We start from the raw sequence: 107,492 nt of genomic DNA on the forward strand, positions 1-107,492 counted from the left end.
TGATGGTTATGTAAGACTTCAGGTGTTGTCACCTATGTGAACGAACTTTTGTGTAACCCATGAGGGTGACCCGTACAGGAAGGGGCTAGTAGCGCCGCTACATCCTTCGGATCAGCCACCCAATCACAGAGCCCCAATCCCAAATCCCCAACCCCACCCCGCCAACCCCACCAACCCGTGAAGAACCCAAAAACGGGACTGCCAGCCTTGCCTAAGGCCCGATGATCGGGCACCGTGCCGCTACGCCGAATCATAAGGATACAAATTCATGTCACATTCCCTAGCCGGCACATTGGCCCACGGTTTCCTGGGTCAGTCGCCCCGCTGGTACAAGGCGCTGATTGCCCTGTTCCTGGTGCTCAACCCCTTGCTGCTCACCACTGCAGGCCCCGTAGCCGCAGGCTGGACACTGGTGATCGAGTTCATCTTCTGCCTGGCCATGGCGCTCAAGTGCTACCCGCTGATGCCCGGCGGCCTGCTCTTGATCGAAGCGCTGCTCCTGGGCATGACCTCGCCGGAGGCTCTGTACGAGGAACTGCTGCACAACTTCCCCGTGATCCTGCTGCTGATGTTCATGGTCGCCGGCATTCACTTCATGAAGGAACTGCTGCTGTTCGTGTTCTCGCGCATCCTGCTCGGGGTCCGCAGCAAGGCCGCGCTGTCGCTGCTGTTCTGCGTATTGTCGGCGTTCTTGTCGGCGTTTCTCGATGCCCTGACCGTGACTGCCGTGATCATCAGCGCCGCTGTCGGTTTCTACGCCGTTTACCACCGTGTCGCATCGGGTACCAACCCACGCGAGGACAGTGCCGTGGACAGCGACCAGCGTATTCATGGACTGCATCGCGACGACCTCGACCAGTTCCGCGCCTTCCTGCGCAGCCTGCTGATGCACGGTGCCGTCGGTACCGCACTGGGGGGTGTCTGCACCTTGGTCGGCGAACCACAGAACCTGCTGATCGGCCATGAGATGAGCTGGCATTTCGTCGAGTTCTTCCTCAAGGTGGCACCGGTGTCGCTGCCGGTACTGGCTGCCGGCCTGGTCACCTGCGTGCTGCTCGAGCGCTTTGCCCTGTTCGGCTACGGTACCCGACTGCCGGAGAATGTCCGCCAGGTACTGGCAAACTGCGCCAAGGAAGACGACGCGGCACGAACCCAGGCCCAGCGACTGGCGCTGTGGGTGCAGGGTCTGGCGGCGCTGGTCCTGATCGTGTGCCTGGCCCTGCATGTGGCCGAGGTGGGCCTGATCGGCCTGATGGTGATCGTGCTCATCACCGCCTTCACCGGCATCAACGACGAGCACCGCCTGGGCCGAGCGTTCCAGGACGCCATGCCGTTCACCGCACTGTTGGTGGTGTTCTTCGCGGTGGTAGCTGTGATCCACCAGCAGCAGTTGTTCACCCCTCTCATCGAATGGGTGCTGGCCCTGCCGGCCGAGCAACAGCCGGGCATGCTGTACCTGGCCAACGGGGTGCTGTCGGCCATCAGCGACAACGTGTTCGTCGCTACCATCTACATCACCGAGGTCAAGCAGGCCTTCCTCCAGGGCAGCATGAGCAAGGAACACCTCGAAACCCTGGCCGTGGCGATCAACACCGGCACCAACCTGCCCAGTGTCGCCACGCCCAACGGGCAGGCCGCGTTCCTGTTCTTGCTGACCTCGTCGATTGCACCGCTAGTGCGGCTGTCGTACGGGCGCATGGTCTGGATGGCGCTGCCGTATACCTTGGTGATGGGCGGTCTGGGCTGGTGGGCGGTGACCTACTGGCTGTGATCGTCAGCCGCACTTTTGCCCGTGCCGCGCGGTCGAAATTCACGTCCCCCTTGCAAGGAGTTTGATCATGGCTCTGCGTACCGCCCTGCTTCTATCCTGTATCAGCCTGGCACTGGTCGGTTGCGCCGGCTCCGCCGATGAAGCGCGCAACCCACCCACCACTCAGCAGGTCGACCTGCAGCGCTATCAAGGCACCTGGTACGAGCTGGCTCGGTTGCCGATGTTCTTCCAGCGCAACTGCGTGAAGTCCCAGGCGCACTATGCCCTGCGCGAAGACGGCCGCATCGATGTGACCAATGTCTGCCAGGAAAAGGACGGGCAGACCAATGCAGCCCACGGCACCGCCGAGCCCCAGCAAGCCGGCAAGACCGACAAGCTGTGGGTGCGCTTCGACAACTGGTTCAGCCGCCTGGCGCCGAACCTGACCAAGGGCCAGTACTGGGTGCTGTACCACGACGCGGACTATCGCGTGGCGCTGGTCGGCCACCCCAATCGCGAGTACCTCTGGCTGCTGTCACGGACCGAAACGGTCAGCGACCAGACCCGTGAACGCTTGCTGAGCATCGCCCGTGAACAAGGCTATGACACCAGCAAGCTGATCTGGCGCCAGCAGTGAGCCGCTTGAGGGCGCCATTGGCCTACAATGGCGCCCCCAAGCGTTAAGGAATTCGCCATGGACCTGCAGTTTCTGGGCACCTCGGCCGGCGTGCCCACCAAGGCCCGCAATGTCAGCGCCACTGCCGTCATCGAGGCCAGCGGTCGGCGCTGGTATCTGGTCGATTGCGGCGAAGGCACCCAGCATCGCCTCTTGCATTCGCCCCTTTCGTTGCGCGACCTGAGCGGCATCTTCATCACCCATGTGCACGGCGACCATTGCTTCGGCTTACCGGGGTTGCTGGCCAGTGCCGGAGTGAGCGGGCGCAGCGAGCCGCTCGACCTCGTGCTGCCCGCTGCGCTGCATGAGTGGCTGCGCCTGAGCCTGACAGCCAGCGACAGCTACCTGCCTTTCGAGTTGCGCCTGCATGCGCTGGAGGGCTTCTGCGGCTGGCGCAATGCGGTGCTGCAAGTGGAGACCGTGCAGCTGTCGCACCGGGTGCCCAGCGTCGGTTATGTGTTCAGCGAGCTGAACCCGGAACCCCGCCTGGATATCCCGCGCTTGGAAGCCGATGGCGTGGCGCGGGGGCCGTTGTGGGGGGAACTGGCCAGGGGCCAGAACGTGGTGCATGAAGGCCGGACCTTGCAGGCTGCCGACTACCTGCGCGCTTCACGTCCGCCACGGCGGGTGATCGTCTGCGGCGATAACGACCGTCCTGAATTGCTCGCCGAGGTCGCCCGCGACGTGGATGTGCTGGTACACGAGGCCACGTTCACCGAGCCGGTCGTCGCCCGCTCCGGCCTGACCTGGGGCCACAGCACGGCAGCCCAGGTGGCGCGCTTCGCCGAACTGGCCGGGGTGCGCAACCTGGTGCTGACCCACTTCAGCGCCCGTTACCCAAGCCTGGAGAGCATTGCTCAGGAAGCCCAGGCGCATTACCGGGGCAACTTGACGCTGGCGCGGGACCTGCAGCGCTATCACCTGGATCGCGACGGATGCCTGGTCGCGGCTCAAACGTAGTCGCCCGCCCCTGAAGCAGCCCGGTCGCGCACAGGACACTGGGCCCGATGCAGGTTGAGTGCGGTGTTGATGATGCCGATATGGCTGAACGCCTGGGGGTAGTTGCCCAGCATGCGCTTGCCCGCCGGGTCGTACTGCTCGGCCAGCAGCCCCACGTCGTTGCACAAGCCCAGCAGGCGCTCGTATAGCGCCTGGGCCTGTTGCTGGCGGCCAAGCAGCACGTAGACATCCGCCAACCAGAACGAACAGACCAGAAAGGTACCTTCGCCTGGGGTCAGGCCATCGCTGCAGCTGTCGGTGTCGTAGCGCAACAGCAGGCCGTTCTTCAGCAGGCGCTGCTCGATCTGCGCCAGAGTCTCGACGAAACGAGGGTCGTGGGCAGGAAGAAAGCCGGTCAGGGCGATCTGCAACAGGCTGGCATCAATCTCGTCGGAACCGTAGGCCTGCACGAAATACCGCCCCGTGGCGTCCAGGCCGTGACTGCAGACCTCGTGGTGAATCTGGTCGGCGATCTGCCGATAGTGTCGTCCCTGCTCGCGGCCCTCTTCGGTGGTCTCGGCCAGGCCTGCGGCCCGGTCGAACGCGACCCAGGCCATGACTTTCGAGTGCACGAACTGCTGAGGGCCACCCCGCACTTCCCAGATGCCTTCGTCCGGCTCGCGCCAGATGCGCTCCAGGTACGGCAGGATCAAACGGGCGATGGAGGCGCTGCGTGGATGACGCGGCAGGCCTCCCTTGATCGCCTGGCTCATGGCATCGGCCAGCTCGCCGAAGATATCCAGTTGCAGTTGCTGGGCCGCGGCGTTGCCTACGCGTACCGGTTGCGAGTGCTCGTAGCCGGCAAGCCAGGGCAACTCGAACTCATGCAGGTCGCGCTCACCCGCCAGGCCGTACATGATCTGCATCTGCTCGGCGTTGCCGGCCACCGAGCGCAGCAACCACTCGCGCCAGGCCTGGGCTTCATCGAAATAGCCCAGGTTCATGAACGCCAGCAAGGTCATGGTGGCATCGCGCAGCCAGCAGAAGCGGTAGTCCCAGTTGCGCTCGCCACCCACCCGCTCGGGCAGCGAGGTGGTCACGGCGGCCACGATGCCGCCGGTCGGTGCGTAGGTCATGGCCTTGAGGGTCAGCAACGAGCGTCGCACCCCGGCACTGTAGGGGCCGACGTCCGGGCATCGGGCGGCGAAAGCCTGCCACTGGGCGATGGTCTGCTCCAATGCACGCTCGATGTTGCAGTCCGGTTGCACCGGCAGATGCGAAGGTTGATGGCGCAGGCTGAACACCTGACGCTCGCCGGCACTGACGCGAAACCGCGCCACGGTGTGGTGATCCATACCGTGGGCCTCGACCGTGCTGCACAACAGCAAACGGTCGGGACCGGCGACGGCGCTGAGGGTCAGCGGGTCGAGCTTTTCCACCCAGGGCACGCTGCGCCCGTAGTCGAAGCGCATCACCAGATCCATTTCGAAGTTGATCTCGCCCGACAGGCCCTCGACGATGCGCACCACCGAATTGACCTCGCCCAGCGGCATCAGGTCGAGCACCCGGGCACGGCCACCGGCGGTGACCCAGGTAGTTTCCAGCACCAGTGTGTCGTCCAGGTAGCGGCGCGTGCTGCGCTCGACGTCATCGCTGGGCGCCAGACGCCAACGGCCGTTTTCCTCATTGCCGAGCAACGCTGCGAATACCGCCGGAGCGTCGAAGCGCGGCAGGCACAGCCAGTCGAGGGAGCCGTCACGGCTGACCAGGGCGGCACTGCGGCAATTGCCGAGCAAGGCGTAGTCTTCGATTGGAGCAGGCATCGAGTCTCCTTGGTTGAATGCCGGGGATGGCGGGCATCAGCTGCGGTTACGGCCCAATGGCTGCCACTCGCGCTTGTCCTTGGCCAGAAGGTCGTCGGCCGCCTTCGGCCCATCTTGCCCGGCGGGGTATTCATGCACCTCACCGCCCTTGGCCCAGGCCTGCAGGAACGGCTGCACCGCGCGCCAGCCGTTCTCGATGTTGTCGGCCCGCTGGAACAAGGTCTGGTCGCCGGTCAAGCAGTCGTAGATCAGGGTTTCGTAGCCGGTGGCCGGGGTCATGTTGAAGTAGTCCTTGTAGGCGAACCCCAGCTCGACGTTTTCCACCACCACTTCAGGCCCCGGCCGCTTGGCCTGAATGGCGAAAGCCATGCCCTCGTCGGGCTGGATCTGAATCCTCAGGAAGTTGGGCTTGGGTCGCTCCAGGGCCGACTGGCGGAACTGGGCATAGGGTGCCGGCTTGAAGCAGATGACGATCTCGGTGTCGCGCACGCTCATGCGCTTGCCGGTACGCAAGTAGAACGGCACCCCGGCCCAGCGCCAGTTGTCGATCATCACCTTGAGCGCCACGTAGGTTTCGGTCTGGCTGTCGGCTGCCACGTTGGGCTCCTGGCGATAACCGGGCAGACGCTTGCGCCCCTGCTTGCCGGCGCTGTATTGACCGCGCACGGAGTTTTTCAGCGCCATGGTCGGCGACCAGGGGCGCACCGCGCCGATGACCTTGGCCTTTTCACTGCGCACGGCATCGGCGGCGAACGCCGCCGGTGGCTCCATGGCCACCATCGCCAGCAACTGGAACAGGTGATTGGGCACCATGTCGCGCAGCGCGCCGGTGCTGTCGTAGAACGCGCCGCGGGTCTCCACACCGACGGTTTCGGCGGCGGTGATCTGCACGTGGTCGATGTAGTGGTTGTTCCAGAACGACTCGAACAGGCCGTTGGAAAAACGGCTTACCAGGATGTTCTGCACCGTTTCCTTGCCCAGGTAGTGGTCGATGCGGTAGATCTGCCGCTCGCCCATGACCTTCAACAGGCAGGCATTGAGCGCCTCGGCACTGGCCAGGTCGGTGCCGAAGGGTTTTTCCACCACCACCCGGCGAAAACCCCCTGCGGACTCATCGAGCAGGCCAGCCTGGCCCAGGCGCTGGGCCACTTCAGGAAAGAACCGCGGCGCGGTGGCCAGGTAGAAAATCGCGTTGCCATGGCGGGTGGCATCGATGCGCTTGGCCAGAGCGGCATAGGTCTCGGGGTCGAGGAAGTCGCCGGTCTGGTAGTCCAGGCACTTGGCCAACCGCGCCCAGCGTTTCTCGTCCAGGCACTTGCCGGCGCAGTCACCAGCCTGATCGCGCTCGCGCATGAAGCCATACAGGTGCTCGACGAACCCCTCGCGGTCCGAGGCGTTGTGGTCGACGCCGACGATACGCAGGTTGCGATCCAGCAGGCCGTCGCGGCTGAGGTTGTACAGCGCCGGCATCAGCAGGCGCTTGACCAGGTCGCCGCTGGCGCCGAACAGGAACAGCGTGCACGGCGGCGCAGTGGGCGGCTTGCGTGGATTCATTCGGCTTTCTTCTCGACGTGGCCGCCAAAGCCCAGGCGCATGGCCGAAAGGATCTTGTCGCCGTAGGTGCCCTGCTGCTGGCGCGAGCGGAAGCGGGCGAACAAGGCACTGGACAGCACCGGCACCGGCACGGCCTGCTCGACGGCAGCATCGATGGTCCAGCGTCCTTCGCCGCTGTCGGACACCGAACCACTGAACTGTGTCAGTTGTGGATCGGCCACCAGGGCATCGGCGGTGAGGTCGAGCAGCCAGGAGGTCACCACACTGCCTCGGCGCCAGACTTCAGCGATTTCAGCCACATTGAGGTCGAAGCGCTGGTCCTCCGGCAGTTCGTTGCCGCCTTTGCTGCGCAGCAGGTCGAAGCCTTCGGCATAGGCCTGCATCAGGCCGTACTCGATGCCGTTGTGCACCATCTTCACGTAGTGCCCGGCACCGGGCGGTCCGGCATGGATGTAGCCGTGCTCGGCGCGCTGGTGCTCGCCCTCGCGCCCCTGGGTGCGAGGAATGTCGCCAACACCTGGGGCCAAGGCCTTGAACAAGGGCTCCAGGCGCTCGAACACGTCCTTCTCGCCCCCGATCATCATGCAGTAGCCCCGTTCCAGACCCCACACTCCCCCGGAGGTACCGACGTCGAGGTAATGCAAGCCGCGTGTGGCCAGCTCGCCCGCCCGGCGGACGTCGTCCTTGTAGAAGGTGTTACCGCCGTCGATGATCGCATCGCCCGGCTCCAGCAGCTCGGCCAGCTGGGCGATGGTCTGCTCGGTCGGCTCGCCCGCCGGCAGCATCACCCACACCGCGCGCGGTGCCTTGAGCTTCTGCACCAGCGCGCCCAGGTCGTGCGCGCCCTGGGCGCCTTCGCCCTCCAGCGCGGTCACCGCGTCACGGCTGCGATCATGGACCACGGTGCGGTGGCCGGCGCGCATCAAGCGCCTTGCGATATTGCCGCCCATGCGGCCCAGCCCGACGATTCCCAGTTGCATGAGCCGATGCTCCCCTTTCACGAAAAATTAGATGACAACACAGTTCAGGTTTTCAGATTAGTCCAGCGTACCGCACGAGGGTTCAGCGACGAACGGCGAGACAACCATAAACAAAAAAGTTCCCATCGCCTTGGAAAGAATTCACAATGCGCGCCGCATGAAGCGTCTAAGCTTCAACTGTCACCAGCCAAAACCGCGAGGTGTATTCATGGGTACCTACATGCCTGCCACTCCAACCCAGACCCTCTATGTCTCCGTGCGCCGCGACGAACTGCGTCAGTTGAAGGATGAGCGTGACCAGTTGCGCCTTCAAGTCGCCCAGCTGAGCATGCTGCTGGAGCAAAAGCGCGCTGACGACAAATCCGTCAGCCTGTAAGTAACCTCCCCTCCTGCGTGGGAGCTGCCCTGGCTCCCACCCGACCGCAGCGCCTCCCTGCAGTAAACCGCCGTAACTGAAGACGATTCACGAATTCGGAAGTCCCCACTACCCGGCGCTACTGAGCGTGGGATCGCGGGTCAGACGGGCGAACGCCGCCTGCGACCGGTGAATGTATCTATTTGTGTACGAACTGCAACCGGACACACAACTCGGCAACAGCTGCCCACGGCAGACACAGACGGGATACAGCGTTCCTCTTTACTGGCTGGCATCAACCGCACCGATGCCCACGCAAGGAGACGCACGATGTTCGCCAGCCACCCCACCACCGCCCCGTCCGCGCCACGCCGCCTGACCCGCGCAGCCCTATTCGCCTGTGCCCTGTTGCCGCTCGGCCTGGCCGCCACCGGCAGCACGTTGGCAGCATCCGCAGCTCCCACGGTCTCGTCCAGCAGCCAGGACACCTTCGGCCCGCTCAAGCACATCAAGGCCGGCGTGCTGGATGTGGCCTACGTCGAGCAGGGGCCGGCCGATGGCCCGGTGGTGATTCTGCTGCATGGTTGGCCATACGATATCCATAGCTTCCAGGAGGTCGCCCCAACCCTGGCCGCCAAGGGCTACCGGGTGCTGGTGCCGTATGTGCGCGGTTATGGCCAGACCCGTTTTCTCTCCGCGCAGACCCCGCGCAATGCTCAGCCTGCGGCACTGGCCAGCGACCTGATCGCGTTCATGGACGCCCTGCATGTGCAGCGCGCCGTGCTCGCCGGTTTCGACTGGGGTGCACGCACCGCCGACATCGTCGCGGCGCTTTGGCCGGAACGGGTCAAGGCCCTGGTGTCGGTCAGCGGTTACCTGATCAGCAGCCAGGAAGCCGCCAAGGCACCGCTGCCACCGAGTGCCGAATTGCAGTGGTGGTACCAGTACTATTTCGCCACCGCCCGAGGCCAGGCCGGCTATGCCGCCAACCGTCACGCCTTCGCCAAGCTCATCTGGCAGATCGCCTCGCCCAAGTGGGCATTCGACGATGCCACTTTCGAACGCAGCGCCAAGGCCCTGGACAATCCCGACCAGGTCGCCATCACCGTGCACAACTACCGTTGGCGCCTGGGCCTGGCCCAGGGCGAAGCGCAGTACGACCCGCTGGAAGCCAAATTGGCCAAGCTGCCGAGCATCAGCGTGCCGTCCATCACCCTCGAAGGCGATGCCAACGGCGCCCCACATCCGCCAGCCGAGGCCTATGCCCAGCGTTTCAGCGGCAAGTACGAATACCGCCTGATCGCCGGCGGCATCGGCCATAACCTGCCGCAAGAGGCGCCGCAGGCCTTCGCCAAGGCAGTGGTGGACGCAGATCATCTTTGAACGGCAAGGCGCAGCAACCGGGTCAATTGCTACAGCAAGTTTCACCTGCCAGGCGAAACTCTTCGCGCACGATCCGTGCGGGCCTGGCGGGTGAAGCACCCATTCCATTTCAGCGCGGCCCAGGACTACCGGGGCCTGCGTTTCTTCGCTCAGATTCACGAACGGAAACAGATCTCACACCTGAATGTAGGAATGGTTAACCTACCGCTGTAGGCCGGATGACCAACTTGCGAAATGCCTGTATGAAACCCCAGTTCCGAGCCCGACTTTCGAGCTGTTAGGGTCCGCGCTTCCTACAACGGCACGGATGCCCACGGCAAAGAGAAACAACATGGAACATTTTCACGAAGCAGCACGCGGGCTGCAGAAAACCCTGCTGGACCTGCGCCGCTCCCGCGACCGCCTGCTGGCGGATGGCGAACTGGAAAAAGCCGCGGCGCTTGGCCTGCAGATCAGGCAGATGGAGCAGATGCTGAGCAACCTGCCGCCAGCGCTGCGGCCAGCGACCTTGCAGTAAACCTCCGACGCGCTCGTCCGCTCAGCGCCAGCCCTCCAGGCGCATGGTCGCCCGTACCAGGCGCTGCTCTTCCTGTTCGATCTCGCGCAAGTTGTCGCGAATGCTGTGGATGTGCTCCTTGGCTGCCCGCTGCGCCTGTTCCGGCAGTTGCTCCATCACCGCGTGGTACAGGCGAGCGTGCTGGCGGTCGATCTGGCGTTTTTGCGCCGGCCGGCAGTAAAGGTTGTTGACCGAGGCGAACACGGTGCTCAAGGTCAGGTCGCTGAGGGTCTGCAGGGTGTGAACCAGCACCGGGTTGTGCGAGGCCTCGCTGATCGCCCGGTGGAACGCATGGTCGAGCCGCGCCTGCTCGCGGGGATCGTGCGGCTGCGCATCCTCATGGGCGGCCAGCATGTCGTCGTAGCGGCGTTTGATCAGCAGCCGGTCGACCTCGGTGGCACGTAGCGCGGCCAGACGAGCCGACTCGCCTTCGAGCAAAGCCCGCACCTCGAGCAGGTCGAACAAGGTGCGCGGCTGGGAACTGAACAGGTGCATCAGCGGCGTGGCATTGTCGGCGCGAGTCAGGTCGGCGACATAGGAACCGCGACCATGCTCGGTTTCGACGATGCCCCGGCCCCTGAGCACGCGCAACCCTTCGCGAAGCGCCGAACGCGAGCAGCCCAGCTTCTCCACCAGGCGTCGTTCCGATGGCAAGGCCTGACCCACCTTGATCACGCCGTCGACGATCAACTTCTCGATTCGCTCTGCGACCTGGTCGGCGACCTGGACCCTTTCTTGTTTCGTGTGCGGCGAACTGGACATCGCAACCTCTTGTTCACTGGTAGGACCAGTTGTCAGTGGGCAAGGCGCTTTCATCAAGATCCTAGCCCCGAAAGCCCCCAAGCATCCACCTCTTCACCTGACAGCAGGAAAAAAGTGGTAGGACCAGTGAACCCGCCCCTCGACGTCAGCTGTCCCAGGCCGCAGTCTCGAAGACGTTCAGCGTGGAGCCGCAGACCTTGGTCTGGGCTCGTCATAACAAAACACAAAAGCGAGCACCATGAACATTCTCTACGACGAGCGCGTCGACGGCGCGCTCCCCCGGGTGGACAAGGCAATGCTGCTCGATCGCCTGCGCTCGGCCCTGCCCGACCTGGAGATCCTGCACACCCTCGAAGACCTGCGTCCCTACGAGTGCGACGGCCTGTCGGCCTATCGCGTGGTGCCGCTGCTGGTGGTGCTGCCCGAACGCCTCGAACAGGTGCAGGCGCTGCTCAAGCTGTGCCACGCGCTGAACGTGCCGGTGGTGGCACGCGGTGCCGGTACCGGGCTGTCCGGCGGCGCGCTGCCGCTCGAACAAGGCATCCTGTTGGTCATGGCACGCTTCAATCGCATTCTCGAAATCAATCCCGAAGGCCGCTTCGCCCGCGTTCAACCTGGGGTACGCAACCTGGCCATCTCCCAGGCGGCAGCGCCCCATGGCCTGTACTACGCGCCCGATCCTTCCTCGCAGATCGCCTGCTCGATCGGCGGCAACGTGGCCGAAAACGCCGGTGGCGTGCACTGCCTGAAATACGGCCTGACCGTACACAACCTGCTGAAGGTGGACATTCTCACCATCGAGGGTGAATGCATGACCCTGGGCAGCGATGCCTTCGACGCGCCGGGCTTCGACCTGCTGGCGCTGTTCACCGGCTCCGAAGGCATGCTCGGCGTGGTCACCGAGGTCACCGTCAAACTGCTACCCAAGCCACAGGTGGCGCGGGTACTGCTGGCCAGCTTCGACTCGGTGGAAAAAGCCGGGCGAGCGGTGGCCGACATCATCAGCGCCGGGATTATCCCCGGTGGTCTGGAGATGATGGACAACCTGTCGATCCGCGCCGCCGAAGACTTCATCCACGCCGGCTACCCGGTGGACGCTGCGGCCATCCTGCTCTGCGAGCTCGATGGCGTGGAGGCCGATGTGGAGGACGATTGCCAGCGGGTCGAGGCAGTGCTCAAGGCTGCCGGGGCCACCGACGTGCGCCTGGCCTGCGACGAGGCCGAACGGGCGCGGTTCTGGGCCGGGCGCAAGAACGCCTTCCCCGCCGTCGGACGCATCTCGCCGGACTACTACTGCATGGACGGCACCATTCCGCGCCGGGCCCTGCCCGAGGTGCTCACCGGTATCAGCACGCTGTCGGAAACGTTCGGTCTGCGGGTGGCCAACGTATTCCATGCCGGCGACGGCAACATGCACCCGCTGATTCTGTTCGATGCCAACCAGCCCGGCGAACTGGAGCGCGCCGAGGCCCTGGGCGCTCGCATCCTCGAACTGTGCGTAGCGGTGGGCGGCAGCATCACCGGCGAGCACGGCGTGGGCCGCGAGAAGATCAACGCGATGTGCGCGCAGTTCAGCAGCGACGAACTGACCCTGTTCCATGCCGTCAAGCACGCCTTCGACCCCCAGGGCCTGCTCAACCCTGGCAAGAACATTCCGACCCTGCACCGTTGCGCTGAGTTCGGCTCGATGCACGTGCACCACGGCCAACTGCCGTTCCCTGAACTGGAGCGCTTCTGATGCGACACGATCACGACGCCAGCGTGGCGCTGCTGGAGCAGGTCAACCAGGCGCTCAACGAACGCACCCCGCTGCGCATCCAGGGCGGCAACAGCAAGGCCATGCTCGGCCGCCCGGTCCAGGGCGAGGTGCTCGACACCCGCGTGCACCGCGGCATCGTCAGCTACGACCCGACCGAACTGGTGCTCACTGCCCGAGCCGGTACGCCGTTGGCGGAAATCGAAGCGGCGTTGCAGGCCCAGGGGCAGATGCTGCCTTTCGAGCCACCGCACCTGGGCCCTGAGGCGACCCTGGGCGGCATGGTCGCCGTGGGCCTGTCCGGCCCTCGTCGGCCATGGGCCGGTTCGACCCGCGACTATGTGCTGGGCACCCGGGTGATCACTGGCCACGGCAAGTTGTTGCGCTTTGGCGGCGAGGTGATGAAGAACGTCGCCGGCTATGACCTGTCACGCTTGATGGCCGGCAGTTTCGGCTGTCTGGGGCTGCTGGTCGAGGTGTCGCTGAAGGTGCTGCCCAAGCCACGCGCGTGCCACAGTCTGCGCTTGCCGATGGATGCCCATCAGGCCCTGGGCGAGCTGGCCGAATGGGGTCAGCAGCCGATCCCGATCAGCGCCGCCTGCCACGACGGCGAGGCCCTGCACCTGCGCCTGGAGGGCGGCGAAGGTTCGGTGGCTTCAGCCGTCGACCGGCTCGGCGGCCAGGCACTGGACAGCCGGTACTGGGCCGAACTGCGCGAGCAACGCCTGGGCTTCTTCGCCGGCGACGAACCGCTGTGGCGGCTGTCGCTGCCGAACAACACGCCGCTGCTGAACCTGCCGGGCAGACAGTTGCTCGACTGGGCCGGCGCCCAGCGCTGGCTGAAGTCCGATGCCCCGGCGCAGACCATTCGCGCGGCTGCGGCCCAGGTCGGAGGTCACGCGACCTTGTTCCGCCAGGACCCGGAGCCTTTCCAACCACTGGCCGAACCGCTGTTGCGCTATCACCGCAACCTCAAGCAGCAACTCGACCCCCAGGGCATCTTCAACCCTGGCCGTCTGTACGCCGACGTCTGAGAGCGCGCCATGCAAACCGATCTGAGCGATTACGCCAAAAGCCTTCCTCGCGCCGAGGAAGCCGAACGCATTCTGCGTTCGTGTGTGCACTGCGGTTTCTGCACCGCCACCTGCCCGACCTACCAGTTGCTCGGCGACGAACTGGACGGGCCGCGCGGGCGCATCTACCTGATCAAGCAGGTGCTCGAAGGCCAGGAGGTGACCGCCAAGACGCAAAGCCACCTAGACCGCTGCCTGACCTGTCGCAACTGCGAAACCACCTGCCCTTCGGGCGTGGAGTACCACAGCCTGCTGGACATCGGCCGTGCGGTGGTCGAGGAAAAGGTCCCGCGCCCGTTCGGCCAGCGCCTGCTGCGCGAAGGTCTGCGCAGCGTGGTGCCCCGGCCTGCGCTGTTCAAGGCCTTCACGCAGACCGCCAAGGCGTTGCGCCCGCTGTTACCACACACCCTGCAAGCCAAGCTGCCGCGCCATGCACCGCCAGCCAAGCCGCGCCCGCAGCGTCAGCATGCGCGTCAGGTGCTGATGCTCGAAGGCTGCGTGCAACCGAGCCTGTCGCCCAATACCAATGCCGCCGCCGCCCGTGTGCTCGACCGCCTGGGCATCTCGGTGACCGCGGCGCGGGAGGCCGGTTGCTGCGGCGCGGTGGACTATCACCTCAACGCTCAGGACAAAGGCCTCGATCGGGCCCGGCGCAACATCGACGCCTGGTGGCCGGCGATCGAAGCCGGTGCCGAAGCCATCGTGCAGACCGCCAGCGGCTGCGGCGCCTTCGTCCGTGACTACGGCCACCTGCTCGCCGGCGATCCGGCCTATGCCGCCAAGGCGGCCAAGGTCAGCGCCCTGGCCCGCGACCTGGTCGAGGTCCTGCGCGAAGAGCCCCTGGAAAACCTCGGCGTGCACGCCGATCAGCGCCTGGCGTTTCATTGCCCGTGCACCCTGCAACATGCGCAAAAGCTCGGCGGCGCCGTCGAGGGTGTACTGGGCCGGCTAGGCTTCAGTCTCACGGCAGTGCCTGACGGCCACCTGTGCTGCGGCTCGGCCGGCACCTATTCGCTGACTCAGCCGGCGCTCTCGCGACAACTGCGGGACAACAAGCTCAACGCGCTGGAAAGCGGTAATCCGCAGGTGATCGTCACCGCCAACATCGGTTGCCAGACCCACCTCGACAGCGCTGGGCGCACGCCGGTGCGCCATTGGATCGAACTGGTGGAAGAAGCCCTTATCTAGGAGATGACCATGCAACGCAAAGCCGTACTGGAACACACCGACGTCACTCGCATCCTTGCCGCTGCCCGCGACGAGGCGCAACGCAACCAGTGGAAAGTGTCGATTGCCGTGGTCGACGACGGCGGCCACCCTCTGGCCCTGGAACGCCTGGATGGCTGCGCGCCGATCGCCGCCTACATCGCCACCGAGAAGGCCCGCAGCGCCGCCCTGGGTCGGCGCGACACCAAAGGCTACGAAGAGATGGTCAACGGTGGCCGCACCGCCTTCGTCAGCGCCCCACTGCTCACCTCGCTCGAAGGTGGCCTGCCGGTCGTGGTCGATGGCCAGGTGATCGCCGCAGTCGGGGTCTCCGGGGTCAAGGCCGAGCAGGATGCACAAGTGGCCGCCGCCGGCATCGCTGGGCTTTGAGCGCGGCAGGTTTGATGCCTGACGTAAGGCGTGCGGCGGCTGTGCGATCGAGCGCCCCTCAGCGAACCGCTTCGTACGTCAGATCCAGGCACTTGCGCGCCTTGTCCACCAACTCATCGACCTCCTCAATGCTGATCACCAACGGCGGCGCGATGATCATGGTGTCGCCCACGGCGCGCATGACCAGCCCATTGTCGAAGCAATGCTGTCGGCAGATCATGCCCACCCCTTTACCTTGATAACGGGCACGCGAGGCCTTGTCCTTGACCAGCTCGATCGCCCCGAGCATGCCCAGACCACGCACCTCGCCCACCAGCGGATGATCGGCCAACGTGCGCAGGCGCTGCTGCAGATAAGGAGCGATTTTCTCGTGTACCTGCTCGATGATTTTCTCATCCCGCAGGATGCGCAGGTTCTCCAACCCTACCGCCGCTGCTACCGGATGCCCGGAATAGGTGAAGCCGTGGTTGAAGTCGCCCCCCTCGGCGATGACCCTGGCCACCTCGTCGCGCACGATCACACCGCCCATGGGGATGTAACCGGAGGTCAGGCCCTTGGCGATGGTCATCAGGTCGGGCTTGAGGTCGTAGTAGTCCGAGCCGAACCACTCGCCGGTGCGACCGAACCCGCAGATCACCTCGTCGGCGACGAACAGGATGTCGTACTTGGCGAGGATTTCCTTGATCTTCGGCCAGTAGGTCTGGGGTGGGATGATCACGCCGCCGGCGCCCTGGATCGGCTCGGCGATGAAGGCGGCGACGTTCTCCACCCCGACTTCGAGGATCTTGGCTTCCAACTGCTCGGCCGCCCACACGCCGAAGTCGGCTTCGCTCATGTCGCCGCCCTCGCCGTACCAGTATGGCTGCGGGATATGCACGATGTCCGGAAGCGAGCCACCCTGCTGGTGCATGCCGCTCATGCCACCCAGGCCGGCGCCGGCGACGGTGGAGCCGTGGTAGCCGTTGATGCGACCGATGATGACCTTCTTGTGCTTCTGACCCTTGATCGCCCAATAGTGGCGAACCATGCGCAGTACGGTGTCGTTGCCTTCGGAGCCTGAGCCGGTGAAGAACACGTGGTTCATGCCGGCCGGGGCCACATCGGCAATCGCCTTGGCCAGCTCCAATGCTGGCGGGTGGGCGGTCTGGAAGAACAGGTTGTAGTACGGCAGTTGGCGCATCTGCTGGCTGGCGACCTCGGCCAGCTCGTCACGGCCATAGCCGACCGCCACGCACCACAAGCCAGCCATGCCATCGAGGATCTTGTTGCCTTCGCTGTCCCACAGGTACACGCCCTTGGCCGAGGTGATGATGCGCGGCCCCTTTTCGGCCAACTGTTTGACGTCGCTGAACGGCGCCAGGTGGTGGTCACGGCTCAGGGCCTGCCAGGCCAGGGTCTGCGAATGTTGTTCACTCATTGACTTCACTCCATCACGTAGTCTTGTCGTTGTAAAAGTGGATTGTTCAGGCGGACTTCAAGAGCATCTGGCGCAGTACCGAGCGCTGCCGGCAGGCCTTGCCGAAGGACTGGAACAGGGTCAGGTAATGCGGGTTATCCATGACCTGATACTCAGGGTGCCATTGCACGGCGAGGGCAAAACCTTTGCTGTTGTGCACCGAGACCGCCTCCACCAAGCCATCAGGCGCCCGTGCCTCCACCCTCAACCCGGGGGCCAGTACGTCGATGCCCTGGCCGTGGATGGAGTTGACGTCGATGACCGCCGGCAAGCCCATGCGGTCGAGCAGCCCGCCCGGTTCGATATGCATCGGGTGGCGCGGACCGTACTGACGCTCGATGGGTTCGCCCTTGACCTCGCGGTGATCCATGAACACGCCGGTTTCGTGGACTTTCTGGTGCAAGGTGCCGCCCAATGCCACGTTCATTTCCTGCAAGCCGCGACAGATACCGAGCACCGGCACACCGGCGGCGATGGCCGCACGCATCAGCGCCAGCGTGGTGGCGTCGCGGAGCGGGTCGTGCTGGGTACCGGCTGCGCTGGCCTGGCCGTTGTAGTGCAGCGGCTCGATGTTGGAAGGCGAACCGGTGAAAATCAGCCCGTCCACCACCTCGAGGATGTCGTCGCAGTCGATCAGCTCGGCGAGGCTGGGAATCACGATGGGCAGGCCGCACGCCGCCGTGGCCGCCGCGCGCGCGTACTTCTCGCTGATGGTCTGGGTCGCATGCTGCTCGATCACGCGGGTGCATGCAGTGATGCCGATAACGGGCACACGGGGCATATCTTCCTCCGGCAAATCCATGTTGCAAGTGGTGTTGAAATAGATGAGAAGCGCTCGTTGCCAGGCCAGTGCCTACAAGAACCAGCGGTACTCGCGCGCATCGATGTGATGCATGAAGTCCAGTTGTTCCTGGTACTTGTTTTCGCAATAGACCATCACGAACTCACTGCCCAAGCCCTGGTTGATCACCGGGTGGTGCCGCATGGCGGCCAGGGCGCTAAGGGCATCCTTGGGAAAGTCGATGCCGCTCTGGCGGTCGTCGTTGAGCGGCGCGATGGGTTCGACGGCGCGCTCCAGGCCGTGCTCCATGCCGGTGAGAATGGCCGCCAGCACCAGGTACGGGTTGGCATCGGCGCCGGCCAGGCGGTGCTCGATGCGCAGGTTGCGCGGGTCGGATTCAGGGATGCGGATGCACGCATCGCGGTCCTCGAAGCCCCAACTGGCCTTGCTCGCGGCATTGACCATGGCGCCGTAGCGGCGGTAGGCATTGTGGTTGGGGGCGAAGATCGGCATGCAGTGCGGCAGCAGTTCCAGGCACCCCGCCACCGCATGGCGCAGCTTGCGCTGCTCGGCGTCGGCCAGCAGGTTGTTGCCGGCCTCATCGTACAGGCTCACATGCACATGCATACCGCTGCCCGGTGCTTCCAGGTAAGGCTTGCTCATGAAGCTGGCGCGGTAGCCGTGCTTCATGGCGATCCCCCGGGTGCTGCGGCAGAACAACGCCGAGCTGTCTGCTGCGGCGAGGGCATCGTCGCTGTGGGCGAAGTTGATCTCGAACTGGCCCGGGCCCAGCTCGGCAGTGATGACGTTGGCCGGCACGCCTTGCTCGTTGGCGCCCTCGACCATCTCGTGGAGCACCTCGGAAAAGCGCGACAGCCGCTCGATGTGCATGTTCGGTTGGTCGTCCGGGTCGTCGGTCGCGGTGTCACGCGGGAACTGCGGCAGGCCGTTGTCGAGCTTGCGGTCGAACAGGTAGAACTCGAGCTCGAACGCCACCACCGGGCGAATGCCGCGACTGGCCAGGCGCTCGAGCACGCGCACCAGCACTTCGCGGGGTTCGAACTCGATAGGGTTGGCGGTGCCATCGGAGGTGATCAGCATCTGCGCCAGGGGTGCCTTTTCCCAGCGCACCGGCTTCAGGGTGCCCGGCACCAGGCGCCGCACGGCATCCGGATCGCCGTCGGCGAAGCAATAGTCAGCGATCGGGTACAGGCCCCCTTGGGTGCCCAACAGGACGCAGTTCTGCGGCAACTTCAGCGGCGTGCCGGAGGCGACTTTTTCCAGCATGTCCATGGGATAGCGCTTGCCGTAGAAATGCCCTGGGATATCCAGCGCAATCAGGTCGACATAGCGTACGTCTGGGTACTGGGCGCGGAATGCGCGCACTTCAGCCAACAGATCCGGAAAGATGACACCCATCTTGGGCCCTCGTGAAATTTTTAGAGTTATTTTTCATGAAAAAATACAGTAAAAATTTCACGAGTCAAGCGCCGCGCATGAGCGGCCTTCGTCGTTACCCCGCGACGCTGCCGATGAAGTTCGCCAGTTCCGCGGATCTCGGGGCGGCGAACACCTCACGCGGGTGGCCGGTCTCGTGCACCTTGCCGTGATGCATGAACACCAGTTTGTCCCCCACCTCCCGGGCGAAGCGCATTTCGTGGGTGACCATGATCAGCGTCATGCCTTCCTTGGCCAGTTGGCGGACCACGCCGAGCACTTCGTTGACCAGTTCCGGATCGAGCGCCGAGGTGATTTCATCGCACAGTAAAACCTTGGGCGACATGGCCAGCGCGCGGGCGATGGCGACGCGTTGTTGCTGCCCGCCGGAGAGGCGATCGGGATAAGCGTCGAACTTGTCGCCAAGCCCGACCCTGGCCAGCATTTGTTGCGCCAACTCGCGGGCCTGGGCCTTGTCGACCTTTTTCACCACCTGAGGTGCGAGCATGACGTTCTCGCCCACGGTCAGGTGGGGGAACAGGTTGAATTGCTGAAACACCATGCCGACCTTCTGGCGCAGCGCGCGCAAATCGGCGCGGCTGGCATCGAGGTATTCGCCATCGACCTCGATCACCCCGTCGCTGATCGATTCCAGACCATTGAGGGTCCGCAGCAAGGTGCTCTTGCCCGAACCGCTGCGGCCGATGATGGCGACCACCTCGCCCTCTTCGATGGTCAGGTCAACGCCTTTGAGCACATGGTGGTCACCGTAGTACTTGTGCAATGCAGACACTCTAAGCAGGGGCATGCAGCCTCCTTTCCAGGTAGCGGGCGCTCAGCGAGAGCGGATAGCAAAGAATGAAATAGCCCACGGCCACCAGGCCGTAGATGAGGAAGGGTTCGAAAGTGGCATTGGCGAGCATGCCGCCGGTCTTGGTCAGCTCGGTGAAACCAATGATCGAGGTCACCGCCGTACCTTTGACCACTTGCACCGAGAAGCCCACGGTGGGTGCGATGGCGATGCGCAGGGCCTGGGGCAGGATCACGTAGCGCAGCTGCTCCAGGCGACTCATGGCCAGGCTGCCGGAGGCCTCCCACTGGCCGCGGGCGATGGACTCGACGCAGCCTCGCCAGATCTCGGCGAGAAACGCGCTGGTGAACAGCGTCAGGGCGATGGCCGCTGCCATCCACGCCGACACATCGATGCCGAACAGGGCAATGCCGAAAAACACCATGAACAGCTGCATGAGCAGCGGCGTGCCCTGGAACAGCTCGATGTAGGCCTTGGCCGCGCCGCGCAGCACGCGATGCTCGGAGATCCGCGCCAGCAGCAGCAACAGGCCGGCGATGCCGCCGCAGACGAACGCCACCAGCGACAGCAACAAGGTCCATTGCAAGCCCACGAGCAGGTTGCGCACGATGTCCCACAAGGTGAAGTCCATTCAACGTCTCCCCATCAGCAGCCGCTGCCCCAGCCAGAGCAGCAACTGACGCACGACGATCGCCATGACCAGGTACAGCGCGGTGGTCAGCAGGTAGGTTTCAAAAGCCCGGAAATTGCGCGACTGGATGAAGTTGGCGGCGAACGACAACTCCTCGGTGGCGATCTGCGAGCACACCGCCGACCCCAGCATGACGATCACGATCTGGCTCGACAGCGCCGGCCAGACCTTGGCCAGCGCCGGCTGCAGGACCACGTGGCGAAACGCCTCGAAGCGGCTCATGGCCAGCGCCGCCGCGGCTTCCAACTGGCCTTTGGGAATGGCCTGGATGCCGGCGCGGATGATCTCGGTGGAATAGGCGCCCAGGTTGATCACCATGGCCAATACCGCGGCCTGCCATTCCGTCAAGAGCACCCCCAGCGACGGCAGGCCGAAGAAGATGAAGAACAACTGGACGATGAACGGCGTGTTGCGGATCAGCTCGACGTACAGGCCGAACAGCGCATCGAACGGCCTCAACCGCCAGGCACGCACGCCGGCACCGACGATGCCGATGGCGACCCCGACCAGGGTGCCGACCAGCGTCAGCTGGAGGGTGAACAAGGCGCCTTTGAGCAACAGGTCGCCCTGGGCCAACACCGGGGCGAAATCGAATTGATAAGCCATGGGTCAACGACTCCCGAGGCCGCTCAGAGATCGGCCGGCAGTGGCTGCTTCAGCCATTTCTCGGCGTTGCGGTTGAGGCTGCCGTCAGCTTTGGCCGCATCGAGGGTGGCATTGACCTTTTCCAGCAAGGCCGGCTCCTGCTTGGCCAGGCCGACATAGACCGGCGAGTCCTTGAGCTTGACCTTCATCACCGGGACCTTGGACGGATTCTTCTCGGCGATGACCGCCATCACCACACTGCCGCTGGCGATCAGGTCGACCTGGCCCGAGAGGTAGGCGGCGATGGTCGAGTTGTTGTCCTCGAAGCGTTTGATGGTCGCGCCTTTGGGCGCCACGGCGCTGAGTTCCATGTCCTCGATCGAGCCGCGGGTCACGCTGATGGTCTTGCCGGCGATGGCGTCGATGTCGGCGATCGCGGTTTGCTCAGGGCCGAACACCGCCAGGTAGAACGGTGCATAGGGGCGGGAGAAGTCGATCACCGCCTGGCGTTCGGCATTCTTGCCCAGGCTGGAGATCACCAGGTCGACCTTGCCGGTGGTCAGGAACGGAATGCGATTGGTGCTGTTGACGGGAGTGAGGGCCAGCTTCACGCCCAGCTTGTCGGCCAACAGTTGTGCGGTGTCGATGTCCAGGCCGCGCGGCTTGAGATCCGGCCCGACCGAACCGAAGGGTGGGAAGTCCTGGGGCACGGCCACCTTGAGCACGCCACGGGCGGTGATATCGGCCAGCGCGTCGGCTTGGGCATGGGAAACGGCCAAGGCGCCGCCGCACAGCAGGGTCGAAAGGAACAGGGAGCGAAGGGTTTTCATGGGAAATGCCTCTGGGGATGCAGTGAAGTGCCTGCCAGCGGAAATTGCACAGGCCATGCCAGCATTGCCCCGATCCCCCTGCACACCGTAGTTTCGGCGCCCGACGAGGTCTTACTGGTCTGAACAGTTGCGCGGCGCACGCCTCGCTTTCGTGCACCGGCGCACCCGGCTGCGCCACGGCGGCGCAACGCTTGCCAGGGGACCGCGAAAGCCATTACAAAGCGCAGATCGTTGTCCAACTGGTCTGAACAGATGCTCGACACGCTCCCTCGCGCCGTTCCGGAAATTGCCCTGCAAGCCATTCGCCAGCTGATTCGCGACGGTGGCTACCAGCCCGGCGACGCCTTGCCGTCCCAGCGCGACCTGGCCGAGCAGCTAGGGGTCAGTCGCGCCTCCCTGCGCGAGGCGCTGTCATCGTTGAGCGCCCTGGGCCTGGTCAGCGTTCAGCCGGGCAAGGGGGTGTTCGTGCAGGAGCCCCCTGCTCCGGCCCCCAGCTTCGCCTGGCCTTATGCCGAGCAGGTCTCCGCCGTCGACACCTTCCAACTGCGCTATGCCCTCGAAGGCTTCGCAGCCGGCCTGGCTGCGCTGTACCTGACCGCTGCGGACATCGACGAGCTCGAAGCCAATGTCGAGGCCATGCGCCAGGAGCTGCGCGCAGGGCGTTTCGACAGCGCCGCCCGCCTCGACTTCGCCTTCCACCAGCGCTTGCTCGAAGCCAGCGGCAACCGCGCCATGCTGCAGGTGATCACCGCCAGTCAGGACATCTTCCTGGAGAGCCAGAAACTGCCGTTCATTCGCCCCGAGCGCGCCATGGAGACCTGGCAGGAACACCGCAAGATCCTGCGTCAGCTCGCCCGCGGCAATCAGGCCGGCGCGCAACGGGCCATGCAGGAGCATATTCGCAATGCGGCCCTGCGCACCGGCGTCGGCTTCACCGCGTAGCGCTGTGCACGATCGCGCACCGTTGTGAGGCATCAGCGGCGCGATCGCAGCGCCCGACCGCCCCACCACAGCTCCATCACGGCCTCTGCCATGCCCCTGCGGCCCTGTGCGCGCCGTTCCGGCATCCTCATTGCAAGGACTCCCTCGCTGGTGCACAACGGTGCGCCATCCAAGTCGGCAGGTGTGGCAAGGAGTGGCTATGACCCGGGCTTTTTTCAACGAGATGTACGATACCAACGGTGGTTGCCGCCCTCACTATCAAGAGTTCTCACGCTGGCTGGCGAACACCCCCCTGGAACTGCTGGAACAACGTCGACGCGAGGCCGACCTGTTGTTTCATCGTGCTGGCATCACCTTCACCTTGTACGGTGACAAACAGGACACCGAGCGCCTGATTCCCTTCGACATCATCCCGCGCAGCATCCGCGCCAGCGAATGGCGCACGGTCGAGCGCGGCTGCATCCAGCGGGTCCAGGCCCTGAACCTGTTCCTCCAGGACATCTACCACGACCAGCGTATCCTCAAGGCCGGCATCATCCCGCCGGAACAGGTGCTGGCCAACGAAGGCTACCAGGTCGCCATGCAGGGCCTGGACCTGCACCGCGGGCTGTACGCCCATGTCGCCGGCGTCGACCTGGTGCGTGACAGCGACGGCAGCTACTACGTGCTGGAGGACAACCTGCGCACCCCCAGCGGTGTCAGCTACATGCTCGAAGACCGCAAGATGATGATGCGCCTGTTCCCCGAACTGTTCGCCGCCCAGCGCATCGCGCCCATCGACCACTACCCCAACCTGTTGCTGGACACGCTCAAGAGCGCCAGCCCGCTGGACAACCCCACCGCCGTGGTGCTCACCCCCGGCCGCTTCAACAGCGCTTACTTCGAACATGCGTTCCTGGCCCGCGAAATGGGCATCGAGCTGGTCGAAGGCGCGGACCTGTTCGTGCGCGACGACCATGTCTACATGCGCACTACCGCAGGCCCCCAGCAGGTGGACGTGATCTATCGCCGCCTGGACGACGATTTCCTCGACCCGCTGTCGTTCAACCCCGACTCCATGCTCGGCGTGCCCGGGCTGGTCGCGGTCTACCGCGCCGGCAACGTCGTGCTGGCCAATGCGGTCGGCACCGGCGTGGCCGATGACAAGTCGATCTACCCCTACGTCGACGAGATGATCCGCTTCTACCTGGCCGAGGAACCCATCCTCAAGAACGTGCCCACCTGGCAATGCCGCAAGCCCCAGGACCTGGCCCATGTGCTGGCCCACCTGCCCGAGCTGGTGGTCAAGGAAACCCAGGGCTCCGGCGGCTATGGCATGTTGGTCGGCCCGGCGGCGAGCGCGGCGCAGATCGAAGACTTCCGGGCGCGGATCAAGGCCCGCCCGCATGCCTACATCGCCCAGCCGACCCTGTGTCTGTCGACCTGCCCGACCTTCGTCGAAAGCGGCATCGCCCCTCGGCATATCGACCTGCGGCCCTTCGTGCTGTCGGGCAGCGAAACCCGCCTGGTGCCCGGTGGCCTCACCCGCGTGGCGCTGCAGGAAGGCTCGCTGGTGGTCAACTCGTCGCAAGGCGGCGGAACCAAGGACACCTGGGTGGTGGAGGACTGATCCCATGCTCTCGAGAACCGCTTCCGACCTGTACTGGATGTCCCGTTACCTGGAGCGCGCCGAGAACCTCGCGCGCATGCTCGAAGTCAGCTATCTGCTGTCGCTGATGCCCCAGGCCGGGCGCAGTGACGGCCACGCCGAACTGGCGATGTCGCTGCTGGCGTCGGGCACGCTGGACGATTACATCCGCCGCCATACCGAACTCGATAGCGAGCGCATGCTGCACTTCTTCGCCCTCGACGCCACCAACCCCAGCAGCATCTATTGCTGCCTGCAGGCGGCCAGGACCAACGCCCATGCGGTGCGTGGGCGGATCACCGCCGACATGTGGGAGAACATCAACGCAACCTGGATCGAAATGCGCAACATCGCCAACAGCGGCTTGGGGCGCTATGGCATCAGTCAGTTCTGCGAATGGGTCAAGGAACGCTCGCACCTGTTCCGCGGCGCCACCTCCGGCACCATCATGCGCAACGACGCGTACAGTTTCATTCGCCTGGGCACCTTTCTGGAGCGGGCCGACAACACCCTGCGCCTGCTCGATGCCCGCTATGAAATGTTCGGCGAGGCCTCCGAGGAAGTCAGCGACGATTCGGCCCGCGGCTACTACCAATGGAGCGCCCTGCTGCGCGCACTGACCTCCTATGAGGCGTTCAACGAGATCTACCGCAACGCGCCCACGGCCCAATCGGTGTCCGAGCTGTTGCTGCTGCGGGTGGACGTGCCCCGCTCGCTGCATGCCTGCATCGAGGAACTCGACCAGATCCTGGCCAGCCTGCCCGGCAACACCGGGCGCCCGGCCCAGCGCCTGGCCGCCGAGCTCAACGCGCGGCTGCGCTACACCGCCATCGACGAGATCATGGACGCCGGCCTGCACCTGTGGCTGACCGACTTCGTCGGGCGTATCAATCAACTGGGTCAGACCGTGCACAATGCCTACCTGGAGGTCATATGAAACTCTCCATCCGCCACGACACCACCTACAGCTACGCCAGCGATGTGAGCAACAGCATCCAGTTCCTGCGCCTGACACCCCGCAGCAGTGAGCGCCAGCGCATCCTCGAGTGGCAACTGGACCTGCCGTGCAAGGTGAACGGCCAGATCGACCCTTACGGCAACATCCTGCACGTGCTGACCCTGGACAAGCCCCACGGCAACCTCGCGCTCACCGCTCAAGGCCTGGTGGAGATCGATCCGGCCTGCGAACAGGAAGCCGGCAGCCAGTCGCCGCTGCCCTTCTTGCGCAGCAGCAAACTGACCCAAGCCGACGATGCCCTCAGGGATTTCGCTGCCAGCCACTGCGGCGCCCGCCGCGACCGGGCGGCGGTGGAAGACCTGATGCAGGCCCTGGCCGATCACATGCCCTACAGCCCTGGCGCCACCTCGGTCGGCACCACCGCCGTCGAGGCCTTCTCCGGGGCGGCTGGGGTCTGCCAGGACCACACCCATGCGTTTCTCGCCTGCGCCCGCAGCCTGGGCATTCCGGCGCGCTATGTGTCGGGCTACCTGTGCACCGAGGACGAGCACCACCTGGCCAGCCACGCCTGGGCCGAGGCCTGGCTGGACGATGCCTGGTACAGCTTCGACATCACCAACCGCCTGACCCGGCCTGAGCGGCACCTCAAGCTGGCCGTCGGCCTGGATTACCTCGACGCCTGCCCGGTGCGCGGCGTGCGCCGTGGCGGCGGCACCGAATCGATGCAGGCCAACGTCCAGGTCCAGCACCAATGACGCAACCGGCGCCCCTTCGGCGCTGAGCCGGGGCGCCGATCACTTTTCAGACACAGGATAAGCGCACACATGACGTATTGCGTCGCCATGCAACTGGCGGACGGGTTGGTGTTCATCTCCGATTCACGTACCAACGCGGGCATTGACCAGATTTCCACCTTCCGCAAGCTGTTCGTGTTCAGTACACCGGGGGGTCGGCTGATCGTCCTGCAGACCTCCGGCAACCTGGCCACCTCGCAGTCTGTGGTCAACCTGCTGAAGCAAAGGACCCGCACGTCCGCTTCGCACCTGTTGAACGTCGGCACGCTCTACGATGCGGCAGTGATGGTCGCCGACACCCTGCGCGAGGTGATCCTGCGCGATTGCAGCAAGCTCGCCTCGAAAGCCGACCTGAGCTGCGCGCTCATCGTCGGTGGGCAGATCGCCGGGGGGCCGATGGGCATCTACAACATCTACGCCCAGGGCAATTTCTTCCAGGCCACCGAGGACACGCCGTTCCTGCAACTGGGCGAGAGCAAGTACGGCAAGCCGATTCTCGATCGCAACCTGACCTACCACACTCCGCTCGACGAAGCGCTGCGCTGTGGCCTGATCTCGTTCGATTCGACCATGCGCAGCAACCTGTCGGTCGGCATGCCGCTGGATCTGCTGGTGTACCGCAAGGACAGCTTCGCGGCCGGGGAGCAGGTGCGTATCGACCGCGAAGATGCCTATTTCAGCCAGATCCGTGCGCAATGGAGCGATGGTCTTAAAGCCCTGCTGGCCGAACTGCCGGCGCCGCCTGCCGACTACCTGAACGAATGACTGGCTAAACGGGTCACGTTGACCCTCCTCGAAACTTCCAACACCCTGGGTGCGCCACCGATGCCCCGGGCGCACCAGTGAACCTTCGGGGGCTGTCGGGGCTCAGTTGTCCAAACCGCGCTTGCGACATCGACAAAGGATTGCCATGGCCCCCGCCTCCTCCACCGCCCTTCCCGCCCTGCGCGTCGAACGTGAGCTGAGCCTGCGGGCGGTGCTCACGGGGACCTTGCTGGGCATCTTGCTCACGCCGTCGAATGTGTATGCGGGGCTGAGGATCGGCTGGTCGTTCAACATGTCGATCATCGCCTTGCTGGTCGGCTTCGCCCTCTGGCAAGGCCTGGCCGGGCGCCGCAAAGGCCAACCCGATTGGTCGCTGCATGAAAGCAACATCAACCAAACCGTGGCTTCGGCCGCCGCTTCGATCATCTCCGGCGGGCTGGTCGCGCCGATTCCGGCGTATACCCTGCTCACCGGTCAGCAACTGGACCCGGTGCCACTGATGGCCTGGGTTTTTTCCGTGAGCTTTCTGGGCATCTGGATCGCCTGGTACTTGCGCCCCTCCCTGCTCAACGACCCGGAGCTGAAGTTTCCTGAAGGCATGGCGACCTTGGAAACCCTGCAGCAGATCTACCAGCACGGTCGCGAAGCGATGACCCGCATCAAGGTGCTGTGCAGCGCCGCGGTGCTGTCCGGGCTGGTGAAATGGGTGGATGGGTTCGTCTGGACGATCCCGCGCTGGGCCCCCTCGCCGGTGCTCGAGCGCCTGACCTTCACCTTCGACCCTTCGCTGATGCTGATCGGCTTCGGCAGCATCATCGGCATCCGCGTGGGCCTGACCTTGCTGCTCGGCGCCGCACTGGCCTGGGGCGGCCTGGCGCCGTGGCTGATCGAGCATGCCCTGGTGGTGTTGCCCGCCAACGCCAGCGGCCCACAGTTCGCCACCTTGGTGGAATGGCTGTTGTGGCCAGGGGTGAGCCTGATGGTCTGCGCGACCCTGACATCATTGGCGATTCGCCTGGTGCAGGCCTCCCGGCGCTCGCCGAGCAAGCGCCGGGAGTGCCACGCCCCGCGCGCCAGGCTGCGCTTGACCCCGTGGCCGGCGTCATGCCTGCTGCTGGCCATCGCCCTGGTGGTGACCCTCCAGGTGCTGTTGTTCGGGATCGACGGGTGGATGGCGCTGCTGAGCATTCCGTTGGCACTGTGCCTGGCCGTGGTGGCCGCCCGGGTGGTCGGCGCCACCGGCATCGCGCCGATCGGGGCGATTGGCAAGCTGTCGCAGCTCGGCTTCGGCCTGGTCGCTCCCGGCCAGGTGGCGATCAACCTGATGAGCGCCAATACCGCCGGCGGCGCAGCCGGGCAGTCGACCGACCTGATGAACGACTTCAAGGTCGGCCAGGCCATCGGTGCGACCCCGCACAAGCAGCTGATCGCGCAATGCATCGGGATTTTCATCGGCAGCGTGGTGGGTGTGCTGGTCTACCGCCTGCTGATTCCCGACCCACAGACGATGCTGCTCACCGAGCAGTGGCCCGCCCCGGCCGTGGCGACCTGGAAAGCCGTGGCGCAGACCCTGACCCAAGGCTTGGGAGCGCTGTCGTTGCCGGTGCGCTGGGCGATCGTGGCCGGTAGCGTCGCGGGGGTGGTGCTTGGGGCGCTGGACAGCCTGCTGCCGCCACGCGCTGCGCGCTGGCTGCCGAGTACCGCGGCGCTGGGCCTGGCGTTCATCCTGCCGGCGTCGATCGCCATGATGATGGGCTTGGGGGCGGTGCTGACCTGGTTGGTCAGTTGCCGCTGGCCACGTATGGCTGAACGCTTTGCGATTACGGCGGCGGCGGGGTTGATTGCGGGGGAAAGTATCACCGGGGTGGGGGCTTCGTTCTGGGAGATGTTGCGGGGGTTGTAGGGGACGGATATCGAGCGCCGCCCGCGCGGCGCTCGGAAAGCTTCTGCAGTGATCGTTATGGCCCCTCTGCGTGGGCGCGCTTTAGGTGCATAATCAAGCATGCTTGCACATTGAAGACTGTACGCTCGCCGAGCAACCTTGCAGATGGCCCAGATGAATACCATTGACCGCATCACCCAACTCGTCTTAGCCCGCCGACCGGAATTGGGCGTGCGTAGCGTCAAGCGCGATATAGCCACTACGTGTGGGATCAGTTACGAAGCGGTCCGCCAGTGGTTCGCCGGTGACACCGAGCACATCAAAAACGACAACCTGCTCGCCATCGCCGATGGATATGACACGACAGTGGATTGGCTTCTCGTAGGAAAGGGCGAGCCGCCGCGCAGGTCTGAGCCTAAGTCCGAGCTGAACGCCAAGCTTTGCGCAGCCGAGGACGATCCCCAAGGCGATAGCGCAAGCGGGTTTGTCATCACGGCCGCCGAGATAGCAGAAGGCGATATCTCCATCGCGCAATACGACATCCGCGCCGCGATGGGACACGGCCAAGTGCCTTCAGAATACAGCGAGCTCATCCGAAATGTCGTGATCCGCGAGGAAGTCTTGCGCGAGAAAGGCGTGACCTACACCTCGGCACGAGCCCTGGCGATGATCACCGGCTGGGGCCAGAGCATGGAAGGGACCATCAACGACAAGGACCCGGTGATTGTCGACCGCGGTATCACCGATTACCAGGGAGAGGGCGTTTATGTCCTTACCTGGCATGGTGATCTGCTCATCAAACGCCTGCAACGGCGGGACGAGGACCATTTCTGGCTGATTTCGGACAACCGCAATTACGAGAAGCAATCCGCCCGGATCGATGACGTGACGATCCATGCCAAGGTTCTACTGGTCTGGAATGCCAGAAAAGTGTAGCTGCCGAGTCGGGCTGTGTTCTTCAGAACGGCGCTTGGACCTGGGAATCGATCACAGCCACATCCTCTACCCGGTCGATTACCCGATCATCATCCGTCGCGGTGTCCCATTTCAGAAGCACTGATCCATCGTCGTAGAACACCATCTCCAGCCCTCCCGTTTCGGCGAGTAGCGCCATGATCGCATCCCAATCCTGATCGCGATCCGTGTCCATTCGATGGACCATCACCTTCCGGTCCAGCTGGGCCACGGGTGAATTGATCATCGCTGAAACCCTCAATCCCAGCAGCTCCAGGCTCGTCAGCTCATCTACCCGACCTGCACGTTTCTGCGCCGACATCTGCCCCTCCCGAATACTGTCCATTCATACAGTACAAAAAACAAATACAAGTTTGCTTGCTTTTTCTGTGTCCGACTGCTTTTATAAATGCAAGTCAGCTTGCTTTTGCGTGCTGGCCAGGCCCACCCCCATGGGCTGCTCGAATGGCGAAATGGAGCATGCGCGCGGAAGGACGCATCCAGGCTGGAAGCAAGCGTGCCAAGCCAATGAACGTATCGCGAGGAGAAACCTATGACCGTCAACATCAATGACCTAACGATCACTACCCCCGTGCCGGTATCTTCGACAAACCCCGTCGCTTTGGAAGTCAGTGGAGCGGTGGCGATTGCCGAATTCCCAAGCGTCGTCGAGGTGCTTAGCGATGGCTCCGTGCAATTTTCAGCGCCGACCAAAGGCGCCTCGAGCAAAAGCACTCACCGCACGCGCTGCGAGTGGTCTGAGGCGACCAACTGGACGCTGGGCAGCGCACCGGAGCACTGGAATCGACAGGAGATGAAGCTCACCAAAGTCAACGCTGCGCAGAAAGTGGTCATTTCCCAGATGCATGTGCGGGGCGATGACAGCCCACCTATCAAGGTGTTCTGGAACAAAGGGAACATCACCCTGGGCTTCCGAACCACTTACAACCAGACCACCCCGGTCAACTCCACAGTGCTCAAAGGCGTTCCACTCGGGGCGAAGTTCAACGTGAACATCCATGTCATGGCAGATGGCAAAGTTACAGTTACGGCCGAATGCAACGGCGCTTCGGGGTCGTCGGGCACGCTGCAGCTGGACGACACTTGGGACTCGCATCTTTTCGAGTTTCACGGCGGCGTCTACAACCAGATCGACTACACCGACGCCACCCCTGCCGACGATGGCTCGATTTGCATCATCAGTAGCCTGTCGCTGATCCACAGTTGAACGATGAGCGAAAAAGTCGGCCTTCGGGAAATCCGGTCATCGCAAGGTGACTGGATCTAGAAATCCACCTTCCCCCGTCCCGCTTTGACACTGCTGCGCCGCGCCTTCCCCTCGAGCCGCCGGGTCTTCGATCCTAGGGTCGGCTTGGTGGGGCGGCGTTTCTTCTCGGTCTTTCCCGCAGCGATGATCAACTCGGCCAGACGCGCCAGTGCGTCAGTGCGGTTCTGCTCCTGAGTGCGGTACTGCTGGGCCTTGATGATCAACACGCCGTCGCCGGTGATGCGACTGTCACGCAGCGCCAGCAGCCGCTCCTTGTAGAACTCGGGCAGCGACGAGGCCCGGATGTCGAAGCGCAGGTGCACGGCGCTGGACACTTTGTTGACGTTCTGCCCACCCGCGCCTTGGGCGCGGATGTAGGTCAGTTCGATGTCGGAATCGGGCAGTTGAACAGCGTTCGAAATAATCAGCATGACAGTGCCTATGGAAGCACGATGTAGTCGTTGCGTTGCACGACCCCGGCATGGGGCCCCTCAACCAGATGCACATAGCGCCCACCCACCACATCGATGGGTAGACAGTCATCCACGTCCAGCAGCGCATCGGTATGGGCTTTCTGCCAATGGGACAGCACCTGCCGCCTGCCCTTCTCCTTGGCTTCGCGCATGTCCCTGGCCACCACCAGCAGGTACTGATGCGCTTCACCGAACGCTCCCGCCTCGTAGCCACCCAGGTTGATGAAGTACAACCGCGGCGCATCCGGCAGCGGCGCCAGTGGGCTGAACGCCACGCGCCAGCCCTCGACGCCATCGACCGCCATCCACGAATCGATGTGCATGCCTTTGGAGCTGCCGAACCAACTCTCACGAAGCTGCGGGTAGGCTTGCTCCAGCGTATCGGCGACGACGAACGCGACATCGTGCACCTCGATCTTCGCCCGCGGATGCTTGCCGCCGAGCAGTACCACAAAAAGCATTCGATACCCCTGTTACCCGAATCGCCACCTACTGAACAGCGCCGCGAACTCGCTGCCGGCTGGGTCTGGTCAATAGGCGACCTAGATACCCGAGTATAAAGGGCGCGTGCGTCGAGCGCCGAACCGTCTTTCGCTTTGAACCGTATGGCTTTGCGCAGACTCAACCAAAGGCAAGTTCTTACATCCAACCCGTGATGAGGAAACGCCATGAACGCTATCGATCTACTGATTCAAGACCACAAGCTGGTGAAGAAGCTGCTCGAAGAACTCTCGACCACCACCGAGCGAGCAGTGAAAAAGCGGGCCGAGCTACTTCACAGGATCCAGCAGGAGCTGCAGATTCACACCACCCTCGAAGAAGAGATTCTCTATCCGGCCATCAAGGAAGCGGGTGGCAAGGAAGAGGCAAAAATGTACTACGAGGCCAAGGAAGAGCATCGGACGGTCGACTCTCTCGTGATACCCGATCTGCTGCATACCGAAACCGGCACCGTCGAGTTCGCCGGGCGCGTCAAGGTCATGAAAGAGTTGCTGGAACACCATATCGAGGAGGAAGAAGACGAACTCTTCCCCACGGCGAAGAAGCTGCTCAGCAAGGCCACCCTCGAGGAGCTTGGGCAAACCATGGAAATGCAGAAGAAGATGCTCAAGGGCGAGCAACGAGCGGCGTAGTGAAGCGGCCACCTGCCGGCGCTCATGACGCGGGTAGGTGGCCAACCCCAGATATCCCATCATCAGTTGGAAAGTTTCATGGATTACTGGATCGGAATACTTGAATGGCCGGCCATGGTGATGACTGTGTTGGCAGCATGGTGCATCGGTTCGCGCCGGCCAGGTCGAAGGAAAATTGGATTCTGCTGTTTCATTGCAAGCAACGTACTGTGGGCCGTGTGGGGCTGGCAAGCACAGGCCTGGGCACTGATCATCCTGCAGTTCTGCCTCTGCGTTATGAATCTGCGAGGGTGGCGGAAGAACACGCAAATGGAAACTGCCGGGGGAGAACATCGTGACAAGCCTGTGACGGGAAGAGCACACTTGTACTCCTCCCGACTGTGAGCCTCTGCTCTCTTATTTCGCGGCACCGAGTAGTTGTGCGCCGGTAGCGCCCTGCGCCGCAACCCAACGTGCACGTCCCACGCCCCAGGCAAGCGCCCTAGTCATCGACTCGCCCGGGCGTGAATCGAAGGCTTCTTCATGAACAGCCATTCCAGACGGGGCGTAAACACCGATGAACATCTGCGTATTACCCGTCCGCGACAGTCGCACCTGAACATCGATGAACGTCCCATCGTCGAGCGTCTCGTCGTGAACGCGGTGGTGAAGCGTCGGATCGGCCCAATCCCAAAAAACATCACCGCGTATTCGCATAACGAGCCTCTACGACTTAAGTCTGATGTGTGTGTGTCTGATCACCTTAGTCCTTGCTGTGTTGGGGGCAAAACATTGTTCAGAAATGAGCGCTGAATCGGACCATCGGTGGGTTTTCTTGTACGCGTTTCAATGACTTGTACAACTTGGCTGACGCGATACGGGGCGAAGGAGATCAAGCGATGCTGGATGCAGGTCGCGCCTCGGCTGGCCGGGAAGAAGTGGGCCGAAATATCAGATTTAGGGGCTTCCTTGTAGGACGTTTCCCAAAGATACTCTCTGCGCCTGTTTTTCGTTGCATATGGAAATAATGGACTCTAGTCTCGATCCGTCGCTGCCAATTCAGCGACCGGTTTTGACAGACCGGAGACGTAGGTCACATGTGCACGCTTTATGGCGGCTGTACGTGGGGCACCGTCTGGTGCGCCGAGTGCCAACGTCTCGGTCTGTCAACCCGCGTACGGCTGCCACCTTCTTGGACAAATACACAGTCGGCAAAACCAAGTTATACCAAGGCGAAAACCAGGCCCAACCCTTGTTCTGCATCGAGCCCGGCATCGCCTGCCACTACGCCCGCGAAGGTGGCAGCGCGGCCGCAATATCCCGCCATCCAGGGAGATCCCCTTCACGCCATCAAACCCTTCCGACCAACCCAGGTGAGGCCGGCGAAGATCAGCTCCGACACACCATTGCGCTTGCCGGCCTGGCATGCTCGAGCCATTGCTGCCGTGTCATTTCCCAGACCTCCACCTCCATCTGCCCGGCGACGAAATCCCCTGTTCGCGTTCCCACCCTGCGCATCCCTTCACGCTCTGAGACCTTGCGCGAACCATGGTTGGCTACGGCCTTGGGCACCACCATGAGCGGACGCGCCAGGGTCTCGAACCAATACGCGTTGATAACCTGGCAGGCTTCACTCATATAGCCGTGCCCCCACCATTGCGGCGCAAGCCAGAAGCCGCGGTTGTTTCCCGCCTGCTCGAACAGGCTGATGCTGCCAATGACGCTCTCAGGCTGGTCGCGCAGGCGGATCATCCAATGCCATTCACGCCCGGCCTGCATGGCAGGCAGGGCAATGTCGCGCACATAGACCAAGGCGCCGTCTTCCGGATATGGCCAGGGCACTCGGTTGTCCAGGTAACGGACCACCTCCCATTGGGGAAACAGCGCCTGGATGGCCGATGCATCTACCAGTTCGAGGGGCGTGAGGGTCAGGCGGTCGGTGAAGAACGTCGGTAAGGGGTTCATGGATTTAGGTCTTCTCAGCTTGCTCGTAGCTAGGGTATTCACACTTCATCTTAAAAAAATGTGTTGGCACATTAACCGTAGCTGAGAAAAAATCAGAAAAATCAAAATCCCTCAGTTTTGTAGGATTCGCAAGCACGCTTTGCTGATCGGCCCCTAGATAGACGACAGATACATCTTCCTTCAAGTTGCCGCACTGGTGTCTCTCGTTAAAGTCTAGCTTGTAGGCAATCAGATAGATCTTTTCAGGAAGCCGCTCCATGCTCAGCTCATTCTTCGACCATGCCCAACCCTGAAACATAAGAATAACGGCCACCACGAGAAACATGGCTGAATGGAAAGGAGGAAGCTGATAATTCGGACCATCGAATTGAGCTTTGACCCAGCCGATAAAATTGAAAAGATGAACTAGCGCTGCCAACGAAATGCCAAGTAGAAAAGGCGCTACCAAATGGAATAGGATAATCGCGGTTGTAAATACTAGCGTGACCGGAAACACTGAGGCGTCCACGCCAAACACCCCATTGATAGCGCTTGCAGCCTTACCCGTGGAATATACGATCAACCCAGAAGCCGCAAGGGATGCAACGAGCTTGGTAAATGAGAACATCCAGATCGACTTGACCAACTCTGATCGCTCTACCGACACACCGATGTAAACCGCGGCCAGCACTACTCCCCAGATCTTAATTGCGACTTGGTTCTGCTGCACCCATTCGAAGTCAGAATTCTCCTGCCCGCCAAGCTGAATCAAAGCAAAGGCGACGATGGCCAGGATACCCAACGCCCACGTAGTGGTTTCTGTCCTGCTATCACGATCATCCCTACGTTCTCGCGACCACTTCCTAAGGTCAGCAGCGATGTTGGACAAATGATAATTGATCGACTTCCTACCGTTTGACGAAAGATCCGATTCAGTACCACTTAGCTGCCGGTGAATCTTATCCAGCAATTCCTTGTTCTGCTCAGACATCCCTTGCATACCCTTTCCAATTTATTTAACCCAGCCGAGCAAGTTTACCCAGTTGGATCTCAAAAGCATAAGCGGCTCGCACAAGACCCGCCCTGCCCTCACGCCTCCATCACAACCTTCAGTGAGGGGCGGTTAGGCTATTCATCTTCGTCGCTTCTTTCACATCGAATTCGAAGCTGCGCCTGTAGGAAAGAGCCGATCCCAGTGTAGGATTAGCACACGTTACGCCTTCACCCCGCGCTACAGAGCAGCAAACCACAGCGCTCACCATCGCATCTGGGTCGAAGGTCTCGGAGAACGCCCGAGTTCGGCGCGCTCTCGAGCGGATTTACTGGCATGGAGTATTTGCATTGAAGCATCGCGGCGTGGCATTGAACCAGGTCCTCTTCGGCCCACCCGGTACCGGGAAAACCTATGCGACTATCGACTTAGCTCTAGAGATTCTGGACCCTGAGACGCTGCGGGAACACTCAAAAAACCGCGCAGTACTCAAACGCCGCTTCGATGAACTCGCCCAGCAAGAACGGATTCGCTTCGTCACATTCCATCAAAGCTTCAGCTATGAAGACTTCGTGGAGGGCTTGCGCGCCACGACCGATGAAAGCACCCAACAATTGCGCTATGAAGTCGTGGATGGCGTTTTCAAGTCAATCTGTGAAGCCGCAGCGGCCAAGGTCACGCACCAAGCCCAAGGTCCAAGTGACCTTAGCGGGCGACGTGTCTGGAAGATGTCCCTCGGAAATACCCTAGGCGATGACTCCCACGTTTATCAGGAATGTCTACAGGGCGGCTATGTACTACTCGGGTATGGCGATGCTATCGACTTTTCCGGGTGTACTAACCGCCTAGAGGTGCAACAGCGTTTCGCTTCAGCTGGTGTAACGCCCGCCAACCCGGCCAATGACTATGGCATCACCAGCGTCACTGCCTTCGTTACGCGAATGAAGATGGGTGATTTGATTGTCGTTTCAGATGGCAACTTCAAATTCCGCGCAATCGCGGAGGTGACCGGCGACTACCAGTACAAGCCTCACCCAGAGTTCGACGCCGGTTACTCGCAGATGCGCTCCGTGAAGTGGCTGCGTGAGTACGCCCCTTCCCTTCCGCACACCGAGCTGCTCAACGGCCAGTTCAGCCAGATGACCTTGTACGAGATGAGCAGCGCCACCTTGGACCGGGATAAGCTGGCTGGGCTCCTCGGTCAGGTAGCCAATAGCGGAGAGCTCGCTCTGCAAGTCGATCAACGTTTCGGCAGCTATGTAGTGCGTAAAGTTGGCAGCGAACAAATCGAATTCGATAAGCCTAGCGGGGGCAGTCTGCCACTGCCGTTGAGCATCATTCGCCAACTCCTCACCTACGTGCAGGACGGACGCATAACAGTTGAGGACATTCGACAAAAACGGGTTTTCGAGCGGGTGGCCGAGTCCGACCTAGAAAAGTACCTGGTCAACGGCTATCAGAACCTTTTCGCTGCGTTGGTTGAGCGCCTACTTCAGCCGACCGAGGCGCCAAGGCTCAACGATGCGCGAGTGCTTATCATCGATGAAATCAACCGCGGCAATATGTCTCGAATATTTGGTGAGCTCATCACCTTGATCGAGCCAAGCAAGCGAGCCGATGCCGATGAAGCGCTCTCGGTGATGCTGCCGTACTCAAAAAAACCGTTCAGCGTCCCCGGCAACCTGTTTCTGATTGGCACTATGAACACTGTCGATCGCTCGCTGGCAGGTCTGGATATTGCTCTACGGCGCCGCTTCACTTTCCGCGAAATGCCACCCAAACCCGAACTGCTAGACGAGGTCGTGATCAATGACCAACTCAACATCGGGCAACTGCTGCGCGTAATGAACCAGCGGATAGAAGCGCTGCTGGATCGGGATCACCGCTTGGGTCATGCCTATTTCATGCCGTTGAAAAACGACAACTCGATCACGCGGCTGGAAGAGATTTTTCGCAATCAGATCCTGCCATTGCTGCAGGAGTACTTCTTCGAAGACTGGCAGCGCATTGCCTGGGTCCTCAATGACCACCGCAAGCCAACCTGCGATCAATTCGTCCAACAGCGCCCAAGCCAAGCAGAGGCTCTGTTTGGCAGCGACATAGCTCTCGGTCTTGAGAAACCATCCTGGGAGCTAAACGACGAAGCCTTTCAGCGCTTGGAGGCCTACCTCAGCATTCTCGATACCCAGCTACCGAGCAGTGTACAGGCCGTAAAGCGCGAAGCCTCAGCGGGCGATTTGGTACTGCGAGAACTCGCCAGTGGCTCCATCGAGGTACTACGCCAAGGACAGCGACAACGACCCACCTACCCCGCACTACGGGAATTGGCGAGCACGCTCGGGTTGAGTATGCAGGGAGAGACCGGTAATAGATTGAACACCCGTCGCTTGGGACGCCAGCTACTTAGCCACCTGCAGAATCAAGAGTCGTGAAAACAACCGTCACGATCCGCGAATACGCACGCCTCACCACACAGGAGGTGGCACCTTCGCTCGACTTGGCCCAGGTTTCACAAAGCGCGTTCGACTGGCTGTGTGATTTCAGCGGTTGCTTGGACGCCAGTGGAACAAGTGTCCTAAAGCTTACTAATCGGCGCACCTTGAAGTGGGACTCATACGTCGGGGTGCTGGAAACCCCCTGTGGCACCCGTTTGGAAATCCTGCCTAAGCATCATGAGGAGGATGGCTGCATAGCAAAAAGTCGCCAGTTGCTACGCAAGCTGATTCAAAACGCGCTTCAACTGAAGCCGCGAAAGGCTGGAGCTGCTAACGTCGACGTGTTTGAGGCGCCACTCAGCGAGTGGGTGATGGAGCAGTTCCTAAACGAGCTCGATTTGTTGCTCAAGCGCGGCATACGCTTTGATTACGAGCGTGTCGAGGAAGAGCAGCGTTATCTCCGGGGTCAGCTGAATGTGGTAGCGCAAATGCGCCAAGCACCAGGGCGACAGCACCACTTCCAGATCCGCCACGACATATTCTTACCCGATCGTGCTGAGAACCGCCTGCTTAAGCTTGCGCTAGACCAGGTCGCGAAACTCACGACTAGCCCACAGAACTGGCGACTTGCGACAGAACTACAGGCATTCCTGACAAGCATTCGAGCTAGCAGCGATGTCGCTCACGATTTGCGCGCCTGGAGCAATGATCGGTTGATGAGTCACTACAGGCCAGTTAAATCCTGGTGCGAACTGATCCTCAGTCAGCACGTTCCTCTAGCCGTGGTGGGTAGAACCGCCGGCATGAGTTTGCTGTTCCCAATGGAACGGCTATTCGAGCGGTATGTTCAAGATTGGCTGCAACGTAACCTCATACCTGACGCCAAGATGACAGCTCAGTCGCGCAGTAAATATCTGTGCGAGCATGATGATCGTCAGATGTTTTGCCTGCGGCCAGACATATTGATCGATCTGCCTGCACAGCGTTGGATTCTGGATACGAAGTGGAAACGGATCGACGTTGGGAGACACGAGAAAAACTATCATCTGAGCCAAACGGATTTTTACCAGCTTTTTGCATACGGCCATCAGTATCGGACAGATGACTGCGTCCCTAACCTTTTTCTGATCTACCCGTGTTGGTCGGGCCTGCAGGCGGGACTTCCTGCTTTTGATTACGGTGCAGGCTTGCGGTTGTGGGTGTTACCGTTTGACTTGGATGCCGGTCGGTTAGTCGTGGATGAGCGGCATTGCGTTCCAATTCGGGTGCCAAACTAGAAATCATCATTGCTCCTCCCTACCAGGCTTTTCCTCCGAGCCGGCGGGCCTGAGAGTGCCGCGGGCAAGGGGAAGAAATGGGCCAAAAAATCAGATTTAAGGGCTTCCTTGTAGGACGTTTCCCAAAGATACTCTCTGCGCCTGTTTTTCGTTGCATATGGAAATAATGGACTCTAGTCTCGATCCGTCGCTGCCAATTCAGCGACCGGTTTTGACAGACCGTCGATTGTTGTCCGTGTGCACACGCCTATGGCGACTGTACGTGCGGGCACCTCGTGTGCGCCGAGTGCCAACAATCTCGGTCTGTCAACCCGCGTACAGTTGCCACCCTCTTGTTTGACAGCAAGGCGGATTGCAGCTCAACCATTGTTGGAGTGTAATCATGCTGAAGATAGTCCCCGATCCACCGCATAACCCCCATTCCCTCGAAGACACGCTGATGATCGCTGCGGATTACGCCGTCTGCGCAGAAGCTGTTGCCCAGCAAGCCGCGTTGATGCAGCCCAGGTCGCCGGCCACGTTGCTGATCATGACGACGATGCATGAGCTGGAAGGCCTGCGTAAGTTGATTGAATCCGCGTTGGCCCAAGTGCAGATGAGTACGGATCACAGGATCCGCCATTAAGCCGCAGCACGTTATGCCTGGCCTGGCTTAATCGCGAGCAATTCTGCCTTACATGCCCACTCTTTCCTTCCCCCAGCTTTGGTCGGTGGGATGTTGGGATCGGCTTGCTTGCGATAAGGCCAGCCCAGGCACCTGCCAATCTTCAGGGAGATAGATCAATGCCCACGGACGATAACGACTGCAAATACACAGTCGGCAAAACCAAGTTCTACCAAGGCGAAAACCAGACTCAACCCTTGTTCTGCATCGAGCCCGGCATCCCCTGCCACTATGCCCGCGAACAAGCCTCCGAATTGATGGGCTACGCCCGCGACATGAGCATTGCCGGCGTGATGGAAAACAACCCCCAATGCGTCTGGGCCGCCCACTACCTGAGTGCCTTGGCCAAGGCTCTACTCGACGATGCCGAACTAGGCATGAATCGCTGCCCCCCCACCAATCCTGTGGGAGCGGGTTCACCCGCGAAGGGCCGCAACGCGGCCCCAATATCCCGCCATCCACGGAGAACCCTCCATGCCATGCAAACCCTCCCGAATTCCACCAGTGATCGACCACACATTGCGTCAGAACTATGGGCGTCCGCCTGCACTGTTTGCCGTGGGGCCGGGGGTTAGTCTTTCGTATGCGACGACGGAGGCCAGGAAGTTGATGGAGTGCGCTCGGTATTTGAATCAGACCGGGGTACTGCTGGGAGACAAGCGGATGACTGAGGCGTCTTTTCGGATTGTTACCATGGTGAAGGCGTTATTAGAGGAGATCGAGCAAGGGATGCGGCCTTCGCAGTTGAGGGCGCGGTATTATGATCCGGCTGGGGGGTGATTGGATTGACACCGCAGGCCTCGTCGCTACGACCATTGGTTGCGCGAGCGTCACTCTGGAGCTGTCAGTTTTTTGTGTTCGGGCTGGTAATGGCCTGCCGCCAGGCAAGCCCTGATTTTCACCAGGTTGGCCTGATGAACCGATCTCCGTACAGAATCGCAAATTGATTCATCGCGCTTTTCCAATCATGGGCCGGTTTTCCCCAATTGGCTGTTATGTTGCGCAATCCCAGCCAAATCAGTTTGGTCGCTGCGTCATCATTCGGGAAATGCCCGCGAGTCTTGATGACCTTGCGGAGTTGGGCGTTGATGCTCTCGATGGCGTTGGTGGTGTAAATCACCTTCCTGATGGCAGGAGGGAAGACGAAGAATGGAATCACTCGATCCCAGGCGCGTCTCCAGGCAGCCACCACCGTTGGATATTTCTCGCCCCGCGGCCCGCTTTCAAACTCATCGAGTGCTTGCTCAGCCGCTTCAGCATTGATGGCTTGGTAAATCGGCTTCAGCTCCTTGGCCAGAGCCCGCCGCTTGTCCCAGGCCGCGAAGTCGAGGCTGTTGCGGATCAGGTGCACGATGCACGTCTGCAGAGTCGTCTCTGGAAACACAGCGCTGAGGGCCTCTGGCATGCCTTTGAGGCCATCGGTCACGGCAATTAGCACATCTTCGACACCACGCGTTTTGAGATCGTTAAAGACCTTCATCCAGAACTTCGCACCCTCGGTGGTTTCGATCCAGATGCCCAAGATATCGCGCGTCCCGTCGGGTAGAACACCCAGTGCCAGGTAAATGGCCTTGTTGCGCACCAGGCCTTCTTCGCGAATCTTCACCCGCAGCCCATCGAAGAAAATGACCGGGTACATCGGCTCCAGTGGCCGCTGTTGCCAAGCACCAATCTCTTCCATGACCTCGTCAGTTACAGAGCTGATGAAATCAGGCGAGACGTCGGTTCCATACTGCTCGGACAGAAAGGCTCGGAACTCTCTGACCGTCACTCCACGGGCGTACAGGGCGATGATCTTGTCATCGAAACCGGTGTACCGCCGCTGTCAACGCCGACTTAAAACTGACCCACTTAACCCCTCGTTTGCCGAAGTAATATTGACCCGCCCGAATCACTCGGGTTGATCGTGTCCATCGTAGCTCCATCGGGGAAAGTCGGCCACTCTCGGTCTGGTCTGCAAGGTCAGCCCGTACAGCACATCAGCTCTATGCAATGAGTTCGTTGGGCCGAAAACGACAAGGCCTCAATCATTGTCGAGGCCCTGAAGATGTCTATTATTTAATTCCGAAGGAAGCAAAAACCCCTATAGGTATGTGCTTGCTAGTTTTTGCAGGCTACCTGCGGAGGCGCAGAAGGATTCAGTCTGATGGGAAATATGATTGAGTTTCCAGCTAAGGGCCTCAGTTCGGAAACTGCGAGGATACACACAAGCCCCTGCCCACCATCGCTCCTTGGCCTGGTGCCTACACCTACCAATGCTTCGTAGTCTTTTCCCGGCTCCAAATTATAAACGACTGCCTGAGCACCACAGGTCCCGTAGGTGCTGCCATAGCTACCAACGGTCGCGCCGAGGGTTGCAATTTGGAACGGGAGATCAGCCCTGACGCGATATTCGGTTACCACCTCTTTGTAGACGCCTTCGGCCATCCGTATTGCAGGGATGTATTCAACAAGAGCAGGCGAAGCTCTTTCCGGCATCCCAATGCTTGCCGACTTCAGGGGGTACTGAGGGTAGTTGATACTCGCTCGCCCGCTCTGCGCGAAACGTCCGGCCTCAGCCATTTTATGACGAGTGGCAGGGGCGCAACCCCCAGTGATGCTATCTCCGTAAACATCGGAATTAGTAATCACGCGAATGCGCGCCATCCCCTCTGACTGAGTAGGCTCCACATATGGGACCGAGGGGATTCCAGAACAACCGGCAAGCATGCAAGCGAAAAGGGTTACGGAAGTGACAGCCCGCATCAACACATCCTTATGTACACGAAAACTCAAAAAAAGCCCGGCGCAATGGCCGGGCTTTGTGTGCCACTCCTCAGCAACGCGCAGGAATGACAGGGTGGGGATAATCTCGCTCAGTCGCTCACTGATGTCAACAGGCTATCGTGCAGCCTCTTTCACCAGCAGACCGTCGGCTTCCAATATCTCTCTTCGAGCGCCTCAGCAGCCTGCCCGGCGGCAACCGCAGCATTGACTGTGGCTTCGCGTCGCCAGGCCCATGCATCCAGCGAGATGTCTACCGATACGGATTGTGGCGCTTTCCGGCGTGCGCCCTTGAGCTTTGGAATGGCCCACGCTGTTACCGCCTTGTAGATGAACAGTGTCGGCGCTGGGCTCGCGATGAGTGGCCGGATCTCCCACGGCACAGGGTATTTGTCCAGCTCGATCACGGTCTTCTTGAAGCCTGGGCCGTAGCTCTTCCTCATGCCGACACCACAACCACGCCGTACAAGGCCTGGGCGTCAAGCTTCTTCATCGGCGGCTCTTCGACAGATTGCGGGTCCGCTCGACGCGGCAGCAAGCCACTCCAGCAGCTCGCCAACCGTCTGCCAGCCCGAGACGCCGGCCTTGCCTCGCTCAACAAGCGCTGGCGAACCTCCGGCAGCGAAGCCAGCACCACCTTGGCCGACTGATCCGGGTACCACTGAAGGCATGACCAGAAACTACCAGAAGGGGCACGAAGATGTGGCGTGGTCCGAGGTCGAAGCAGACCTGGATATCGGTGAATTCGCTGGATAGTTTTGCGCGCATTTTGCGCAAGGACGCCCATAAAAAAATCCAGCCACCTCTCAGTGACTGGATTTTTCAGGGATTTGTTGGTCGGGACGGAGTGATTCGAACACTCGACCCCTTGCACCCCATGCAAGTGCGCTACCGGGCTGCGCTACGCCCCGACTCTATTCTCAATGTTGCCGAGAACGGTGAAGAATGTACCCTAACCCGCTGATAAGTGAAAGCTTTTTCTCAAAAAAATTTCACAACCAACACCGCCAGGTCACTTCTTCAACACCACCAACACATCCTCCAACTCGACAATCATCTGCCGAATCAGCTGCTTGTACTGGGTAGTGTCATCCTTGGCCTCATCACTGGAGAGTCGCAATCGCGCCCCGCCGATGGTGAAGCCTTGGTCATAAAGCAACGCGCGGATCTGGCGGATCATCAGCACGTCTTGCCGCTGATAATACCGCCGGTTCCCGCGTCGCTTGACCGGGTTGAGTTGCGGGAACTCTTGTTCCCAATACCGAAGCACGTGCGGTTTCACCGCACAGAGCTCGCTCACCTCACCAATGGTGAAGTAGCGTTTCCCCGGAATGGGGGGCAGCTCGTCGTTATGGCTTGGTTCCAGCATAGGCCTCAACCCGGGCTTTCAGTTTCTGCCCTGGACGAAAGGTGACGACACGGCGCGCGCTGATCGGGATCTCTTCCCCTGTTTTAGGGTTGCGGCCCGGCCGTTGGCGCTTGTCGCGAAGGTCGAAGTTGCCGAAACCGGACAGCTTGACCTGCTCGTTGTCTTCAAGTGCGTGCCGAATTTCTTCGAAAAACAGCTCGACCAGCTCCTTGGCCTCGCGCTTGTTAAGCCCCAGCTCCTCGTACAGCCTTTCGGCCATCTCAGCTTTCGTCAGAGCACCCATACCGTTATTTCCTTAACGTGGTGTTCAACCTTTGTTCGAGCGAGGTGAGGATAGTGTTCAACGTGGCGTTCACCTCATCGTCGTTAAGAGTGCGCGATGGATGCTGCCAGGTCAAGCCAACTGCCAGGCTTTTTCTATCAGGATCAATACCTTTACCCTGGTAGACATCAAACAGCCTGAGGTCTGTGAGCCATTCGCCTGCGTTGTCACGAATTACTTCAAGCACGTCTTGAGAAGCTACATCACGTCCTGCGATCAAAGCCAGGTCACGACGGGTTTCCGGGAACTTGGAGAGTTCGCTGAATTTCGGCAGGCGGCCTTCGACCACGTCGCCCAGGACCAGCTCGAAGACGTACACCGGGCGATCCAGGTCCAGGGCCTTGGCGACCTCTGGGTGGATGGCGCCGAGGTAGCCGACTTCCTTGCCGTCGCGCTCGATGCGGGCGGTTTGGCCGGGGTGCAGGGCTGGGTGCTTGCCGGCGACGAACTTGAAGTCGCTCAGGGCGCCGGAGTAGCCCAGCAGGGCTTCCACGTCAGCCTTGACGTCGAAGAAGTCGACGCCGTCGCGGCCGTTCGCCCAACCTTCTGGCAGGCGGCTGCCGGTGACGACGCCGGCGATCATCGGCTGCTGCTTGAGGTCGCCGAGCTGGCCGACGAAGCGCAGGCCGCTTTCGAACAGGCGCACGCGGTCTTGCTGGCGGTTGAGGTTGTGCTGCAGCGCCTTGACCAGGCCCGGCCACAGGGACGCACGCATGGCGGCCATGTCGCTGGAGATCGGGTTGGCCAGCTGCAGGGGTTCTACGCCTGGGCTGAACAGCTCGAACAGTTTCGGGTCGATGAAGCTGTAGGTGATGGCTTCCTGGTAGCCGCGGGCGACCAGCAGGCGGCGCAGGTTCGGCAGCTCACCGCGGGTTTCCGGCTTGCCCTGGGGCGCGAGGCGCGCCTGTGGGTAGCGGACCGGCAGGTTGTTGTAGCCGTACAGGCGGGCCAGCTCTTCGATCAGGTCGACTTCCAGGCTGATGTCGAAGCGGTGGCTTGGGACGCTGACGGTCCAGACCTCAGCGCCCGCGGCTCCGCCGTTGCGGGTAGTGGTCAGTTCCAGGGCGTTGAGCAGCTGCTCGACCTGGGCTGGGGCCATTTCCATGCCGAGCATCTGGGTGATGCGTTCGGCGCGCAGGGTGATCGGGGCGACCTTGGGCAGGTGCGCTTCGCTCACGGCTTCGACGACCGGGCCGGCTTCGCCGCCGACGATTTCCAGTACCAGGGCGGTGGCGCGCTCGATGGCTTCGCGGGCCAGCTGCGAGTCGACGCCGCGCTCGTAGCGGTGCGAGGCATCGGTGTGCAGGCCGTAGGAGCGGGCTTTACCGGCGACGGAAATCGGCTCGAAGAAGGCGCTCTCGAGGAACAGGTCGCGGGTCTTCTCGGTGTTTACACCGCTGTGCTCGCCACCCATGACGCCGGCAATGGCCAGGGCGCGGGTGTGGTCGGCGATGACCAGGGTGTCGGCACGCAGGGCGACTTCCTGGCCGTCGAGCAGCACGAGCTTCTCGCCCTCCTCTGCCATGCGCACGCGGATGCCGCCGTTGATTTCGGCGAGGTCGAAGGCGTGCATCGGCTGGCCGAGTTCGAGCATCACGTAGTTGGTGATGTCGACGGCGGCGTCGATGCTGCGCACGTCGCTGCGGCGCAGGCGCTCGACCATCCACAGTGGGGTCGGTTTGCTCAGGTCTACGTTGCGGATGACGCGGCCCAGGTAACGCGGGCAGGCGGCTGGGGCGCTGACTTCGACCGGGCGGACTTCGTCATGGGCAGCCGGCACGGCGGGTACCACAGGGCGGGTGACCGGGGTGTCGTACAGGGCGCTGACATCGCGGGCCAGACCGGCGATGGACAGGCAATCGCCGCGGTTGGGGGTCAGGCCGATTTCGATGCTGGCGTCGTCGAGGCTCAGGTACTGGCGGATGTCCTCGCCAACCGGCGCGTCGGCGGCCAGTTCCAGCAGGCCGTCGTTCTCTTCGCTGATCTGCAGTTCGGCAGCCGAGCAGAGCATGCCGAAGGATTCGACGCCGCGCAGCTTGGCCTTCTTGATCTTGAAGTCGCCGGGCAATTCGGCACCGATCATGGCGAACGGGATCTTGATGCCTGGGCGGGCGTTGGGGGCGCCGCAGACGACCTGGAAGGTTTCCTGGCCGTTGCTGACCTGGCACACGCGCAGCTTGTCGGCGTCGGGGTGTTGTTCGGTGGCGAGGATTTCGCCCACGACGATGCCGCTGAACTGGCCAGCGGCCGGGGTGACGCTGTCGACTTCGAGGCCGGCCATGGACAGGCGGGCGACGAGGTCATCACGGGAGACTTGCGGGTTTACCCAACCGCGCAGCCACTGTTCACTGAATTTCATGCTGTTCTCCTGAAAGTGTCGTCGATTGGGCCTAGCGGAATTGGGCGAGGAACCGCAGGTCGTTGTCGAAGAACAGACGCAAATCGTTGACGCCGTAGCGCAGCATGGCCAGGCGCTCGGCGCCCATGCCGAAGGCGAAGCCCTGGAACTCTTCAGGGTCGATGCCGGACATGCGCAGCACGTTCGGGTGCACCATGCCGCAGCCCATGACCTCGAGCCAGCCGGTCTGCTTGCACACGCGGCAGCCTTTGCCGGAACACATCACGCACTGGATGTCGACTTCGGCGGACGGCTCGGTGAAGGGGAAGAACGACGGGCGGAAGCGCACGGCCAGTTCTTTTTCGAAGAACACGCGCAGGAATTCTTCGATGGTGCCCTTGAGGTCGGCGAAGTTGATGTCGCGATCGATCAACAGGCCTTCGACCTGGTGGAACATCGGCGAGTGGGTGATATCCGAGTCGCAGCGGTAAACGCGGCCTGGGCAGACAATGCGGATCGGCGGCTGGGTCGACTCCATGGTCCGCACCTGCACCGGCGAGGTGTGGGTGCGCAGCAGCATGTTGGCATTGAAGTAGAAGGTGTCGTGCATCGCCCGGGCCGGGTGGTGGCCGGGGATGTTGAGCGCTTCGAAGTTGTGGTAGTCGTCTTCGACCTCAGGGCCTTCGGCGATGCCGTAGCCGATGTGGGTGAAGAACTGCTCGATGCGCTCGAGGGTACGGGTGATCGGGTGCAGGCCACCGGTGGTCTGGCCACGGCCCGGCAGGGTGACATCGATGCATTCGGCGGCCAGGCGAGCGCTGAGCTCGGCCTCTTCGAAGGCTGCCTTGCGTGCGTTGAGCACGACGGTGACGCGCTCTTTGGCGTCGTTGATCAGCGCGCCGACTTTCGGCCGCTCCTCGGCTGGCAAGTTGCCCAGGGTCTTCATCACCTGAGTCAGTTCGCCCTTCTTGCCGAGATAGTTAACCCGGATCTGTTCCAGGGCATTGATGTCTTCAGCGCGCTCCACAGCTTCCAGGGCTTGGGAGACCAGCGCATCCAGGTTTTCCATGTACAGACTCCAGATACGAAATAGGGGAAGAGCTTTGAAGGCTCTTCCCCTATCGATGACGTTTTACACCCGGCGGCGCGAACACCGCCGGATGATTGTCGTGGGTACTTAAGCCAGAACGGCTTTAGCTTTCTCGACAATCGCAGCAAACGCCGCTTTTTCGTTCACTGCCAGGTCAGCCAGAACCTTACGGTCGATTTCGATCGACGCCTTTTTCAGGCCAGCAATCAGACGGCTGTAGGACAGACCGTTGGTGCGGGCACCGGCGTTGATACGAGCGATCCACAGGGCGCGGAACTGACGCTTCTTCTGGCGACGGTCACGGTAGGCGTATTGACCAGCCTTGATGACCGCCTGCTTGGCAACACGGAATACGCGCGAGCGAGCGCCGTAGTAGCCTTTAGCCAGTTTCAGGATTTTCTTGTGACGCTTACGAGCGATTACGCCGCGCTTTACACGAGCCATGAGTAACTTCCTCTATCTTTGACCGAAATTAACGTACGCGCAGCATGCGCTCGACTTTTGCCACGTCAGACGGGTGCAGCAAGCTGGCACCGCGCAGTTGACGCTTACGCTTGGTCGACATTTTGGTCAGGATGTGGCTCTTGAAAGCGTGCTTGTGCTTGAAGCCGGAAGCGGTCTTCAGGAAGCGCTTCGCAGCACCGCTCTTGGTTTTCATTTTTGGCATGTTGGAACTCCGCATTCGATAAAATTACACAATAATCATCAGGCCTGCCGTGCCCGGGAGATTACTTCTTCTTTTTGGGGGCGATGACCATCATAAGCTGGCGTCCTTCCATCTTCGGATGCTGCTCGACGGAGCCGTATTCGGCGAGGTCGGCTTCGACCCGCTTCAACAGCTCCATACCCAGCTCCTGGTGGGCCATCTCACGACCACGGAATCTCAGAGAGATCTTGGCCTTGTCCCCATCACTAAGGAAACGTACCAGGTTGCGTAGTTTTACCTGGTAATCCCCTTCTTCCGTCCCTGGACGAAACTTGATTTCTTTGATCTGGATCTGCTTCTGGTTTTTCTTGGCTTCGTTGGCCTGCTTCTTCTTCTCGAAGAGATGCTTGCCGTAGTCCATCACCTTGCAGACGGGCGGCTGCGCGTCGGCAGAAATCTCTACCAGATCCAGCTTCGCTTCATCAGCGATACGAAGCGCTTCATCAATCGAGACGATGCCAACCTGCTCGCCGTCAGCGCCAATTAACCGAACCTCGCGTGCCGAGATATTCTCGTTGATCGGGGCCTTCGGTGCAGCTCGTTTATCGTTTCTCATTTCACGCTTAATAGTCATTACTCCGATTCTTGGCGACCACGCCGGGAAACCGCATGCGACAGGAGCTCAGCGAACTGCGCGACGGGCATGGAGCCCAGGTCTGCGCCTTCGCGAGTACGCACTGCGACGGTTTGCGTTTCGACTTCGCGGTCCCCTATAACCAAAAGGTACGGGACCTTGAGCAAAGTATGCTCGCGGATTTTAAAGCCGATCTTCTCATTTCTCAAGTCCGACTTGGCACGGAACCCGCTACCGTTCAGAGCATTTTCCACTTCGAGGGCGAAATCGGCCTGTTTGTCGGTGATGTTCATGATCACCGCCTGGGTCGGTGCCAGCCAGGCTGGGAACACACCGGCGTAATGCTCGATGAGCATGCCGATGAAGCGCTCGAACGAACCGAGGATGGCGCGGTGCAGCATCACCGGGCGCTTGCGCGCGTTGTCTTCGGCGATGTAGCTGGCGTCCAGACGCTCTGGCAGGTTCGGGTCGTACTGCAGGGTACCACACTGCCAGTTACGGCCGAGGCAGTCACGCAGGGTGAACTCGATCTTCGGACCGTAGAAGGCGCCCTCGCCCGGCTGGTATTCCCACTCCAGGCCCGACTCGTTCAGGGCATCGGCCAGTGCGCCTTCGGCACGGTCCCACAGCTCTTCGGAGCCTACGCGCTTGGCCGGACGGGTGGACAGCTTCATGGCGATGTCGCTGAAGCCGAAGTCCTTGTACACGTCCAGGGTCAGCTTGATGAAGTCGGCGGCTTCTTTCTTCACCTGATCTTCGGTGCAGAAGATGTGCGCGTCGTCCTGGGTGAAGCCACGCACACGCATGATGCCGTGCAGTGCGCCAGATGGCTCGTTACGGTGGCAGGCACCGAATTCGGCCAGGCGCAGCGGCAGGTCGCGGTAGCTCTTCAGGCCCTGGTTGAACACCTGCACGTGGCACGGGCAGTTCATCGGCTTGACCGCGAAGTCACGGCTTTCCGACGAGGTGGTGAACATGTTCTCGGCGTAGTTCGACCAGTGGCCGGAACGCTCCCAGAGGATGCGATCGACGACCTGTGGGGTCTTGATCTCGAGGTAGCCGTTCTTGCGCTGTACGTCGCGCATGTACTGCTCGAGGACCTGGTACACGGTCCAGCCGGCCGGGTGCCAGAACACCATGCCCGGGGCTTCTTCCTGCAGGTGGAACAGGTCGAGCTGCTTGCCGATCTTGCGGTGGTCGCGTTTCTCGGCTTCTTCGATGCGCTGGATGTAGGCGGCCAGTTGCTTCTTGTCGGCCCAGGCGGTGCCGTAAACGCGTTGCAGTTGCTCGTTCTTGGCATCGCCGCGCCAGTAGGCGCCGGACAGCTTGGTCAGCTTGAATGCCTTGAGGAAGCGAGTGTTCGGCACGTGCGGGCCACGGCACATGTCAACGTATTCTTCGTGGTAATACAGGCCCATGGCCTGTTCGTCCGGCATGTCTTCGACCAGACGCAGCTTGTAGTCTTCGCCACGGGCCTTGAACACGTCGATGACTTCGGCGCGCGGGGTCATCTTCTTGATGACGTCGTAGTCCTTCTCGATCAGCTCCATCATGCGCTTTTCGATGGCGGCCATGTCTTCAGGGGTGAAGGGGCGCTCGTAGGCGATGTCGTAGTAGAAGCCTTCGTCGATGACCGGACCGATGACCATCTTGGCGGTCGGGTACAGCTGTTTCACCGCGTGGCCGACCAGGTGGGCGCACGAGTGACGGATGATCTCCAGTCCCTCTTCATCTTTAGGGGTGATGATCTGCAGGGTGGCGTCGTTCTGGATCAGGTCGCAGGCGTCGACCAGCTTGCCGTCGACCTTGCCGGCCACGGTGGCCTTGGCCAGGCCGGCGCCAATGGAAGCGGCGACTTCGGCTACGGATACGGCATGATCGAACGAACGTTGACTGCCATCGGGAAGAGTAATAACGGGCATGGCGCCTCCTCTCCTAGTGGTGACCCCTACCAAAGGTCACGTGGGTTGGGATGAGCCAGTACAAGATCCGACCTGTCTTCCGCGGGGAAGCCTGCCTCACAGTGGCAGAAGCCTTTCGGCTTGCCAGGGACGAACCAGAGTGACTGGAAAGAAATAAAGATAGTTACAGGCTGGACGATGTCAGCTGCAAGCCGGGCATGCTAGCACGGGGCCTGCGACGGCCGTAGAAAATATTTGGAAAATGGCGCAGAAGCGGTGAACTAATGCAAAAAATTTCCTATCAGACCAAGGGAAGCAACCTACTCTTGATGAGACCTTAACCCAAGGAGTAACTGGTTATGCGAGTACCGTCTCTTCTGGCCCTGGCGGCCGCCGGCGCCCTGCTGCTGCCTGTGGCTGCCAATGCTGGCAACTTCCCTGCCGAGAAGGAGGGCCACTACATGACCCAGTGCCAACAGGTGGCCAGCGGTCAGGGCGTTGACGCCGCGGCCGCGAAAAAGCACTGTGAGTGTGGCGCCCAGGCGATCAAGAAGAATTTCACCGACGCAGAGATTGCCGACCTGGACAGCACTGATGGCGTCGACGCCAAGCTGATGCAGAGGGCGCAAACCATTGTGAGACAGGCCTGCGCACCAAAGAGCTGAAACCTTAAAGCCAGAGCAGGCCAGGGATTATTTGCCCTGGATCAATATCCAGCGAAGGTAAAAGGCGCTACATGCGCAGAATTAGACTATGATGTTCCCCGTGCTCCGTAGCCTCGGCCGCATTGCACCACCGAAAAAACTAAATGTTCTGGAGATTCACCCATGTCCAATCGCCAACAAGGCACCGTCAAATGGTTCAATGATGAGAAAGGCTACGGCTTCATCACCCCAGCAGGCGGCGGCGACGACCTGTTCGTACACTTCAAGGCCATCGAATCCGACGGCTTCAAGAGCCTGAAAGAAGGCCAGACTGTTTCCTTCGTCGCCGAGCGCGGCCAGAAGGGCATGCAGGCTGCACAGGTTCGTCCGGAGTAATTCGGATAGCTGTAAAAAAACCCGCCCTCGTGGCGGGTTTTTTTATGGGGGTTTGCGAGGGGCTGTGGCGACCCTTTCGCGGGACAAGCCCGCTCCCACAGGGACACCACAGCGTCTGAAAACTGTGGTGTCCCGCGAAAGGGCCGCCACAGACGACTACATCACCCGCAATTGACCCGCGTCACCACACCCTGCTCGTCCACGCTCAGGTTCAAACGTTCGGAACGATATTCCAAGGTCACCACATCACGTGGCTTGAGGATACGTGCAACCTGCGAACCGCTGGCCTTGCGCGCTTGCTCCAGCAGGTCGGCGGTGCCGGGCTTGCCGATGGCGAAATCGGCGCCGCTGGCCGAACAGCGACCATCGTTGCCGGTCGGCGGCGTCGGGCCAGTGCCACCGGAAGAGCCGCCAGTGCTGCAACCAGCCAGGACGGTAGCCACCAGCAAGGTCGCCAGGGAAGCACGGGTACGGAACATGAATCCTCCTAATCGAATTGTGAACTGTCTATTGCGACACTTCCGCTTACGGTTTGTTGCACAACCGACAGAGTCTGCCTGAATAGGCGACACGACGCGAAAGACAATCGTGACCTAATTTTGCCTACCCCTCTTGGTTTGTAGCCTGCGCACTTTTATTCTTAAGTCGCAGGGTGATTGACGCAAAGTCATGATTTACTGCAAGAAGTGGAGCGCACCGTGCCTCCCCCGAACGCCAGGATCGCGCGTTCGCCCCTCCGCACCAGGCCCGCAGCGAGAGCCTTCCATGAGCAGCCACAGTATCGACGCCGACATCAAGGTCAAATGGGCCGAGGGCCAGAGTGCCTATAGCCCGGGAACCCCCGAGGAACTGTTGCTGATTGCCATCGACCTGCTGGTGCGTGATCGCGGCAGTGAGGCGGCCCGTAGCTTTATCGATCAGGTGTTCGAGCGGTATGCGCCGCATGGGGCGGTGGCTATCGAGCCGAGTGCGGGGTGACAGGCTGATCGGTGGGGGATGGCACGGGCTGCGCCCGTGTTCGCGGGGCAAGCCCGCTCCCACAGGATCTTCACCGTCCTGGAAAAAGGCGCAGCCGGTGCCAGCCACCGTCGCTAGAAGATTACCCCAGAGATCAGCGCGATATTGGTATAGGGCTGGCACTCCCCGGTACGCACCACGGCGCGGGCATTTCTGGTCAGCGCCTTGAACGCCTCGTGGCTCACCCACTCACGCTTGCCCAGCTTGCGCTGGGAGCGCTCGATCTCGACCATGGCCGGCGGCACCACGTCTTTCATCTCCTCGGCCAGCACATGGCGCTCCACCTGCAACTCACTGAGCACGACCCGCAGCACGCTGGAAAAGTCGGGAATGCCCGGTGTCAGCGCCAGGTCGATCACCTCCACCCCCGGCGGCACCGGCAGCCCGGCATCGCCGATCACCAGGATGTCGCCGTGGCCCATGCCGGCAATCACCCGCGACAAGGCCACGTTCAGCAGAGGGGTCTTCTTCATGGGTCCAGTTCCTCCAGATAAGGGATGGATGGCTGGGCACCCACGCGGGTGACCGACAACGCTGCAGCGCGCTGGCCGAAGGCGATGGCCTCGCCCTCCTCCAGCCCACGAACCAGGCCGGCGGCGAAGCCACCGATGAAGGTATCGCCTGCCGCCGTGGTGTCCAGCGCCTTGACCTTCGGCGCGGGGTAATGCGAGCTACCCTCAGGGCTGACGAACAAGGCCCCCTGGGCACCCAGGGTCACGATCACCTTGCCGGCGCCCAACTGTAACAGCTGCTGGGCCGCAGCGCGGGCGCTGGCCTCATCGTTCACGACAAGGCCGGTCAACGCCTCGGCCTCGCTTTCGTTAGGCGTGAGGTAGTCGATATGGGGCAGCCATTCGGGCGGCAACGGGCCGGTGGCCGGCGCCGGGTTGAGGATCACCCGCTTGCCCAGCTCATGCCCGCGGGCCAAGGTCCAGGCCACGGTATCGGCCGGCACCTCGAGCTGGCAGATGATCACTTCGGCAGCCTGCAGCAACGCATCGAAGCGCTGCACGGCTTGCGGCGTCAGCAGGCCGTTGCCACCTGGCACGATGACGATGCAGTTCTGGCTGCTGGCATCCACGGTGATCAACGCCACACCGCTGGACACACCCTCGCATACGCCCACGCCCTCGCAGTCGATGCCTTCCACTTCCAATGCCGCGCGCAGTTGCTCGCCATAGGCGTCGTCACCGACGTTGCCGACCATGGCCACGCTGCCGCCCAGGCGCGCCACGGCCACCGCCTGGTTGGCGCCCTTGCCGCCGGGCACGGTGAAGAACGTTTCGCCGGCCAGCGTCTCACCCGGGCGAGGCAGCCGCTGGGCGCGTGCCACCAAGTCCATGTTGAGGCTGCCCACTACCACTACCTTGGCCTGCATGGCTGTTCCTTAGCGGTAATCGTTGAACAAGGTCGGGCGCGGCCCGGTGGATTCGCGCGACACGATGCGCGGCGCGACGATGCGCTGCTGGGCCGGACCGTCCGGGTTGGCGATCCGTGAGAGCAGCATCGCCGCGGCACTGTCGCCCAGCTCGCGGATCGACTGGCCGACGGTACTCAACGCCGGGTACACGTAGCGGCTCAGCTCGATGTCGTCGAAACCGATCACCGACAGCTCGCCCGGCACGCTGATGTTGCGCTCGGCGGCAGCGCGCAGCACGCCGAAACCGATCATGTCGTTGCCGGCGAAAATCGCCGTGGGCCGCTCGCCATCGAGCAATTTCGCCGCCGTGTCATGGCCGCCGGGGCTGGTGAAGTCGCAGAACAGCACTCGACTGTCATCCACCGCCAGCCGCGCCTCGGCCATCGCCCGGCGGAAACCGGCCAGGCGCAAGCGGCTGACCCCCGTCTCGGCCGGGCCACCGATGTAGGCGATCGCTTCGTGGCCAAGCTCCAGCAGGTGACGGGTGGCGAGGTAGGCACCGTGCTCGTGGTCGATGCGCACCAGGTCGGCGTCGACGCCATCGAGCTCTCGATCGACGATGACCATGGGTGTGCGCACGCAGGCCAGGCTTTGCAGCAGGTCCTGGTCCTCGCCGACCGAGGCCACCACCAGCCCGTCGATGCGCTTTTCCAGCAGCACGCGCAGGTAGCTGCGCTGTTTCTGCGGGTCGTCATCGGAGTTGCAGAGGATCACGCAATAGCCGTTGCGCTCGCAGGCATCCTCGATGCCACGCGCCAGCTCGGCGAAATACGGGTTGACACTGTTGGGCACCAACAGGCCGATGGTGGCCGTGCTGCGGGCCTTGAGCGAGCGGGCCACGGCGCTGGGCACGTAGTCGAGCTCGCGGATCGCCGCCTCGACCTTGAGCCGCACGTGCTCGCTGACCGGGCGCGTCTTGTTCAGCACATGGGACACGGTGGTGTAGGAAATACCCGCTAGGGCCGCAACGTCTTTGATGGTAGCCATGGATTCAGTTCCGCCGGCCTGCACGCCGGCTGCGATAGGTGTCGAGCACCACGGCGATGACGATGACCGCCCCGGTGATGATGCGTTTGGTGGGTTCGGAGGCGCCGATCTGGGCGAGGCCGGCAGCCAGCACCGAAATGATCAGTACACCGATGAAGGTGCTGATGACCGAGCCACGCCCGCCCATCAGGCTGGTGCCGCCGATCACCACAGCGGCGATGACCTGCAGTTCGAGGCCGGCGCCGGCATTGGGGTCGGCGGCCTCCAGGCGGGAAATCTGGAACAGCGCAGCCAGCCCAGCCAGCAGCCCCATCAGGGCGAACACCAGGACTTTGTAGGGGCGCGGATCGATGCCGGCCAGGCGCACGGCCTCTTCGTTGGTGCCGATGCCGATCAGGTAGCGACCGAACACGGTGCGGGTCAGCACCAGGTGCGCGACCACGATCACCAGCAGGGCGATGAGAAACGCTGGCGAGATGCCGAAGGCCAGCGGATTGGAGAACCAGGCATAGGCATCGCCGATATAGGCGGTGCGCGAGTCGGTGAACTGGTAGGCCAGGCCACGGGCCATCTCCAGCACGCCGAGGGAAACGATGAACGATGGAATGCGCCAGGCCACGGTGACGCCACCGGTGATACTGCCGGCCAGGGCGGCGATGGCCATGCCCAGCATCGCTGCCGGCAGCACGCCCCAGCCCCAGCCAAGGATCGCCACGCTCACCGTCGAGGCCGCCAGGGCCAGCACCGACCCCACCGAGAGGTCGATGCCGCCGACGATCAGTACGAAGGTCATGCCTACCGCCAGCACCATCAGGTCGGGAATCTGGTTGGCCAGGGTGCTGAACGTGGCGTACGACCAGAAGTGACTGCTCAACAGCGAGAACAGCACGATCATCGCCAACAAGGCGCCGGCCAGGCCCAGGTAGGTGCCCAGGCCGAAGTACGCGGCACTGCGCCGGACGGGGGTGTTGCCAGAGGTATCGAGGGGAGCGCTTTTCATGGGTCCATCCTGGGCGCTGCGTCGTGCAGCAGGGCATCACGTTTGCGGTAGCCGGCGAAGGCAGCGGCCAGGAGCTGGTCCTGGCTCCAATGTTCGCGGGCGAAGGTGTCGATCAGATGGCCAGCGCTGAGCACGGCGATGCGATCGCAGATCAGCATCAGTTCGCGCAGGTCGCTGGACACCACCACCAGGGCCTTGCCCTGGCGCGCCAGTTCCGCCAGCAGGCCATAGATGTCGAATTTGGCGCCGACGTCGATGCCGCGTGTGGGCTCGTCGAACAGCAGCACCTGGCAGTCGCGGGCCAGCCAGCGACCGATCACCACTTTCTGTTGGTTGCCACCGGACAACTCGCCCACCACCTGCTGTGGCCCGGCGCTGCGGATGCGCAGGGCCTCGATCTGGCGCTCGGCCAGGGCCTGTTCTGCGCCAGCGTCGAGCACCCCGGCGCGGGAGACCGCGCCCAGGTTGCCCAGCGACAGGTTGGCGCCGATCGACTGCGACAGCAGCAGGCCTTCACCCTTGCGGTCTTCGGTGATCAGGGCGATGCCGGCCTTGACCGCGGCCTTGGGTGAATCGATGACCACCTCACGCAGTGGCTGGCCGACTGCGATGCTGCCGCGGTCGGCGCGATCGGCACCGTAGATCAGGCGCAGCAGCTCAGTACGTCCGGCGCCGATCAGCCCGGAAATGCCGAAGATCTCCCCTGCCCTGACCTCGAACGACACATCCCGGACCTTGTCGCTGCGCCCCAGTCCCTCGACCTTGAGCAGCGCCGGGCCGAGGCTGCGACGCCCCAGATCGATGTGCTCGGCGAGTGTCCGGCCGACCATGAGGTTGACCAGTTGGGCGCTGTCGTAGCGCTGGATCGGTTCGTCGCAAACCCGCTCGCCGTCGCGCAGCACGACGATGCGCTGTGCCACCCGCTGCAGTTCTTCGAGGCGATGGGAGATATAGACGATGGCCACGCCGCGCTGGCGCAGGCGTTCGATCTGGGTAAACAGCAACTCGACCTCACGCGCGGTGAGCATGGCCGTGGGCTCGTCGAAAATCAGCACATGGCAGTCGCCGATCAGGTTGCGGGCGATTTCCACCATCTGCTGGTGGCCGATGCCCAGCTCACCGACCGGGGTGTCCGGGTCGATGGCGTCCAGGCCGACCTGGGCCATGGCTGCCTGGGCCAACTGGAGCAGGCGCTTCTGGTCGACCCAGCCGAAGCGGCTGGGCAGGTTGTCGAGAAACAGGTTTTCCGCCACGGTCAGGGTCGGCAGCAGGTTGAGCTCCTGCATCACCATACGCACGCCGAGCTGCTCGGCGTGGCTGCGGCTGGTCGGGGCATAGGCCTGGCCACGATAGGTCATCTGCCCGCTGGTCGGAGTTTCCAGGCCGCAGATGAGCTTGGACAAGGTGCTCTTGCCGGCGCCGTTCTCGCCGGTCAACGCCAGCACTTCGCCGGCGCGCAGGGTCAGGCTGACGTCTGCGAGCACGGGCTGGGCGTAGGTCTTGCCCAGGCCGGTGGCGACCAGCACGGGGTCATTGGCCGCAACGGACATGGCCACTCTCCTGCCCGCTCACGGCTGGGTGATCAGTTCGACCGGGGTCTGGATGACATTGTCGGCATCCACATCCGGTTTTTCCCCCTTGAGCATTTTCAGCGCCGCCTGAATGCCGAATACCGCTTGCTGGCTGGCGGCCTGGTCGAGGGTCGCCAGCACACGGCCATCCTTGAGCATCGGTTTGATGGCGTTGATGTTGTCGTAGCCCACCACTTGCACCTGGCCGGCCTTGCCGGCAGCCCGCACGGCAGCGACCGCGCCCAGCGCCATGCTGTCGTTGCCGGCCAGCAAGGCCTTGAGATCGGGGTATTCGTTGAGCATCGAGGCGGCGACGGCGTTGCCTTTGTCGATTTCCCAGTTGCCGGACTGCACCGAGACGATGTTCATCTGCGCGGCCTGCATGGCGTCCTTGAAGCCAGCGGTGCGCTGCTGGGCATTGGTGGTGGTCGGTACGCCTTCGATGATGCCGACCTGGTCCCCGGCCTTGAGCTTGTGCTGGGCCAGGTATTCGCCGACCAGGCGTGCACCCTTGCGGTTGTCGGGGCCGACGAAGGGCACGCTGATGCCCTTGCTCTTGAGCAGTTCCGGATCGAGGCGGTTGTCGATGTTGATCACCACCACACCTTGGTCCATGGCCTTCTTCACTGCCGAGACCAGCGCCTTGGAATCCGCCGGGGCGATGACCAGAGCCTTGGCGCCGGCGTTGACCATCTGCTCGACGATGCGGATCTGCTCGCCGGTGTCGGTTTCGTTCTTGATGCCGTTGGCGACCAGTTCGAACTCATCGGGGTGGGCTTTCTGGTAATCCTTGGCGCCGTCTTCCATGGTGCGGAAGAATTCGTTGGCCAGGGACTTCATCACCAGGGCGACCTTGGGTTTCTCGTCGGCCTGGGCGGCGGTGAAGGGAGCGCAGAGGGAGAGCGTCGAGGCGAGGGCAAGCGCCAGCAGACGACCGTGGAACGGCAGCTTCATGGAAAGGACCCCGAATTTTGTGGTTTTTATCGGATCGCAAACGTTTGCGTTGACTCACTATGGTAATGGGATCGCTTTTTGTCAAATCCCCATAGCGTGCCGCCTGCGGCCTGTCTGCCGCTGAGTTTCCGAATTATTCCAAAGAACCGAAGCGGTTTCCATCGATACGGCAATATCAATGCGCCACCCGCCCCTCTAGCACCGGGATTCCAGCTCGAGCTCCAGGCTGTAACCGCCACGGAACCAATCTTGTTTCCACGGTCCTATACGGTTTTCGCCCGACTTGCTGTTGCGAAAAAACTTACGGTGAAATACTGTATGTGCATACAGCAAAATAAGGAATATTCCGTGGTCAACACCGCCTCTGCAACGCCAAGCAGCTATGAACAACTGGGCGTGCGCATCCAGAAGATCATCAACAGCCCCACCGCCCAGCGCAGCCGCGCGGCGCTGATCTTCCGCCTGGAACATGAGTCGCCCGACGACTGGGAAACCCTGCTCGAAGAAATCGCCGAGAACGACAACGTCACCCTCGCCCACCGCGACGATGGCGGCGTGCAGATTTTCTGGACGGTGCCCAAGGAAGATTGACCCCTCCGACAGCGCTGGTGCCCTCCAGCCGATAACGACGCTTCACCCGCATACCGGCGACAACGCCCAATAGAAACCGGAGCCGATACTGCATCGCGCTCCCTGGACGATGATGTGTTTTCATGAAGAAGTGGCTGTACGCTGTAACCCTTTCCTTCGCTGCCTGCAGCGCCTTCGCCAACCCACCAGCGACATTCACCGAAGCCAAGGTCGTTGCCAAGCAACAGGTCTACCTCGATCAGGCCAACAGTGCCATGGGCGAGCTGTACTGCGGCTGCAAGTGGACCTGGGTCGGCAAGTCCGGCGGCCGTGTCGACGCCAAATCGTGCGGCTATCAAACCCGCAAACAACAAAGCCGCGCTGAGCGCACCGAATGGGAACACATCGTGCCGGCCTGGACATTCGGCCACCAGCGCCAGTGTTGGCAAAACGGCGGGCGTGCGCAATGCGAGGACTCCGACCCGACGTTCCGTGCCATGGAGGCCAACCTGTTCAATCTCTACCCCGCCGTGGGCGAGGTGAACGGCGACCGCAGCAATTTCAACTACGGCATGGCCTCCGGCGTGGCGCCGATCTACGGCCAGTGCACCACCCGCATCGACTTTCAGCATAAAGCGGCCGAGCCGCGCGACGAGGTGAAGGGCCTGGTCGCACGTACCACCTTCTATATGTTCGATCGTTACAAGCTGAACATGTCGCGCCAGCAGCAACAACTGCTCATGGCCTGGGACAAACAGTACCCGGTCAGCGCCTGGGAGAAGGAACGTGATCGGCGCATCGCCAGGATCATGGGCCACAGCAATCCGTTCGTCAGCGGCGAGCGCAAATGGACGCTGGGTTACAAACCGGCGGGTGACGGCGTCGTGGCCGGCAAACCGACCCAGGCGCCGGCCTCTGCGCCCAAGCCGTCGCTGGCCAGCGCCGGTGGCAGCATCGTCGGTAACCGCAACAGCCATGTGTACCACCTGGCCGAGGGCTGCCCCGGCTACACCCAGGTGGCGGCAAAGAACCAGGTGATGTTCGCCTCAGAAGCCCAGGCGCAGGCGGCAGGCTTTCGCAAGGCTGGCAACTGCCGCTAGGCCTTGCCAGCGATCCGGGAAAGATCAGGCGAGCGCTTCGAGATAGGCACGAGCTTCGCGATAACGGGCCAGCCGCGCCAGATCGGCCGGCCCAGGCGTGGCGATGCGGGTGAGGTCGCTGTTATCGGCCAGGTCGGCAAGCTTGACGGTCCGCGCCAGGGGATCGCCACCCAGGCGGGCGACGAAGTCGAGGTAGTCTTCGCCGTCGCGCCGGCTCAGGGCGAGCAAGGCGGCGAGAATTTTCAACGCGAAGCCCTCGCGGGCCAGGTCGGAGAGGGTCAGCGGCGTGTCTTCGATCACGTCGTGCAGCACCGCGACGATACGCTGCTCGGGCGTTTCGACTCGCATCATCACCCGCAGCGGGTGCAGGATATACGCCGCGCCACCTTTGTCGTACTGCCCTTCATGCGCCCTGGCGGCTACGGCAATGGCCCGTTCCAGCGTCGACATAAAGGCCCTCCCCGTTCTACCTCTCCTGAAACAAGCATAGCCGGGTCTGGCGAAGGATGACTAGCGCTGCGCGCCGTGCTGGATCACGATCGAATCGGTACCGAGCTTGGCCATGACCTCGGCCTTGCGCGCCTGGGCTTCATCACGGGTGGGGAATGGGCCCAGCAGCACCACCGGCTTGCCGTCGCGGTATTCCACCGATGAAGGAATGCCTTTTTCGATCAGGCGGGCGGTCATGTCGCTCAGGGCGCCCATGTTCGCACCCTGGATCACTTCGACATCCCAGCCTTGGGGCGCGGGTTCACCGGCCAGGGCATCGGCACGACGCTGCAGGTCGGCACCACCGCAGTATTCACGGATGCGCAGGTTGTCGCCGGTGTCGTCGACGATGATCTCGTACTGGCCGGAGTCGCCCTTGATCGCGACGTAGCTGCGGTAGGCCTCGTACTGGCCGGCGTCGTCCTTGCCACGCACCTGGCCACAGATGGTGCCCTTGGTGTCGATACGCACGTTGCCGAACTTGGCGGTCTTGGGGTTGTGCAGGTGCTCGGCGACCTGCTTGTGCACGCCTTCGACTTCGTTGTCACAGCCCGCCAGGGCCAGCACTGCCATTACCACTGCCAGTTTACGCACGTGTCTACCTCCAGATTCGAAGGCGCGGATTCTAGCATGCCGACCCCGGTGCCGGACCGCGACCATCCGTTACAGGCTGCTACATGCCTGCCCCGACACCAGAATTGCAACAGCAAAAACGCAAAAAGGGCGACCCTCTCGGATCGCCCTTTTCGTTGCCCGAAAACCGGGACTTTGTTTGGTAGGCACAATTGGACTCGAACCAACGACCCCCACCATGTCAAGGTGGTGCTCTAACCAACTGAGCTATGTGCCTGTCGTGTGGTGCGCATATTAGTGACCGATCGGCAGGCTGTAAAGCTTTTTTTTCAAAAAAATCAAAAACTTTCAGCCGCCCAAAGCAAAAAGGGCGACCCTTGCGGATCGCCCCTTTCGTCGAATTTGGTAGGCACAATTGGACTCGAACCAACGACCCCCACCATGTCAAGGTGGTGCTCTAACCAACTGAGCTATGTGCCTTCGATGTGGGCGCATTCTACGCGTTCCAAAACCAGTGTCAACTGTTTTTTTCACGCTAAGCTACTGAATCTTAAACTGTTTATAGAAAGGAGCCGCTTCTGCCCCAGTAAAGGATTTTCACCGGACGACTAGCGGGTGTTTATTATTATTGATAGCATCGGTACATTCGTTAAAAATATAAAACACGAGGTTTCTCGAGCATGTCCAATACCCCCTACCCACAGTCCTACTACGCCGCCTCGGCAAACCCGGTGCCGCCACGTCCGGCGCTGCAGGGTGAGGTGGAGACCGATGTGTGCATCATCGGCGCCGGCTACACCGGCCTGTCCAGCGCCCTGTTCCTGCTGGAAAACGGCTTCAAGGTGACCGTCGTCGAGGCCGCCAAGGTCGGTTTCGGCGCCTCCGGCCGCAACGGCGGCCAGATCGTCAACAGCTACAGCCGCGACATCGACGTGATCGAACGCACCGTCGGCCCCAAAGAAGCCCAGCTGCTGGGCCAGATGGCCTTCGAAGGCGGCCGCATCATCCGTGAGCGCGTGGCCAAGTACAACATCCAGTGCGACCTGAAGGACGGCGGTGTGTTCGCTGCCCTGACCAGCAAGCAGATGGGCCATCTGGAATCGCAGAAACGCCTGTGGGAACGCTTCGGCCATACCCAGCTGGAACTGATGGACCAGAAGCGCATCCGCGAAGTGGTCGCCTGCGACAGCTATGTCGGCGGCATGCTGGACATGAGCGGCGGCCACATCCACCCGCTGAACCTGGCCCTGGGCGAAGCCGCGGCGGTCGAGTCGCTGGGCGGCGTCATCTATGAGCAGACCCCGGCCGTACGCATCGAGCGTGGCGCCAACCCGGTCGTGCACACGCCGCAGGGCAAGGTGAAGGCGAAGTTCATCATCGTCGCCGGTAACGCCTACCTGGGCAACCTGGTTCCGGAACTAGCCGCCAAGTCGATGCCATGCGGTACCCAGGTGATCACCACCGAGCCGCTGGGCGAAGACCTGGCGCGCAGCCTGCTGCCGCAGGACTACTGCGTCGAGGACTGCAATTACCTGCTCGACTACTACCGCCTGACCGGCGACAAGCGCCTGATCTTCGGCGGTGGCGTGGTGTACGGCGCGCGCGACCCGGCCAACATCGAAGCGATCATCCGTCCGAAGATGCTCAAGGCCTTCCCGCAACTCAAGGACGTGAAGATCGACTTCGCCTGGACCGGCAACTTCCTGCTGACCCTGTCGCGCCTGCCGCAAGTCGGGCGTATCGGCGACAACATCTACTACTCCCAGGGCTGCTCGGGCCATGGCGTGACCTACACCCACCTGGCGGGCAAGGTGCTGGCCGAGGCCCTGCGCGGCCAAGCCGAGCGCTTCGACGCCTTCGCCGGCCTGCCGCACTACCCGTTCCCGGGTGGCCAGATGTTCCGCGTGCCGTTCAGCGCGATCGGTGCCTGGTACTACAGCCTGCGCGATCGTCTGGGCTTCTGAGGTTCGCCGCAGGTCAGGTAAACCTGTGAGTACCCATCGCCGGCAGCCGACTCCTGAGGGGGCTGGCTTGCCGGCGATGTTGTTTGGCGCGAACTACGGCTTGTCCAGACTGCTGACAGCCTGCTTGGCGGCAATTTCCTGGCCGGAGCGGGCCAGTTCGTCGGCCGCCTGCAGCCAGCGCTGACGGTCCACCTGGGCCGGCAACTGGCGTGGTGGCTGCACCAGCACCGCCCAACGCCCCTCCTCGGCCCAGGCCGATTCGAACGCGTCCATCGGCATCATCTGCCGCCGATGCATGCCCGAGCGCAACAGCACCCGTCCCTTGTAGCGGTCGAAACCGATCAACACCGCATAGCGTGGCTCGCTCCACCAGGCCGAACCTTCCTGATAACGCACCAGCACCGGATTGCCGGCGGCGACCTGCACCAGCAAGGCGTCCAGTGTCTTGTCCAGCGGATACACGACCATGCCGTATTCACGGGCTACCCGCGGGATGCCGGTGTCCAGCGCGTCGGCGCCCTGGGGCAGGTTCAGCGGTTTGTCGAGCAAGCCTGGCGTGATCGGTGCCCCCTGCTGCGACAGCACCGCGGCCAGGGCCATGGCGCCACTGTGGTTGGCGTTGCCCTTGTAGAACGGCACGCTGCTGATCTCGACCTTCTGCGGTACGCCCTTGACCGCTACCGGCGGCGCGCTGGCGCAGCCGGCCAGGGTGGCGGCCAGCAGACAGGCCGCGAGCAGACGTCGTGGGTAGAAATGATTCGCTTGCATGGGTACTCGCTTGTTCCAATGCCAGATCTCCGACCCGGCCCTGGGCACGATCATAAGGGTGCAGGCGCGTATGGGTATAGTGTGCGGGCGGCTAGGAACCAAATGGCCCAAGCAATAGACCTTCGGTCAATGGAACGTCACAGGGGGCGAGCTAAACTTGGGGTGTGTCCACGTAGCCGCCTTGCGCTGGCCGGGATAAGGAGGCAGACATGAGCCTGACAATGGCAATCCTGATGCTGGTTGGCATGTGGCTGAGCGTCGCGGCCGCCATGCTCTGGGGCGTATTGCGCATCGTGCGCCGCCATTCGCACCACCATCACCTTCCGCCACAACCTGCTGCCAAGGCGCAGCCGGTCCGCCGTGCACGGCGCCACGCCGGCGCGCACTGAAATCTCGAATCCTGCAAAAACCAGAAGGGGGCGCCTGGCGCCCCCTTCTTCGTTCATGCACTCACGCTTCGGTTGCTTCGCGCTTGAGGCGTGCCCGGCGCGCCATGATGTTGAGGATTTCGATCAGCGTCGAGAAGGCCATTGCCGCGTACACGTAGCCTTTCGGCACATGGGCACCGAAGCCCTCGGCGATCAGCGTCATGCCGATCATGATCAAGAAGCCCAGGGCCAGCATCACCACGGTGGGGTTCTTGTTGATGAAGTCGGCCAGCGGATCGGCGGCCACCATCATCACCACCACGGCGCTGATCACGGCGATGATCATGATCGGCAGGTGCTCGGTCATGCCCACGGCGGTGATGATGCTGTCGACCGAGAACACGATGTCGAGCAAGAGGATCTGGAAGATCGCCGCAGCGAAGCCCAGGGTGACCGTGGACGATAGCTTGGCCTCCTCCTTGGCCCCGTGCGGGTCGACGTTCTCATGGATTTCCTTGGTCGCCTTCCACAGCAGGAACAGGCCACCGGCAATCAGGATCACGTCCTTCCACGAGAAGGCATGGCCGAACACATCGAACACCGGGTCGGTGAGCTGGACGATCCAGGCCACCGTGCTGAGCAACGCCAGGCGCATCACCAGGGCCATGCTGATACCCACGCGGCGGGCCTTGGAGCGGTACTCCACCGGCAGCTTGTTGGTGAGGATCGAGATGAAGATCAGGTTGTCGATGCCCAGCACCACTTCCATGGCCACCAGCGTGGCCAGGGCAATCCAGGCGGTCGGGCTTGCGGCGAGTTCCAGCAAATATTCCATTGATCAATCCTGCATCGGGGGTCTGGGTCAGATGTCCTGGGTACGTGCTTCGGGCTCTGCAGCCTTGGCCTTGGCGCCATCGTTGCCGATGGCATCGCTCAAGGCCTGCTGGGCCGCGTCATTGGTCTTGTCGATGGCCTGCTTGGCCGTTTCGGCGGCCTGGTCGAGCATCTGCTGAGCGGATTTCTCGGCCTGGTCGCAGCCAGCCAGGCTGAACAGGGCCAGGGCCAGCACCAGAGGGGTGCCGATGGATTTTAGATGGAGCATGGGGTCCTCGCAGATCGATAAACCGGCGGCGCCCGATGGCGCCTGATGGAGAGCAATTCTAGAGAGGCGCATACTTCAGTAAAATTCGTATTTTCAGCGGTTATACTTCGGTTTTTACGAATTGAGACCGGGCCGATGCTCAACTACCGCCAGCTTCACTATTTCTGGGCCGTGGCCAAGACCGGGAGCATCGTGCGCGCCAGCGAGCAACTCAACCTCACCCCCCAGACCATCAGCGGCCAGATCAGCCTGTTCGAGCAGACTTACGGCCTGGAGCTGTTCCAGCGGGTCGGACGCCAGCTCGAACTGACCGAGACCGGACGTCAGGCGCTGGCCTACGCCGAGCAGATGTTCCAGCTCGGCGCCGAACTGGAGACCTTGCTGCGGGCCGGGCCGCAGGAACAGATCCTGTTCCGTGTCGGCGTGGCCGACGTGGTGCCCAAGTCCATCGTCTACCGCCTGCTGGCGCCGACCATGGAGCTGGACAACGTGCTGCGCATCAACTGCCGGGAAGACAAACTCGAACGGCTGCTGGCCGACCTTGCGATCCAGCGCCTGGACCTGGTGATTTCCGACAGTCCGATGCCCAGCCACCTGGACATCAAGGGCTACAGCCAGAAGCTCGGCGAGTGCGGCCTGAGCTTTTTCGCCACGGCAGACCTGGCTCAGCGCCACCAAGGTGCCTTCCCGGCCTGTCTACAGGATGCACCGTTGCTGATTCCTGGCCAGGAAACCGTGGTGCGCAGCCGCTTGCTGCGCTGGCTGAGCGAGCAGCAGGTACAGCCACGCATCATCGGCGAATTCGACGACAGCGCCTTGATGCAGGCTTTCGGCCAATCGGGCAGCGGTATCTTCGTGGCGCCGAGCGTGATCGCCGAAGAGGTCTGCCGTCAGTATGGGGTGCAACTGATCGGGCAGACCGAGGCGGTGCATGAGTCGTTCTATGCCATTTCGGTGGAACGCAAGGTCAAGCATCCGGGCATCGTGGCGATTACCGAGGGGGCAAGAAAGGAGTTGTTCCATTGGTGAATGACCGGCCAGCTATAGTAAGGTCGCACCCTTTTCCGTAAACGAGATAGCGCTGCACATGACCCCTGTCTTTCATCTGCTCAACCGCATCAGCCTGGTGACGCAGATCATGATCGGCCTGCTGGCCGGTATCGCCCTGGCCCTGCTCGCCCCCGCGGTGGCCCTTGAAGTGGCCTTGCTCGGCAAGGTTTTCGTCAGTGCGCTGAAGGCCGTGGCGCCGGTGGTGGTGTTCATCCTGGTGATGGCGTCGATCGCCAACCACCGCCAGGGCCAGCCCACCCATATCCGCCCGATCCTCTGGCTGTACCTGTTCGGCACCTTCGCCGCCGCGGTGGTTGCGGTCGGCGCGAGCATGCTGTTCCCCTCGACCCTGGCGCTCAGCGCCAGTGATGCCAGCCTCAGTGCGCCCGGGGGGATCGCCGAGGTGCTGCAGAACCTGCTGTTGAGCGCGGTGGACAACCCAATCCACGCCCTGCTCGAAGCCAACTTCATCGGAGTGCTGGTGTGGGCGATCGGCCTTGGCGTGGCCCTGCGCCATAGCAGCGAGACCACCCGGGGCGTGGTCGATGACCTGTCCAGAGGCGTGACCTTGATCGTGCGTGTGGTGATTCGCTTCGCCCCACTGGGCATCTTCGGCCTGGTCAGCGCGACCCTGGCCGAGTCCGGCTTCGACGCTCTGCTGGGTTACTTGCACCTGCTGGCGGTGCTGCTCGGTTGCATGCTGTTCGTGGCGCTGGTGATGAACCCGTTGATCGTGTTCTGGAAGATCCGTCGCAACCCCTACCCGCTTACGCTGCTGTGCCTGCGTGAAAGCGGCATCACGGCGTTCTTCACCCGCAGTTCGGCGGCGAATATCCCGGTGAACCTGGCGCTGTCCGAGCGTCTGGGCCTGCACGAAGATACCTACTCCGTGTCCATCCCGCTGGGCGCGACCATCAACATGGCTGGTGCGGCCATCACCATCAACGTGCTGACCCTGGCGGCAGTGCACACCCTGGGCATTGCCGTCGACCTGCCCACAGCGGTGCTGCTGAGCATGGTCGCGGCGATTTGCGCCTGCGGCGCTTCGGGGGTGGCTGGCGGCTCGCTGCTGCTGATTCCACTGGCCTGCAGTCTGTTCGGCATTCCGAGCGAAGTGGCCATGCAGGTGGTGGCCGTGGGCTTCATCATCGGCGTGTTGCAGGATGCGGCGGAAACGGCACTCAACTCGTCCACCGACGTGCTGTTCACCGCGGCTGCGTGCCTGGCCGAGGAGCGACGAGCCGGGCAGTGATTGCTTAAGGGCGGCGCATTACCTACGCTAGAGGCCTTTTCCCAGCCAAGAGACAGGGCCATGTCCGATCAAGAAACCGCAGGCGAAGGCCGCTTCAACAGTATCGAGGTGCGCATTCTCGGCGCATTGATCGAGAAGCAGGCCACCAGCCCGGAAAGCTATCCGCTGACGCTCAATGCGCTGGTCCTGGCGTGCAACCAGAAAACCAGCCGCGAGCCGGTGATGAACCTCACCCAGGGCCAGGTCGGCCAGGCCCTGCGGGCCCTCGAAGGACAGGACATGGCCCGCCTGCAGATGGGCAGCCGCGCCGATCGCTGGGAGCACCGGGTGGACAAGGCACTGGAACTGGTGCCGGCGCAACTGGTGCTGATGGGCCTGATGTTCCTGCGTGGGCCGCAGACCCTGAGCGAGTTGCTCAGCCGCAGCAACCGCCTGCATGCCTTCGACGATACCGAGCAGGTCCAGCACCAGCTCGAACGCCTGGTCTCGCGCGGCCTGGCCCTGCACCTGCCGCGCCAGGCCGGACAACGCGAAGACCGCTATACCCATGCGCTGGGCGATCCGGCGGAAATCGAGGCGATCCTGGCCGCACGCCAGCAGGAAGGCGGTGGCCGTAGCGGCGCTGGCAATGTCTCGGAAGAACGGATCGAAGCTCTGGAAGCGCGTATCGCAGCCCTGGAAGCGCGCCTGTCAGCGCTCGAAGGCTGAGCCGATCACGGCTCCGGGTCGGGGAAGTTACGGCAGCTTTTGCGTTCAGCCAGTTCGCGGTCGCTGGGGCGTTGGTCGACGAACACGGTACGACCGTCGGCGTAGATTTCCAGATAGCCCCAGTGCAAGTCCTGCTCCTGCTGCCCGGGTTTGGGTGGCACTAGCCACCAGGGTTCGCGGCTGATCAGGGTCATGGTGCGGGTTCCTGAAGGGTCTGCAGTAAGCATAGACACCTTCAGGTTCAGCTTGGTTTGTCAGGGCCCTTTCGCGGGACAAGCCCGCTCCTACAGGGACCGCACAGTGTCGAAAACAGTGCGGATCCTGTGGGAGCGGGCTGGTCCCGCGAAAGGGTCGCGATGCAGTTACGCTGGTGCCGAGGTACGGATCAGGTGATCGAACGCCGCCAGCGATGCCTTGGCGCCCTCGCCCACGGCGATGACGATCTGCTTGTACGGCACCGTGGTCACGTCACCGGCGGCAAACACGCCCGGTACGCTGGTCTGGCCCTTGGCGTCGACGATGATTTCGCCGCGTGGCGACAATTCCACGGTCCCTTTTAGCCAGTCGGTGTTCGGCAGCAGGCCGATCTGCACGAAGATACCTTCGAGCGCCAGGTCATGCACCTCGTCAGTGGTGCGGTCCTTGTAACGCAGGCCGGTGACCTTTTCGCCGTTACCCACCACTTCGGTGGTCAAGGCACTGGTGATCACCTTGACGTTCGCCAGGCTGTGCAGTTTGCGCTGCAACACCGCATCGGCACGCAACTGGCTGTCGAACTCGATCAGCGTCACCTGGGCGACGATACCGGCCAGGTCGATGGCCGCTTCGACGCCCGAGTTGCCACCGCCGATCACCGCCACGCGCTTGCCCTTGAACAGCGGACCGTCGCAATGCGGGCAGTAGGCCACGCCGCGGGCGCGGTACTCCTGCTCGCCAGGGACGTTCATTTCACGCCAGCGGGCACCGGTGGCGAGGATCACTGTCTTGGCCTTGAGCGAGGCGCCGCCGGCCAGGCGTACTTCGTGAAGTCCGCCATCGGTGGCCGGAATCAGCGCTTCACCGCGCTGCAGGTTCATGATGTCGACGTCATACTGCTTGACGTGCTCTTCCAAGGCCATGGCCAGCTTCGGGCCTTCGGTTTCCTGCACCGAGATGAAGTTCTCGATGGCCAGGGTATCGAGCACCTGGCCGCCGAAACGCTCAGCCGCGACACCGGTGCGAATGCCTTTACGCGCAGCATAGATGGCCGCTGCGGCGCCAGCGGGGCCACCGCCGACCACCAGCACGTCGAAGGCGTCCTTGGCGTTGATCTTCTCGGCCTGGCGGGCACCGGCGTTGGTGTCGATCTTGCCGAGGATTTCTTCCAGGCCCATGCGGCCCTGGCCGAACACTTCGCCGTTCAGGTAGACGCTTGGCACCGCCATGATCTTGCGCGACTCGACTTCGTCCTGGAACAGCGCACCGTCGATCGCGACGTGGCGAACGTTGGGGTTGAGCACGGCCATCAGGTTCAGCGCCTGGACCACGTCCGGGCAGTTCTGGCACGACAGCGAGAAGTAGGTTTCAAAGGTGAAATCGCCTTCCAGTGCCTGGATCTGCTCGATCACTTCGGCGCTGGCCTTGGAGGGGTGACCACCGACTTGCAGCAGCGCCAGCACCAGGGAGGTGAATTCGTGCCCCATGGGGATGCCGGCGAAGCGCAGGCTGATGTCGGCCCCTGGGCGGTTGAGCGAGAACGAAGGACGACGGGCGTCGGTCCCGTCCGCGCTCAGAGTAATCAGGTTCGACAGGCCGGCGATTTCCACCAGCAGGTCATGCAATTCGCGGGACTTCGCGCCGTCGTCGAGGGAAGCAACGATCTCGATCGGCTGGCTGACCCGCTCCAGGTAGGTTTTCAGTTGCGATTTAAGCGTGGCGTCCAACATACGGGCGATTCCTTTTTCGAAACTCGGATACAAAAACGCCCAGGCGAGATCGCCCGGGCGCTTTACGGGGCGGTAGATACTTCAGCTTTGGCGGCTGTCCACCGCCCGCGACATGCACATCGACTTAGATCTTGCCGACCAGGTCCAGCGATGGCGCCAGGGTGGCTTCGCCTTCTTTCCACTTGGCCGGGCAGACTTCGCCTGGGTGGGCGGCGACGTACTGGGCAGCCTTGACCTTGCGCAGCAGCTCGGTCGCGTCACGGCCTACACCACCGTCGTTCAGTTCGACGATCTTGATCTGACCTTCCGGGTTGATCACGAAGGTACCGCGATCGGCCAGGCCGGCTTCTTCGATCAGCACGTCGAAGTTGCGCGAGATGATGTGAGTCGGGTCACCGATCAGTGGGTACTGGATCTTGCCGATGGTGTCCGAAGTGTCGTGCCAGGCTTTGTGGGTGAAGTGGGTGTCGGTGGACACGCCGTAGATTTCTACGCCCAGCTTCTGGAATTCGGCGTAGTTGTCAGCAAGGTCACCCAGTTCGGTCGGGCAGACGAAGGTGAAGTCGGCCGGGTAGAAGAACACGACGGACCACTTGCCCTTCAGGTCGGCTTCGCTTACCTGAACGAATTCGCCTTTGTGGTAGGCGGTGGCGTTGAACGGTTTGACCTGGCTGTTGATGATAGGCATGAGAGACGCTCCTTCATGGGGTTGAAATCAGTTGACGGAGAGAATCCTAACCGCTGGTCCCGATAAAGGCTCATTGGCAAAGCTCATGCTGATGATTGGTTTTCGCTATAACCGCAGCTCATTAATAGAAGGTATTGGGCTGAGCAAAGGATTGCGCGGCTGTCAGAGCCCTGTCGCCAGCGGCGACAGGGCTCGTTCGCTCAGCGAGTCGGGGTGCGCAGGGTGACGAACTCTTCGGCTGCGGTGGGGTGCACACCAATGGTCTCGTCGAACTGCTGCTTGGTGGCGCCGGCTTTCAGGGCAATGCCGAGGCCTTGGATGATCTCGCCGGCATCGGGGCCAACCATGTGGCAGCCGAGCACTTTGTCGGTCTCGGCATCCACCACCAGCTTCATCAGGGTCTTTTCCTGAATGTCGGTGAGGGTCAGTTTCATGGCGCGGAAACGGCTCTCGAAGACCTGCACCTTGTGCCCGGCTTCCAGCGCCTGTTCCTCGGTCAGGCCGACAGTACCGATCGGCGGCTGGCTGAACACTGCGGTGGGGATGTTCTGGTAATCCACCGGGCGGTACTGTTCAGGCTTGAACAGCCGGCGCGCCACGGCCATGCCTTCGGCCAAGGCAACGGGGGTGAGCTGCACGCGACCGATGACATCGCCGATGGCGAGGATCGACGGCGCAGTGGTCTGGTATTGCTCGTCAACGCGGATATAGCCGCGCTCGTCGAGCTCGACACCGGTGTTCTCCAGGCCCAGGTTGTCCAGCATCGGTCGGCGACCGGTGGCGTAGAACACGCAATCGGCGACCAGCTCGCGGCCGTCCTTGAGGGTGGCTTTGAGGCTACCGTCTTCGAGCTTGTCGATGCGCTGGATGTCGGCATTGAACTGCAGGTCCAGGCCGCGTTTTTCCAGCTCTTCCTTGAGGTGGGTGCGGACCGAACCGTCGAAGCCTCGCAGGAACAGGTCACCACGGTAGAGCAGCGTGGTGTCGGCACCCAGGCCCTGGAAAATCCCGGCGAACTCGACCGCGATATAACCACCTCCGACCACCAGCACCCGGCGTGGCAGGGCCTTGAGGTAGAAGGCCTCGTTGGAGGTGATCGCCAGCTCCTTGCCAGGAATGTCCGGCACCTGCGGCCAGCCGCCGGTGGCGATGAGGATGCGCTCGGCGCTGTAGCGCTGGCCGTCCACTTCCACCTCGTTGGCGCCGGTGATGCGCGCATGCCCCTGCAGCAGGCTGACCCCGCTGTTGACCAGCAGGTTGCGGTAGATGCCGTTGAGCCGCTCGATTTCGCGGTTCTTGTTGGCGATCAGCGTGCTCCAGTCGAAGTGGCCCTCTTCCAGGGTCCAACCAAAGCCTGCAGCCTGCTCCAGCTCGTCGGCCACGTGGGCGCCGTACACCAGCAGTTTCTTCGGCACGCAGCCGACATTGACGCAGGTGCCTCCCAGGTAGCGACTTTCGGCTACCGCCACCTTGGCGCCGAAGCCTGCGGCAAAGCGTGCGGCACGCACACCACCGGAGCCGGCACCAATCACGAACAGATCAAAATCGTAGGCCATGTATTCAGTCTCCTAGGCAGCGACCCAGCATAACGCACTGGGGCCGCAAAAGCGGCCCCAGTGTCAGCAACGGCGTGGATCAGTATGCCTTGCCTGCCTTGTAGTAGTTCTCGAAGCAGAAGTTGGTCGCGTCGATGTAGCCTTCGGCACCACCACAGTCGAAGCGCTTGCCCTTGAACTTGTAGGCGATCACGCAGCCATTCTGCGCCTGCTGCATCAGGGCGTCGGTGATCTGAATCTCGCCACCTTTGCCCGGCTCGGTGTTGGCGATGATGTCGAAGATATCCGGCGTGAGGATGTAACGACCGATGATCGCCAGGTTCGACGGCGCATCTTCAGGCTTGGGCTTCTCGACCATGTTGGTGACGCGGTAGATATCGTCACGGATCATGTCGCCGGCGATCACGCCGTACTTGTTGGTTTCCTGCGGATCGACTTCCTGGATGGCGACGATCGAGCAGCGGAACTGGTTGTACAGCTTGACCATCTGGGTCAGTACGCCGTCACCTTCAGGGTTGACGCACAGGTCGTCAGCCAGGACCACGGCGAACGGCTCGTCGCCGATCAGCGGGCGACCGGTCAGGATGGCGTGACCCAGGCCTTTCATTTCGGTCTGGCGGGTGTAGGAGAACGAGCACTCGTCGAGCAGACGGCGGATACCGACCAGGTATTTTTCCTTGTCGGTGCCTTTGATCTGGTTTTCCAGCTCATAGCTGATGTCGAAGTGGTCTTCCAAGGCGCGCTTGCCACGGCCGGTGACGATGGAGATTTCGTTCAGGCCGGCATCCAGTGCTTCCTCAACGCCATACTGGATCAGCGGCTTGTTGACCACCGGCAGCATTTCCTTGGGCATGGCTTTGGTAGCAGGCAGGAAGCGGGTGCCGTAGCCGGCTGCCGGGAACAAGCATTTCTTGATCATATACGTCCTTAAACGAAGGCTGGGCCTATGGGTTTCGGCGCAGTCTAATCAGGCGGCAGTCACCTTACAATGCCCCGCCTGTGGCCGACCGATGCGATGATAGAGACAACCCAGTGTAGATAGTTCAAAGGCATTGCGAATATTAACGCGCGCAACTGTCGCAGGTTGCCTCACCGGCCCCCTTCAGGGTGCCGTGCCCTGCCCCACCAGTACCCCGTCGACGTGCTGGCCATACAGATTGACGCCATCGTTGGCATGAAACTTCAACCGCGTCTTCTCCACTGAACCGTCGACCAGGCGTGGGTCTTGGGGGCGCTCATGGCGATTGATCCACGCCGCCACGTCCCAGGCCTGCTGATCGCTCAGCGAGCCCGGCTTGCCCAGCGGCATATTGTGCTTGATGAACGACGCCGCCGTATTGATACGGTGCATGCCGGCGCCCCAATTGTAGGAGTCCTTGCCCCACAAGGGCGGCATGACGTACTCCCCTGCCACCTGTTGGCCCTGACCGTCGTCGCCATGACACAGCGCGCAGTGCTCACGGTAGACCTGGCGGCCGCGGGCGAAGTCATAGCCACCTTGCGGCTGCGCCACCTCGGGATAGCCGCGCCCGGCGATTTCCACGCCGGTAGGGGCCTGGGTCGACAACCAATAGGCGTATACGCTCAATGCTTTCATCTGCGGGCTGTCGGCAGCCGGGGGCGTGCCGTTCATGCTGAACTCGAAGCAACCCTGGATACGCTCGGCGAAGGTGTTGACCTTGTCGTTCTTCTTTCGATAAGCCGGGTACATCGGGTACGCACCCCACAGCGGGGCGGAGAACGCCAGGCGGCCTTGATCGAGGTGGCAGTTACTGCAGTTCATGCCGTTGCCCACGGCCTCGGGCATCAGCCGACGGGTGTCGACGAACAGCGCATGGCCTTCGCGCACCTGCTGGCCGAAAGCGTTGTCCGGCAGTGCGCTTTCAGCGGGCGGAGTGAAGGTCGGCGTGGCCTTGCTGACCTGCAGTTGCGATTGATCGGGCATGGCCACGGCGCCAGCCATGCCGCTGCCGATCATCAAGAGCACGAAGGCGAGCTGCGTTGCTTTCATGGCGCGACCTCCAGGTTGCCAGCGTTGGCGAAGAACGTAGCGATTGCCTGAACCTCGGCATCGGTCATGGCCTTGGCTACACCGGCCATCAATTGGTTAGGGTCGTTATGGCGACTGCCGTCGCGCCAGGCGTCGAGTTGTGCCACCAGGTAGGCGGCGGGCTGCCCAGCCAATGGCGGGAAATGTTCGCCGACACCTGCGCCTCCCGGTCCGTGACATTGCACGCAACCCGGTATCTGTCGGCTCCAGTCGCCATACAACGCCAGTCGTTCAGTCGGGTTCTCGGCGATCTGCTGGCGGCGCAGGGTACCGGGCGGGTCGCTGGGTAGGTTGGCGAGATAGGCACTGACGGCATCGATTTCGTCCTCGCCCAACGCCTTGGCGATGGGCTCCATGACCGGATGCCGACGGCTGGCGCTGCGCCAGTCGCGCAGCTGCTTGCTCAGATAGGCAGCGGGCAAACCGGCCAGTCGCGGAAAGCCCGCCGCGGCCACGCCTTTGCCGTCCACGCCATGGCAACCCAGGCAGGCCATGGCGGCGGGGTTGCCGCCGCCTTGGAGGAACACTTTCTGGCCATCGGCAGCGTGCGCCATCGGCCAGGCCAGCACCAACAGCCCCCCGATCACGGCTCGACTCAACAGGGTCATCACGAATCTCCATTTCTTTTGTTATAAGCTTAGGCTTAAAAAACATAAGCGAATGGATATTAGCCCTGCCTGGAAAGACCCAACAACGCAAAAAGCCATCCGAAGATGGCTTTTCAGGCGTTATTCGCAGCGACCTTGCGCCAGGTCAACTGCCCGAGATGCACTGGGTCGCCGCCGTGCGGACATCCCCCAGGCGCAATGGGAAATTGTTCAGTCGCTCGTGCAGCTTGATGCTGCTGCCGCTGCCGCGCTTGTCGATATCGAACAAGGCCGCCGGGCCGGTACTGGCGGTCAGCTTCTGAGGCACGATCAGGCGCAAGCCATCGCCACGTTGCTGTTCCTCGATCGCCTCACGGCTGTCGGCCAACTTGAGCTTCACGCAATCGGCGTATTCGCGCGGGGTCTTGCCCGACATCACATCCAGCGTTTCGCGGGATTGCTCGAGTTCGGACACACTGACACACCCACCCAATACCAAGGACAACGCCGCTACCACCCACTTCATCAGCCACACCTCTGCCTTCAACGAATTCACTTCGACAGCAGCCAGGCGCTTTTGCTCCCTGCTTTGGCGCAATTATCTTCACCCTGTCATCCAGCGCGCCAGTGTATCCCAGCATCGTGGTATCTTTTGCGTTTGCAGAACCAGACTTTGCGGAGCATCACATGAAATTCGTACACCAGCGCGAGCATCTGAACGAGGACGACATCGTCGTCATCGAATGCTCCCAGCGCTGCAACATCCGCCTGATGAACGACGCCAACTTCCGCAGCTTCAAGAATGGCGGTCGGCACACCTACCACGGCGGCCACTTCGAGCGCTTCCCAGCCAAGATCACCGTACCCAGCACCGGCTTCTGGAACATCACCCTCGACACGGTGACCGCCCGACCGATCTCGGTGACCCGCAAGCCGACCTTCAGCCACAAGATCAAGATCATTCGTCGCTCGTCGTCGAAGCTCAGCTAAAACCACCGGAATACCGCTCCCCATGACTCAGACCACCAAGTACGTCATCAAATACAAACTCGACGGCCAGCGCCGCTGGGACTTCGCCCAGATGCCGGACGCCTCGCCGGAACAGGCCCTGGATGCCCTGCGCAAGATCCATGGCGACGACGCCGACAAGATCAGCGACATCCAGGTCAGCAAGGCCTTGTAAATCGAACCCACCGCGTACAAGGAGCAGCGCATGAGCAACTGGCCCGACCGTCGTATTCTCGATCTTCTGGGCATCGAGTTGCCCATCCTGCAAGCGCCCATGGCCGGCGCCAGCGGCTCGCCCCTGGCGATCGCCGTGGGTAACGCAGGGGGGCTTGGCGCCCTGCCCTGCGCCATGCTCACCGGCGAACAGGTGCGCGCCGAAATCGCAGCCTTTCGCAGTGTCTGCAGCGGCCCGCTGAACCTGAACTTCTTCTGTCACCAGCCACCCGACTTCGACGCAGGGCGCGCCGAACGCTGGAAGCAGGCCCTGGCGCCGTATTACCAGGAGGTGGGCGCGGACTTCACGGCGCCTACGCCGGTATCCAATCGCGCACCTTTCGATGAGCAAAGCTGTCAGCTGGTCGAGCAACTGCGCCCGGAGGTGGTGAGCTTCCATTTCGGCCTGCCGACGCCAGAGCTGTTGCAGCGGGTCAAGGCCAGCGGCGCCAAGGTGCTGTCGAGCGCAACCACCGTAGAGGAAGCCGTCTGGCTCGAGGCCCATGGCTGCGACGCCATCATTGCCATGGGATACGAGGCCGGCGGCCACCGCGGGATGTTCCTCAGCGACGACATCACCAGTCAGATCGGCACCTTCGCCCTGGTACCGCAGGTCGTCGATGCCGTGCAGGTACCCGTGATCGCCGCAGGCGGCATAGGCGATCATCGCGGCCTGCTAGCGGCACTGGCATTGGGCGCCTCTGCCGTGCAGATCGGCACCGCCTACTTGTTCTGTCCCGAGGCCAAGGTGTCGCCAGCGCATCGCCACGCGCTGGATAGCGCATCGGCCAGCGACACCGCTTTGACCAACCTGTTCACTGGCCGCCCGGCGCGGGGCATCAACACACGTATCATGCGTGAACTCGGACCGATGAGCGCGCTGGCGCCGCAGTTCCCGCTGGCCGGCGGTGCGCTGATGCCACTGCGAGCGATCACCGATCCACAAGGCAACACTGACTTCAGCAACTTGTGGGCGGGCCAGGGGTTGCGCCTCGGCCAGCACTTGCCAGCCGCAGAGCTGACCCGGGATATCGCCGACCAGGCGTTGCGCCGCTACGGGCGCTGACTTCAGTTGCATGACGCGCTTCAGCCCCTTCCCGGCGAATGGCCTATCGCTATATAGTTGACGCTATAACGATAACCCAAAGGAGCCGTTTTCATGCGTATTCGCCCGTCCACCCTGGCCGCCACCGCACTGGCCAGCTTGCTTTCGCTCAACAGTGCTTGGGCCGATGAAGTCCAGGTGGCGGTCGCCGCCAACTTTACAGCGCCGATCCAGGCCATCGCCAAGGACTTCGAGAAAGACACCGGGCACAAGCTGGTCGCTGCCTACGGCGCCACCGGGCAGTTCTACGCACAGATCAAGAACGGCGCACCTTTCGAGGTGTTTCTCGCCGCCGACGACAGCACGCCGGCCAAGCTCGAAGCCGAGCACGCGATCGTGCCCGGCTCGCGCTTCACCTACGCCATCGGCACCCTGGCCCTGTGGTCGGCCAAGGACGGTTACGTCGACGACAAGGGCGAAGTGCTGAAGAAGAATGCCTACCAGCATCTCTCCATCGCCAACCCGAAAGCCGCCCCTTACGGCCTCGCTGCGACCCAGGTCCTGGACAAGCTCGGCCTGACCGAGGCGACCAAGGCCAAGATCGTCGAGGGCCAGAACATCACCCAGGCCTACCAGTTCGTCTCCACCGGCAATGCCGAACTCGGTTTCGTCGCCCTGTCGCAGATCTACAAGGACGGCAAGGTGCAGCACGGTTCGGCGTGGATCGTCCCGGCCCAGATGCACGAGCCGATCCGCCAGGACGCGGTGATCCTCGACAAGGGCAAGGACAGCGCCGCCGCCAAGGCCCTGGTCGAGTACCTGAAGGGGCCGAAGGCCGCGGCGGTGATCAAGTCGTTCGGCTATGAAATCTGATGCCGCTCGACGCCAGTGACTTGGGCGCGATCTGGCTGACCCTCAAGCTGGCCAGCCTGACGACCCTGATCCTGCTGTTGCTGGGCACGCCCATCGCCTGGTGGCTGGCGCGCACGCGCTCGTGGCTGCGTGGGCCAGTCGGGGCCTTGGTGGCGCTGCCGCTGGTGCTACCGCCCACGGTCATTGGTTTCTACCTGCTGATCGCCCTGGGCCCCAATGGCTGGCTGGGCCAGGCGACCCAGGCGCTGGGCCTGGGCACAGTGGTGTTCAGCTTCAGCGGCCTGGTGATCGGCTCGACGGTGTATTCGATGCCCTTCGTGGTGCAGCCGTTGCAGAACGCCTTCGCCGCCATCGGCCAACGCCCGCTGGAAGTGGCCGCCACCCTCCGCGCAAGCCCCTGGGACACCTTCGTCCACGTGGTGCTGCCACTGGCCCGTCCAGGTTTCGTCACCGCCAGCATCCTCGGCTTCGCCCATACCGTGGGCGAATTCGGCGTGGTGCTGATGATCGGCGGCAACATCCCCGACAAGACCCGTGTGGTCTCGGTACAGATCTTCGACCATGTCGAGGCCATGGAATACGCCCAGGCCCACTGGTTGGCCGGGGCCATGCTGGTGTTTTCCTTCCTGGTGCTGCTGGTGCTGTATGCCGGGCGCCGGGGCAAGGCTGGCTGGAGCTGATTTGACATCCTCCCCGCCCTAAAGGACGGGGTATCTCGCGGAGAAAACCGATGAGCGCATCGATCGTGGCACGTCTGCAGTTGGTGCGAGCCGACTTCAAGCTGGATGTCGACCTGCAACTGCCCGGGCGGGGCATCAGTGCGCTGTTCGGTCATTCGGGCTCTGGCAAGACCTCTTGCCTGCGCTGCCTGGCCGGCCTGGAACGGGCCACCCAGGCTTACATCGAAGTCAATGGCGAGGTCTGGGAGGACAGCGCCCGCGGCCATTTCGTCGCGCCACACCTGCGTCCGCTGGGCTACGTATTCCAGGAAGCCAGCCTGTTCCCGCACCTGACGGTGCGGGGCAACCTGGAATTCGGTTGGCGCCGGGTGCCCGCCAGTCAGCGCAAGGTCGGCCTGGCCCAAGCCAGCGAACTGCTGGGCATCGGCCACCTGCTCGAGCGCAGACCGGCCAGCCTGTCGGGCGGCGAAGCGCAGCGCGTCGGTATCGCCCGTGCCCTGCTGAGCAGTCCGCGGCTGCTGTTGATGGACGAACCGCTGGCGGCCCTCGACGGCCCCCGCAAGCGCGAGATCCTGCCGTACCTTGAACGCCTGCACGAGGAATTGGACATCCCGGTGGTGTACGTCAGCCATGCCCAGGATGAAGTCGCCCGGCTGGCCGACCACCTGGTCCTACTGGAAGAGGGCCGGGCCACGGCCAGTGGGCCGATCGGCACGACTTTGGCGCGCCTGGACCTGTCGCTGGCCCAAGGCGATGACGCCGGGGTGGTGTTCGACGGCCGGGTCGTCGGCCACAACCCGCACTACGGCCTGCTCGATCTGCGCCTGCCGGGCATCGACGGCCCAGTGCTGCGGATCGCTCACCCGGCACACAGCCTGGGCAGCACCCTGCGCATCAAGGTCCAGGCGCGCGATGTCAGCCTGGCGCTTGCTGCCGACAGCGCCTCGAGCATCCTCAATCGCCTGCCGGTGCAGGTGCGCGAAAGCCGCCCTGCCGACAACCCAGCGCATGTGCTGGTGAGCCTGGATGCCGGAGGCAATACCCTGCTGGCACGCATTACCCGCTACTCGGCCGACCAGTTGGGCCTGCACCCAGGGCAGACGTTATGGGCGCAGATCAAGTCAGTGGCACTGTTGGGCTGAGCGCGCTGTCCATAGGGCAATACCGGCTCGATGGAACACCTCCATGCTCGACTGCCCCCTGCCGCGCACCCTGCACTATGTCGACGACAGCCAGCCTGGCCTCAGCCGCAAGCGTTGGCGCGATCGCTTCATTTACCTGGACGCCGCCGGCGAGCGTGTCCGCGACCCGGAGACCCTGGCGCGCATCGCCGCGCTGGTGATCCCGCCGGCCTACACCGATGTGTGGATCTGCGCCGACCCGCAAGGCCACCTGCAAGCCACCGGCCGTGACGCCCGCGGGCGCAAGCAATACCGCTACCACACCGAATGGCGTGCCTTGCGCGACCAGCACAAGTACGGACGTATGCTGGCCTTCGCCCAGGCGTTGCCCAAGCTGCGCGCGCAACTGGACCTGCACCTGGCCCGGCCGGGGCTGGACCGGGAGAAGGTCATGGCACTGGTGGTGAGCCTGTTGGACAACACCCTGATTCGTATCGGCAATACCCAGTATCTGCGCGATAACAAATCCTATGGCCTCACCACCCTGCGTACCCGCCACGTCAAGGTCCAGGGCAGCACGGTGCGTTTCCAGTTTCGCGGCAAGCGAGGCGTCGAGCACGATGTCACCCTACGTGACCGGCGCCTGGCCAATCTGCTCAAGCGCTGCATGGAGCTGCCCGGGCAGGCATTGTTCCAATACCTGGACGAGGACGGCCAACGCCATAGTGTCGGCTCCAGCGATGTGAATCAGTTTCTCCAGCAACTGACAGGGTCAGACTTCACCGCCAAGGATTACCGCACCTGGGCCGGCAGCAGCCTGGCCCTGAGCCTGCTGCGACCGCTGGCCTGGGAGCCGGAGAGCGAAGCCAAGCGTCAGGTCACGGCCATCGTTCGCCAGGTTGCCCAGCGCCTGGGCAACACCCCAGCGGTGTGCCGGCGCTGCTACATCCACCCTGCGGTGATCGAGCACTACCATCTGGGCCGCCTGGAAGCACTGCCCAGGCACCGACGCCGCAAGGGCCTGCAAGCCGAGGAAGTGGCTTTGCTGCTGTTCTTGCAAGCGCAGGAGTCGCTCGCGTCCGATTGAGCCGGGCTATGCAGGCCATCACACAGAGAAATTTCCCATCCGACGCGAAGCCCCCTATTCTTGCCACCGAGCACCTTCGCCGACACTTGATCGAAGCTTTACGTCGGCGCCTGTACGTGAAGACCCTCAACAGATTTTGTGAGTTCGGGGAATTACTATCCGCCGAAAGCGTCTTTAATGAGAAGGAAGAGGGACAGGCTCCCACCGCCGCGGCATTTGGCCTGACGGACTTTTACACCACCAAGGAGAACTACATGCTGATACTCACCCGTAAGGTTGGCGAAAGCATCGTCATCAACGACGACATCAAAGTCACCATTCTGGGAGTGAAAGGGATGCAGGTGAGAATTGGCATCGATGCGCCGAAAGATGTCCAGGTTCACCGTGAGGAAATCTTCAAACGCATCCAGGCCGGCAACCCTGCCCCGGAAAAGGGCAACGAAGAGCACCAGTGATGTTTGTCCTCAAGCCGCACGGATGCGCTTGACCGCCCCTACCCGCTCAGGCGCAGCCCTGCGCCTCAAGCGTCGAGCAACTCCCGCACCTTGGCGATCAACGCGTCGATGTCGAACGGTTTATCGAACACCGCCGCGAACCGTTGCGGGCAGACCAGGCCCTGATTGGCTTGGGCGCCGCTCATGAGGATCACCGGCAGATCGGTCAGCAGCAGGTCCTCACGAATCGCCCGCACCAGTTCCTCGCCATTGAGCACCGGCATCATGTAGTCGGTGATCACCAACTGCACCCGCTTGTCCTGCAGAGCGTCCAGGGCCTTGCGCCCATTGCTGGCTTTTTCCACGATGAACCCCGCATCCTCCAGGGCGAAGCCGAGGATGTCCACGATCAGGTATTCGTCATCGACGACCAGAATAGTGTTCATGGATGAACCTTCAACCGCCGTCCTGCGGTACCGGGGTTCCTGAAAGCACGCCGCAGGCACCTTCGAATGCACGGCTCAGGGCGATACCGCCCGGGCCGATCTGCAGGTCGTGCAACGCCGGGTCGTGATTGCTGTCACGCACCTTGAGGATCGACAGCAAGCGCCGCAACTGCGAGTCCAGTTCGACGAAGCGCATCAGCATGAGGTTGTCGACCAGACTGGAAAGGTCTGGCGCCGGCGCACTGATCTCAGAGCCGAACAGGTCACGCATTTCCCAGGTCAGCATCACACTGATATCGCGCGCGCGCAACTCGCCGGCCAACGCACGGAAAAAGCCATTGAGTCGCGCCGGCTCGACCGCCAGGCGGCTGAAGGCGCCAAGGCTGTCGATCAGCACACGCTTGCTGCCGTGCGCATCGACCTGCGCCAGCAGACGTGCGCCGACCTCATCCAGCAGGCCTTCGGTGGTGGGCTGCCAACACAGCGCCAACGCCCCCTGGCGTTCCAGTGCGGCAAAGTCCAGGCCTAGCGAAGCTGCCTTCATCCGCAGGCGTGCCGGGGTTTCGTGGAAGCCGAAATGCAGCCCTGGCGCACTGGGCGTGGAGGCACCGAGAAAGGCCAGGCCCAGGGAGGTCTTGCCAACGCCTGAAGGCCCCATCATCAAGCTGACCGAGCCACTGGCCAGGCCACCTTCGAGCATTGCATCGAGGGTCGGCACGCCGCTGCTGACCCGTCCCAGATTGTCGCTGCCATATTGGCTGGGATGGCTGTACAGGGCCTCCAGGCGCGGGTAGACATGCAAGCCGTGATCATCGATCAGGCACTCATGACGACCCGACAATGCCGCACTGCCGCGCGTCTTGCGCAACTGGATGTGGCGCACCGCACGGCTGCCGACCAGTTGCTCGCCGAGCTCGATCACGCCGTCGACCATCGTGTGCTCAGGGCTGCCCTCCTCCAGGCGCGCGCTGGTCAACAGCAGCACGGTACAACCGGCGAAGGCGGCGTGACCCTGCAATTCGGATACGAACTTCTTGGTGTCGAGGGTGGTTTCGGCACGCACCCGAGCGTTGAGCACCCCATCGACGATCAACAGGCTGGCCTGCTGCCGGGCGATTTCCTGTCGCAGCAGCTTGACCACGGCATCCAGGCCCTCCTGTTCGAGGGTGTCGAAGGCACTGACGAACTGGATGGGGTCACCCACCAGGGCAGGGTCGAAGAATTCCAGCGTGCCCAGGTACTGAAACAGTCGCTCATGGGATTCGCTGAGCAAGGTCGCCACCAGCACCCGACCGCCTTGGCGCACGTGGTTGCACGCCAGTTGGTTGGCGAGAATGGTCTTGCCCGCGCCGGGCGGGCCCTGAACGATATAGGAGGCGCCCGCGACCAGGCCTCCCCTGAGCAGGGCATCGAGCCCGTCTATGCCCGTGGTCAACCGCTGCAGTGCCTGAACCATGATGCCTTCCTTTACCGGGATTCGCCTGGATATGCCGGCAGGTAGAGGCTCATGCAAGTGCCTTCGCCCACGCTGCTGGTCACGCTGATTGCGCCATTGCTCTGCTTGGCAAAGCCATATACCTGGCTGAGTCCAAGGCCCGTACCCTTGCCGAAGGGCTTGGTGGTGAAGAACGGCTCGAAGATCCGCGGCAGCACCTCGGGGTCGATTCCCGATCCCGTGTCGCGAACATCGAAACGTACGAACGGACCACACAAGCCATCGACCTCCCCGGCCAAGATCACAGTGCTGACCGACAAGTCGATGCACCCTTCGCCTTCGACGGCATCGCGGGCATTGAACAGCAGGTTGAGCAGGACCATCTGCAACTGCCCGGCATCCACGTCGATCAATGGCAAATCGCTGGGTACGTGCTGGTGCATTTCGATGGTGCTGGGCAGTGCATGTTCGATCAGACCGCGGGTGGAGGTGATCAGTTCGGCGGGGGCTATACGTGTCACGTTCAGTTGCCGGTGGCGAGCGAAACTGAGCAGTTGCTGGGTCAGCTGGGTACCGCGCTGCCCGGCATCGACGATGTGCTCGAGCATGCGCTGAGCGCGTGCCGGATCCCGCGTGGTCAGGGCCAGGCGCGCAGAACTGAGGATGATCGTGAGCAGGTTGTTGAAATCATGGGCCAAGCCCCCCGTCAGTTGACCCAGGGCTTCGAGTTTCTGTGCCTGGAACAGCTGAGCACGCACTGCATCCAGTTGTTGGGCAGCCTCGCGGCGGTCGGTGATGTCCCGGGTGACTTTGGCCAGACCGACGATCTGGCCCTGCGCGTCGCGTATGACGTCGAGCGCGGCCAAAGCCCAGAACTGCGTACCGTCTTTGCGCACGCGCCAGCCTTCGTCCTGCGCCACGCCCTTTTCCAGCGCCTGGCGCAACAGCCTTTCGGGACGTCCGTCGTTGATATCCTGAGGGGTGAAGAACAATGAGAAATGTTTGCCGATCACCTCGTCGGCACGATAGCCCTTGATCCGCTCGGCGCCTGCATTCCAGGAGACCACGCGGCCGAGGGGGTCGAGCATGTAGATGGCGTAGTCGACCACTGACTGCACCAATTGCTCGTAGCGCTCGGCCGGCATCACCGCCTGGTCGAGACTTTCAGCTGAAACCATACACACTCCACTGGCACGGCGGGAGGGAGACAACGGGTTTGGCGGGACAGCTCAACCGTGACGCCTGCATGGGCCGTTCACGCGTCGTCTTCGATCAGCGACGGACTGATCCGGCGCGGCATGCCCACCTTCAGCAGCCACGCCCCGACCAAGCCGATCGAGCCACCGCCGAGCAAGGCGTGCAGCCGTTGGGTCTCAGGGTACTCGACATCGAATGCGAGCATCAGCAGGTAGCCCCCGAGGCAGATCAGGCACAAGTAGAGAAAGGCCGCCAGCAGCACCACCTGAGCGAACAGCAGGCGCCAAAACAGCCGCGGACGAACGATACGTCCTGGTTGGACGGGAGGCGTGGCCAGGGTCATGGCTTCACACTCTTGGATCCAATACAAGCCGTAACAGTGGCTTATTGACATTGCCCTGTCAATTCACCAGCGAGACGGCCTCCACCCTTGATCATAGGCGTTGTGCACGAAAAATATATAACATTGGTGCATATCAGCGGGTCGCGAAGCGGCGCAGATCGACTCACTTCATTCGCTCAACCAAGATGATCCGGCTCGCCGGGAGCAGCCCAGAGGCATGGCTGCAAGCCTTGTAGGCAACGCCTTGCCAACGCCTAATACGTTGATTTCCGCCGCCTTTTCGTGTCTAATCGCCAGCTTGCCGTCGTGCCCTGATGGTGAAATTGGTAGACACATCGCACTTAAAATGCGCCGTCGCGAGACGTGCCGGTTCGAGTCCGGCTCGGGGCACCAAATCTACGCAGAAAGCCCAGCAAACGCTGGGCTTTCTTGTATCTGACGCTAGCTGATTCTGGCCGCTCTACTGCTTCTCCCGCGCTGGGCGGATTGATGGAGCGCGCCGGCAGTTCGTTTCGCGGGTCCCGCCGATAAACAACGAAATCCATGGGGGTAAGCTAAAGTTTCGGTGAGGGCATGAACCGTGAGGTAGCGATCATGATAAAACAAGAAGCCAATGAGGTGATTGAACGGATTCGGAACGATCTCGAGCGACATGGGGTGCTGATTGGCTACGACCCCGACTTTACGACTCCTGAATTCGGCTGCGACCTCGATTATCAGGTGGCTCAGGTCCGAGAGGATCCACAGACCCGAGTCGTGGGCATCGTGATACATGACGAAGGCTTGTGGGCTCAGCTCAGGCAAGGAGCCGTTTACCGGTGCATCATCAGCGAATGTGGCGGCAAGCTGTTCGGGCTACCGATCACCATAGAGCCTAGAGATGATGAGTCCTACACCATCCAGTACAAACTCTAGGCATCAACACGGCAGCCCGAATACCGGGCTGCCGTGTTGAGCGTTGCCGTGGAGCGGCCATACAGCTGCTACAGTGGAGCTTGTCCCCCTTCACTGGAACACCGCCATGCGCTATTCCCTGTTCGACGGTCAACGTGACCTGATCATCCTGGTTGCACGCGTCCTGCTGATGATCCTGTTCGTGCTTTCCGGGTGGGCCAAGCTCACTGGGTTCGAAGGTACGGTGGGCTACATGAGCTCACTCGGAGCGCCTGCTCCGACCTTGGCAGCGGCGGTGGCCGTGATCATGGAATTCTTCGTCGCCATCGTTCTCATTCTGGGCTTCTATACCCGGCCCTTGGCGTTCCTGTTCGCCTTGTTCGTGCTAGGCACCGCGCTGATCGGCCACCCGTTCTGGAACATGGTCGACCCTGAGCGCAGCGCCAACATGACTCAGTTCCTCAAAAACCTGAGCATCATGGGCGGCCTGTTGTTGCTGGCAGTGAGTGGACCAGGCCGGTTCTCCCTCGACGGGCGCTGACTCAATCGTCGTCAAGCCAGGCTGGATGGTCTTCGTCCTCATCGATGAAATCATCCAGCGTTTGCTCATCCTCCTCGACCTCATCTTCGGCGCCCTGGGCATCGGCCTCGGGGTCGAAATCGTCGTAGAGAAATTCCTGGTCCAGCAGGTGGTCGTGCTCAGGTTCGTGCAGGTCGTCTTCGTCGTGCATGTTGGCTCCCGGAAATTGGCTCCGCCTGTATAGGCACAGGAACGCCTGCGGTCAATGACTTTGGGTTAATGCTCGCTTAACCCTGCCCCGGGTAATCTGCAAGCTCTCCCTTCAAACGTCATTGCCCACCTCATTGGTGGGCTTTTTTTTGAGAGCAGCCTTAAGTAGCTCCGAACGTTCTTTGAACCCGCCCTCATTGGCGGGTTTTTCTTTTTCTGCGGCAGCTTGCGGGCAACGTACTGATCTGGCGCAACGCTTTTTCGGCATTGGTTGCCGCACAATGGCCACCTTCACACGACATCTTGACCTTGTTACCATACGAAACATAGCACTTTGGCAGCATTGAACACCGCTCACAGGCGAGTATCCTGCCTTACTTTGGTCCAATTTCCCCAAGGACGGACGCCATGAAGCCCCTTTCTCTCTTCGTCATTTCTGCGCAATTACTCGTTGCTGGCGCGGCCTGGGCCGATGAGAACCGCGGTACCTGGTCACAGGAGCCGACCACTTTTCTGGGTGTAGATCTGCAGGGCGACTTCGTCCAGCAGGTCGCCGAATGCCCAACCGACGGCAGCAAGCCAGAAGGTCTATGCCGGGTCGCCACTGCCAACCCAGACAGCTACGAGGTCCGCGGCCTGCCCTACCTGCCGATTTCCCCCGGCTACAAGCTGGTCGCCAATCTCAAGGATGGCCAGGTCAACGAACTGGTATTCAGCGGTAACGCCAACAGCCTGTACCTGGTGACGGATATGCTGACCCAACGCTTCGGCGAGCCGAGCGATCAGCATATGCAGTGGATCAAGATGAAGTCAGGTGCGTCCTACCAGACCGAAGTGATGAGCTGGCAAGGTGAGAACGTGGCGGTGAACTTCCAGCGCATGGAAAGCGACCTGGGCAAGTACGCCGTTACCCTGACGAATGTGATGCCGGTTGGCACTACCCCGGCGGTAGACGCGATCTCCAGCGCCGAGGCGTCCGACGTGATCGAAGCGCCGTCTTCCAAGCTCTGAGACTCGCTGAACAACGCGCCATCGGCAGGCTCTGCCGCTGGCGCGTTTTTTTGTGCTTCAATCCAGCGCGCCGTTGAGCACCTCGTAGATAATCCCCGTCGCCACCGCCACGAGTATCAGATCCACGCCCGCCTGCCGCCATTCGTAGCCATCGTAGTGCGGCAACTGACCGAGTAGACGACCATCGAGCTTCTTGGCGATTCCCGGCGGAAGCGGCTTGCCGCGAGCCAGGTTCTTCTGGATACCCGGCGGCAACGCCGGCCCAGGACTCCAGTAGTCGCGGTGACCGTTCAAGATACCCAGTACATCGCCATGGTTGATCGCAGGGCCGCCATAGTGTCCGCCTTTGTCCTGGCGGCCCTCTGCATGCCCCTGGCCTTTGCCATGCCCCTGTCCCTTCCCGTTGCCCGGATCGGCCAGTACCAGCGCGGGCCCAGCCAATAACGAAAGGGAAGTGATTGCCGCGATGACGACCCGACGACTGCCCATGCCTGATTCCTTTTAACGTTGGACCCTATGCAATCTAGACGATGCTGGAAGGATAAGTTCCGCTGACTGCGAAGATAAGCGGTCCGATCAACGAACGCTTCGCTCCCGCTCGGTTGCCAGTGCGACCTGATCCTGGTCGTGGAACGCCCCCACCACGCCGATGTCTAGTACTGGCGAAGTGACATTCCACCCTGTCATGATTCTTATTACACCATGCTGTGCACCCCACCGAGGTTACCCATGTTCAATCGTTCTCTCAAAGTTCGACTCGCCGAGCGCGAGCGCGAGATCGCCCGTGTGCAGCAACGCCTGGAGCTGATGGCTCAAGCAGGCATTTTTGTCAGACTCGATGCCGACTACCGGGTCCTCGAATGCAATGAAGCCTTTGCCTGCGCCCTGGGCCAAACCCCAGCCGAGCTTCTTGGAAAGCCCCTATCCCAGCTAGTGCCGGACTATGTCTCGAAGCTGCCGTGTTACCAGAATTTCGTCCGAGAGATCCCCGCCGGCCGGCCCGTCCACGATGATTACCGCTACCTGCGCAATGGCAAACCGCAAGTCTGGTTGCGGTTGACCTGGCATCCGCTATGCGATGAGCAAGGCCGACTGTTGGAGGTGGCCGGCTACGGGCAGGACGTGACCCGGCAGGTCAATTTGATGCGGGAGAACCAGGCGCTACTGGATGCACTATTGCGCTCCACAGCCATCATCCAGTTCGACCTCAACGGCACGGTCATTGACGCCAACGAACAGTTCCTGGACGCCATGGGCTATCGGCGAGAGCAGGTCATGGGTAAGCATCACCGGATGTTCTGTGATTCGGACTTCAACCGCAGTCCCGCTTACGACGAGTTCTGGAAGACGCTGAACGCCGGACATTACGTGAGCGGCCGCTTCCGCCGCCTGGACAGTCGCGGCGCAGAAGTATGGCTCGAGGCAAGCTACAACCCGGTCAACGATAGCGAAGGCCGCTTGGTGCGCGTGGTCAAGTTCGCCTCCGTGGTGACTGACGAAGTCAAACGCGAGGAGGAGGTTCGCCGGGCGGCGCAGATAGCGCTCGAAGTTTCCCAGGTCACCGATGTGAACGCTACGCAAGGCGTATCGGTAGTGCGTCAGGCGGTAGAGACCATGGAGTCGGTCAGCGAGCAGATGCAATCCGCTGCCACCACCATCGGCGCTCTGGACAAACAATCGGTGCTGATCAGTTCGATCGTTCAAACCATCGGCGGCATCGCCTCGCAGACCAATCTGCTGGCGCTCAATGCCGCCATTGAAGCCGCACGCGCAGGCGAACAAGGCAGGGGCTTCGCCGTGGTGGCAGATGAAGTTCGACAGCTCGCGGTGCGCACCAGTACGGCTACCGATGAAATCGTCGCTGTAGTGGCTCGCAATCAGATGCTCGCCTCCCAGGCGGTCACTGACATAGATAGCAGCCGAGACCGCGCAGAACAAGGCCTGCGCCTTGCCTCCCAGGCGGGGGAATCGATCAGCGGCATTCAGGCGGGAGCCCGGCAGGTGGTCGCTGCCGTGGGGAAAGTCACCAAGGATCTTCAACAAGTCGGCTAACCGGGACTGGCTCGGCCCAGCGTTGATGGCGGTACGCTGGTTGCCGGGCGGTAACGCGATCAATGCGGAACCGATCAGGTTTTCCAGGGCGCAAAGAAAAACCCCGCAGACGTTAATCTGCGGGGCTTTCGAATATGGAGGCCGAGGTCGGAATCGAACCGGCGTAGACGGATTTGCAATCCGATCTAAGAATTGCCATTTCATGCGTCATGGGCGAGAAAATCAGTTCCAAAACGAAACGGGATTTGCTCGCCTGCAGCCAGCATCCTACAAGGGTCGCCTTTTCAGTTTTGGAACTGATTTTCGGCCCGTTTTTGCCACCTTCCAGTACTGCAGCAGTAGCAGAAAAAACAGACCTCAGGCCGCGCCACATGCGGCCTATGCGTCGATGCTGTCTAATATGCATTGGCGACTTTGGGCGAGTTTCGCCCAGTAAAACCGAGAAGCACCGGCGCAGTTTTAGACAGCCTCCACCCCCCCCGGCACCCAGCCGAAACGCCAGCCGTCCTGGCTAGCGCGACTCCCTACCCATATCAAATTCATGCTCGAGCAGTGCCCACAGCCGGGCCGACTCGACGAACTCCAGCATGTCGGAAAGACCGCCCGCGTCCACGTCCTCCCGGCGCCGGGCGGCAAATGCCATCTCGCAAAGCACCCTGGCCCTTCCGTCCGGATCGGTGACCAGGGCGATCTGGTCGTTCAGCTCGGCCAGCCAGGCCTGCGGCAGAGAACTAACCATCACCGCGACCTGCACCACCAAGACTGCGCATACAGCACGCCGTCGATCTCTTCCACGCCGGTGAGGCTCAGCCCGCCCTGGGCCATGGACGTGACCCTGGCGTCGTGCAGGCGCGGGATAACGTCAGGCCCTGGCGTCGGATTGAACACCCAGGCCTGCGTCGAGATCCGGCCCAGTGGCCGGCTGTGGTTCGCGCCCATATGGAGGTCGGCCTCCAGGGGCTGAAGCTTGCGCAGCTGCTCTGGAGGGATGGCCACGCCGTTCGCGCGGCGCCGGACAAGGTAGACGTACATGGCTGCACCTATACTGTATATAGATACAGTATCGTATAGCCCAAATAGCACCTGCGGCAATAACCGGCCGGCGGCATCAGTGGAGAGGTGGAAGCTTCTGGCCGCGCGCTTTGGCCACCACACGCAATTGGTAATCGCACACCACTTGGAATAGCGACTCGGCCAGCAGGTGCAGCCGCTCTACCTCTTCAGGGGGTTTCCCTTCATCCTGCGCCCGGTGATAGGCGCGCATGGCATCCATGGCCTCTTTCAGCAGGGGTTCTCCCGCCTCAATCATCCCTATGAAGGTACGCTTCTCCATTGCCTTGCTCCGCCATGGTAGACGGCAATTATAGGCGCACTACTGGGACTTCATCCCATCCATCACCGCCTCGCACGCCAGGCCTGCTATTCGACTTCGCTCAAGCGCTGCTGCGCAGCTGCCCGCCATTCGGTCAGACTCTTCAAGCAATCCCCCGAGCACCACGACGGCAGAGGTTCCTGCCTGGCGCTGCTGGGCAGCGATGGTGTCGCAGGTTGCTCGGTGGCCGGAGCGCAGTCTGGCGATCTCACCCCGCAGGCCGACAGCAGCAGACTCAGCAGTAGCGGCGCGGCCTTGGGCCAGTTCCAGTAGTTGTCGTGCACTCTCACCCTCCTCGTCCGCCACGGCTTGGCGACGTTGTTCTTCTGTTCTGGCCTGAGCCGCAGCGCGGCGATCGCGCTCGGCCACCTGCAGGCGATAGCCGGATAGGTCGCTGCGGGCAGATGCTGTCTCGCCCTGGGCGACCACCACCCGGTACTGCTGGCCTCCGGCGACCAGCACTACGGCGATCAGCCACCAGCACCAGGCCGGTACCGCGCTGAGCCAGTTCATGCCAGTGCCCGCCGAACGCCTTCATCGATAATCGCCGACTCATACGGATTACCGCCGTTCTCGTGGATGATGATGCTCACCACCATCCCGCGCAGCGTGGCCGGGTCGTTGATGTTGATCGGGTCAGCGATACCCACGCCGATCCGCTTGGCCACGGCCGAGGCATAGGCCTGGGTGTCGTTCTCGTTGCTCGGCGCCCACCGGTTGATGGTTTCGAGCACGGTGTCGATGCCCTTCCCACCCACGCCGGGCATGCCGTCCTTGCCCCGGTAGTTGATGAGCAGCTTGCCCAGGGCGCGGATACCGTTCTCGGGCGTGTCGAAGATGGCGAAGCGGCCACCAGGCTCCTTGCCGATCTGTCCCTGCCAGTTGTTGCGCGGGTTGAAATCGATGTTGCCGGGGTTGCGGTTGCGCACGCCGCGGGGCTGCGATGGGGTCATGGGTTTTCTCCAGGCAAAAAAATACCGCCAGGCGGCGGTCGGTGGGTTCTGTGCGATGGGGTCAGGCCGGCGGCGCTGGCCAACTGATATTTGCCGGGTAGCCTTCCTGATCGGGCAGGCGGTTCAGCGCGACCCGGTACTTCTTCCAGAGGGCGAGCAATGCCTTCTCGTCGTCGGTGGCGTCGTCGATGTCGACGGCGTCCTGCAGGGGCGCAATGATGTAGTCGGCGACCGAGCGAAGCCTTGAAATCTCGTCTTGCGCCTCCTTCGTCTTCATCGCGATAAGCAGCCTATCGACCTCTTCCGACGTTGCCACACGCCAGCCCTCGTCCGCATTTACAGCAAGAATCAGTGTCACCCCATCAGTCCAGTAAACTGGGGTGGGGTTGAGATGCGCCTGGATTTCGGCAGAGGTCATAGCTCGCAAGCTCTCTGGCACTTCATAAACCGCCAGATCCTCGGCCGAGTAAGCGAAGACCGTGCCGCTGGCATCGTCCACGTAGTAGGTCATGGTCATGGTCACTCCCTCAGCTCGTACCAAGACACAAGCGCTGCTGTGCCGTTGGCGACTGTCAGGTTGTAGGTTGACCCGGGAGGAACGATGCACGAAGCCGTAATGGCGTACTGGTTCGCTACAGAGGTGTAGTTTCCAGCGATGGGCATTGCATCGATAGTGAATCTCGGGGTCACATTCGCAGCTGATGATGGCCCCACCAGAGCCACAATCTGAATCGGTTTTGTCGTAGTGTTGGTGTAGGTCGTGCCAAGCACACGGCTGGAAGTCATGTTCTTCCAGGTCTGCTTCAGCCCCAGCGCCTCGCCGGCCTCAAGCAGGCGACTCCAGGTGTTGAGACCGCCCGCAGACTGTCGGTAGTAAACACCCGCGCCTGATGTCGAAGACCCGTACGAAATCGCGAGCTGCGCACGCACCGCCGACGAGCGATAGAAATTGATACCCATTGGGTATCCGCCCTGTCCGGCAGGCCAGTCGCTTGGGTTGGGGTCTAAGGCTTGGAAGAACGAAGCAGCGACTAGTGCCGATAGCTCGCTGGAGTGGGTCTCCTTGGTCGCTCCCAGGCCATGATCCGCAACCCGGAGAGCCCGCCCTTCGTTCGAGTCTGATTTAGAGGTCGTCGCGACCAAGGTGGCCGCGGTACCGCACCCAAGGTTGGCCCTGGCCGTATCCTTATTCGAAGAACCGGTTCCGCCTTTCTCGACAGGGACGATGTTCTCTACCGAGACGGTGCCGAGGTTAGCCAGGGTACTACCCCACTGATCAACCAATTGCCGTAGGCGGTCGGCGGACTCCTTAACGTAGCCTTGCATGGGCGCCAGGCCATAGGCTCCGCCGCTCACCGTCGCGCCTTGGTAGGCCGGCAGGATGCTCAGCACCGTGGCGCTCGCAATGTTGGTGACTTCGTACCAGCGGCCATCCGGGCCTTGAAACGCATCGCCCACCCGGGCGTTGAGCGCGAAAGCGGTGCCGGTACCGGTCACCGTCGTTTGGCCAGCCGTGATCGCCACGGTGCCTGTTCTGTACCAAGGCATCAAGTGATCCTTCTCAAAGGGGTTTCATTGGTCGAGAGGCAAACAACGTGCGTCCATTTGCGCCGACGGGGTTACCTCCGTCGAAGTTCTCGCAAAACATCTGAAGCACGCTTCTATTGCCAGGCAAAAACCCACCGTAGTTCGCACGGTACGGCTGGGTCGTCTGAATGACGTTGGTCATCGAAAACAGAGCGTTGGCCAGCACGTAGTCGTCATAGCTCCCCGTCCAAGGCATCTGATAGCTTGCGTCGTAATAGCTGCCGCCGGTGATAGGGGTGCCCGCGACTACAAATGAGTTGCTTGCGGGCTGACTGTTCAAAAGAGACAGGTTCGCGGTGGTGATGAATATCAGGTTGCCCGCAGCGTCCCTAACAGATGCGCCATACTGCCCAGGAGCGCTCGTAAATGATCGATAGGATGCACAGAACCACTTGATGGTCTGAGGGTTTCTGGCGATATCTCCATGACCCGCATAGCTGTAGGACCTGACTGTGAATCCTGTCCAGTTTCCCGGAGCTCCGGTTATCCTGAACTTCCCGACCATCATGTAATTGACCGCATTGAAGAACACCAATGGTCTCTCATAGGTGGTTATCGGGGACGGGAAAGAAACAGTCATTGACTGGATCAGGCCAGCCTGTGTGCCACCGAATGAAAAGCTTCCACTTGATGTCACGGACAGCACTTTGTTGATGGCATCAATCTGGGTGGCGTTGCTACCATTTCGAGCTCGGATTCCATAGCTACCGGACGCCGCAAACGGTTCGCCGCCCTTGGAAAGGACCATTACTTGCCACGTTTTAGTCTGGGGCTGACGAAGGGTGAGAGAACCGGACTCCCAGAACGCTGGTGGCGACCAAGTCAGCTCGCCAGCGTTCTCCAGGGTGTCGACCACTACAAACGACTCAGCCTTGATTTCAGGAATCGCGACGGTCTGCTCAAACGCATTGTTTCCAGTCACCTGCAGCATCCTGAGCGAGCGAATGGGGGTAATGGTTGTGTCGAAGGTGACGGCTCCTGACGCATCCTTTGTCCTCAATCCATAGAGAGCCATCAGGTCATCCTCCCCAGTGCACCGCGTTCGATGCTGCTGGCGTCGTAGACGTACACACCGTTAGGGTTGATCGCCAAGCTGCCATCGCTGCCCTGCCCACGGAAACTGAAAGTGCCAGTGACCATGTTCAGCTCGATCAATGGTCGCCCTGCGGAGTCGGTTGCCTGGGACCTCAAAGTCATCCCGAGGACGATGTTCTGAATGAACGCCTCGTTGATGAACGCCTGGTTGATGTACACCTGCCCGTTCTGGACCACGAAAGGCGAGGAAAGCGTGCCGTTGATGCCGTTGACCACGGCGAACCGATCCGCAGATACCAGGAATTGGCTCTGCAGGCCGGCCGGGCCGTTCTCGATGCCGAGGCCAATCCCCGCAGCGACATACTGCCCCTGGGAGTTGAGCTGCATCTTCACCGACCACATGGTGCTGGCCTTGCCATCCAGTGCCGTGACGGCCTGGCTGGTGGTCTGCACCGCGGCGTTGGTCTGGCCAAGCGACACATTCAATTGGTCGATCTTGGTCGCCGTGGCTGACTCATTGGTGGCCACCACTCGCTGCAGCTCGGTGATGTTCGCCTCGCTGTCGCCCACCTTGGCATCGAGCGTCGTCACCCGCTCGGCCATGGCCATGTTGTCGGATGCCTGCACCTTCTGCGCAGTAGCGATCGCCGCAGTGCTGTCCCAGCCTTTCAACGCGTCAGCCAGGTCACCCTCGCCGTTGTCGTCGCGGTACGCCGCTCGCAGCGCATCAAAGGCAGTGGCCTGGGCGGTCACCTTGCCGTCAATGGTGCTGATGTTGGTCGTGTTGGTGGCCACCTGCTGAGCAAGGCCGTTGGCGGTGGCCAGAGATTGGCCCACGTCGATCCAGTACATGGCGTTCGGCGGGGCATTCGCACCCGAGGCGTTAGCCGGCACTGCCTGACTGGCCTGGTAGATTTTGCCGTCGACCACCACCATCTGGTCCTTGGCGTATGGCCTGTCCTTGTCGTACGCCGTCAGCGCGCCCAAGGCGTCGATCTTGTCCTCGAGGCCTGGGATCTTCTCCAGCTCCGTCAGGATGTCCTGCCCCAACTGGGTCTTCCCGATCTGACCGGCCAGTGCCGCAAGCATCGTGGTCACGTCCGTGGAGGTCGACGCCGGCACCTTCAGGAATCCGCTGACGCCGTAGGCGTTGCGGGACCGGATGAAGTAGTAATAGTTGGTCCAGAACGCCAGCCCGGTGTGGGTCATGGTCAGCCCCTGGCCAAGATACTGCGCCTGCGCAGCGGTGGCCTGCGGATCCTGGGTGAAGTAGTACTCGTAGGTGCCGCCGTTCAAGCCATGAAGCGGGTTGCTCGGGAGCAGCGTGATCGTGTCGATGGTCGACTGCACCACGCACGCCTCGGGCACGGGCGGGCCATCGATGTTCACCGTGATGCTCGCCTCGCCGGAGCGCGCCAGCGGACCCAGTGCGGCCACGCTCATCGTGTAATTGCCCGACGCCAGGCCGGACAGCGGCAGCTGCAGAGTCGTCGCCGGCACCTGCTGGGCCTGCACCGCGGTATTGCCCTGGCGCACGGTGACCGCGTAGCCGGTGACAACGCCCAATGGCGCCGCCCACGACAGGATGCCTTGCACGACCTCGGCGCTGCCATCAGCGGTCCAAACCAGATTGCTCGGACTGCCCAGCCCGCCGGCGGGAAGGCTGATGAAGCCGATCGGGTTGTATGGCTGGCCTACGGCATCATCGAAGATCGCCGGCTCATACTGGGAGACGGTCACGGTGCAGCCGTCATCGGCCGCCATGTTCCAATCGGTGACGATGAATTCCCCGATGATGTTCAGGGATGGCAGGTTGACCCGCACGACTCGACCAGGCCGGCAGTTGTAGCCGGCAAAGTTCATCGGCAGCTGCAGGGAACCGCCAGCACGAGCGCGGCGCAACTTGATGTTGGCCAGGCGCTGAGCCTGGTAGGCATCGGTCACGTAGCCGAGCGACATGGACTCAGCGGCCTCGCCACCATCCTCATCGATCCACTGCTGAATGCGGACCTCGGGGAAATCGGTCTCGGCCCAGGTCTGGGACGGATCAATGAACGTGCCGGTGACGATGTTGATCGCCGTGTCGTTGTTGACCTCGGTCGTCCCCGACACGGTGCCCACGATCATGTCCTCGGTGATCTCGAAATCGTAGGGGCCGTAATACGCCCCGGCCTGCATCATCCACTTTCCACCCACGCGAATCAGCTGGCCCGCGCAAGACTCTTCAAGCTTCTGGATGACCTGGGTACGCTGCTCATCGGCGCCAATAACGCAGCCAGTGCGGTACCGAATACCGGAGGTGTCATCAGCATTGGTGACGGCCTCATCGCACACGTTCGCCGCACTGGCGAAGGTCTCGAAGACGATTTCGTCGTCAGGCACTTTGCAGCGCGCACGTAGGAACCAGAGCATATGCAGCGCAGTATTCTCGCTGTACCCGGTCATCCCGGTGCGCGGGTCATAGAGATCCGTCCGCCCGCGCACGACGAAGCGCACGTCAGGAATGCCGGAGGGAAATTTCTCGGCGTTGTGCTTGAGGGACAACCGGACGAAGGACAGCCCACGACCAATCTGCGTTTCGCGCCAGTCCCGGCAGTTCGCCTTGAGGAAGGCATTCACCTGGGTGGGATTGGTCACCAGCTCATAGGACGCATACTCCCCATAGTTGGCAATCTCCTCTTCGCCCAGATAGATGGAGTCCAGGCCGGCAATGGCCCCTTCGCTGAGAACGTACACCAGGTGCACCCATTCGCCATTGGTCTGGGTCCCGGTCTGCTCTTGGGCCCAGACCAGAACGCCGCCCGTACTGACCTGGCCGAGGATGAAGCGGGCAGGCGCCTTGGACGATCGGACGGTTTGCGCCGATGGCTCGCTGCTGGTGCTGCCAGTCTTCAGCGCGGCATCCTGCTGCGACCCGACGAACAGGCCTACGGCGCCGCCGATGAGAGCGAAGCCGATGCCCCCAGTAACGAAGCCCAGGGCTGCGCCGGCTGCGACCAGTGCGACTTTCCTGACTGCCTTGCTCATTCAACCCTCCACACCACAAGAGGCTCGCAGGCGATACGCCCTACCCCGTCCTCCGCTACCGACCAAAACTCGCCGGCCCAGAACACCGCCACGCCACGCCCATTTGCGCCTTCGTAAAGCGCCACATCGCCGCGCTGGATGAACGCCGGGTTGATGCGCTGAAAACAGGCATCCCAGGCACCTTCAAGCGAGCCATGGTTCTTTTTGAGCAATCGCTTCGCACCGGTTTCAGTCGTGTACCGCCCCCGGTACTGCTCAGCCGGGTCAATCCCGCATACCGCCGCCGCGCAGTCAGCCGCGAACAAGCAGCAGTCAAATTCGCCCCATGAAAAAGGCCGCTCGGTGGCGGCCTTGATCGTGTTGGCGAGTTGCGTGGTCCAGTCTCGATTGCGCATGGTCTACTCGTAGCTGAATGAGGGTGCGTCTTTGCTGGCCCCCCAATAGATGGGCCAGTCGGCCATCTGGGCGACTGCGAAGAAGAAGCGGTCGTCTTGGTAGCGGGCTCGATGGTTCTCGTCCGTCCAGCGTTCAGTGGCGATCCTGCTCCACTCGGCCATGCGATCGATGATCGGCACGCGGATGGCGTTTCCATCGCTACCGTTGCCGCTGTAGGCAAACTGGGCGGCGTCCATGCGACCGCTGAAAAGGATGTCTGCCGCGTACTCGCCCGCCTGGTTGATCACCACGAACAGCAGCTTGGCGTTACGCCCGCGGCATCCCTTCAGGCTGGTCTCGCTGATGATGGTGGCATCGAGGCCATTGAGCGTCAGCTCAACGCTCATCGGGGAACCAGAGCTACTGCTTTCCTGGGCCTGGCCGACCTCGCCGAACGTCCCAACGCCCTGATAGGTGACGCCGTCCAGCACCAAGTCGCCGGTACCGGTGTGGGCAAAGACCATCCCATCAGGGAAGTCCAACTGGCAGGCATAGACCGCCATGAAGCGGCCCTGGGCGATGATGTCGACGACGCTCTGGCTGAAAGGGAATGCGCCGGCCATCAGAAAGCCTCCCTGAACTCGAGCGCTCCGTTGGCCACCAGTGGCCGCACGGTCAGCGCGTGCGTGTCGCTGGTCCTGCGCATCTCTGCATACGGCGCCTTGTACTCAACCGCGGCGCCGGCAGCGATGTTCTTGCGGATCGGCTTGTTTACATTAACCACCACCTCGCCGGCGGCATTCGAAGTGGCGTCGTCGACAACCTCGAACATGACGCCACCGATGGTGATGTAGTCGCCCATCAAGAACACCTTCTTGCTTGGCGTGACCCCGCCGAGGCGCATTGATGAGGCCTGGGCCACCGCGGTGACCACTACAGGCGCACCAATCGAATCGGTACGCTTGCGCGTGAACGCCGGCAGGTTGAACGTGTTGAACATGCCCTGCAGGCGGCCAATGAATGCCGTCAGGATCCGCTCCTCTTCTCGCGACAAGGCGGAGAAAGTGAGCTGGCACTGCCAGTACGCCCCCGGATAACCCACGATCTGCTGGGCATTCGACAAGGTCGAAGTAAACGCCCGATTGTTGTAGACGACGCCCCAGGTCATTTCACTCGGGCACAGGCCTTCCGGCCATGCGATTGCCATGTAGGTTCTCCTGGTGGTCGGTCAGCCCTTGCGCAACTGCTGCCGCGCCGGGCCGTTACTACGAAAGTCCTTCAGCACCATCTGGTAGCCAAGCTGGGCGCCTTGCTTCGCGGCTTCTTGAATCCGCGCCAAAGTGGCATCGTCGGCAGAACCCTGGACGATGATTTGCTGCTGAATAGGAGGCAGAGAGCCGATACCGCCCTGGCCACTGCCGTTTGCCTGGATATCGCTCAGGGTGCGGTCCAGCTTCGCGCTCGTCCCGGCCGTGGTTACCCGCTCGCCCTTCTGCAGCAACCAGGTGCCCTCGCGGGGAACGCTGTCGATACCGTCGTGCGCCATGCCGACCAGCGCCAAGCTGCTGGCAAGGCCGGTGGTGCTGGTAATAGCTGCGGAAGCCGGAGCGGCGTTGGCACCGAAGGACGCCAGCGAGGCCATTGCCGCGGCGGGAGCGTATGCCGCTGCCATTGCGGTACCCGTTGCAGCCGCCAGCGCGGCAGAGGCCGCGGCGGACGAGTTGCCTATCGCTGCGTTCACTGCCATCTGCAGCCCCACCTTCACCAGCATGTGCAGCAGATCATCGGCAATGCCTTCTGCGAAGTCGCTAAAGTTGAACTCGCCCGTCTTGACGAACCCAACCAGTTCATCCTCCAGGCTGCCCAGGGCATTGCTGGTGACGTCGTACATCTGGGAGGAAAGATCGCGAGCATGGTCTGCATAGTCCTGCCAGGCATCCTTGGCGCCGTCCAGCCAGTTGGTTTGCAACTCATCCTGTTTGCTGTAGTAGTCGACCTGCATCGACAGGCGCTCTTCCAGGGAGGACTGCAGCAGTTCGGCCTCCCGCTTGAACAGGCTTTCGCTGATGTCGCCGGAGTTGCGCTGGGCCTGGAGATCAGCGTACTTCTGATCGAACTCTTGGCGGATCTCCAAAATGCCCTGGAGTCGCTCCCGGGTTTTGCTGCCCATCCCGGCGCCGACGAACTCCATGTTGAGCCCGGACTGGGCAGTAGCATTCGCGGATGCCAGGGTCGAAGCGTATGACGCCGCCTTCGCGTTTTCCTCGTTGGCGATCTTGAGCTGCTTGAGCTTGTCGAGCTCTTCGGCCAGCCCCTTGAGCTTCGCCTGCTGCAGGGATGTGATCCCATTCAGCCTGCCAGACTCAATCTCAAACTGAAGCTTCGCTACTTCAGTGGCTTCCTTGCGCTTGTCGACCGCTGTGTTGATGAGGGCGATCTCACGCTTGTAACCTTCCTCCGCCGTGTCAAATTGGCCCTGCAGCTTTTTCTGTGCCGCCTCGGCCGCTTTTGCAACTGCTTGCTGATCCTTGGTAATAGCGGTGAAGGTTCCGGCTCCACCTTTTCTCATCTGAGCTAGCAAATCGGCGAGCTCTTTGACCTGATTTGTGCCTCCGCTTGGCTTCTCATCAAAGGAGCCCATCAGGTCTCCATAACCAGTAGCAAGGCCGCCCAACTGCTCCTTGGCAGCACCGATGCTCTTTCCTATTGCATCAACGTTTTTGAAAGCGTTGTAGATTCGAACAGGAGGAAGGTATCGATCCCACCACTTCGCCTCAGCTCCACCGACCATCGCATCATCGATATCCGACAAGGACTTCAAGCTAACGCCCAGCATGTGGATTCCAGCGACGACACCAACGGCAAACTTGCCGAGGACTCGTAAGCTCCCCGCCAAGTCATCCGAAACACGCTTCGCCAGTACACCGTTGATCGTGGTGTCGTTGAGCCCTGTTGCAAAATTGGCCAACGTTGGAAGCATTGCGCTTGTTATCTGGTTGGTGAGTCCACTGACCGACTGATCGACAAGCCAAGTGGCTGCCTTTAGCTCCTGAGCAGCCCGGATCGTCTTATCATCCATGATTGCGCCAGCAGCTTGCGCGGCATCACCAAAGCGCCTGAAGCCATCCGAGTTGTTCCGCAGCAGAGGCAGGAGCAACGTTGCGTCATTTGCTATGGCCTCAAGATAGAAGGTCATCTCGGACTGACTGACCTTCGCCTTTTCCAGGCTGGAAACATAAAGTCCCAGAGCTTGGCTACCGCTGAGGTTTCTAAACTGGTCTGCAGTGACTCCGACTTTAGGGGCGATCTGCTCGAAGAAGTCGGCCATCTCTCCGCCGCCCGTGTTGAGAAAGTCACCAACCTTGTCGTTTACATCCTTGAGGATGTCCGCCAGTTGCCCTTGCTCAATCCCTACCACCTTTGCGCCGGCCGCCAACTTCTGGAAGTCGGTGGTGCTCACATTCGCAACTGACGAGAGATTATCGATTTCTACTGCTGAGTTGACAGCCGACACGGTGAGCGCGGCGAGCGCCGTGACGCCGGCAGCGACTCCGGCTCCCACTGCCGTACCTACCGCCTTTGCGCTTTTCTCGACCTGAGCGCGCCACTTCTCAGAGCTGCGCCCGGCCTTGTCCATCCCTGAGACAAACCCACCGACCTGAGCAATCAGGTCAAGCGTGAGAGTGCCAAGCGATTTAGACGCCATCTTCATCTCCAATAAAAAAACCCGCCAAGTGGCGGGTTTTATTGGTTATTTAAGTATTCGTGATTTTTCTCGCTCAAACTCCTCAAGAGTGAGAGCGCCACTATTTTTAAGATTGGACAGCCTTTCCAAGTCCTCATACCTACTGGGTACAGCTTGAGCTTGCTGAACTGATTGCCTATGAGCAGGCTTGCTAATCAGCGCCCAGACCAAGCACGCCAACCAAGCAACCCCAGTCCAACCAAGGAGAAGTGTGATCAGGAAAATAGCGGTGTAGTTCTCATGGCGTCGATAAAACGCAATCATCGCCGGAAGTATGTAGATGAAGAACGACGCTGCAATCGAAAGAAAAACGTAGCCGTGAAGGAGTTCCATGTCCGTCCCCAGTACAGAAAGATGGCAATCTACCACCTCGCCCCGGAATGACCAAAGCCATCAGCTCCATGTCGCCATAGCCAGATCCAAGCTGGCGACCACCTGATCCCCATGCCTCATGAAATCCTCGGGCGTATAGGGCTCGGGCCGACGCTTGTTGTCACGCACCTGGTTGGCCAGCATCGACGCTAACAGCGCAGCTCCACGCTCAACGCGCATGCCCAGGTGAAGCGACCCGCGCCGCCGCTGGTACTTCACCCAGGAATGGAACTCGCGCAGGCTCAAGTTTTCTTGCGCTTCCGCGATGGTGCGGCCACCGACGCCGGCGAGGACGAGCTCGTGCCAGAGTTCGTCGAGGTCGGTGAGCTCGTCGTCTTTCCCAGGTTGTTCACCTCATGGATGGCGGTGAGCAGGGCCACGGTTAGGTTGCCGTCCAGTGCGCCGAGGCGCTTGGTGCTTTTCGGGTCCTTCGCAAGCTCAGCTTTATCCAGCGGGCCATGGGTGATATCCATGGCCGTGAAGACGGGCTGGCCTTCCTCGTTACAGATCGCAGCCGCGATACGCCCGGCGATACTGTCCTGATGACCAGCTGCGGCAAGAACATCACTCACTGCAGACTGGTAGCCCAGAGGCCTCACGTACACAGTCGCAGTCAGGTGCTCCGAACCCTGTCGCCAGGTGATTTCCTTTTCAACAGGCCGGCCAGTGAATGAGCCGACCTGCTGCAGCGTGTCGATATTGAGCTTCATCGCCTACCTCACGCTACTTTCTTGATCCAGGCGGAGCCGCCCGATCGTTGGATGGAAGCCGCGGTGCTGACAACGCCGTTCGCGGAAAAATCGAACGGGAAGTCAGCGACGTAGCCCTGGAAAACAAACCAGGTTCGACTGTCTGGCAGCTCGAAATCGTCGCCATCGGCGTTGACGGTCGGTGCGGCAGTGCCGTCAGACCAGCCCACAGCCCATTTGATGGTGGTGTCGCCATTCTCTTCGGACATTTGGTGCAGCCGGATATGGCTGGCGTTATTGGGGTCTGCGTTTACGGTCAACGAGGCCTGGCCGGGAGTCCGCAGACCAGGCTTGTAGGTCCGCTCCAAGGAGCTGAGGCAGGTGTCCTCGATCTGCTCCTTCGGGGAGCCGCCTGGGTTGAAGGCGGTTGCGCACTCTACTTCCATTACTTCGAGCGGGCCGGTGCCAGAAGCGGGCTTGGCCAGAGCATATACCTGGGTGCCTTGGGTCAAAATCGACATGGTGGTCTCCTGTCGGACAAAGAAAAGCCCGCACTTGGCGGGCTGGGTTGATCAGCGGCGGACTATCCAGTCCACGTCGAAGCTGGCTCTGAAATTCTTGGTTGCGGTATCGCGCGACTCGCCTCCCCAGCGGGTGACGTAGGCCCGCAGCTCAATGGCGTCACGGATAGCATCGCGCACCTGGCGGACCGAGGTGCTAGTAGTGCCGTATACGTCGACCTGCAGGGTGAAGCCGTCGACGTCAGGACGGCCTGCCAGGTAGCTCTCCGGGCTGCCGGTCACCAGCTGCCACACTGCGTATGGCTTCAGCACACCCTCGGGGGCTTCGCCGAACGGGTACATGCGCAGGTCAACGCCGCTACCGAGCAGTGCAGCGACGCCAGGGTCCGCCGCGCAGACGATTTCAATGGGTGGTGTCATGAGGATGCCGCCCTCTTCGCAGCACGCCGGATGGCGCGGTCAATCGCTTTCTCGTACTCGGTGACGAAGGTGTTGGTCACCTCGCTGATGCTGTTAGCCAGGGCCGGACGCATGAACGGAACAGCGGCCATCTTCTCGGTGCCGAACTCGATCAGGCGCCAGTGCGGCGTTGGAGCGTTCGGGCTGAGGTCACCGCCGTTCTTGAGCACGGCGCCGTGCAGCACGCCGATGCGGAATCCAAGGTTGCCGGTCTGCTTGAACAGCCGCCCATTCCAGCGCAGAGCGATGTTGTCAGCGATCGAGCGGCCGGTGGCCTTGTCGTCGATGCGTTCGGCGCCCTCTTTGGCCTTCTGCACCACCACCTGGGCGGCCTTGCGTAGCGCAGCCCTGCCACCTTTGCGGCGGACGTCGTAGCTGACAGCGTCCAGCTTGCCCAGCAAGCTCTCCAGCCCGGTGATGCTGAACTCGACGCCGTCAGCCATCCTTCACCCCCTTCTCGACCAAGATCGTCAGGTAGTCCAGACCGGACTTGGCGTCAGCCAGCGGTGGGCCGACGATGCTGTACATCTCGCCCCGGTACAGGATGCGCATGGTAGGTAGCACGCCGGGCCGGTACCGGATGACCATCCGGCCCGTGGCCTGAGCCTGGCCGGCCTGGGCCGCAATGAAGTCTCGAGCCGAAAGGTCTTCGACGCTCGCGGGGCACTTCTCCCAGCGGGTGACCCATTCCGGCTCCCCGAACTCCAAGGTCACCGGGTCACGCACCGGCTTCAGCTCCTGAATGTCTATGCGGTGCCGCAGCCTGCCGGCCTGCATCACACACCCATCCGGATGCGATAGGGCATCAGCAGGTGCTGCGAGGCCACCGGAAGCTCAGTAGCAATGGTGCCGGTGATGACATCCTCGCGGTTGGCGAACAGGTGCCCAAGCTTCAACAGGCAAGCCGCCTGTATGGAGGGGTTGAGCACCATGCCGTAGGCGATGGCGTCGGCCTGGTCATACGCATCGGCCAGAGCCTGGCGGGCATGGTCGAGCAGTCGGCAGCGCAGCGTGTAGTCCTGCTCTGCCTCAGCTACAGCGACCGCCGCAGAGTTTGCCTCCTTGGCTTGCTGCAGGGAGGCCGACACACCCGCGCGGGCGCCGTCGAGCGTCACCTGGTCCAGGTAGAAGCGGCGGTTGAGGAACTGCATCGCCGCCTCTTCCGCCGCGTCCAGCTGAGCCTGGACCAGTACCTGATCTTCCGGCTCGGCCAGCAGATGATGCATGGCAAGGTCGATGGCGATCACGGACATGGATCACTCCTTGGGCTTGGTGGCCGCTCCCTTGCCGCCTTTGTTGGCCGGCTCCGGCGCCTTCTTGTTCTCGGGTTCCTGGGCCTTCTTCACGTCGTAATCCTCGATCAGGCCATTACGCAGCAAATCGCGAGCACGCAGCTCGTCGACGGTGATCTCTTGGTTGCGCTTGACGTACGCGCCGCCGTTGTTGAAGCCCTTGATGGTTTTCACTTTGACGTCTGGCATGTGCAGTCACGCCCGGTTTCCCGGGCGTCCTCCTGGGCTGATTACGGGGTGGCTTCGAACTCGCCGTGGACGAACGACTCGGGGCGATACACCGCCAGCGCCAGACGCTCTTCAGCACGGATGGTGACCATGTTGGTGCGGAAGTTGTCGCCGTCCTCGGTGGAGACCTCGACAGCCGCCTCCTCGCGGTCGAACACCTGGGCCGCGATGTTCATCGCACCGACCAGGAACTCACCTTCCGGCACCGCATTGCTGTCCACGACCGGCAGCTTCCACAGGCGCTGCACGCCACCTTCTTGGACGTTCACCCAGATGTACGAGCCGTTGGCGTCCTTGGTCAGCTCGATGTCGGCCCAGTCCACCGGGTTCAGGGCGATGGCCGAGGCGCGGTATTCGGCAACGCGTACCTGCAGGATCGCCCGGCGCAGAGTGTCAATCTTGGTGTCGCCGGTCTTGCGCAGGGCTTCGTTGAAGGCGGTGGCCTGTGGGATCAGGCCCAGCAGGTTCTGCCCGGTGCCGTCGCCGGCCAGCAGCTGCTCCTCTTCCTTGTACTTCAGGCCGTAGATCGCGCGGCCGTTGATGTAGCTCTGCAGGAGCGGGATGTCCGACAGCACCTGCTTGGAAGCGCGGAACCAGTGGGCGATGGTGATTACGTTGGTAGTCTTCAGGCCGAAGGACAGATCGGACTGCGCTTTCGCGGCGCCCTCACCCGCCTGCGGCGCGGCCATGTTCTGGAAGCCGGTTTCCTGCACGAACTCGACCGCGTTCGAGCCGGTGCGGCCTGGCATGATCAGGTCGCGAATGGTGAACTCACGCTCGGGGCCTACGACGATGCCGGGCACGCGGGTCGGCTGGATTCCAACGCCGACACCACCGGTGCCGGTGGTAGCGCTGGTGATGTTGGTCACGGCCTTGCGGCCTACGCGAACGATGCCGCGACCACGAGTTTGCAGCGACTTGAAGTCGTCGCATTCGGTCAGCTCCTCGCCTGCCGACTTGAAGTCGACCGGGTCATTGGCGGAGAAGCGGCGGGCCATCTTCTGCTCGATCTCCTGCAGGCGGTCCTGCAGGCCCAGGCCGTCCTGCACCAGGCCATCCAGAATGGTCTTGGTCTCGGTCAGGATGGTGCCATGCTCTTTGATCTCGGCGGCTGCCTTGCTGGCGAACGCTTTGATCTCTTTGTCGCGCTCATCGAGCAGGTCATTGACCGCTTTCAGTTGCAGCTTGTCTTCGGCGTGCTCCTTGCGCTGGAACTGGCGATGTTCGGAGCGAGCCTGGTTGCTCATGGCGTTATGCATGATGAATCCTCAAAACGATGGGAGAGACAGTGCCGGGCGCGACTTGAGCGCCTCGACGATTTCGATTGCTGCCAGGTCGCCCTCGGATTCGCTCCGGAGCAGGTGCTGCAGCCCACGGTTGGCAATCACCTTGGACTGAGTTTTCGAGAAGCCTGCCTCGCGCAGGAGCAACTCAAATTCGGGCATCGAAGGCAGGCCGCCGTGGGCCAGCTTCGATTTAATGGTGTCAGTGCGCGCCTCGTCGTTGGCCGGCACCGTGACGATTGAGATCTCGATCAGGTCCAGTTTGGTCAGCGTCCGGATCCGGGTCTTCTCGTCAAAGCTCGAT

Annotated in this window: 120 protein-coding genes, 4 tRNA genes and 5 pseudogenes (1 of these 129 running past the window's edge); 49 read left to right on the forward strand and 80 right to left on the reverse strand. The window is 62.0% G+C overall.

Translation table 11 applies throughout. The features are described 5' to 3' along the window. Positions 1 to 268: 268 nt before the first annotated feature. The 3 genes from nhaB (at position 269) to E2H86_RS18725 (ending at position 3,386) form a co-directional block, all read left to right on the forward strand. Positions 269 to 1,771 carry a sodium/proton antiporter NhaB gene (gene nhaB / locus E2H86_RS18715; protein WP_133330481.1) on the forward strand — a complete coding sequence of 501 codons (1,503 nt, stop codon included), beginning with the start codon at positions 269 to 271 and terminating at the stop codon, positions 1,769 to 1,771. 67 nt (positions 1,772 to 1,838) lie between these two features. After that, on the forward strand, positions 1,839 to 2,387 hold the full coding sequence (locus tag E2H86_RS18720) for a lipocalin family protein (RefSeq protein ID WP_133330483.1): 549 nt from the start codon (positions 1,839 to 1,841) through the stop codon (positions 2,385 to 2,387). Between the two features lie 57 nt (positions 2,388 to 2,444). Beyond that, positions 2,445 to 3,386, forward strand: coding sequence for a ribonuclease Z (locus E2H86_RS18725; protein WP_133330485.1), 942 nt, complete (start codon positions 2,445 to 2,447; stop codon positions 3,384 to 3,386). On the opposite strand, the gene E2H86_RS18730 is transcribed toward E2H86_RS18725, so the two are convergent. Genes E2H86_RS18730 through gnd form a run of 3 tightly spaced genes read right to left on the reverse strand, consistent with a single transcriptional unit; the run spans position 3,377 to position 7,722 of the window. Continuing rightward, positions 3,377 to 5,188, reverse strand: coding sequence for a glycoside hydrolase family 15 protein (locus E2H86_RS18730; protein ID WP_133330487.1), 1,812 nt, complete (start codon positions 5,186 to 5,188; stop codon positions 3,377 to 3,379). The two genes, E2H86_RS18725 and E2H86_RS18730, sit on opposite strands and share 10 nt — an antisense overlap. A gap of 36 nt (positions 5,189 to 5,224) precedes the next feature. Then, positions 5,225 to 6,742, reverse strand: a complete 1,518-nt coding sequence (gene zwf, locus E2H86_RS18735; RefSeq protein WP_133330489.1) for a glucose-6-phosphate dehydrogenase — start codon at positions 6,740 to 6,742, stop codon at positions 5,225 to 5,227. Further along, entirely contained in the window at positions 6,739 to 7,722 is a 984-nt protein-coding gene (gene gnd / locus E2H86_RS18740; RefSeq protein ID WP_133330491.1) for a phosphogluconate dehydrogenase (NAD(+)-dependent, decarboxylating), read from the reverse strand. Before gnd ends, zwf begins: the two co-directional genes overlap by 4 nt. Positions 7,723 to 7,930: 208 nt before the next feature. On the opposite strand from gnd, the gene E2H86_RS26005 reads away from it, so the two are divergent. The 3 genes from E2H86_RS26005 to E2H86_RS18750 all read left to right on the forward strand — a co-directional run bounded on the left by E2H86_RS26005 (position 7,931) and on the right by E2H86_RS18750 (position 9,977). Continuing rightward, a complete protein-coding gene (locus E2H86_RS26005; protein ID WP_165976096.1) occupies positions 7,931 to 8,098 on the forward strand; it encodes a DUF6026 family protein in 168 nt (55 codons plus the stop codon). A 309-nt stretch (positions 8,099 to 8,407) separates the two neighbouring features. After that, positions 8,408 to 9,460, forward strand: coding sequence for an alpha/beta fold hydrolase (locus tag E2H86_RS18745; protein WP_133330493.1), 1,053 nt, complete (start codon positions 8,408 to 8,410; stop codon positions 9,458 to 9,460). 331 nt (positions 9,461 to 9,791) lie between these two features. After that, positions 9,792 to 9,977, forward strand: coding sequence for a hypothetical protein (locus E2H86_RS18750; protein WP_133330496.1), 186 nt, complete (start codon positions 9,792 to 9,794; stop codon positions 9,975 to 9,977). Between the two features lie 21 nt (positions 9,978 to 9,998). On the opposite strand, the gene glcC is transcribed toward E2H86_RS18750, so the two are convergent. Then, entirely contained in the window at positions 9,999 to 10,778 is a 780-nt protein-coding gene (gene glcC / locus E2H86_RS18755) for a transcriptional regulator GlcC (RefSeq protein ID WP_133330498.1), read from the reverse strand. Positions 10,779 to 11,016: 238 nt separating this feature from the next. Here glcC and glcD point away from each other — a divergent pair, with 238 nt between their 5' ends. Genes glcD through E2H86_RS18775 form a run of 4 tightly spaced genes read left to right on the forward strand, consistent with a single transcriptional unit; the run spans position 11,017 to position 15,203 of the window. After that, positions 11,017 to 12,516: a glycolate oxidase subunit GlcD gene (glcD, locus tag E2H86_RS18760; RefSeq protein WP_133330500.1), complete on the forward strand. Its 1,500-nt coding sequence runs from the start codon at positions 11,017 to 11,019 to the stop codon at positions 12,514 to 12,516. After that, entirely contained in the window at positions 12,516 to 13,568 is a 1,053-nt protein-coding gene (glcE, locus tag E2H86_RS18765) for a glycolate oxidase subunit GlcE (RefSeq protein WP_133330502.1), read from the forward strand. Before glcD ends, glcE begins: the two co-directional genes overlap by 1 nt. Before the next feature lie 9 nt (positions 13,569 to 13,577). Then, a complete protein-coding gene (gene glcF / locus E2H86_RS18770) occupies positions 13,578 to 14,795 on the forward strand; it encodes a glycolate oxidase subunit GlcF (RefSeq protein ID WP_133330504.1) in 1,218 nt (405 codons plus the stop codon). A gap of 9 nt (positions 14,796 to 14,804) precedes the next feature. Next, positions 14,805 to 15,203: a heme-binding protein gene (locus E2H86_RS18775; RefSeq protein ID WP_133330506.1), complete on the forward strand. Its 399-nt coding sequence runs from the start codon at positions 14,805 to 14,807 to the stop codon at positions 15,201 to 15,203. 58 nt (positions 15,204 to 15,261) lie between these two features. Here E2H86_RS18775 and E2H86_RS18780 read toward each other — a convergent pair whose 3' ends face one another. From E2H86_RS18780 to E2H86_RS18810, 7 genes are all read right to left on the reverse strand, one after another. Further along, positions 15,262 to 16,620: an aspartate aminotransferase family protein gene (locus E2H86_RS18780; protein WP_133330508.1), complete on the reverse strand. Its 1,359-nt coding sequence runs from the start codon at positions 16,618 to 16,620 to the stop codon at positions 15,262 to 15,264. A 46-nt stretch (positions 16,621 to 16,666) separates the two neighbouring features. Next, positions 16,667 to 17,440 carry a gamma-glutamyl-gamma-aminobutyrate hydrolase family protein gene (locus E2H86_RS18785; RefSeq protein ID WP_133330510.1) on the reverse strand — a complete coding sequence of 258 codons (774 nt, stop codon included), beginning with the start codon at positions 17,438 to 17,440 and terminating at the stop codon, positions 16,667 to 16,669. 72 nt (positions 17,441 to 17,512) lie between these two features. Continuing rightward, positions 17,513 to 18,859 carry a glutamine synthetase family protein gene (locus E2H86_RS18790; RefSeq protein WP_133330512.1) on the reverse strand — a complete coding sequence of 449 codons (1,347 nt, stop codon included), beginning with the start codon at positions 18,857 to 18,859 and terminating at the stop codon, positions 17,513 to 17,515. Positions 18,860 to 18,953: 94 nt separating this feature from the next. Next, positions 18,954 to 19,685 (reverse strand): amino acid ABC transporter ATP-binding protein, encoded by a 732-nt coding sequence (locus E2H86_RS18795; RefSeq protein ID WP_133330514.1) that lies wholly within the window; start codon positions 19,683 to 19,685, stop codon positions 18,954 to 18,956. Then, complete coding sequence (locus tag E2H86_RS18800) at positions 19,672 to 20,319, reverse strand: amino acid ABC transporter permease (RefSeq protein ID WP_133330516.1); 648 nt, start codon at positions 20,317 to 20,319, stop codon at positions 19,672 to 19,674. The genes E2H86_RS18795 and E2H86_RS18800 overlap by 14 nt, the downstream gene beginning before the upstream one ends. Further along, on the reverse strand, positions 20,320 to 20,985 hold the full coding sequence (locus E2H86_RS18805) for an amino acid ABC transporter permease (protein WP_133330518.1): 666 nt from the start codon (positions 20,983 to 20,985) through the stop codon (positions 20,320 to 20,322). 23 nt (positions 20,986 to 21,008) lie between these two features. After that, positions 21,009 to 21,794 (reverse strand): transporter substrate-binding domain-containing protein, encoded by a 786-nt coding sequence (locus E2H86_RS18810; protein WP_133330520.1) that lies wholly within the window; start codon positions 21,792 to 21,794, stop codon positions 21,009 to 21,011. A 252-nt stretch (positions 21,795 to 22,046) separates the two neighbouring features. Here E2H86_RS18810 and E2H86_RS18815 point away from each other — a divergent pair, with 252 nt between their 5' ends. From E2H86_RS18815 to E2H86_RS18845, 7 genes are all read left to right on the forward strand, one after another. Beyond that, positions 22,047 to 22,736 (forward strand): FadR/GntR family transcriptional regulator, encoded by a 690-nt coding sequence (locus E2H86_RS18815; protein WP_133330821.1) that lies wholly within the window; start codon positions 22,047 to 22,049, stop codon positions 22,734 to 22,736. A 199-nt stretch (positions 22,737 to 22,935) separates the two neighbouring features. Beyond that, the gene (locus tag E2H86_RS18820; protein ID WP_133330522.1) at positions 22,936 to 24,345 is read left to right on the forward strand and encodes a circularly permuted type 2 ATP-grasp protein; all 1,410 of its coding nucleotides are present in this window, start codon (positions 22,936 to 22,938) and stop codon (positions 24,343 to 24,345) included. A gap of 4 nt (positions 24,346 to 24,349) precedes the next feature. Then, positions 24,350 to 25,300 (forward strand): alpha-E domain-containing protein, encoded by a 951-nt coding sequence (locus tag E2H86_RS18825; RefSeq protein WP_133330524.1) that lies wholly within the window; start codon positions 24,350 to 24,352, stop codon positions 25,298 to 25,300. Further along, positions 25,297 to 26,076, forward strand: a complete 780-nt coding sequence (locus tag E2H86_RS18830) for a transglutaminase family protein (RefSeq protein WP_133330526.1) — start codon at positions 25,297 to 25,299, stop codon at positions 26,074 to 26,076. Before E2H86_RS18825 ends, E2H86_RS18830 begins: the two co-directional genes overlap by 4 nt. 69 nt (positions 26,077 to 26,145) lie before the next feature. Further along, positions 26,146 to 26,880, forward strand: coding sequence for a proteasome-type protease (locus E2H86_RS18835; RefSeq protein ID WP_133330528.1), 735 nt, complete (start codon positions 26,146 to 26,148; stop codon positions 26,878 to 26,880). 145 nt (positions 26,881 to 27,025) lie between these two features. Continuing rightward, positions 27,026 to 28,783: an OPT family oligopeptide transporter gene (locus tag E2H86_RS18840; RefSeq protein WP_133330530.1), complete on the forward strand. Its 1,758-nt coding sequence runs from the start codon at positions 27,026 to 27,028 to the stop codon at positions 28,781 to 28,783. A gap of 153 nt (positions 28,784 to 28,936) precedes the next feature. Further along, complete coding sequence (locus tag E2H86_RS18845) at positions 28,937 to 29,698, forward strand: S24 family peptidase (RefSeq protein ID WP_133330532.1); 762 nt, start codon at positions 28,937 to 28,939, stop codon at positions 29,696 to 29,698. 22 nt (positions 29,699 to 29,720) lie between these two features. Here E2H86_RS18845 and E2H86_RS18850 read toward each other — a convergent pair whose 3' ends face one another. After that, on the reverse strand, positions 29,721 to 30,038 hold the full coding sequence (locus E2H86_RS18850) for a DUF1654 domain-containing protein (protein WP_133330534.1): 318 nt from the start codon (positions 30,036 to 30,038) through the stop codon (positions 29,721 to 29,723). Positions 30,039 to 30,269: 231 nt separating this feature from the next. On the opposite strand from E2H86_RS18850, the gene E2H86_RS18855 reads away from it, so the two are divergent. Further along, entirely contained in the window at positions 30,270 to 30,944 is a 675-nt protein-coding gene (locus tag E2H86_RS18855) for a polysaccharide lyase family 7 protein (RefSeq protein ID WP_133330536.1), read from the forward strand. A gap of 56 nt (positions 30,945 to 31,000) precedes the next feature. Here the strand turns inward: E2H86_RS18855 and arfB are convergent, their stop codons facing one another. Together arfB and E2H86_RS18865 are read right to left on the reverse strand one after the other, a co-directional pair. Further along, positions 31,001 to 31,414 (reverse strand): alternative ribosome rescue aminoacyl-tRNA hydrolase ArfB, encoded by a 414-nt coding sequence (gene arfB / locus E2H86_RS18860; protein WP_133330538.1) that lies wholly within the window; start codon positions 31,412 to 31,414, stop codon positions 31,001 to 31,003. Positions 31,415 to 31,422: 8 nt separating this feature from the next. After that, positions 31,423 to 31,917, reverse strand: a complete 495-nt coding sequence (locus E2H86_RS18865; protein WP_133330540.1) for a DUF1543 domain-containing protein — start codon at positions 31,915 to 31,917, stop codon at positions 31,423 to 31,425. 207 nt (positions 31,918 to 32,124) lie between these two features. Here E2H86_RS18865 and E2H86_RS18870 point away from each other — a divergent pair, with 207 nt between their 5' ends. Both E2H86_RS18870 and E2H86_RS26305 read left to right on the forward strand, forming a co-directional pair. After that, positions 32,125 to 32,589 (forward strand): hemerythrin domain-containing protein, encoded by a 465-nt coding sequence (locus E2H86_RS18870; RefSeq protein ID WP_133330542.1) that lies wholly within the window; start codon positions 32,125 to 32,127, stop codon positions 32,587 to 32,589. Positions 32,590 to 32,667: 78 nt separating this feature from the next. Next, positions 32,668 to 32,973, forward strand: coding sequence for a hypothetical protein (locus E2H86_RS26305; RefSeq protein ID WP_133330544.1), 306 nt, complete (start codon positions 32,668 to 32,670; stop codon positions 32,971 to 32,973). A 12-nt stretch (positions 32,974 to 32,985) separates the two neighbouring features. Here the strand turns inward: E2H86_RS26305 and E2H86_RS18880 are convergent, their stop codons facing one another. Continuing rightward, a complete protein-coding gene (locus E2H86_RS18880; protein ID WP_133330546.1) occupies positions 32,986 to 33,285 on the reverse strand; it encodes a hypothetical protein in 300 nt (99 codons plus the stop codon). A 475-nt stretch (positions 33,286 to 33,760) separates the two neighbouring features. On the opposite strand from E2H86_RS18880, the pseudogene E2H86_RS26860 reads away from it, so the two are divergent. Beyond that, a pseudogene (locus E2H86_RS26860) lies at positions 33,761 to 33,874 on the forward strand (DUF3077 domain-containing protein); the annotation flags it as partial. Positions 33,875 to 33,957: 83 nt separating this feature from the next. On the opposite strand, the gene E2H86_RS18885 reads toward E2H86_RS26860, so the two are convergent. Both E2H86_RS18885 and E2H86_RS18890 read right to left on the reverse strand, forming a co-directional pair. Continuing rightward, on the reverse strand, positions 33,958 to 34,533 hold the full coding sequence (locus E2H86_RS18885) for a GNAT family N-acetyltransferase (protein WP_133330548.1): 576 nt from the start codon (positions 34,531 to 34,533) through the stop codon (positions 33,958 to 33,960). A 4-nt stretch (positions 34,534 to 34,537) separates the two neighbouring features. Beyond that, positions 34,538 to 35,503 carry a hypothetical protein gene (locus tag E2H86_RS18890; protein WP_133330550.1) on the reverse strand — a complete coding sequence of 322 codons (966 nt, stop codon included), beginning with the start codon at positions 35,501 to 35,503 and terminating at the stop codon, positions 34,538 to 34,540. Between the two features lie 350 nt (positions 35,504 to 35,853). Between E2H86_RS18890 and E2H86_RS18895 the strand changes: the two genes are divergently transcribed. The 4 genes and pseudogenes from E2H86_RS18895 to E2H86_RS26310 form a co-directional block, all read left to right on the forward strand. Beyond that, the gene (locus E2H86_RS18895; protein WP_243744078.1) at positions 35,854 to 37,935 is read left to right on the forward strand and encodes an AAA family ATPase; all 2,082 of its coding nucleotides are present in this window, start codon (positions 35,854 to 35,856) and stop codon (positions 37,933 to 37,935) included. Beyond that, on the forward strand, positions 37,932 to 39,215 hold the full coding sequence (locus E2H86_RS18900) for an McrC family protein (RefSeq protein ID WP_133330562.1): 1,284 nt from the start codon (positions 37,932 to 37,934) through the stop codon (positions 39,213 to 39,215). Before E2H86_RS18895 ends, E2H86_RS18900 begins: the two co-directional genes overlap by 4 nt. Positions 39,216 to 39,597: 382 nt before the next feature. Continuing rightward, positions 39,598 to 39,840 (forward strand): hypothetical protein, encoded by a 243-nt coding sequence (locus E2H86_RS18905; RefSeq protein WP_133330564.1) that lies wholly within the window; start codon positions 39,598 to 39,600, stop codon positions 39,838 to 39,840. Positions 39,841 to 39,998: 158 nt separating this feature from the next. After that, positions 39,999 to 40,265, forward strand: a pseudogene (locus E2H86_RS26310) (DUF3077 domain-containing protein); the annotation flags it as partial. 512 nt (positions 40,266 to 40,777) lie between these two features. Here the strand turns inward: E2H86_RS26310 and E2H86_RS18915 are convergent. From E2H86_RS18915 to thrS, 11 genes and pseudogenes are all read right to left on the reverse strand, one after another. Beyond that, positions 40,778 to 41,704: pseudogene (locus E2H86_RS18915) on the reverse strand (IS256 family transposase); the annotation flags it as partial. 1,072 nt (positions 41,705 to 42,776) lie between these two features. Then, entirely contained in the window at positions 42,777 to 43,085 is a 309-nt protein-coding gene (locus tag E2H86_RS26315) for a hypothetical protein (protein WP_243744079.1), read from the reverse strand. A gap of 391 nt (positions 43,086 to 43,476) precedes the next feature. After that, positions 43,477 to 43,553: transfer RNA gene (locus E2H86_RS18930), tRNA-Pro, on the reverse strand. Between the two features lie 101 nt (positions 43,554 to 43,654). Continuing rightward, a complete protein-coding gene (locus tag E2H86_RS18935) occupies positions 43,655 to 44,011 on the reverse strand; it encodes a MerR family transcriptional regulator (RefSeq protein ID WP_009394050.1) in 357 nt (118 codons plus the stop codon). Next, on the reverse strand, positions 43,992 to 44,294 hold the full coding sequence (gene ihfA / locus E2H86_RS18940) for an integration host factor subunit alpha (protein ID WP_133330570.1): 303 nt from the start codon (positions 44,292 to 44,294) through the stop codon (positions 43,992 to 43,994). The genes E2H86_RS18935 and ihfA overlap by 20 nt, the downstream gene beginning before the upstream one ends. Before the next feature lie 4 nt (positions 44,295 to 44,298). Then, positions 44,299 to 46,692 (reverse strand): phenylalanine--tRNA ligase subunit beta, encoded by a 2,394-nt coding sequence (gene pheT, locus E2H86_RS18945; protein WP_133330572.1) that lies wholly within the window; start codon positions 46,690 to 46,692, stop codon positions 44,299 to 44,301. 31 nt (positions 46,693 to 46,723) lie between these two features. Next, positions 46,724 to 47,740: a phenylalanine--tRNA ligase subunit alpha gene (gene pheS / locus E2H86_RS18950; protein ID WP_133330574.1), complete on the reverse strand. Its 1,017-nt coding sequence runs from the start codon at positions 47,738 to 47,740 to the stop codon at positions 46,724 to 46,726. 108 nt (positions 47,741 to 47,848) lie between these two features. Further along, on the reverse strand, positions 47,849 to 48,205 hold the full coding sequence (gene rplT / locus E2H86_RS18955; protein WP_003250671.1) for a 50S ribosomal protein L20: 357 nt from the start codon (positions 48,203 to 48,205) through the stop codon (positions 47,849 to 47,851). Between the two features lie 28 nt (positions 48,206 to 48,233). Then, positions 48,234 to 48,428, reverse strand: a complete 195-nt coding sequence (gene rpmI / locus E2H86_RS18960) for a 50S ribosomal protein L35 (RefSeq protein ID WP_003250667.1) — start codon at positions 48,426 to 48,428, stop codon at positions 48,234 to 48,236. Positions 48,429 to 48,489: 61 nt separating this feature from the next. Beyond that, positions 48,490 to 49,041 (reverse strand): translation initiation factor IF-3, encoded by a 552-nt coding sequence (gene infC / locus E2H86_RS18965; RefSeq protein WP_196172435.1) that lies wholly within the window; start codon positions 49,039 to 49,041, stop codon positions 48,490 to 48,492. Then, positions 49,041 to 50,963, reverse strand: a complete 1,923-nt coding sequence (gene thrS, locus E2H86_RS18970) for a threonine--tRNA ligase (protein WP_133330576.1) — start codon at positions 50,961 to 50,963, stop codon at positions 49,041 to 49,043. Before thrS ends, infC begins: the two co-directional genes overlap by 1 nt. Before the next feature lie 338 nt (positions 50,964 to 51,301). Between thrS and E2H86_RS18980 the strand changes: the two genes are divergently transcribed. Both E2H86_RS18980 and E2H86_RS18985 read left to right on the forward strand, forming a co-directional pair. After that, positions 51,302 to 51,607 carry a hypothetical protein gene (locus tag E2H86_RS18980; protein WP_133330578.1) on the forward strand — a complete coding sequence of 102 codons (306 nt, stop codon included), beginning with the start codon at positions 51,302 to 51,304 and terminating at the stop codon, positions 51,605 to 51,607. Positions 51,608 to 51,769: 162 nt separating this feature from the next. Next, positions 51,770 to 51,982 carry a cold-shock protein gene (locus E2H86_RS18985; protein ID WP_003250656.1) on the forward strand — a complete coding sequence of 71 codons (213 nt, stop codon included), beginning with the start codon at positions 51,770 to 51,772 and terminating at the stop codon, positions 51,980 to 51,982. Between the two features lie 161 nt (positions 51,983 to 52,143). Here E2H86_RS18985 and E2H86_RS18990 read toward each other — a convergent pair whose 3' ends face one another. After that, the gene (locus tag E2H86_RS18990) at positions 52,144 to 52,461 is read right to left on the reverse strand and encodes an I78 family peptidase inhibitor (protein WP_133330580.1); all 318 of its coding nucleotides are present in this window, start codon (positions 52,459 to 52,461) and stop codon (positions 52,144 to 52,146) included. 286 nt (positions 52,462 to 52,747) lie between these two features. Here E2H86_RS18990 and E2H86_RS18995 point away from each other — a divergent pair, with 286 nt between their 5' ends. Beyond that, a complete protein-coding gene (locus E2H86_RS18995) occupies positions 52,748 to 52,960 on the forward strand; it encodes a hypothetical protein (RefSeq protein ID WP_133330582.1) in 213 nt (70 codons plus the stop codon). 113 nt (positions 52,961 to 53,073) lie between these two features. Here E2H86_RS18995 and rbsD read toward each other — a convergent pair whose 3' ends face one another. Genes rbsD through E2H86_RS19025 form a run of 6 tightly spaced genes read right to left on the reverse strand, consistent with a single transcriptional unit; the run spans position 53,074 to position 58,931 of the window. Continuing rightward, positions 53,074 to 53,472, reverse strand: a complete 399-nt coding sequence (gene rbsD, locus E2H86_RS19000) for a D-ribose pyranase (RefSeq protein ID WP_133330584.1) — start codon at positions 53,470 to 53,472, stop codon at positions 53,074 to 53,076. Further along, positions 53,469 to 54,377, reverse strand: a complete 909-nt coding sequence (gene rbsK / locus E2H86_RS19005) for a ribokinase (protein ID WP_133330586.1) — start codon at positions 54,375 to 54,377, stop codon at positions 53,469 to 53,471. Before rbsK ends, rbsD begins: the two co-directional genes overlap by 4 nt. A 9-nt stretch (positions 54,378 to 54,386) precedes the next feature. Further along, positions 54,387 to 55,406, reverse strand: coding sequence for a LacI family DNA-binding transcriptional regulator (locus tag E2H86_RS19010; RefSeq protein WP_133330588.1), 1,020 nt, complete (start codon positions 55,404 to 55,406; stop codon positions 54,387 to 54,389). A 4-nt stretch (positions 55,407 to 55,410) separates the two neighbouring features. Next, positions 55,411 to 56,406 carry an ABC transporter permease gene (locus tag E2H86_RS19015; RefSeq protein ID WP_133330590.1) on the reverse strand — a complete coding sequence of 332 codons (996 nt, stop codon included), beginning with the start codon at positions 56,404 to 56,406 and terminating at the stop codon, positions 55,411 to 55,413. Further along, entirely contained in the window at positions 56,403 to 57,956 is a 1,554-nt protein-coding gene (locus tag E2H86_RS19020; RefSeq protein WP_133330592.1) for a sugar ABC transporter ATP-binding protein, read from the reverse strand. Before E2H86_RS19020 ends, E2H86_RS19015 begins: the two co-directional genes overlap by 4 nt. A gap of 18 nt (positions 57,957 to 57,974) precedes the next feature. Beyond that, positions 57,975 to 58,931 (reverse strand): sugar ABC transporter substrate-binding protein, encoded by a 957-nt coding sequence (locus E2H86_RS19025; protein ID WP_133330594.1) that lies wholly within the window; start codon positions 58,929 to 58,931, stop codon positions 57,975 to 57,977. A 348-nt stretch (positions 58,932 to 59,279) separates the two neighbouring features. On the opposite strand from E2H86_RS19025, the gene E2H86_RS19030 reads away from it, so the two are divergent. Together E2H86_RS19030 and E2H86_RS19035 are read left to right on the forward strand one after the other, a co-directional pair. Continuing rightward, positions 59,280 to 59,522: a DUF1654 domain-containing protein gene (locus tag E2H86_RS19030; RefSeq protein ID WP_133330596.1), complete on the forward strand. Its 243-nt coding sequence runs from the start codon at positions 59,280 to 59,282 to the stop codon at positions 59,520 to 59,522. Between the two features lie 122 nt (positions 59,523 to 59,644). Then, positions 59,645 to 60,601, forward strand: coding sequence for an endonuclease (locus tag E2H86_RS19035; RefSeq protein ID WP_133330598.1), 957 nt, complete (start codon positions 59,645 to 59,647; stop codon positions 60,599 to 60,601). Positions 60,602 to 60,625: 24 nt separating this feature from the next. On the opposite strand, the gene E2H86_RS19040 is transcribed toward E2H86_RS19035, so the two are convergent. The 4 genes from E2H86_RS19040 to E2H86_RS19055 form a co-directional block, all read right to left on the reverse strand. Next, positions 60,626 to 61,051, reverse strand: a complete 426-nt coding sequence (locus E2H86_RS19040; protein WP_133330600.1) for a GTP pyrophosphokinase — start codon at positions 61,049 to 61,051, stop codon at positions 60,626 to 60,628. Positions 61,052 to 61,111: 60 nt separating this feature from the next. After that, positions 61,112 to 61,684 (reverse strand): SPOR domain-containing protein, encoded by a 573-nt coding sequence (locus E2H86_RS19045; protein WP_133330602.1) that lies wholly within the window; start codon positions 61,682 to 61,684, stop codon positions 61,112 to 61,114. Positions 61,685 to 61,863: 179 nt separating this feature from the next. Continuing rightward, positions 61,864 to 61,940, reverse strand: a tRNA-Val gene (locus E2H86_RS19050). Between the two features lie 126 nt (positions 61,941 to 62,066). Further along, a tRNA-Val gene (locus E2H86_RS19055) sits at positions 62,067 to 62,143 on the reverse strand. 200 nt (positions 62,144 to 62,343) lie between these two features. Here E2H86_RS19055 and E2H86_RS19060 point away from each other — a divergent pair. Beyond that, positions 62,344 to 63,627: an NAD(P)/FAD-dependent oxidoreductase gene (locus E2H86_RS19060; protein ID WP_133330604.1), complete on the forward strand. Its 1,284-nt coding sequence runs from the start codon at positions 62,344 to 62,346 to the stop codon at positions 63,625 to 63,627. Between the two features lie 93 nt (positions 63,628 to 63,720). On the opposite strand, the gene E2H86_RS19065 is transcribed toward E2H86_RS19060, so the two are convergent. Beyond that, a complete protein-coding gene (locus tag E2H86_RS19065; protein WP_133330606.1) occupies positions 63,721 to 64,449 on the reverse strand; it encodes a peptidase C39 family protein in 729 nt (242 codons plus the stop codon). A gap of 155 nt (positions 64,450 to 64,604) precedes the next feature. Here E2H86_RS19065 and E2H86_RS19070 point away from each other — a divergent pair, with 155 nt between their 5' ends. Continuing rightward, complete coding sequence (locus E2H86_RS19070; protein ID WP_133330608.1) at positions 64,605 to 64,784, forward strand: hypothetical protein; 180 nt, start codon at positions 64,605 to 64,607, stop codon at positions 64,782 to 64,784. A gap of 61 nt (positions 64,785 to 64,845) precedes the next feature. Here E2H86_RS19070 and E2H86_RS19075 read toward each other — a convergent pair whose 3' ends face one another. Then, positions 64,846 to 65,598 (reverse strand): TerC family protein, encoded by a 753-nt coding sequence (locus E2H86_RS19075; RefSeq protein ID WP_133330610.1) that lies wholly within the window; start codon positions 65,596 to 65,598, stop codon positions 64,846 to 64,848. A 27-nt stretch (positions 65,599 to 65,625) separates the two neighbouring features. Continuing rightward, positions 65,626 to 65,865: a hypothetical protein gene (locus E2H86_RS19080; protein ID WP_133330612.1), complete on the reverse strand. Its 240-nt coding sequence runs from the start codon at positions 65,863 to 65,865 to the stop codon at positions 65,626 to 65,628. A 135-nt stretch (positions 65,866 to 66,000) separates the two neighbouring features. Here E2H86_RS19080 and nhaR point away from each other — a divergent pair, with 135 nt between their 5' ends. From nhaR to E2H86_RS19095, 3 genes are read left to right on the forward strand one after another with little or no spacing between them, the layout of a single operon-like run. After that, a complete protein-coding gene (nhaR, locus tag E2H86_RS19085; protein ID WP_133330614.1) occupies positions 66,001 to 66,894 on the forward strand; it encodes a transcriptional activator NhaR in 894 nt (297 codons plus the stop codon). Between the two features lie 58 nt (positions 66,895 to 66,952). Further along, entirely contained in the window at positions 66,953 to 68,167 is a 1,215-nt protein-coding gene (sstT, locus tag E2H86_RS19090) for a serine/threonine transporter SstT (protein ID WP_133330616.1), read from the forward strand. Between the two features lie 60 nt (positions 68,168 to 68,227). Then, complete coding sequence (locus E2H86_RS19095; protein WP_133330618.1) at positions 68,228 to 68,875, forward strand: YceH family protein; 648 nt, start codon at positions 68,228 to 68,230, stop codon at positions 68,873 to 68,875. Between the two features lie 5 nt (positions 68,876 to 68,880). On the opposite strand, the gene E2H86_RS19100 is transcribed toward E2H86_RS19095, so the two are convergent. The 8 genes from E2H86_RS19100 to E2H86_RS19135 all read right to left on the reverse strand — a co-directional run bounded on the left by E2H86_RS19100 (position 68,881) and on the right by E2H86_RS19135 (position 76,207). Then, a complete protein-coding gene (locus E2H86_RS19100) occupies positions 68,881 to 69,069 on the reverse strand; it encodes a hypothetical protein (protein WP_013973178.1) in 189 nt (62 codons plus the stop codon). Between the two features lie 168 nt (positions 69,070 to 69,237). Continuing rightward, positions 69,238 to 70,800, reverse strand: coding sequence for an alkyl hydroperoxide reductase subunit F (gene ahpF / locus E2H86_RS19105; RefSeq protein WP_133330620.1), 1,563 nt, complete (start codon positions 70,798 to 70,800; stop codon positions 69,238 to 69,240). Between the two features lie 124 nt (positions 70,801 to 70,924). Further along, positions 70,925 to 71,488, reverse strand: coding sequence for an alkyl hydroperoxide reductase subunit C (gene ahpC, locus E2H86_RS19110; RefSeq protein ID WP_133330622.1), 564 nt, complete (start codon positions 71,486 to 71,488; stop codon positions 70,925 to 70,927). 200 nt (positions 71,489 to 71,688) lie between these two features. Further along, positions 71,689 to 73,044 carry a glutathione-disulfide reductase gene (gene gorA / locus E2H86_RS19115; RefSeq protein ID WP_133330624.1) on the reverse strand — a complete coding sequence of 452 codons (1,356 nt, stop codon included), beginning with the start codon at positions 73,042 to 73,044 and terminating at the stop codon, positions 71,689 to 71,691. Between the two features lie 79 nt (positions 73,045 to 73,123). Further along, on the reverse strand, positions 73,124 to 73,963 hold the full coding sequence (galU, locus tag E2H86_RS19120) for a UTP--glucose-1-phosphate uridylyltransferase GalU (RefSeq protein WP_133330626.1): 840 nt from the start codon (positions 73,961 to 73,963) through the stop codon (positions 73,124 to 73,126). Between the two features lie 183 nt (positions 73,964 to 74,146). Then, positions 74,147 to 75,055 carry a c-type cytochrome gene (locus E2H86_RS19125; protein WP_133330628.1) on the reverse strand — a complete coding sequence of 303 codons (909 nt, stop codon included), beginning with the start codon at positions 75,053 to 75,055 and terminating at the stop codon, positions 74,147 to 74,149. Then, positions 75,052 to 75,702, reverse strand: a complete 651-nt coding sequence (locus E2H86_RS19130) for a c-type cytochrome (RefSeq protein WP_133330630.1) — start codon at positions 75,700 to 75,702, stop codon at positions 75,052 to 75,054. Before E2H86_RS19130 ends, E2H86_RS19125 begins: the two co-directional genes overlap by 4 nt. 145 nt (positions 75,703 to 75,847) lie before the next feature. Further along, a complete protein-coding gene (locus tag E2H86_RS19135) occupies positions 75,848 to 76,207 on the reverse strand; it encodes a hypothetical protein (protein WP_133330825.1) in 360 nt (119 codons plus the stop codon). Between the two features lie 161 nt (positions 76,208 to 76,368). On the opposite strand from E2H86_RS19135, the gene E2H86_RS19140 reads away from it, so the two are divergent. From E2H86_RS19140 to csrA, 8 genes are all read left to right on the forward strand, one after another. Further along, positions 76,369 to 76,671, forward strand: a complete 303-nt coding sequence (locus E2H86_RS19140; RefSeq protein WP_133330632.1) for a DUF1883 domain-containing protein — start codon at positions 76,369 to 76,371, stop codon at positions 76,669 to 76,671. A gap of 22 nt (positions 76,672 to 76,693) precedes the next feature. After that, complete coding sequence (locus E2H86_RS26010; protein ID WP_165976097.1) at positions 76,694 to 76,864, forward strand: hypothetical protein; 171 nt, start codon at positions 76,694 to 76,696, stop codon at positions 76,862 to 76,864. Positions 76,865 to 76,894: 30 nt separating this feature from the next. Beyond that, a complete protein-coding gene (locus E2H86_RS19145) occupies positions 76,895 to 77,968 on the forward strand; it encodes an NAD(P)H-dependent flavin oxidoreductase (protein ID WP_133330634.1) in 1,074 nt (357 codons plus the stop codon). 93 nt (positions 77,969 to 78,061) lie between these two features. Then, complete coding sequence (modA, locus tag E2H86_RS19150; RefSeq protein ID WP_133330636.1) at positions 78,062 to 78,820, forward strand: molybdate ABC transporter substrate-binding protein; 759 nt, start codon at positions 78,062 to 78,064, stop codon at positions 78,818 to 78,820. Further along, positions 78,820 to 79,500, forward strand: a complete 681-nt coding sequence (gene modB, locus E2H86_RS19155) for a molybdate ABC transporter permease subunit (protein WP_133330638.1) — start codon at positions 78,820 to 78,822, stop codon at positions 79,498 to 79,500. The genes modA and modB overlap by 1 nt, the downstream gene beginning before the upstream one ends. A 50-nt stretch (positions 79,501 to 79,550) precedes the next feature. Then, positions 79,551 to 80,642 (forward strand): molybdenum ABC transporter ATP-binding protein, encoded by a 1,092-nt coding sequence (modC, locus tag E2H86_RS19160; protein ID WP_133330640.1) that lies wholly within the window; start codon positions 79,551 to 79,553, stop codon positions 80,640 to 80,642. A gap of 43 nt (positions 80,643 to 80,685) precedes the next feature. After that, the gene (locus E2H86_RS19165) at positions 80,686 to 81,708 is read left to right on the forward strand and encodes a DNA topoisomerase IB (RefSeq protein WP_133330642.1); all 1,023 of its coding nucleotides are present in this window, start codon (positions 80,686 to 80,688) and stop codon (positions 81,706 to 81,708) included. Between the two features lie 254 nt (positions 81,709 to 81,962). Beyond that, a complete protein-coding gene (csrA, locus tag E2H86_RS19170; protein WP_133330827.1) occupies positions 81,963 to 82,163 on the forward strand; it encodes a carbon storage regulator CsrA in 201 nt (66 codons plus the stop codon). Between the two features lie 65 nt (positions 82,164 to 82,228). Here csrA and E2H86_RS19175 read toward each other — a convergent pair whose 3' ends face one another. The 4 genes from E2H86_RS19175 to E2H86_RS19190 all read right to left on the reverse strand — a co-directional run bounded on the left by E2H86_RS19175 (position 82,229) and on the right by E2H86_RS19190 (position 85,563). After that, entirely contained in the window at positions 82,229 to 82,588 is a 360-nt protein-coding gene (locus E2H86_RS19175) for a response regulator (RefSeq protein WP_133330644.1), read from the reverse strand. Between the two features lie 10 nt (positions 82,589 to 82,598). After that, complete coding sequence (locus E2H86_RS19180; protein ID WP_133330646.1) at positions 82,599 to 84,044, reverse strand: ATPase domain-containing protein; 1,446 nt, start codon at positions 84,042 to 84,044, stop codon at positions 82,599 to 82,601. Positions 84,045 to 84,055: 11 nt separating this feature from the next. After that, a complete protein-coding gene (locus tag E2H86_RS19185; protein ID WP_133330648.1) occupies positions 84,056 to 85,201 on the reverse strand; it encodes a two-component system sensor histidine kinase NtrB in 1,146 nt (381 codons plus the stop codon). Positions 85,202 to 85,278: 77 nt separating this feature from the next. Continuing rightward, on the reverse strand, positions 85,279 to 85,563 hold the full coding sequence (locus tag E2H86_RS19190) for a hypothetical protein (RefSeq protein ID WP_165976098.1): 285 nt from the start codon (positions 85,561 to 85,563) through the stop codon (positions 85,279 to 85,281). A 308-nt stretch (positions 85,564 to 85,871) separates the two neighbouring features. On the opposite strand from E2H86_RS19190, the gene E2H86_RS19195 reads away from it, so the two are divergent. The 3 genes from E2H86_RS19195 (at position 85,872) to E2H86_RS19205 (ending at position 86,998) form a co-directional block, all read left to right on the forward strand. Further along, a tRNA-Leu gene (locus E2H86_RS19195) sits at positions 85,872 to 85,956 on the forward strand. Between the two features lie 180 nt (positions 85,957 to 86,136). Then, on the forward strand, positions 86,137 to 86,478 hold the full coding sequence (locus E2H86_RS19200; RefSeq protein WP_230385396.1) for a hypothetical protein: 342 nt from the start codon (positions 86,137 to 86,139) through the stop codon (positions 86,476 to 86,478). 106 nt (positions 86,479 to 86,584) lie between these two features. Further along, on the forward strand, positions 86,585 to 86,998 hold the full coding sequence (locus E2H86_RS19205; protein ID WP_133330650.1) for a DoxX family protein: 414 nt from the start codon (positions 86,585 to 86,587) through the stop codon (positions 86,996 to 86,998). Between the two features lies 1 nt (position 86,999). On the opposite strand, the gene E2H86_RS19210 is transcribed toward E2H86_RS19205, so the two are convergent. Further along, on the reverse strand, positions 87,000 to 87,188 hold the full coding sequence (locus E2H86_RS19210; RefSeq protein ID WP_133330652.1) for a hypothetical protein: 189 nt from the start codon (positions 87,186 to 87,188) through the stop codon (positions 87,000 to 87,002). 407 nt (positions 87,189 to 87,595) lie between these two features. Here E2H86_RS19210 and E2H86_RS19215 point away from each other — a divergent pair, with 407 nt between their 5' ends. Continuing rightward, positions 87,596 to 88,198 carry a hypothetical protein gene (locus E2H86_RS19215; protein ID WP_133330654.1) on the forward strand — a complete coding sequence of 201 codons (603 nt, stop codon included), beginning with the start codon at positions 87,596 to 87,598 and terminating at the stop codon, positions 88,196 to 88,198. Positions 88,199 to 88,255: 57 nt separating this feature from the next. On the opposite strand, the gene E2H86_RS19220 is transcribed toward E2H86_RS19215, so the two are convergent. After that, positions 88,256 to 88,687: an anti-virulence regulator CigR family protein gene (locus E2H86_RS19220; RefSeq protein ID WP_133330656.1), complete on the reverse strand. Its 432-nt coding sequence runs from the start codon at positions 88,685 to 88,687 to the stop codon at positions 88,256 to 88,258. A gap of 318 nt (positions 88,688 to 89,005) precedes the next feature. On the opposite strand from E2H86_RS19220, the pseudogene E2H86_RS26865 reads away from it, so the two are divergent. Both E2H86_RS26865 and E2H86_RS26870 read left to right on the forward strand, forming a co-directional pair. Beyond that, positions 89,006 to 89,704, forward strand: a pseudogene (locus tag E2H86_RS26865) (PAS domain-containing protein); the annotation flags it as partial. Between the two features lie 102 nt (positions 89,705 to 89,806). Beyond that, a pseudogene (locus E2H86_RS26870) lies at positions 89,807 to 90,250 on the forward strand (methyl-accepting chemotaxis protein); the annotation flags it as partial. 511 nt (positions 90,251 to 90,761) lie between these two features. Here E2H86_RS26870 and E2H86_RS19230 read toward each other — a convergent pair. From E2H86_RS19230 to E2H86_RS19345, 24 genes are all read right to left on the reverse strand, one after another. Continuing rightward, entirely contained in the window at positions 90,762 to 90,989 is a 228-nt protein-coding gene (locus E2H86_RS19230; RefSeq protein ID WP_133330660.1) for a hypothetical protein, read from the reverse strand. Next, on the reverse strand, positions 90,989 to 91,282 hold the full coding sequence (locus E2H86_RS19235; protein ID WP_133330662.1) for a hypothetical protein: 294 nt from the start codon (positions 91,280 to 91,282) through the stop codon (positions 90,989 to 90,991). Before E2H86_RS19235 ends, E2H86_RS19230 begins: the two co-directional genes overlap by 1 nt. Before the next feature lie 76 nt (positions 91,283 to 91,358). After that, entirely contained in the window at positions 91,359 to 91,583 is a 225-nt protein-coding gene (locus E2H86_RS19240) for a hypothetical protein (RefSeq protein WP_133330664.1), read from the reverse strand. Positions 91,584 to 91,622: 39 nt separating this feature from the next. Beyond that, complete coding sequence (locus E2H86_RS19245) at positions 91,623 to 92,135, reverse strand: DUF2514 family protein (protein WP_133330666.1); 513 nt, start codon at positions 92,133 to 92,135, stop codon at positions 91,623 to 91,625. Then, complete coding sequence (locus E2H86_RS19250; RefSeq protein WP_133330668.1) at positions 92,132 to 92,575, reverse strand: structural protein P5; 444 nt, start codon at positions 92,573 to 92,575, stop codon at positions 92,132 to 92,134. The genes E2H86_RS19245 and E2H86_RS19250 overlap by 4 nt, the downstream gene beginning before the upstream one ends. A 61-nt stretch (positions 92,576 to 92,636) precedes the next feature. Further along, positions 92,637 to 93,092 (reverse strand): tail fiber assembly protein, encoded by a 456-nt coding sequence (locus tag E2H86_RS19255; protein ID WP_165976099.1) that lies wholly within the window; start codon positions 93,090 to 93,092, stop codon positions 92,637 to 92,639. Between the two features lie 2 nt (positions 93,093 to 93,094). Beyond that, positions 93,095 to 94,123, reverse strand: coding sequence for a hypothetical protein (locus tag E2H86_RS26100; protein WP_207955643.1), 1,029 nt, complete (start codon positions 94,121 to 94,123; stop codon positions 93,095 to 93,097). A 13-nt stretch (positions 94,124 to 94,136) separates the two neighbouring features. Continuing rightward, positions 94,137 to 95,177, reverse strand: coding sequence for a hypothetical protein (locus E2H86_RS19265; RefSeq protein WP_243744080.1), 1,041 nt, complete (start codon positions 95,175 to 95,177; stop codon positions 94,137 to 94,139). After that, on the reverse strand, positions 95,177 to 98,224 hold the full coding sequence (locus E2H86_RS19270; protein ID WP_133330672.1) for a phage tail protein: 3,048 nt from the start codon (positions 98,222 to 98,224) through the stop codon (positions 95,177 to 95,179). Before E2H86_RS19270 ends, E2H86_RS19265 begins: the two co-directional genes overlap by 1 nt. Further along, positions 98,221 to 98,619, reverse strand: coding sequence for a DUF6950 family protein (locus E2H86_RS19275; RefSeq protein WP_133330674.1), 399 nt, complete (start codon positions 98,617 to 98,619; stop codon positions 98,221 to 98,223). Before E2H86_RS19275 ends, E2H86_RS19270 begins: the two co-directional genes overlap by 4 nt. A gap of 3 nt (positions 98,620 to 98,622) precedes the next feature. Beyond that, positions 98,623 to 99,222: a hypothetical protein gene (locus tag E2H86_RS19280; RefSeq protein WP_133330676.1), complete on the reverse strand. Its 600-nt coding sequence runs from the start codon at positions 99,220 to 99,222 to the stop codon at positions 98,623 to 98,625. Beyond that, complete coding sequence (locus tag E2H86_RS19285) at positions 99,222 to 99,806, reverse strand: hypothetical protein (protein ID WP_133330678.1); 585 nt, start codon at positions 99,804 to 99,806, stop codon at positions 99,222 to 99,224. Before E2H86_RS19285 ends, E2H86_RS19280 begins: the two co-directional genes overlap by 1 nt. A 21-nt stretch (positions 99,807 to 99,827) precedes the next feature. Beyond that, positions 99,828 to 102,305 (reverse strand): phage tail tape measure protein, encoded by a 2,478-nt coding sequence (locus tag E2H86_RS19290; RefSeq protein WP_133330680.1) that lies wholly within the window; start codon positions 102,303 to 102,305, stop codon positions 99,828 to 99,830. Between the two features lie 45 nt (positions 102,306 to 102,350). Beyond that, on the reverse strand, positions 102,351 to 102,677 hold the full coding sequence (locus E2H86_RS19295) for a superinfection immunity protein (protein ID WP_133330682.1): 327 nt from the start codon (positions 102,675 to 102,677) through the stop codon (positions 102,351 to 102,353). A gap of 60 nt (positions 102,678 to 102,737) precedes the next feature. Next, positions 102,738 to 102,962, reverse strand: a complete 225-nt coding sequence (locus tag E2H86_RS19300; RefSeq protein WP_243744081.1) for a phage tail assembly protein T — start codon at positions 102,960 to 102,962, stop codon at positions 102,738 to 102,740. Then, positions 102,959 to 103,426, reverse strand: a complete 468-nt coding sequence (locus tag E2H86_RS19305; protein WP_133330684.1) for a phage tail assembly chaperone family protein, TAC — start codon at positions 103,424 to 103,426, stop codon at positions 102,959 to 102,961. The genes E2H86_RS19300 and E2H86_RS19305 overlap by 4 nt, the downstream gene beginning before the upstream one ends. An 8-nt stretch (positions 103,427 to 103,434) precedes the next feature. Further along, positions 103,435 to 103,926: a phage tail tube protein gene (locus E2H86_RS19310; protein WP_133330686.1), complete on the reverse strand. Its 492-nt coding sequence runs from the start codon at positions 103,924 to 103,926 to the stop codon at positions 103,435 to 103,437. A gap of 51 nt (positions 103,927 to 103,977) precedes the next feature. Then, a complete protein-coding gene (locus E2H86_RS19315) occupies positions 103,978 to 104,346 on the reverse strand; it encodes a DUF3168 domain-containing protein (RefSeq protein WP_133330688.1) in 369 nt (122 codons plus the stop codon). Further along, entirely contained in the window at positions 104,343 to 104,828 is a 486-nt protein-coding gene (locus E2H86_RS19320) for an HK97-gp10 family putative phage morphogenesis protein (protein WP_133330691.1), read from the reverse strand. The genes E2H86_RS19315 and E2H86_RS19320 overlap by 4 nt, the downstream gene beginning before the upstream one ends. Next, positions 104,821 to 105,162: a phage head closure protein gene (locus tag E2H86_RS19325; protein ID WP_133330837.1), complete on the reverse strand. Its 342-nt coding sequence runs from the start codon at positions 105,160 to 105,162 to the stop codon at positions 104,821 to 104,823. The genes E2H86_RS19320 and E2H86_RS19325 overlap by 8 nt, the downstream gene beginning before the upstream one ends. Further along, on the reverse strand, positions 105,162 to 105,638 hold the full coding sequence (locus tag E2H86_RS19330; protein WP_133330693.1) for a head-tail connector protein: 477 nt from the start codon (positions 105,636 to 105,638) through the stop codon (positions 105,162 to 105,164). Before E2H86_RS19330 ends, E2H86_RS19325 begins: the two co-directional genes overlap by 1 nt. A 3-nt stretch (positions 105,639 to 105,641) precedes the next feature. Beyond that, positions 105,642 to 105,866: a hypothetical protein gene (locus E2H86_RS19335; protein ID WP_129932377.1), complete on the reverse strand. Its 225-nt coding sequence runs from the start codon at positions 105,864 to 105,866 to the stop codon at positions 105,642 to 105,644. Positions 105,867 to 105,907: 41 nt separating this feature from the next. Then, positions 105,908 to 107,164 carry a phage major capsid protein gene (locus tag E2H86_RS19340; protein ID WP_133330695.1) on the reverse strand — a complete coding sequence of 419 codons (1,257 nt, stop codon included), beginning with the start codon at positions 107,162 to 107,164 and terminating at the stop codon, positions 105,908 to 105,910. 9 nt (positions 107,165 to 107,173) lie between these two features. Beyond that, positions 107,174 to 107,492: the 3' portion of an HK97 family phage prohead protease gene (locus E2H86_RS19345; protein WP_133330697.1), read on the reverse strand. 383 nt of this gene lie beyond the right edge of the window; 319 of the gene's 702 nt are visible here — the last part of the coding sequence; its start codon lies beyond the right edge, outside the window; its stop codon occupies positions 107,174 to 107,176.

This window comes from Pseudomonas putida (assembly GCF_004357765.1).
Taxonomy (GTDB): domain Bacteria; phylum Pseudomonadota; class Gammaproteobacteria; order Pseudomonadales; family Pseudomonadaceae; genus Aquipseudomonas; species Aquipseudomonas putida_U.

What these genes read in the sequence shown, in the direction of transcription:
- ahpF (WP_133330620.1), bottom strand. Translation starts at nt 70,800, where the DNA reads ATGTTGGACGCCACGCTTAAATCGCAACTGAAAACCTACCTGGAGCGG.
- E2H86_RS19130 (WP_133330630.1), bottom strand. Translation starts at nt 75,702, where the DNA reads ATGACCCTGTTGAGTCGAGCCGTGATCGGGGGGCTGTTGGTGCTGGCC.
- E2H86_RS19240 (WP_133330664.1), bottom strand. Translation starts at nt 91,583, where the DNA reads ATGGAGAAGCGTACCTTCATAGGGATGATTGAGGCGGGAGAACCCCTG.
- galU (WP_133330626.1), bottom strand. Translation starts at nt 73,963, where the DNA reads ATGATCAAGAAATGCTTGTTCCCGGCAGCCGGCTACGGCACCCGCTTC.
- E2H86_RS18905 (WP_133330564.1), top strand. Translation starts at nt 39,598, where the DNA reads ATGCTGAAGATAGTCCCCGATCCACCGCATAACCCCCATTCCCTCGAA.
- E2H86_RS19060 (WP_133330604.1), top strand. Translation starts at nt 62,344, where the DNA reads ATGTCCAATACCCCCTACCCACAGTCCTACTACGCCGCCTCGGCAAAC.
- E2H86_RS26010 (WP_165976097.1), top strand. Translation starts at nt 76,694, where the DNA reads ATGACTCAGACCACCAAGTACGTCATCAAATACAAACTCGACGGCCAG.
- E2H86_RS26305 (WP_133330544.1), top strand. Translation starts at nt 32,668, where the DNA reads ATGGATTACTGGATCGGAATACTTGAATGGCCGGCCATGGTGATGACT.
- E2H86_RS18795 (WP_133330514.1), bottom strand. Translation starts at nt 19,685, where the DNA reads ATGCCCCTGCTTAGAGTGTCTGCATTGCACAAGTACTACGGTGACCAC.
- E2H86_RS18730 (WP_133330487.1), bottom strand. Translation starts at nt 5,188, where the DNA reads ATGCCTGCTCCAATCGAAGACTACGCCTTGCTCGGCAATTGCCGCAGT.
- E2H86_RS19330 (WP_133330693.1), bottom strand. Translation starts at nt 105,638, where the DNA reads ATGTCCGTGATCGCCATCGACCTTGCCATGCATCATCTGCTGGCCGAG.
- E2H86_RS19070 (WP_133330608.1), top strand. Translation starts at nt 64,605, where the DNA reads ATGAGCCTGACAATGGCAATCCTGATGCTGGTTGGCATGTGGCTGAGC.
- E2H86_RS18990 (WP_133330580.1), bottom strand. Translation starts at nt 52,461, where the DNA reads ATGTTCCGTACCCGTGCTTCCCTGGCGACCTTGCTGGTGGCTACCGTC.
- E2H86_RS19270 (WP_133330672.1), bottom strand. Translation starts at nt 98,224, where the DNA reads ATGAGCAAGGCAGTCAGGAAAGTCGCACTGGTCGCAGCCGGCGCAGCC.
- infC (WP_196172435.1), bottom strand. Translation starts at nt 49,041, where the DNA reads ATGACTATTAAGCGTGAAATGAGAAACGATAAACGAGCTGCACCGAAG.
- sstT (WP_133330616.1), top strand. Translation starts at nt 66,953, where the DNA reads ATGACCCCTGTCTTTCATCTGCTCAACCGCATCAGCCTGGTGACGCAG.
- E2H86_RS19230 (WP_133330660.1), bottom strand. Translation starts at nt 90,989, where the DNA reads ATGGTTAGTTCTCTGCCGCAGGCCTGGCTGGCCGAGCTGAACGACCAG.
- E2H86_RS19020 (WP_133330592.1), bottom strand. Translation starts at nt 57,956, where the DNA reads ATGTCCGTTGCGGCCAATGACCCCGTGCTGGTCGCCACCGGCCTGGGC.
- E2H86_RS18825 (WP_133330524.1), top strand. Translation starts at nt 24,350, where the DNA reads ATGCTCTCGAGAACCGCTTCCGACCTGTACTGGATGTCCCGTTACCTG.
- glcF (WP_133330504.1), top strand. Translation starts at nt 13,578, where the DNA reads ATGCAAACCGATCTGAGCGATTACGCCAAAAGCCTTCCTCGCGCCGAG.
- E2H86_RS26315 (WP_243744079.1), bottom strand. Translation starts at nt 43,085, where the DNA reads ATGAGGAAGAGCTACGGCCCAGGCTTCAAGAAGACCGTGATCGAGCTG.
- E2H86_RS18750 (WP_133330496.1), top strand. Translation starts at nt 9,792, where the DNA reads ATGGAACATTTTCACGAAGCAGCACGCGGGCTGCAGAAAACCCTGCTG.
- E2H86_RS18865 (WP_133330540.1), bottom strand. Translation starts at nt 31,917, where the DNA reads ATGCTTTTTGTGGTACTGCTCGGCGGCAAGCATCCGCGGGCGAAGATC.
- nhaR (WP_133330614.1), top strand. Translation starts at nt 66,001, where the DNA reads ATGCTCAACTACCGCCAGCTTCACTATTTCTGGGCCGTGGCCAAGACC.
- E2H86_RS26005 (WP_165976096.1), top strand. Translation starts at nt 7,931, where the DNA reads ATGGGTACCTACATGCCTGCCACTCCAACCCAGACCCTCTATGTCTCC.
- E2H86_RS19305 (WP_133330684.1), bottom strand. Translation starts at nt 103,426, where the DNA reads ATGAAGCTCAATATCGACACGCTGCAGCAGGTCGGCTCATTCACTGGC.
- E2H86_RS18800 (WP_133330516.1), bottom strand. Translation starts at nt 20,319, where the DNA reads ATGGACTTCACCTTGTGGGACATCGTGCGCAACCTGCTCGTGGGCTTG.
- E2H86_RS18830 (WP_133330526.1), top strand. Translation starts at nt 25,297, where the DNA reads ATGAAACTCTCCATCCGCCACGACACCACCTACAGCTACGCCAGCGAT.
- E2H86_RS19335 (WP_129932377.1), bottom strand. Translation starts at nt 105,866, where the DNA reads ATGCCAGACGTCAAAGTGAAAACCATCAAGGGCTTCAACAACGGCGGC.
- ihfA (WP_133330570.1), bottom strand. Translation starts at nt 44,294, where the DNA reads ATGGGTGCTCTGACGAAAGCTGAGATGGCCGAAAGGCTGTACGAGGAG.
- E2H86_RS18855 (WP_133330536.1), top strand. Translation starts at nt 30,270, where the DNA reads ATGACCGTCAACATCAATGACCTAACGATCACTACCCCCGTGCCGGTA.
- E2H86_RS19265 (WP_243744080.1), bottom strand. Translation starts at nt 95,177, where the DNA reads ATGGCTCTCTATGGATTGAGGACAAAGGATGCGTCAGGAGCCGTCACC.
- E2H86_RS18885 (WP_133330548.1), bottom strand. Translation starts at nt 34,533, where the DNA reads ATGAACCCCTTACCGACGTTCTTCACCGACCGCCTGACCCTCACGCCC.
- pheT (WP_133330572.1), bottom strand. Translation starts at nt 46,692, where the DNA reads ATGAAATTCAGTGAACAGTGGCTGCGCGGTTGGGTAAACCCGCAAGTC.
- E2H86_RS19100 (WP_013973178.1), bottom strand. Translation starts at nt 69,069, where the DNA reads ATGACCCTGATCAGCCGCGAACCCTGGTGGCTAGTGCCACCCAAACCC.
- E2H86_RS19010 (WP_133330588.1), bottom strand. Translation starts at nt 55,406, where the DNA reads ATGGCTACCATCAAAGACGTTGCGGCCCTAGCGGGTATTTCCTACACC.
- E2H86_RS18805 (WP_133330518.1), bottom strand. Translation starts at nt 20,985, where the DNA reads ATGGCTTATCAATTCGATTTCGCCCCGGTGTTGGCCCAGGGCGACCTG.
- E2H86_RS18785 (WP_133330510.1), bottom strand. Translation starts at nt 17,440, where the DNA reads ATGCCCCGTGTGCCCGTTATCGGCATCACTGCATGCACCCGCGTGATC.
- rbsD (WP_133330584.1), bottom strand. Translation starts at nt 53,472, where the DNA reads ATGAAGAAGACCCCTCTGCTGAACGTGGCCTTGTCGCGGGTGATTGCC.
- E2H86_RS18890 (WP_133330550.1), bottom strand. Translation starts at nt 35,503, where the DNA reads ATGTCTGAGCAGAACAAGGAATTGCTGGATAAGATTCACCGGCAGCTA.
- E2H86_RS19250 (WP_133330668.1), bottom strand. Translation starts at nt 92,575, where the DNA reads ATGACCCCATCGCAGCCCCGCGGCGTGCGCAACCGCAACCCCGGCAAC.
- E2H86_RS18870 (WP_133330542.1), top strand. Translation starts at nt 32,125, where the DNA reads ATGAACGCTATCGATCTACTGATTCAAGACCACAAGCTGGTGAAGAAG.
- E2H86_RS18985 (WP_003250656.1), top strand. Translation starts at nt 51,770, where the DNA reads ATGTCCAATCGCCAACAAGGCACCGTCAAATGGTTCAATGATGAGAAA.
- E2H86_RS19175 (WP_133330644.1), bottom strand. Translation starts at nt 82,588, where the DNA reads ATGAACACTATTCTGGTCGTCGATGACGAATACCTGATCGTGGACATC.
- E2H86_RS18815 (WP_133330821.1), top strand. Translation starts at nt 22,047, where the DNA reads ATGCTCGACACGCTCCCTCGCGCCGTTCCGGAAATTGCCCTGCAAGCC.
- E2H86_RS18880 (WP_133330546.1), bottom strand. Translation starts at nt 33,285, where the DNA reads ATGCGAATACGCGGTGATGTTTTTTGGGATTGGGCCGATCCGACGCTT.
- E2H86_RS18780 (WP_133330508.1), bottom strand. Translation starts at nt 16,620, where the DNA reads ATGAGTGAACAACATTCGCAGACCCTGGCCTGGCAGGCCCTGAGCCGT.
- E2H86_RS19290 (WP_133330680.1), bottom strand. Translation starts at nt 102,305, where the DNA reads ATGGCGTCTAAATCGCTTGGCACTCTCACGCTTGACCTGATTGCTCAG.
- E2H86_RS19275 (WP_133330674.1), bottom strand. Translation starts at nt 98,619, where the DNA reads ATGCGCAATCGAGACTGGACCACGCAACTCGCCAACACGATCAAGGCC.
- E2H86_RS18725 (WP_133330485.1), top strand. Translation starts at nt 2,445, where the DNA reads ATGGACCTGCAGTTTCTGGGCACCTCGGCCGGCGTGCCCACCAAGGCC.
- E2H86_RS19140 (WP_133330632.1), top strand. Translation starts at nt 76,369, where the DNA reads ATGAAATTCGTACACCAGCGCGAGCATCTGAACGAGGACGACATCGTC.
- E2H86_RS26100 (WP_207955643.1), bottom strand. Translation starts at nt 94,123, where the DNA reads ATGCCTTGGTACAGAACAGGCACCGTGGCGATCACGGCTGGCCAAACG.
- E2H86_RS19065 (WP_133330606.1), bottom strand. Translation starts at nt 64,449, where the DNA reads ATGATCGTGCCCAGGGCCGGGTCGGAGATCTGGCATTGGAACAAGCGA.
- E2H86_RS19285 (WP_133330678.1), bottom strand. Translation starts at nt 99,806, where the DNA reads ATGGCAATCGCATGGCCGGAAGGCCTGTGCCCGAGTGAAATGACCTGG.
- E2H86_RS18935 (WP_009394050.1), bottom strand. Translation starts at nt 44,011, where the DNA reads ATGCTGGAACCAAGCCATAACGACGAGCTGCCCCCCATTCCGGGGAAA.
- E2H86_RS19135 (WP_133330825.1), bottom strand. Translation starts at nt 76,207, where the DNA reads ATGAAGTGGGTGGTAGCGGCGTTGTCCTTGGTATTGGGTGGGTGTGTC.
- E2H86_RS19310 (WP_133330686.1), bottom strand. Translation starts at nt 103,926, where the DNA reads ATGTCGATTTTGACCCAAGGCACCCAGGTATATGCTCTGGCCAAGCCC.
- E2H86_RS19145 (WP_133330634.1), top strand. Translation starts at nt 76,895, where the DNA reads ATGAGCAACTGGCCCGACCGTCGTATTCTCGATCTTCTGGGCATCGAG.
- E2H86_RS19015 (WP_133330590.1), bottom strand. Translation starts at nt 56,406, where the DNA reads ATGAAAAGCGCTCCCCTCGATACCTCTGGCAACACCCCCGTCCGGCGC.
- rpmI (WP_003250667.1), bottom strand. Translation starts at nt 48,428, where the DNA reads ATGCCAAAAATGAAAACCAAGAGCGGTGCTGCGAAGCGCTTCCTGAAG.
- rplT (WP_003250671.1), bottom strand. Translation starts at nt 48,205, where the DNA reads ATGGCTCGTGTAAAGCGCGGCGTAATCGCTCGTAAGCGTCACAAGAAA.
- E2H86_RS19040 (WP_133330600.1), bottom strand. Translation starts at nt 61,051, where the DNA reads ATGTCGACGCTGGAACGGGCCATTGCCGTAGCCGCCAGGGCGCATGAA.
- E2H86_RS19325 (WP_133330837.1), bottom strand. Translation starts at nt 105,162, where the DNA reads ATGCAGGCCGGCAGGCTGCGGCACCGCATAGACATTCAGGAGCTGAAG.
- E2H86_RS19025 (WP_133330594.1), bottom strand. Translation starts at nt 58,931, where the DNA reads ATGAAGCTGCCGTTCCACGGTCGTCTGCTGGCGCTTGCCCTCGCCTCG.
- rbsK (WP_133330586.1), bottom strand. Translation starts at nt 54,377, where the DNA reads ATGCAGGCCAAGGTAGTGGTAGTGGGCAGCCTCAACATGGACTTGGTG.
- E2H86_RS18840 (WP_133330530.1), top strand. Translation starts at nt 27,026, where the DNA reads ATGGCCCCCGCCTCCTCCACCGCCCTTCCCGCCCTGCGCGTCGAACGT.
- E2H86_RS19080 (WP_133330612.1), bottom strand. Translation starts at nt 65,865, where the DNA reads ATGCTCCATCTAAAATCCATCGGCACCCCTCTGGTGCTGGCCCTGGCC.
- E2H86_RS19320 (WP_133330691.1), bottom strand. Translation starts at nt 104,828, where the DNA reads ATGGCTGACGGCGTCGAGTTCAGCATCACCGGGCTGGAGAGCTTGCTG.
- E2H86_RS19255 (WP_165976099.1), bottom strand. Translation starts at nt 93,092, where the DNA reads ATGACCATGACCTACTACGTGGACGATGCCAGCGGCACGGTCTTCGCT.
- E2H86_RS19315 (WP_133330688.1), bottom strand. Translation starts at nt 104,346, where the DNA reads ATGACACCACCCATTGAAATCGTCTGCGCGGCGGACCCTGGCGTCGCT.
- E2H86_RS18835 (WP_133330528.1), top strand. Translation starts at nt 26,146, where the DNA reads ATGACGTATTGCGTCGCCATGCAACTGGCGGACGGGTTGGTGTTCATC.
- E2H86_RS18745 (WP_133330493.1), top strand. Translation starts at nt 8,408, where the DNA reads ATGTTCGCCAGCCACCCCACCACCGCCCCGTCCGCGCCACGCCGCCTG.
- gorA (WP_133330624.1), bottom strand. Translation starts at nt 73,044, where the DNA reads ATGGCCTACGATTTTGATCTGTTCGTGATTGGTGCCGGCTCCGGTGGT.
- E2H86_RS19235 (WP_133330662.1), bottom strand. Translation starts at nt 91,282, where the DNA reads ATGTACGTCTACCTTGTCCGGCGCCGCGCGAACGGCGTGGCCATCCCT.
- E2H86_RS19035 (WP_133330598.1), top strand. Translation starts at nt 59,645, where the DNA reads ATGAAGAAGTGGCTGTACGCTGTAACCCTTTCCTTCGCTGCCTGCAGC.
- gnd (WP_133330491.1), bottom strand. Translation starts at nt 7,722, where the DNA reads ATGCAACTGGGAATCGTCGGGCTGGGCCGCATGGGCGGCAATATCGCA.
- E2H86_RS18820 (WP_133330522.1), top strand. Translation starts at nt 22,936, where the DNA reads ATGACCCGGGCTTTTTTCAACGAGATGTACGATACCAACGGTGGTTGC.
- E2H86_RS18720 (WP_133330483.1), top strand. Translation starts at nt 1,839, where the DNA reads ATGGCTCTGCGTACCGCCCTGCTTCTATCCTGTATCAGCCTGGCACTG.
- E2H86_RS18845 (WP_133330532.1), top strand. Translation starts at nt 28,937, where the DNA reads ATGAATACCATTGACCGCATCACCCAACTCGTCTTAGCCCGCCGACCG.
- E2H86_RS19280 (WP_133330676.1), bottom strand. Translation starts at nt 99,222, where the DNA reads ATGGCCGGCGCATTCCCTTTCAGCCAGAGCGTCGTCGACATCATCGCC.
- E2H86_RS19200 (WP_230385396.1), top strand. Translation starts at nt 86,137, where the DNA reads ATGAACCGTGAGGTAGCGATCATGATAAAACAAGAAGCCAATGAGGTG.
- E2H86_RS19095 (WP_133330618.1), top strand. Translation starts at nt 68,228, where the DNA reads ATGTCCGATCAAGAAACCGCAGGCGAAGGCCGCTTCAACAGTATCGAG.
- E2H86_RS19190 (WP_165976098.1), bottom strand. Translation starts at nt 85,563, where the DNA reads ATGACCCTGGCCACGCCTCCCGTCCAACCAGGACGTATCGTTCGTCCG.
- E2H86_RS18980 (WP_133330578.1), top strand. Translation starts at nt 51,302, where the DNA reads ATGCGAGTACCGTCTCTTCTGGCCCTGGCGGCCGCCGGCGCCCTGCTG.
- E2H86_RS19125 (WP_133330628.1), bottom strand. Translation starts at nt 75,055, where the DNA reads ATGAAAGCAACGCAGCTCGCCTTCGTGCTCTTGATGATCGGCAGCGGC.
- E2H86_RS18810 (WP_133330520.1), bottom strand. Translation starts at nt 21,794, where the DNA reads ATGAAAACCCTTCGCTCCCTGTTCCTTTCGACCCTGCTGTGCGGCGGC.
- E2H86_RS19210 (WP_133330652.1), bottom strand. Translation starts at nt 87,188, where the DNA reads ATGCACGACGAAGACGACCTGCACGAACCTGAGCACGACCACCTGCTG.
- E2H86_RS19295 (WP_133330682.1), bottom strand. Translation starts at nt 102,677, where the DNA reads ATGGAACTCCTTCACGGCTACGTTTTTCTTTCGATTGCAGCGTCGTTC.
- arfB (WP_133330538.1), bottom strand. Translation starts at nt 31,414, where the DNA reads ATGCTGATTATTTCGAACGCTGTTCAACTGCCCGATTCCGACATCGAA.
- csrA (WP_133330827.1), top strand. Translation starts at nt 81,963, where the DNA reads ATGCTGATACTCACCCGTAAGGTTGGCGAAAGCATCGTCATCAACGAC.
- E2H86_RS18995 (WP_133330582.1), top strand. Translation starts at nt 52,748, where the DNA reads ATGAGCAGCCACAGTATCGACGCCGACATCAAGGTCAAATGGGCCGAG.
- E2H86_RS19340 (WP_133330695.1), bottom strand. Translation starts at nt 107,164, where the DNA reads ATGCATAACGCCATGAGCAACCAGGCTCGCTCCGAACATCGCCAGTTC.
- glcD (WP_133330500.1), top strand. Translation starts at nt 11,017, where the DNA reads ATGAACATTCTCTACGACGAGCGCGTCGACGGCGCGCTCCCCCGGGTG.
- E2H86_RS19185 (WP_133330648.1), bottom strand. Translation starts at nt 85,201, where the DNA reads ATGGTTTCAGCTGAAAGTCTCGACCAGGCGGTGATGCCGGCCGAGCGC.
- modB (WP_133330638.1), top strand. Translation starts at nt 78,820, where the DNA reads ATGCCGCTCGACGCCAGTGACTTGGGCGCGATCTGGCTGACCCTCAAG.
- E2H86_RS18850 (WP_133330534.1), bottom strand. Translation starts at nt 30,038, where the DNA reads ATGTCGGCGCAGAAACGTGCAGGTCGGGTAGATGAGCTGACGAGCCTG.
- modA (WP_133330636.1), top strand. Translation starts at nt 78,062, where the DNA reads ATGCGTATTCGCCCGTCCACCCTGGCCGCCACCGCACTGGCCAGCTTG.
- zwf (WP_133330489.1), bottom strand. Translation starts at nt 6,742, where the DNA reads ATGAATCCACGCAAGCCGCCCACTGCGCCGCCGTGCACGCTGTTCCTG.
- glcE (WP_133330502.1), top strand. Translation starts at nt 12,516, where the DNA reads ATGCGACACGATCACGACGCCAGCGTGGCGCTGCTGGAGCAGGTCAAC.
- nhaB (WP_133330481.1), top strand. Translation starts at nt 269, where the DNA reads ATGTCACATTCCCTAGCCGGCACATTGGCCCACGGTTTCCTGGGTCAG.
- E2H86_RS19205 (WP_133330650.1), top strand. Translation starts at nt 86,585, where the DNA reads ATGCGCTATTCCCTGTTCGACGGTCAACGTGACCTGATCATCCTGGTT.
- E2H86_RS19220 (WP_133330656.1), bottom strand. Translation starts at nt 88,687, where the DNA reads ATGGGCAGTCGTCGGGTCGTCATCGCGGCAATCACTTCCCTTTCGTTA.
- E2H86_RS18790 (WP_133330512.1), bottom strand. Translation starts at nt 18,859, where the DNA reads ATGGGTGTCATCTTTCCGGATCTGTTGGCTGAAGTGCGCGCATTCCGC.
- E2H86_RS19165 (WP_133330642.1), top strand. Translation starts at nt 80,686, where the DNA reads ATGCTCGACTGCCCCCTGCCGCGCACCCTGCACTATGTCGACGACAGC.
- E2H86_RS19215 (WP_133330654.1), top strand. Translation starts at nt 87,596, where the DNA reads ATGAAGCCCCTTTCTCTCTTCGTCATTTCTGCGCAATTACTCGTTGCT.
- E2H86_RS18775 (WP_133330506.1), top strand. Translation starts at nt 14,805, where the DNA reads ATGCAACGCAAAGCCGTACTGGAACACACCGACGTCACTCGCATCCTT.
- E2H86_RS19245 (WP_133330666.1), bottom strand. Translation starts at nt 92,135, where the DNA reads ATGAACTGGCTCAGCGCGGTACCGGCCTGGTGCTGGTGGCTGATCGCC.
- ahpC (WP_133330622.1), bottom strand. Translation starts at nt 71,488, where the DNA reads ATGCCTATCATCAACAGCCAGGTCAAACCGTTCAACGCCACCGCCTAC.
- thrS (WP_133330576.1), bottom strand. Translation starts at nt 50,963, where the DNA reads ATGCCCGTTATTACTCTTCCCGATGGCAGTCAACGTTCGTTCGATCAT.
- pheS (WP_133330574.1), bottom strand. Translation starts at nt 47,740, where the DNA reads ATGGAAAACCTGGATGCGCTGGTCTCCCAAGCCCTGGAAGCTGTGGAG.
- E2H86_RS19075 (WP_133330610.1), bottom strand. Translation starts at nt 65,598, where the DNA reads ATGGAATATTTGCTGGAACTCGCCGCAAGCCCGACCGCCTGGATTGCC.
- E2H86_RS19180 (WP_133330646.1), bottom strand. Translation starts at nt 84,044, where the DNA reads ATGGTTCAGGCACTGCAGCGGTTGACCACGGGCATAGACGGGCTCGAT.
- glcC (WP_133330498.1), bottom strand. Translation starts at nt 10,778, where the DNA reads ATGTCCAGTTCGCCGCACACGAAACAAGAAAGGGTCCAGGTCGCCGAC.
- modC (WP_133330640.1), top strand. Translation starts at nt 79,551, where the DNA reads ATGAGCGCATCGATCGTGGCACGTCTGCAGTTGGTGCGAGCCGACTTC.